We start from the raw sequence: 115,343 nt of genomic DNA on the forward strand, positions 1-115,343 counted from the left end.
CGGCCGTACCTGAACGGCGACGAGTGCTTCCTGGCGAACTATGCCGACGTGCTGACCGACGCGCCCTTGGATCGGGTGATCGCCGCGTTCCGCGCCTCCGGTGCCGCGGCATCGATGCTGGTCGTCCCTCCTCAGTCGTCGTTCCATTGCGTCGACGTCGCAGGCAACGGCGAGATCAAGGAGATCACCGCCGTGAGCGACATGCCGATCTGGGAGAACGGTGGGTACTTCGTCCTCACCCAGGAGATATTCGATCTACTTCCCCAGGGCGGCGATCTGGTCGCGGACGCGTGCGGAGCGCTCGCGGGCCAAGGCCGTTTGTTCGGCTACCGGCACGACGGGTTCTGGAAGCCCGCCGACACGTTCAAGGAGCGCGCCGATCTGGACGCCGATTACGCAAAGGGCATCCACCCCTGGATGGTCTGGACGCAGCCTCAACCGGTACCCGGCCCATGATCGACCTGCACGCTCTCAACATCGCCGAGATTGCAGTGCTCGGCGCACACTGCGACGACATCGCAATCGGCGTCGGCGGCACACTCCTCACCCTCACGAACGCAATGCCCGACCTCCGCGTTCGCGCTTTCGTCATGTCCGGCACCGATTCGCGACGAGAGATCGAGGAGCGGCACGCGCTCGCCGCACTGTGCCCCCGCGCCGACCTCGAACTCACCGTTCTCGACATCCCCGACGGCCACGCGCCCGGATACTGGGATCCAATCAAGACCGCGCTCGAGGCGTTCGCGCGAGACGTCTCCCCCGACGTGGTGTTCGCGCCCCAGCGCGGTGACGCGCACCAGGATCACCGGCTGCTGGCCGAACTGGTACCGACCGTGTTCCGGGACCATCTCGTTCTCGGGTACGAGATCCTCAAATGGGAGGCGGACACGCCTCAACCCACGGCGTTCCACCCGCTCACGACCAGAGTGGCCGAGGAGAAGGCCCGGGTGCTGATGAAGCACTACCCGTCGCAGACCACCCATGACTGGTTCGACGAGCAGTCCTTCCTTGGTATGTCCCGGTTGCGCGGGATCCAGAGCCACCGCCCCCACGCCGAGGCGTTCGTGGTGGAGAAGTCGACCCTCCGATTCGGAAGGAAGTGACATGCGCATACTCGTCACCGGAACCGAAGGCTACCTGGGCTGCCTGCTCGCGCCGACCCTGCTCGCCGAAGGCCACGAGGTGACCGGACTGGACACCGGCTACTACAAGGCAGGGTGGCTCTACAACGGCATCGACCAGACCCCGCACACGATCGCCAAAGACATCAGGGACGTCAGCGTGGACGACCTTCGCGGCTATGAGGCTGTCGTCCACATGGCCGAGCTCAGCAACGATCCGATCGGCGATCTGATCGGGAACGTGACGTTCGAGATCAACCACCTCGGCTCGGTCCAGCTGGCAGAACGGGCGAAGGCCGCTGGGGTTTCTCGATTCGTCTACATGTCGTCGTGCAGCGTCTATGGCGTGGCGGACGGCACCGTCGACGAGACGAGCCCGCTCAATCCGCTCACATCGTATGCGCTGTGCAAGGCGCTGGTCGAGCGCGACCTCATGGGGATGGCGGACGACGGCTTCTCCCCCACCGTCCTGCGGAACGCCACCGCATTCGGCGCATCGCCACGGATGCGGTTCGACATCGTGCTGAACAACCTCGCCGGCCTGGCCTGGACAGAGCGCGAACTCGCGATGACGAGCGACGGTACGCCGTGGCGCCCACTGGTCCACGCGCTCGATATCGCCCGGGCGATTCGCTGCACCCTTCGGGCGGACCGGGAGACGGTACATTCGGTGGTCATCAATGTCGGTTCCGACGAGAACAACTACACCGTCCGCGAGATCGCGGAGGCGGTTGGTCGCGAATTTCCCGGCTGCGGAGTGAGTTTCGGTCCGCCCACCGCCGACGATCGCAGCTACCGCGTCTCGTTCGCAAAGATCTATCGGGTCCTCCGGGACTACCGATCCGAGTGGGACGTGGCGGCGGGCGCGGCCCAGCTGCACCGGGTGTTCGACAGCATCGACCTGGACCCATCGACCTTCTACGGACGGGGCCACACCAGGCTCAAGCAGATCGAGTATCTGATCAAGACAGGTCAGGTCGACGGACAACTCTTCTGGAGGGACCGCTGATGGAATACACACGCACAGAGGTGGAGGGTGTGACCATCGTCGACATCGAGCCGCACCGAGACTCGCGTGGGTTCTTCTCACGATCGTTCGACACCGGCGAGTTCGAGGCGAACGGCCTCGCCGCCACCGTCGTCCAGACCAACATCTCCTTCAATCACGCCACCGGGACACTGCGCGGTCTGCATCGCCAGTGCCCGCCCTACACCGAGGCCAAACTCGTCCGTTGCACCCGCGGTGCGGTGGTCGACGTCGCGGTGGACGTGCGCCCGCACTCGACGACTTACCTCGAGCACGTAGAGGTCGAGCTCACCGCCGACAACCATCGAGCGCTCTTCCTCCCGCCGTACGTGGCGCACGGATTCCAGACGCTCACCACCGACACCGAGGTCATCTATCAGGTGAGTGGTCCGTATGCGCCCGCGGGCGAACAGGGGTTCCGTTATGACGACCCCGCTTTCGGCGTCATGTGGCCACTCCCGGTGTCCGTCATCTCGGACAAGGACGCGAGCTGGCCGCTGATCATCCACACCGGAACGCCGGAACCATGATGTACATCGATACCCTCCTGCAGGAACGCGCCAAGGTGGACAACCCCATCAGGGTCGCGATGGCCGGGTGCGGCTTCATGGGCCGCGGCCTCGTCAACCAGATCGTCAACAGTGTTCCTGGGATGGTTGTCTCTGTGATCGCCGTACGCAATCCCGCTCAGGCGAAGCGCGCGCTCATCGAGGCGGGCGTGCCCTATGCGGTCGAGGTCACCGGGCTGGCTGAGCTGAACAGGGCCATTGCCAACGGCACGCCCGCGGTCACCCAAGACTTCTCGGACATCACTCGAGCGGAGTCCATAGACGTGGTCGTCGACGTTACCGGCGCCGTCGAGTTCGGATGCCACCTGGCCCTGGATTGCTTCGAGAACGGCAAGCACCTGGTGCTGATGAATGCGGAGGTCGACGCCACCGCAGGGGCGGAGCTGGGCCGTCGTGCGGACGCGGCAGGGGTGATCTTCACCGGATGCGATGGCGACCAGCCCGGCGTCGAGATGAACCTCTACCGGTTTGTTCGCAGCATCGGACTGACCCCGTTGGTGTGCGGGAACATCAAGGGATTGCAGGACCCCTACCGAAACCCCACCACGCAGCAAGGATTCGCGGAGCGGTGGGGCCAGGACCCGTGGATGGTGACCAGCTTCGCCGACGGCACGAAGATGAGCGTCGAGCAGTCGATCGTCGCCAACGCAACCGGGATGTCGGTGCATCGACGTGGGATGCTGGGCCGCGATCACGACGGTCACGTCGACGATTTGACGGAGATGTACGACGTCGATGAGCTGCGCGGGCTCGGCGGGGCGGTCGACTACGTCGTCTATACGAAGCCAAACCCGGGCATCTATGTTCTTGCTGCACAAGATGATACGAAGCAACAGCACTACCTGGAGCTGTACAAGCTCGGCAAGGGCCCGCTCTACAGCTTCTACACCCCGTACCACCTGTGTCATTTCGAGGTTCCACATTCGATCGCGCGAGCCGCGTTGCTCGGCGACGCCACCGTTCGGGCGCTCGGCACCCGTCATGTCGAGGCCGTCGCCACCGCCAAGCGACAGCTGAAGGCGGGGACCGTCCTGGACCGACTCGGCGGATACGACTACTACGGTGAGGCCGAGAAGGCACACATAGCCAGGACCGAGCGCCTGCTCCCGATCGGCGCGGCACAGGACTGCGAACTCGTCCACGACGTGCCGAAGGATGCAACGCTCACGTACGACGACGTCCGACTTCCCGAGGGCCGGCTCGTCGACCAACTGCTCGCTGCGCAGGCGAAGCTACCGGCGGGCATCCCGCCGATCAGTAGGTAGCGATGGACCGTCGGCCACTGCTGGACCCGCCGGTACGCATGATGGTCTGCGGGGACGTCGTGATGCGCTACACCGAGGACGAGGTGGTGGACCTCGTGCGCTCGCGCCTTCGCCGCGCAGCATCGTCTGCGCTGTCGATCGGTTCGGTGAACCTCGATCACTTGCACCATTTTCGGACCTGCGGCTGCGCACCTGCCGATGCCGCGGATCCGGAGTGGTTGCTGCTCGCAGACGGGATGCCGATCGCGCGACGCGGAAACGCGTTGAGCGGCGCGAGCTGGCCGAGAGTCACCGGCGCCGATCTTCTGCCGCGATTGCTCGGCGTGGCCGAGGCCGAGGGGCGACGAGTCGGGTTCTTCGGAGGCACCGCGGAGTCGCATCGACTGTTGGGGCCGGTCATCGCCAACCGCTTTCCAGGTCTGCCGGTGTCCGGACTGTGGTCACCAACACGCGCCGAGATCGACTGCAGATCTATGGAACTCGCGCAGGAAATCAGGGAGGTCGAGACCGACATGCTGGTCGTCAGTCTGGGCAAACCACGCCAGGAGCAGTGGATCAACCGGTACGGCAGGCATGCCGGGGCGAAGATCATGCTTCCGTTCGGCGGCGCTACGGACTTCCTGGTCAATGTCAAACATCGAGCGCCGCAATGGATGGAGTCGGCCGGACTGGAATGGTTCTATCGGCTCAGCCACGAACCAAGGCGGTTGGCGCGCCGCTACCTCATCGAAGGCCCGCCCGCCCTGGTACGCCTGCGCACCGCCCGGATCCTGGATGCGCACGCGAACCCCGGATGATCCGATGGCGGAGAAGATGCCTCAGGATGCGACCGCTCCCCCACACGTTGCGAACGACCGGATAGTCAGGGCGTTCGGCACCCAGTTGGTGTTCCGCATCTTGGGTATGTCGGCATCGGTAGTCACCGTCGCGCTCACGGCCCGGCATCTCGGCCCGGGTCCATACGGACAACTGACCATCGCGATCGTCTTCATCGGCATGTGGACCAGCCTGACCGAGCTCGGAATCGGCGCCGTCATCGTGCGCCGGGCGACCTCCGGCCGCGGGGAACTCCATCGCCTGGTCCGGGTCAATTCCGGCCTGTCAGTGCTGTACTGCGTCCCGCTTGCGGTGATCGCGGCTGGGTCCGGAATGCTCGTCTACGACGATCCCGCCGTGCGCAGCATGCTCGTCATCGTCGCGATCAGCCTGGTCCTGACCAGCCTGACAACCTGTTTCGAACCGGTGTTTCTGACCACGATTCGATTCACCGCGGTCGCGGTCTCGGACTTCGTCAGTCGGCTGGCATCACTCGGGGCGACTGCATATCTCGTCTCCATCGGCGCCGACGTCATCTGGTTCGCGGTGGTACAGCTGATTCCACCTGCCGTCACGCTCGTCATCCAAGGGGCTGCCGCGGCGCGAATTCACTCCTGGCGTCCGGTGTTCTCCCTCGCAGAGAGCCGGAGTCTGATCCGGGAGAGCCTGCCCCAGATGGGCGTGCTGATCATCGCAGCGCTGTATTGGCGAATCGACGGGGTGATCCTGAGCCTGCTGAGCACTCCGGAGGAGGTCGGCGCCTACGGGCTCGCGTACACGCTCGCGTTCACCACGCTGGTGCTGTCCACCTTCTTCCTGAAGTCGAGCCTGTCCACGATGACCGAGATCTACGCGCGCGATCGATCGGCATTCGCGACCTTCCTGCGACACGGCGTAGAAACGATGTTCTTCCTCGGCGTACCGATCGGGATCGTCGGCGCGATGCTGTCGGGCCCGCTCATCGCACTGCTCGCCGATGAGAAATTCGTGGCCCGCGGCGGACCCACGCTGGCCCTGCTGTTCATCGCGGCCGCAGTCCGCTTCGTCACCGGAACACTCGGGCAGGCCCTCTTCGCGGCACACGACCAGGTCTTCCTGTTCCGCCTGAGCATCGCCACCGTCGGCTTGAACATCGCACTGAACATCTCGCTCGCATCGCACTTCGGCGCGGTCGGGGCAGGCGCTGCACTGGTGTGTACCGAGGTCTTCGGACTCCTGATAGCCACCTGGCAATTGGGCCGAAACTGCGGCTACCGCACGCCCGGGACGTTCCTCTTGCGGCTGCTGGTGCCGTCTGCGGTCAGTGTGGCCGTGGTGCTCGCGCTGAGCGATCAACACGTTCTGGTCACCGGCGCGGCGGCCGCAGCCTCGTACCTGCTGACAAACCTGGCCGTCGGTCCGGTCACCGCGCGGACCATCAGGTCGATCCGAGGCGGCGACGTGATTTCGCATGTTCCGCAACGCATATGAGAATGGGCAAGGAGTGTGCTGAGATGGCACGAGAACTGGATCGAGCTTATCTGCGGCGCGGCCATGACCCAACAGGGCCGCCTGCGCACCCCACACGTACCGCTCCGGCCTTGAGCGTGCTCATCGTCACCTACAAGAGCAACGCCCTTGTTGAAAAGTGTCTGTCCGCAGTCGCCACGCACCTGCCGGGGCGCAGTGTCCACGTCTACGAGAACACCGGCGACGGCCATCCCGGCCGAGAGGATCTCGCGGCCAGGCACCCCGACGTCAACTGGGTCATGGGGTCGGTGAACATCGGCTATGCGGCCGCCGTCAATGCACTTGTCGACCACACGCCACCCGACACCGATCTGCTCTTCCTCAATCCCGACGCGACTCTGTTGGGACCGCTGACCAAGACTCTGGCACTGATCCGCCGGCCGGGGGTCGCCGCGGTGTCGCCGCTGATCAAGGAGGGCGACGAGGACCCAGCGGCACCGGGTCGCAATACGGACTGGGACGTCGCGCGGCGGAAGGTGAACCTCCTGCGAGCTCTGGTCGACACGGCCGGATACTCCGCACGGCTGAGGCGGACGCCGCTGTCCTACAGATACGCGCGGCAGCCCTTCGCGGTCGAGGGGTATGTCGGCGGCGCCTGCTTGGCGGTCAACCGCGACGCGTGGAACGCCATCGGGCCCTTCGACGAAGAATTCTTCCTCTATGGCGAGGAGACGGACTGGCAGTATCGGGCGCGGTCGGCGGGCTGGCGAATACTCCTCGCTGACGAGGTCGGTGCCGAGCACTCCGACCACACGCCACGCGCCGACGGTGACTCCGAAGGCCGACGCAACCAGGACCTGCTCCGCACGAACTCTGCGTTGATCCTGGAGCATCAGCGCGGCGTCCACCGAGCCGACGCCTACCTGGCGGGATCGGCACTGCTCGAGCGGGTCCAACGGTCCACACGCGAGCTGCGTCGAAGCAGACCTGCCCCGCATCCCGATCGACCAGCCGTGATCATCACCTCCAACCGACTCGTCTACGGCGGAGCCGAACGCCAGAAAGCGTTGCTGGCAACAGAATTGGACAAACGCGGTTATCAGGTCACCCTTGTGTGCCTGCAGAGGTACGGCCCCCTGCTGCGAGAGATTCCGCATTCGATACGGGTACTTCGACACCCGTGGTGGGCACCGAGCATCGAGATAAACTCCGGCCCTGCGGTCGTCATCAGCGGCGATACGAACACCGAGGCCGGATTCTCCGCGCTGTGGCGGCGCCTCGGCCCGGATCGGCGCTGGCTGGTCGCCGCACACACACCCCCCGATCCGGGCGGCCCCACGTACTCCCTGGCTCTCGGTGCCGCCATGCGGCAGGCGGACGGGTTCATCGCGCTCGCCGAGAAGCACTGGGAGGAACTCACCGCGTACCAGAATCTGGGAGACCGCTGGTTCAGCGTGCCGAACGGGGTCATCTCCTCGGTCGCTTTGCGAGACCCTGTCGCGAGATCCCCGCGGATCGACAGGCGCCCGCTCCAACTGGTGATGCTCTCGCGGATTGTCGCGCACAAGAATCCGCACCTGCTGATCGAGGCACTCGACGGGCTGCGCGAGCTGTCCTGGGAGCTGTCCATCTTCGGAGACGGACCGGATCGCGAGCGACTGGAGGCGCTGACCCCCCGCGAACTGCGCCACCGGGTGCACTGGCGCGGGTGGTCCGCCGGCCCGGAGCCCGCCCTCGCCGACTGCGACCTGCTCTGTGTCCCCAGCCGCTCTGAGGCCTTTCCGCTGGTGATCCTCGAGGCCATGGCCAGACAGATCCCGGTTGCGGCCTCCGGAGTGTGCGCTGTCCCCGAGATGCTCGCGCACGGCGAGGCAGGGGTCGTGGTCGACCCTGTCTCCGTGGCGAATTGGCGTTCGACACTCGCCCGGTGCATCAACGAGCCCGACGGCCTGCCCGGAATCGGAAGGCGCGGGTTCGAACGCATGCGCGCCAACTACACGATCGAGGTGATGGCGGATGCGTACGTCGCGGCCATCGAGAGCGTGCAGGCGAATCAGGGTGTGGTGCGCGCGGGTGCGAGGCGGTGACATGATGCGAGTTCTCTGGTTGTCGCCGTGGATGCGATCGCTCGCACGGGTCCACGTCGAAGCGCTTGCGGAGCGCGGTGCGGACGTGATGCTGGTGACGACGGATCAGCACCCGCAGTCCGATACCGCCCGTGAATACGAAGCGGTGCTGAACACGCGACTGAAGGATCCCGACAGCTGGAGGCAATTCCTGCACGGGTGGCGCGCGGCCACCCGGTTCTCGCCCGACGTGGTGGTCGCCGAACTGGTTCGAGACCCGCGATGGATGGCGTTCGGTGCGCTCGCGCCACGGGTTCAACTGATCCACGACGACCGGCCGCACGACGACGCCGAGCAGCGGCCGGCACCCGAACGAATCGTGTTCGACCGCTGGGCCGCGAGCTCCGTGGCCACGGTGGCCTTCAGCGAGTACGTCGCCGCCGCGATCAGGGACCGACCCGATGTGCGCCACAGCGCACTGACGGTGATCCCACTCACCAGCGACCTGCCCGCCGATCTGGTGCCGGAACCTTCCCCTGCACACGAGCGTCACGATTTCGTCTTGCTCGGAAGGCTCAACGCCTACAAGAACATCGAGGTCGTGTTCGAGTCCTGGCATGCCCACGTCGGCGGTCCGGACTGGCGCGGTGACGAATTGATACTCATCGGGGACGGCCAGCTATCCGATCCGCTTCCCTCACACACCCGTTGGATCCGTGGGCCGTATTCGTACCCGGACGTGCTCGAGCAGATTTCCCATGCCAAGGGGTCCATCGCACACTATCGGCGGGCGACGCAGAGCGGTGTGCAGGTCCTGTCGATGCAGCTGGGGGTGACGCCCATCGTCTCGCGCGAGGGCGCGCTACCGGAGTTTCAGCCGCCGCACGCTGCGCCGGTCGGTGTCGATGATGTGGTGGGGTTGACCGCGACGCTCGACCGCCTGGCCGATCCGGCGTTCGCCGCGTCGAGCGGCGCCGCGTCTGCGGACCACTACCGGGACCACTACCCGGCCGATCGCGCCGCGGGCCTGTTCATGGAGTTGTTCGACCGCGTCGGCGTCGCGAATCCCGCGCCAAACCGTCCCACACAGAACCCAGTTCGCAATACCAGCGGTTGAGGTCGAACGCGGAGGCCCGATCGCGCGCGGCCGCGGCGAGCCTGGTTCGCAGCGCGTCGTCGAGCACCACTGCGGACAGGGCGTCGACGAGCGCACCCCGATCGCCAGGGGTGACCAACAGCCCGTCCACCCGGTCGGTGATCGCTTCGCCGATGCTGCCGACCGGCGTCGCGATGGGCACCAGCCCGTGTGCCATCGCCTCCAGGAGCGCCATCGGCAGGCCCTCGTCGTAGCTCGGCAACACGAAGACATGCGACCGGCCGAGGAGGTCGTCCCGCTCGATCGGACCGATCCATCCGACCACGGCAACGATGTCCTGCACCCCGGCCTCACGTGCCGCGGTCCGGACCTCCTCGATCTCGCCATCACCCGCGACCGTGACCTGGAGGCGGCTCCGCACCTCCCGTGGAAGGATCGCCAGCGCAGCAATCAAGTCATAGCTGCCCTTTCGCGTGCCGAGCCGGCCGAGCGCGACCGCGCGAACCGGGTCGGCGTCACCCTGATGCACCCGGCTCCGCGGAATCCGCACGGCGTTGTAGAGCACCCCCACCTTGGCCGGCGGCAGCTTCATACAGTCCGCGTACTGCTGCGCCAACCCCTCGCCGAGCACCAGCCACCGAGTGGCGGGCAACGCCGCTCGCACCAACCGCTGAGCGAAAGCAGGAAGCCCCTCGAACCACCCCGCGAAGTCGAAGCTGTGTCCGTGGATCACGGCCGGCACACCGATCGCGCGGGCGGTCAGCAGCGGCAGTGACTTTCGGATCACGCTGCCGCCGTGAGAGAGATGGACGTGCAGCACATCGGCCCGCCCGCGCAGCAGACACCAGGACGCGACGATCATGCCGCGTACGCCCACGCGCAGGCGCTGCGCGAGACTCCCGTCGACGTAGGTCGCCACTGACGAGATCGCGAATCGCGAATCCGGGGTGTCCAGCATGAGCCGCGTGACGGTCGCCATGCCGCCGCGACTGAGCGGACCCGACGGTGCGGGTCCGACGATCAGGACCCGCACCCTCCGCTCGGCCCGGTCAGACACGGAGATCCCTCCCGGTACCCGGTGTGCCGGTCTGTCGCCCGGAGCGAGCCATCGTCGCGAATCCCATTGCCGCGCCGAGAATGCCGCCGAGGACCAGCGCGTTCGGGGGATCGAGCGGTAGCGGGTCGACGATGCAGACGAACAACAGCCCGACGGCAACGGCGGCGCAGATCAGCGCGGGAACCGACCTGCTCGTCAGTGCGCGGACAATCGGCGTGAGCGCGAATACCGCAAGCATCACCGTTCCGAAGACGCCCGCCTTCACCAGCCACCAGAGGTAGAAGTTGTGTGCGTACGTCGTGCCGAGCGTGGCCGAGAATTCGCCCGCCTTCCAGAACGGCAGTTGATAGGCGTACCCGAGCCCATGCCCGAGAAGGGGCGACTGCTCGATGGCCCGTTCGAGGTTCGCGTTCTCGTGCAGCCGCGCGATGGTGGAGCTGTCGACCGCCAGTGCATTCGTCGAGACACCGCCGAACACCCGGATGGTGAAGGCACTGACCTGATCCGACAACCATGTGCCCGCACCGGATCCCCCGAGCAGGTAGAGGAGCAATGGCACGAGTCCGAGAGTGACCACAGCGCCGTAAGCAATCAGCTTTCCCACCCGGACGAGCGTGTTACGACTCATGGCGGCAAGTGCCACGCACGCGACGGTCAGCGCCAGCGCGATCAAGGTGCTCCTGGAGAACGAGAGCAGTGTGGTCACCAGCGACGGGATCCCGAACGCCACAAAGTTCGATGCCCGCGCCACACCCATCAGGTAGGCCGCCGCGAGCACGCAGAGTACCGCCATGCTCAGGGCCTGGGTCGAGGTGAGCAACCGCACCGCTTCGGAAGCTCCGGTTTCGCGGACGAGGCTTTCGGTTCGGCCACTGAGCACCAGCCCGGTGAGGGAGCTGATGACCAGCATGATGGCCGAGAACCACAGTGTCACGCCCACGGCCAGGAGGGCTTGTCGCACGGCGCCCGCCCGGACGATCAACACGGCCAGCATGAACCCCGCCACCATCTCGACAAGAAACTGTGATTCGCGAGCGAGTCGCTCGATGTCGTTACCGGCCTCGTGTCCCCGCGCCGTGAAGATCGCGATGGTGACCAGGAAGATCCAGCCGGGAATCAGGTCGCCGAATCGCACCTCCGTCGAGAACATCAGGAACACGATCGCGAGAACGACCGCCGCTTCGTAGGGGTAGACCGTGAGAGGGCCGACATTCGTGCCCACCCGAAGTGCCGGTGGTAGCGAGGCGAAGCTCAAGAAGATGGCGACGTCGACCATTCGCAGCGGCCGGACCAACAGGAGGACCAGCGACAGCAATCCGCCGATCAGCATGATCCCCTGCGTGTTGTTCCTCGCGGCGATCGCTCCAGCCCCGAAACACACCAGCGCTGACGCTCCCGCGATGGCGGGGCGCACGACGGCTGGTTGGGTCAGCCACAACGAAAGTTCCTCGCCGGCATTGCGGGCCCGCATCGGCAGTCGCAGGTCTGCCACGCTCGACATGGGGTCAGCCCACCCGGGCATTCGTGAACACCGTGCCGATGATCGGCGCTCCCGCACCGTGCAGGGTGTTCACGGCTCGACTCACCTCGTCCGAACGGCTCGTGCCGCGTCGCCCGACCAACAGCGTGCCGTCGATCCGGGTGGCCAGCAGGAGCGCGTCGGCAGCAGACAGCACCGCGGGACCGTCGACAACGACGAAATCGAAGGTCGACCTCAGCTTGTCGATCACCGACGCGAGCGGCGCGGATCCCAACAGTTCGCCCGGCGCCGCGTGGTCCGAACCGGAGGTCATGACCGACAGGTTCTCGTAGTCTGTTTGCGCCACAGCCTGTTCTACGACCGAGGGGTCGCGAAGCACGTCGCTCAACCCCGGCTGGGCATTCACCCCGAAGAGACTGGCGAGTTCGTTCTTTCGCAGATCGCCCTCGACCAGCAGCACCTTGTCGTCGGTCTCCGCGAGGGCAAGGGCGAGATTGACCGCCACCGTTGTCGCGCCCTCGCCGCCGACCGGACCGGTCACTAGGATCATCGGATTGTCAGTGGTCGCGGTCAAATGCAGCAGTCGTGCCCGAAGACCCCGGTAGGCCTCGCTGGACCCGCCATCGCTCCCGAACACCACCGGCGTTTCGCGGCCGGCGGGTCTCGGCCTCCGTAGCTCGCCCACCATCGGCAGATCGGAGGCCTCGTCGAACTCCGCACCCGTTCGGAGCGTTCGGTCCGTTGCATCACGGACGAGTGCGAGCAGGGTGCCCAAGAGAAGACCGACGATGAGGCCGAGCGCCAGATTTCGCTGGGCGTTCGGGCTCGAGCGCCCCTGCGGCGGGGTCGGACGCTCAACCACGGTCGCCTGCATCGCCGCAGGTGGCTGCCCGCCGTCCGCCGGGGACTCCAGCCTGCCGACGAGCGCACTGAACTGATCGGACATCGCGTTCACGAGCGTGACAACCCTGTCCCGATCCGTGTCCGTCACGGTCAACTCGAAAACGAGAGACTCCGGCACGTACTCCACGGCGGTCGCGCTAACCAACTCATCCGGGCTCATGTCGATGCCCAATTGGTCGATGGCGCGGCCGGCCACCTCGCTGCCCCCCGCGATCTCGGCGTACGAGGACAGTCGCAGCGCGGCAGCTTGGGTGGCGTTGTACTTGTCTGTCACGGTGCTCGCATCGGCGACGGAGATGAAGATCTTCGACGAGGCCTGGTAGCGCGAGGGGGGAATCACCGTCGCGGCGACCGCTCCGAGCAAGCAGATCGCCACGGCGGTCGCAACGATCAGCCAGCGGGTCCCCAGGATCCGGACGAACGTGTGAAGGTCCACGAATTGTCCTCTCTGCACTCGGCCCGACCGATGCCTACCGCGCGGGTTACGGCACCGAGAACGTGGCGATTGGGTACTGTCCGGCCGCATCCCTCCCCGGCCGTGCGAGCGTCATCGGCGGCAGGTCGACGCGATGGGTGCCGCCGGGCTTGTGCTCGTTCCACGCCATCCCCGCGGTGACGGTGTACTGCCCGGCGGCCAGGCCGGACCGGTCGATCCGCACGGTCTCACGCGCAGTCGACGGACTCGGCTCATCGTCGATCGAATCCAGGGACTGCTCGACGACCATCGACACGGGAGCGAGCTCGGATCCCGTCCGCCGCACGATATTTCCGGCCGCATCGGCGACTTCGTACTCGATTCGCCAATCCTCGAACGCTGGTGCTGCCCCGAAATTGATCCACCTGGCTTCGATCCACTCGGACTCACGCTCGGAATCGAATCTCGGCGAACCCGCGGCCACCGAGTATCGATACCCGGCGAATTTGTTTGTCCGCGCCCAGAGTGCGAACAGCCCCGGTTCCATCGGCTGTACCGCATTCTGATCCGGAAACCCCACGCTCGAGGTCATCGATACATGATAGTCGACCGTGTCACGCAATCCTTTCTCATAGTAAGCGCCCCTCCCCGTCCCGGCCGGGAGCTGGCACCATTCGGTCACGACCGGGGCAGTCGAGAAACGCGCTCTCATCGTGGACACGAGCGGTTCGTCGGAGGTGACGTACACAGAATCCTCGTCGTCGGCCCACGCAGGCAACGGTGTCTGGACACCCAGACAATCAGCGCGTATCCCGACCGGCCGTCTCGTCGCCGGTCCCACGGACTCGTCGGCGAACAACTGTCGCATGATCTCCGGGTTGCCCGGCGCCGCGACGACCTGCGTATCCGGAAACGCCCCCAGGTTCGCCTCGACCAAACGTCGAATCGAGCGGGCGGTAATGCTCTGGTCCCGGAACTGACTGAGGTACCCCAGCCGCCGCTCACTGTCCTCGAGTGAGGGCCCGGGAGAGGCGAGTTCATCGCGGAGGTAGGCAATGTGGTTCTCGCTGAAGTCGCCGTACCCGGAAAACTCGAAAATGCTCAACCTTTCGTCCTTGTTGTAGCGTCGACCCAATTCCGCCAACAGTTGCTCAAAGTAAGCAAGATAATCCTCGTTGTTCCAATCCGGCACGACCTGCTTGATCCCGTCGTGCTCGAAATCCCTGGTCGTGCCCGGAATCAATGCCAACCAGTCCGGGACCGCAATGTTGGTGTTGTTCGGGTAAAACTTGTTGCAGCATGAGTTGTACGAGTAGATGCGCAGCGTCAGTCGTCCGCCCTGGCCTGCGTACCGAGCCAGCGCCTCATCAATCTTGCTGAAGTCGAACCTGGCCTCGTAGGGAGCCTCATTCGGAACGGTGCGAGGATCCAGGGGTTGGAGATCACGCCACGAGATCCGCGTGCTCGCATCGCCTGCGGAGGGCCACGCGGGGTATCGGTTCTGCGCCGGATTCTCCTGCGGGAAAAGGCCTGTCAACAGATTCTGATACTGCCCGCGTAGCGGATTCGCCACGTCAGGGTCCGCAAATGGAATCGTCGTGACGTCGACGGAGCGCGCTCCGGGATCCACCGGAGGCACAGCGGAGCATCCGCTCAGCATTGTCGCGAACGCAACCGCGCCCACGACAGATCCGCCCATCCGGAAGTACATTTCGCCTTCGCCACTCCAGTCACACCCATCCGCAGACAGGACGTCAACAATGACCGCGCGTACTCCTGTGTGAGCTTACCTGCGCGATCGGCCCGGGCGCTTCCACCCGGGCGGACTACCCCGGAGCTCTACACTTGGGTCGAGGCAACTCAGCAGAATTCACGAAAGGCGTCGTCCGATGCCGATCACGCACGCCATCAAGCGCAGCCTGGCTCCGATTGCGAAGCAGGTTGCACCACGACGGTTCTGGCGAAGGCGCTACCGGATCTTGTCCGATTCGGCCCTGCACGACGACGAACTCCTGCTCGTGCGACAGCTCTGCGACCCCACGAAGGTATCGGTCGATGTCGGCGCCGACATCGGCGCATTCACGATCGCGATGCTCGACCGGTCGAGTTCGGTCATCGCATTCGAACCCCGCACTGCGCAGGCCCGGGAGCTCGCCACGATGTTCGACACGATCGGCGCCCCGGTCCGGGTCGAAGCCGTCGCTCTCTCCGAGCACACGGGCGCGTCGACGATGAGAGTTCTCGTGTCCGACCCGGGGAGAAGCACGATCGAGGCTGCCAACGCCCTGGATGACGCCGACGGCAGCCCGGTCGAGACGATCGATGTTCCCAGCAGTCGGCTCGATGACTTCGATCTGGACAATGTGGGATTCATCAAGATCGACGTCGAGGGCCATGAGCTCGCGGTGCTGCGCGGGGCACGTGCCACCATCGAGAGAAATCGGCCCACCTTCCTGATCGAGGCCGAGGAACGTCACCGTGCGAACGCGGTGGGCGAGGTCATGTCATTCCTGGATCGACTCGGATACGACGGGTACTTCTTCACCGGGGACGAACGCCGGTCGATTGCCGACTTCGATCCGGTCGAGCATCAGAACTCCCAGCACATCGCGAGCTGGAAGGACGGTTGGACCCGCACCGGGCAGTACGTGAACAACTTCGTCTTTCTCCCGCATTCGTGAACCAGGGCCGAGCCGATCACCGATCAGCCGTCAGCCGGTCCGCGATCATCGCCGCGATCGGCAACGCGGACGTCGCCGCCGGCGAGGGAGCGTTGAGCACGTGCACGGAGCGCGGGGTCTGCTCGATCAGAAAATCATGCACCAGAGTCCCGTCACGGAGCACCGCCTGCGCCCTGATCCCCGCGACTCGCGGCAACAGGTCCTCCAGTGTCAGATCGGGACAATACTTTCGGCATCTGGCCAGGTAGCCACGCACGAACAGCGAATCCCGCAGCTCGCCCGCGCCGGTGCGAAAGTTCGCACGAGCGACCCGGTAGAACCCGGGGAACTTCGCGTAGTCCCAGACGTCCCGGCGTGCGAAGCTGAACTTCCGGTACCCCTCGCGGGCCATCCCGAGGACTGCGTTCGGACCCACCGTCAGCCTGCCGTCGACGGTGGGACTCAGGTGGACACCGAGAAAGGGCAGGGCCGGATCCGGGATCGGATAGATCAGATGGTGGACGAGGTCCGAGCGGTGCGGCGGAAGCTCGTAATACTCGCCCCGAAAGGGCACGATCCGAAGGTCGATTCGAACCCCCGCCAGGCGGGCCATGCGATCCGCCTGCAGACCCGCGCAGACGACCAGCCGTCGCGCCGACCACGATCCGGCCGGGCCGCCCACCACGACCCGATCGGCCGTCTCGCCGATGTGAGCCACCTCCACGCCGAGACGGATCTCGCCGCCCGACGATCGGACGTGATCTGCCAAGACCTCGGTGACCCTGCGGTAGTCGACGATTCCGGTTGTCGGCACGAAGAGCGCGCCGGTGCCCGTCACCGCCGGCTCACGGCGGAGTAGTTCGGCCCGATCGAGCACGTCGACGTCGAGCCCGTTGATCTTCGCGCGCTCGTACAGCGCCTGCATTCTCACCTGCTCGACGGAGTCCGTCGCGACCAGCAGTTTGCCACGGACATCGAACGGGATGCCGTGCTCAGCGGCGAAATTCTTGGTCAGCTCGGCCCCGCGCCTGCTCAGCTCGGCCTTGAGGCTGCCCGGCTGATAGTAGATGCCCGAGTGGATGACGCCGCTGTTGTGGCCGGTCTGATGCATGCCGAGCCCGTCGGCCTTCTCCAGCAGGAGCAGGCTCGCTCCCGGTCGCCGCAGGAGGATCTCACGGGCGGTGGCGACTCCCACGATGCCCCCGCCGATGACGCAGTAGTCGAACATCGACACCCGCTTTCTGCGGCGGACGACCTACCGCGCTACCCAGTATCGCGCCCAGACGTCCGCGGTGAGGCGGCCCCGTTCGATCCCGCTCACGTGCGCGGCGGCCTCGGTGGCCCTGATCCGCGCCACGAAAGACAGGGTCGCCTTTCGCAGGGCGTCCTCGGCGTTGCCTGCCCCGCCCAGCCGCACCGTCCGGAGCTCGGCGGGGATCAGGTTCGCCGGCAACCCCGCCTTGGTCGCCCGCCCGATCACCTGTTCGGCCAGCGCGAGCGCCGGCTGCGCCATCGCGATGCCGTCGATGCAGGACGCCCGCGACTTCTCCGCCGCCTTCGCGATCTCCCACGCCGCCTCCTGGTCGGCCACGTCGATCGGACCCACGTGACCGTTGGTCAGATGGGGGCTGCGGGAGGCCAACTTGGCGACGAGAGTGTCGGCGACGTCATCCACGGTGAACGGGTCGGTGGCCGATTCCTGGGCGATCCGTGAGTGAAACAGCACCTGCAGCAGCAGGTCTCCCAGTTCCTCGCGCAGGCCGTGGGGGTCGCCCTCCTCGATCGCGTCGAGCAGTTCGTAGGTCTCCTCGAGCAGGTACCGGCGCAGCGAGTCGTGGGTCTGGGTCACCTCCCAGCCGCCGAATCCCCACAGCCGGTCCATCACCTCGACGGCCGCCAGCAACCGCTGTCCGGGCACCGGCGACGCCGCGACCACCTCCTCACCCGAGGACACGCGGTGCCGCGCCTGTACCCCGGCGGGATCTACTGCCACCAGCACGGCGGCACCCGGAGCGTGCGGCAGACCCAGCTCCTCACGTACCCCGACCGGCACGTCGGAGGCGTATTCGACCTGCCCACGCAGCAGCCGCACCGCCGCCGCCGGGATCCGGGTGGGACGCAGCGGGTCGAGCAACACCACCGTCATCGCCTCACGCCCCCGCCTGCACCCTGACGTCCACTGCGCCCGCTGCCCGTCCGTCGAGGGCGAGCAGGAAGTCCGCGATGTACTGCAGAAGCTCCACGTCCCGGACCCGGTCCGCACCGATCCCGCCGGAACCGGTGCGCGGCAACGGAAGCTGTACCATCCCGGTGGTCGCGCGGTACTGCGCACTCGGGTACAGACGCTTGAGTCGCAGCTGCTTCGAGTCCGGCAGCTGCATCGGCGCGATCTTGAGCTGAGTGCCCGCCACCGAGACCTCCTCGAGGCCGAACTCGCGGCACAGCAGGCGCAGCTTGGCGACCGAGACCAGCCGGCCGACCTCCTCCGGCACCGGGCCGTACCGGTCGACGAGCTCCTCGATCACCGCGGCGATGGCCTCGGGGTCGGTGGCGGCGGCCAGCTTCCGGTACGCCTCGAGGCGGAGCCGGTCGCTGGTCACGTAGTCGGGGGGGATGTGCGCGTCCACAGGAAGGTCGATGCGTACTTCTTTCGGAGCTTCGTCGGTCGTGACCGTCCTGCCGTCGGCAACCGCACGGAACGCCTCGACGGCCTCGCCGACCAACCGCACGTACAGGTCGAAGCCGACGCCGGCGACGTGCCCAGACTGTTCCGCCCCCAACACATTTCCCGCACCGCGGATCTCGAGGTCCTTCATGGCGACGGCCATACCGGCGCCGAGGTCGGAGTTCTGCGAGATGGTGGCCAGGCGGTCGTACGCGGTCTCGGTGAGCGGCTTCTCCGGCGGGTACAGGAAGTACGCGTAGCCACGCTCGCGACTGCGGCCGACGCGCCCGCGAAGCTGGTGCAGCTGGGACAGACCGAGCGAATCGGCCCGCTCCACGAGCAGGGTGTTGGCATTGGAGATGTCCAGCCCGGTCTCGATGATCGTGGTGCACACCAGCACGTCGAACTCGCGCTCCCAGAAGCCCTGCACGGTCTTCTCGAGATTCTCCTCGTTCATCTGGCCGTGCGCGACGACCACCCGCGCCTCGGGCACCAGGTCGCGAAGTCGCTTGGCGGCCTTGTCGATCGAGCTCACCCGATTGTGCACATAGAACACCTGTCCGTCGCGCAGCAGCTCGCGCCGGATCGCGGCCGCCACCTGCTTGTCGGCGTACGCACCGACATAGGTGAGCACCGGGTGCCGCTCCTCGGGTGGGGTGAGGATGGTCGACATCTCGCGGATGCCCGCCATGCTCATCTCGAGGGTTCGCGGAATCGGGGTGGCGGACATCGTGAGCACGTCGACGTGGGTGCGCAGCGCCTTGATGTGTTCCTTGTGCTCGACACCGAAGCGCTGCTCCTCGTCGACGATGACCAGCCCGAGGTCCTTCCACCGGACCGCGGTCTGCAGCAGCCGGTGGGTGCCGACGACGATGTCGACCTCGCCGTCGGCCATGCCGGCGATGATCTCCCGCGAATCCCCCGGGTCGGTGAACCGGGACAGACCCCGCACCTTGACCGGGAAGGCGGCCATCCGCTCGGTGAAGGTCTGCAGATGCTGTTGCGCGAGAAGAGTGGTCGGCACCAGGACCGCCACCTGCTTGCCGTCCTGTACCGCCTTGAAGGCGGCCCGGACCGCGACCTCGGTCTTGCCGTACCCGACGTCGCCGATCACCACGCGGTCCATCGGGACCGGTTTCTCCATGTCGGCCTTGACCTCGTCGATGACCGTCAGCTGGTCGTGGGTCTCGGTGAACGCGAACGCGTCCTCCATCTCCTTCTGCCACGGGGTGTCAGGGCCGAAGGCGTGCCCCGGCGCGGCCTGGCGGGCGGCGTACAGCTGCACCAACTCGCCCGCGATCTCGCGAACCGCCTTGCGGGCCTTACGCTTTGTGTTCGTCCAGTCTGAGCCGCCGAGCTTGGACAACGCGGGCAGCTCGCCGCCGACATAGCGGGAGAGCTGGTCGAGGGACTCCATCGGCACGAACAGCCGATCTCCTGGATGACCCCGTTTGCTGGCCGCGTACTCGATCACCAGGTACTCGCGGCGCGCGCCACCGACGGTTCGCTCGACCATCTCGACGAACCGGCCGATGCCGTGCTGGTCGTGCACCACCATGTCGCCCGCCGTCAGCGCGAGCGGGTCGACCTGGTTGCGTCGCTTGGCGGGCAGTCGCCTGCCGTCCCCGACCGCCGCGACACGGTTGCCGGTGAGGTCGGACTCGGTGACGACCACGAAACCCTGTTCGCCCGCGTTCGGGAACATCAGGCCTTCGTGCAGGCTGCCGCAGAGCACCGCGACCACGCCGGGCTCCGGCGCCGCGCCCGGCGCCAGCTCGGTCGCCGGTACCTCCGCCTCGGCGAGCCGTTCCAGCACTCGGCGCGCGGTACCGGAGCCCGCCACCACGATCACGGCCCGGCCGCCCGCGCTCACGTGCGCCCGCAGCGTCACGAACAACTCGGCCAGCAGCTCGTCGGATCCGCGGATCTCCGGCACCGACCGCAGTTCGAGGACCAGTTCCTCGCCGCTGCCCGAGGCCAGCGGGCTGACCGTCCACCAGGGCCTGCCGGACGCCTCGACACTCTCACGGACGTGCCGCAGCGATCGGTAGGCGGAGGCCGCGAGATCGAGGCCCTTGCCGCCGATGCTCGAGGTGTCGATCGCCGACGCGTCCAGCGGCGCGGCGCCGCCCAACGACGCCGCGGTCCACGACGCCTCGAGGAACTCCTGGCCGGTGCGTACCAGGTCCGTCGCGCGGGTGCGGATCTTCTCCGGATCGCACAGCAGCACGTGCGTTTTCGCGGGCAGCGCGTCAGTCAGCAGCACCAGCTCGCCGTTCTGCAGCACGGGCAGCAGCGCCTCCATGCCCTCGACGGGGATGCCCGCGGACAGCTTGTCCAGCATCTCCACCAGCGCCGCGTCGGCCTCATTGTCGGCGGCCAGCGCCGCCGCCCGATCACGCACCGCCGCGGTGAGCAGCAGCTCGCGGCACGGCGGCGCAATCAGGGTGGCGATCTCGAGCTCGGGCAGCGACCGCTGGTCGGCCACCGAGAAGGCACGCAGCTCGGTGACCTCGTCGCCCCAGAACTCGATGCGAACCGGGTGGTCGGCGGTCGGCGAGAAGATGTCGAGGATGCCGCCACGAACCGCGAACTCGCCGCGCTTGCCGACCATGTCGACCCGGGCATAGGCGAGTTCGACGAGCCGGTGCGTCAACGCGTCGAAGTCGTGCTCGGAGCCGACCCGCAGCGTGATCGGTTCGATCTCGCCGAGCCCGGGGGCCATCGGCTGCACCAGGGAGCGGACCGTGGTGACGATGACCTGTAGCGGCGGTCCGTAGTCGGCGTCGTCCGGGCGGGCCAGCCTGCGCAGCACCTCGAGCCGGCGGCCGACCGTGTCCGCGCCGGGCGAGAGCCGCTCGTGCGGCAGCGTCTCCCAGGACGGGAACTGGGCGACCGCGTCGCCGAGCACCTCGCGCAGCTCACCTGTCAGGTCGTCGGCCTCCCGTCCGGTGGCGGTGACCAGCAGCAGCTGCGTGTGCTCGGCGATCGCGGCGGCGATGAACGGCCGGGCCGGCGCAGGCGCGACGACTGCGAGGTCGGTGCGGCCCAGAGCCGCACGCACCCCGTCGAACGCGACGTCCGCAACGGCCGTGGCGAACACCCCCGCCAACGGGTAGGGCGACGAATCCGTGGCTGCCGGGCTCGGGTTGTGCGGAGTACGGGAAGACAACGTCGATGCTCCTGAGCTTGCCGAACGGGTTTCGGACGCCGCGCGGACGACCACAGTGAATTCTAGGCCCGGGTACCGACAGCCCGCGCTGCCCGGTCAGCGACGGAAACGTCGGGCCGCGAACTGCCGGAAGTAGGAAACCTTCTCCTCCCCCACCAACGCCGGGAGCATGTAGTACCACGCGCGTTCAATCCGGGCCGGGAGCTGATCGAGCGTCCCGGTCGCGTGCGCCACCACGCGTGCGCCGAACAGCGTCTCGAAGATGAAGATCCCGATCGCCTCCGCATCGGCGTCGGGCACGATGTCACCCTCCGCGATGGCACGAGAGGCCAGTGCCACCTGATACTTCTGCCAGGTTGAGACGACGTTGTCGCCCGTCCCGCGGTGATCGCCGATCTCGTGGTGCATGCGGAACATCGCGGCCACGATGGGATCCGCGGCGGCCACGTCCGTTATCAGGTAGGGCAGGCCGATCATGACCTCGAGCGCGGGATCTCGCAGGTCGGACAGCGGCGCGCAGGCGGCCTCGAGCCGTCGGTTGCCCTCGTCGATCACGCCGCGAGCCAGATCTTCCTTGGACGCGAAGTGGAAGTACAGCGAGCCCTTCGTGACACCCGACGCGGCGATGATCTCGCTCAGATTCGCCGGCGCGTATCCCAACCGCGCGAACACCTCCGCCGCCGCGAGCAGGACCGTGTTCCGGGTCGCCTCGGCCCGTTCCTGCCTGACCATCCACCCCGCCTCTGGTGACCGACTACCTGTCGAATGTGGTCGAAACGTAACACCTCGCTGGTGAACTTCCCCAGATTTCAACTGCGAGTCGCAGTTGGGGCGAACTCGGCAGTACGGCGCCTGGATCGTCTGCACCATCGACGCCAGGAACCCACCGGACCACCGGCTACTCCCCGAGTTTCGGATCGGCCTCCAGGTTGGTCAGGCCGTTCCAGCACAGGTTCACCACGTGCGCGGCCACCACCTCCTTGGGCGGCGTGCGCTCGTCGAGCCACCACTGCGCGGTCATCGACACCATCCCGACCAACGCCTGTGCGTAGAGCGGGGCGAGCTCCGGGTCGAAGCCGCGCTTGGAGAAGTCCGAGGCCAGGATGTGGCCGACCTGACTGACCGCATCGTTGAGCAGGGACGAATAGGTGCCGTCGGCTGCCGTCACCGAGGAGTCGCGCACCAGGATGCGGAAGCCGTCGGTGCGCTCCTCGACGTAGGTGAGCAGTGCCAGCGCCACCCGCTCGACCCGGACGCGGGACCGATTCTGCGAGAGCGAGGCGGTGATCATGTTGAGCAGGGTCGACATCTCGCGGTCCACGACCACGGCGTAGAGACCCTCCTTGCCGCCGAAGTGCTCGTAGACCACGGGCTTGGAGACGCTCGCGCGGGCGGAGATCTCCTCGATGGAGGTGGCCTCGTACCCGCGCTCGGCGAACAGGGTGCGGGCGATCTCGATCAGCTGCTCTCGACGCTGGGTGCCGGTCATCCGCGTCCGCGGAGGTCGTTCGCCGGGGGCCTGCGGGGGTCGGGACATGCCGCCAGCCTATCCGGCACGCGAATCGATTCAGTCGAGGCGGTTCGACCAAATCCGCGCCAGCATGCGAGGATCGTGGGCGCACAGGCGGGGCTGGGTCGAGCCTCCAGTTTCTGACGCGTTTCCGCAGGTGCGGCAATCCGCCGTAGTGTAATGGCAGCACCTCTGATTTTGGTTCAGATAGTTCAGGTTCGAGTCCTGGCGGCGGAGCGCGATCTACTGGGTGACCCAGTAGCTGTACAAACCGGTTCGAGTTCGAGGGAGCGTCATGCCAGCCGAGACCGCCGTGGTCGTCCTCGCAGCGGGTGCGGGGACCCGGATGCGGTCCAAGACCCCCAAGGTGCTGCACACGCTGTCGGGTCGGACGATGCTCGCGCATTCCTTGCACGCGGCAGCCGAACTCGACCCGACGCACCTGGTCGCCGTGGTCGGGCACGAGCGCGAGGCCGTCGGCAGCGCGATCGCAGAGGTCGCGACCGAACTCGGTCGCAAGATCTTCGCGCCGGTCCAGGAGCAGCAGAACGGAACCGGGCATGCTGTCGAGTGCGGCCTTCAGGCGCTACCCGACGACTTCGAGGGGATCGTGCTCGTCACCGCGGCTGATGTACCACTACTCGACAGCCACACCCTGCACGGCCTGATCGACGAGCACCGAACGGCGCCCACCCCCGCCGCAGTGACGGTCCTGACCTTCGTCCCCGCCGATCCCAACGGGTACGGGCGCATCGTCCGCAACGCGGCAGGCGAAGTGGTCGAGATCGTCGAACACGTGGATGCCACTCCCGAGCAGATCGCGATCACCGAGGTCAACTCGGGCGTCTACGCGTTCGACGCCCAGGTCCTTCGCGACGCGCTCGGCAAGCTCGGAACGGATAACGCGCAGCAGGAGCTCTATCTCACCGACGTCCTGAAGATCGCCCGCGAAGACGGTCATCATGTGTACGCCGCGCAGCTCGCCGATGAGGCCAAGGTGACCGGTGTCAACGACCGCGTCCAGCTCTCGAAAGTGGCCGCGGAGATGAACAGTCGGATCCTGGAACGACACATGCGCGCCGGGGTCACCGTCATCGACCCGTCGAGCACGTGGATCGACGTCGACGTGGAGCTCGGGCCCGACGTGACCATCGAGCCCGGCGTGCAGCTGCGCGGCCGCACCACCGTGGGCGAGGACGCCGTCATCGGCCCGGACTCGACCCTCAGCGACGTCACCGTCGGCGAGGGCGCCACCGTGATCCGCACCCATGCCGACCGCTCGACGATCGGCGCGGGCGCCACCGTCGGGCCGTACACCTACCTGCGCCCCGGCACCGTGCTCGGCGAGGCCGGCAAGCTGGGCGCCTTCGTCGAGGTGAAGAACTCCGACATCGGGGCGCACTCGAAGGTGCCGCACCTGACCTATGTCGGCGATGCCACCGTCGGTGAGCACAGCAACATCGGGGCGTCGAGCGTGTTCGTCAACTACGACGGCGTCAGCAAGAGCCGTACGGTGGTGGGGTCGCACGTCCGCACCGGGTCCGACACGATGTTCGTCGCCCCGGTGCAGGTGGGCGACGGTGCGTACACCGGTGCGGGTACGGTGCTGCGGTTCGACGTTCCGCCCGGCGCGCTCGCCGTGTCCGGGGGTAAGCAGCGCAACATCGAAGGTTGGGTCGAGCGGAACCGACCCGGCACCGCGGCCGCCGAAGCGGCGGCGCGGGCACAGCAGCAACAAGCCGAAAACACGAACAAGGATGGCGAAGATCAGTGACTAGCGCGAATTGGATCGACAACCAGAAGAACCTGATGCTCTTCTCTGGTCGCGCCCATCCCGAGTTGGCCGAGCAGGTCGCGAAAGAGCTGGACATCCAGGTCACCCCGCAGACCGCCCGCGACTTCGCCAACGGCGAGATCTTCGTCCGGTTCGAGGAGTCGGTGCGTGGATCCGATGCATTCGTGCTGCAGAGCCACCCGGCCCCGCTGAACCAGTGGGTCATGGAGCAGCTGATCATGATCGACGCGCTCAAGCGCGGGTCCGCCAAGCGCATCACCGCGGTGCTGCCGTTCTACCCGTACGCCCGCCAGGACAAGAAGCACCGCGGCCGCGAGCCCATCTCGGCCCGCCTGATCGCGGACCTGCTCAAGACCGCGGGCGCCGACCGGATCATCACGGTCGACCTGCACACCGATCAGATCCAGGGCTTCTTCGACGGCCCCGTCGACCACATGCACGCGCAGGGCCAGCTCGCCGAGTACGTGCGGGAGAACTACGGCACCGACAACATCTGCGTCGTCTCCCCTGACGCCGGCCGCGTCAAGGTCGCCGAGAAGTGGGCGGACGCCCTCGACGGCGCGCCGCTGGCGTTCGTGCACAAGACCCGCGACCCGCTGGTCCCGAACCAGGTCAAGTCCAACCGCGTCGTCGGTGACGTCAACGGCCGCACCTGCGTGCTGATCGACGACATGATCGACACCGGCGGCACCATCGCCGGCGCCGTCAAGGTGCTCAAGGACGCCGGTGCCGGCGACGTCATCATCGCCACCACGCACGGGATCTTCTCGCACCCGGCCGCCGAGCGGCTCGCGGCCTGCGGCGCCAAGGAGGTCATCGCGACCAACACGCTGCCGATCCCCGAGGAGAAGCGTTTCCCGACGCTGACCGTGCTCTCGATCGCGCCGCTGCTCGCGCGCACCATCAAGGAGGTCTTCGAGAACGGCTCGGTGACCTCCCTCTTCAACGGCAGCGCCTAGGCGCTTCGCGCCTGTGCGCGGTTGACGAGTCCCTGGACCCGTCAACCGCGCACAGGCGCTAGCCTTTTCACATGACCGCGTTCTCCGGGTTCCCCGTCGCCGCCCTGGACTTCTACGAGGACCTCGAGGCGGACAACAGCAAGAGCTGGTGGACGGCGCACAAGGCCGTCTACGACGAGAGCGTGCACGCGCCGATGGCCGCGTTGCTCGCCGAGCTGGAGTCCGATTTCGGGCAGGCCAAGCTGTTCCGCCCGTACCGCGATGTCCGGTTCTCCAAGGACAAGTCGCCGTACAAGACGCATCAGGGCGGCTTCTGTGCGGTGGGGCCGGCCCTCGGCTATTACGTGCAGCTCGACGCCCGCGGGCTCTTCGTGGCGGGCGGCTTCTATCAGGCCGACCCTGATCGGGTCGCACGCTTCCGTGCCGCGGTCGACACCGACCTCCGCGGCGGCCAGCTCGAGACGATCACCCGGGACCTCGAGGCCGCGAAGTTCGAGATCGGCGGCGACCGGCTCAAGACGACGCCGCGCGGCTACACCGTCGAGCATCCGCGGATCGAGCTGCTTCGTCACAAGTCGCTGACGGCCAGTCGCCTGTACCCCTCCCCGAAGTGGCTCGACACCAGGCGCACCGCGACCGAGGTCCGCAAGGCGTGGGAATCGTTGCGGCCCCTGGTCGAATGGGCCACCGATGTGATCGGGGCCCCGGCCTAGAAACCACCAGGTCGGCCCGCCCGATCTGCGATGATCAACTATGGCGATGATTCGGCGCGTTCTCGTGCTCGTGAGCCTGGTCGGCCTCGTGGCCGCGTGCACCTCGACGGACACCGCGTCGCCACCCCCGTCACCCGCCGATCCGGCGCAGACCGATGCCGTCAAGACGATCGTCCGCGAGGCCATGGCCGAGGGCCACCTGAAGTCGGTGATCGTGCGCGCCACCGTCGACGGCAGGGAGATCCTCACCGAGGCCGTCGGGGAGTCGATGACGGGAGTGCCCGCCACCACCGACATGCACTTCCGCAACGGCGCGGTGGCGATCTCCTACGTCTCCACCCTGCTGCTCCAGCTCGTCGACGAGGGGAAGGTGAGCCTCGACGACAAGGTGTCGACCTGGCTGCCCTACATCCCCCACAGTGACCTCGTGACGCTCGGTCAGCTGGCCCAGATGACCTCGGGCTATCCCGACTACGTCCTGGGCGCCACCGAGTTCGACGCGGCCATCTACGCCGACCCCTTCCGCAGGTGGACCCCAGAGGAACTCATCGCCCCCTCGACCGCCAAGCCGCTGCTCTACGAGCCAGGGACCAACTGGAACTACGCGCACACCAACTACGTCATCCTCGGGCTGGCGCTGGAGAAGATCACCGGCAAGCGGATGACGGACCTCATGCAGGAGAGGGTGCTCGGCCCGCTCGGGCTGACCAACACCACCGACCCCGGCACCGCCGCCATCACCGAACCCGCCCTGCACGCCTTCAGTTCCGAGCGTCGCGAGGCCCTCCAGATCCCGGCAGGCGCCCCGTTCTACGAGGAATCCACCTACTGGAACCCGTCCTGGACCATCACCCGCGGGGCCGTCCAGACCACCGACATCTCCGACATGCACGACACCGCGGTCGCGATCGGCACCGGCAAGCTCCTGTCCGCGGAGTCGTACAAGAAGATGGTGTCGACCGACCTGCGCGGCAAGACGACGACCCTGCCCGGGTGCCCCACCTGCACCACGATGTCGGAGGGCTACACCTACGGGCTCGGGATCATCATCACCGGCGACTGGCTGATGCAGAACCCGTTGTTCTCCGGCTACGCGGCCGCGGAGGCCTACCTGCCGTCGAAGAAGGTCGCGATCGCCGTCGCCGTCACCTACGACCAGGAGGCCTTCGACGACGCCGGCCTGTACAAGAACGAGGCCGAATCGATCTTCCGGAAGATAGGCGCCCAGCTCGCCCCCGGCGACGCGCCTCCGCCCCCGCCGCAGCGTTGACCCGCGACCCGTCGACCGGCTCCGTTCGACGTCCCGACGGGTGCCGGAACCTCTTGCGCGGCAAGCGTTTGACCGGGTCGCGGCGCGCCGCGCCGGGACATGAACATGAGATTGATCACGCCGGAATGCAGAACCGCAGGTTGGTTGCCAGCCGGTGTCGAGGGCCACTTCGCTCTGCCCTATTGTCATGCGTCGTGATTGACGCGCAGACACTCGATGGCCAGTCCGGAACAACGACGATGCGGACGGCCAGGCGATGGGTCCCAGGAGCCTGCGTCTGGTGCGGAGACGCGGAGTCGGTTGACATGTACCGCAACGAGCCGCGCTGCGGAACCTGCCGCGAGAACGAGGAGATCATCGAGGGCGCCCGGCGCTTCCTCGGGATGTACGGTCTGCGCCCGCTCGGCGGCACGCTGCAGTCCGACGACGAGGAAGAGCGGGAGTGGCGCGTCACCGCCCGCGACGCCCGCGCCGTGCTGAACCAGATCAAGCTCGAGACCCCGCCGGACCCGGCCCTGGTCCGCAAGGCCCTGCGGCCGCGCGCCGCCGCGGTCGTCGCGGAGACCGCGCCCGCACCCCGCCGCACGGCCGCCCCGAAGGCCGCATCCTCGGCCTCGACCCCGGCCGCGTCGGCACCGACCACCACCGTCGACATGGCGACCCTCGAGGCGCGCGTCACCGGCCTGCTGGACCAGCTCGCGTCGGTCGACGAGCAGATCACCGTCGCGGAGGCCGGTCAGGGCCTTGCGGCCCGCGCCCGGCTCACCGATCTCGGCAACCAGAAGGCCTCGATCCTGCGCATGCTGGCCGCGCTGGAGAAGACCCGCCGCGGCATCGACGGCTGAGCCGACGGTCCCGATGCGGCGGACCGTCCCGGTGCGGCACGATGAGGCGGTGAGCCTGTTGATCCGCGACGCCGACCACCACGATCTGCCCGGCATCCTCGAGATCCACAACGAGGCGGTGCTCAACACCACCGCCATCTGGGACGAGGAGACGGTGGACGTCGAGGACCGCCGCGAGTGGCTCGAGGCCCGCCGCAGGGCCGGCTATCCGGTGCTCGTCGCGGAATCCGACGGCCGGGTGGCGGGTTACGCGTCCTACGGCGTGTGGCGGGCCAAGACCGGCTACCGGTACACGGTGGAGAACTCGGTGTACGTGCATGTCGACCACCACCGCAAGGGGATCGCGTCCCAGCTGATGGCGGCGCTGATAGAGCGGGCCAAGGCGGGCAGCGTGCACGTGATGGTGGCCAGCATCGAGTCCGGCAACACCACCTCGATCGCATTGCACGAGCGGTTCGGCTTCCGGACCGTCGCCGTGATGCCCGAGGTCGGGATGAAGTTCGGGCGCTGGTTGGACATGACATTCATGCAGCTGACGCTGTAGCCAAATCAATCATCGAGATCGCATGTAGCACTTCCGACTCGTGTCACGATGTATCTGGTGATGTGACGCACCGCTCGGGGGGTAGTACCGACGCGTGCCTCGGTAGTCGGAATGGGGAGACGACATGACAGTTCGTGGTTTCATCGCACGCCATCGGATAGCCTCGGCCGCCATCGTGCCGGCCGTCCTGGGGGTGACGGCGATACTCGGGCTGACGTGGGCCCTGTCCCCGGCGCCGCGCACCGCGGACACCGAGCTCACATCGTCGGTGACCGAGTGCCACGACATGGTGACCATCTCGATCGCCGGCCGCAATGACACGCCCGTGGCGGGCACCACGAAGATGCTGGTCGGACCCAACGGCGAGGCGCTGCCTGCCGCTTTGTCGAGCGACTACAGCAGCCACTGGGTCGATCCGGTGATCAACGCACCGAACGGTGTCGTCGATCCGAAGGCGTATGCCGCCGTCTACATCGCCTACCCCGCGAACATGAGCAGCTACGAGGGCGCCGTCGCCAAGGGCGTGGCCAACACCGAATCGGTGATGCGCGAGATCCGGGTGGCGTGCCCGGACACGAAGTTCGCCGTCGTCGGGTACAGCGAGGGCGCGGACGTCGCCCGGCGGGTCGCGATGGACGTCGGCCATCAGGACGCGGACACCAACGGCGAATACGGGATCGTGAATCCGGGCAACGTCGTCGGCGTGGTCATCCTGGCCGACGCGGGCCGCGCGAATGGTCAGGGCCCGTTCCCAGGGGCGAAGAATCCGTTTGCCAATCCGGACGGATTCGACCGGCAGTACCAGAACGGCACCAACCCGACCGCAGGAGCGGGCGCCCTCCCGGACACCGGCGGCGACGATTTCGGCGCGTTGGGCGGCAAGGTCGCGTCGTTCTGCTCTGAGAAGGACTTCACCTGCGCGGTGCCGGAGAACATCTCGCTGTTGCAGCTCGCGATCAACGTGGGCAGGCAACTGAACGTCGACACCCTCGAGCGCGAGGGCCTCACGCCTGCGACGGGACAGGATGTCGCCGTCGCACTCAGCCAGATCGCGTTCAACGCGTTCGCGGAGGTTCGGTCCCAGCCGGACTGGATGAAGGGCGACCAGACCTTCCTCGACGTGCTGCTGACGGTGTCCTCCCCGTCGTACAAGCCCGGTGAGGCCGCGAAGGCCCCGGCGAAGGCCCAGTCGATCTCCGCCGACGAGATGTCGCCGCTGGCCTACCTCCCGCAGAAGGTGTTCAAGGAGATCATCGGGCTCATCACGACGAACCAGAACACAATTCCGGTCGTCCTGAGCGATCCCTACCAGCTGACGCTCGCCAAGGACGTCGGTCACCACTTCGACTACTGGCGCGACAACGATGCCGCCAACGGGAAGCCGCTGACCTCCGCCGAGTACGCCGCTGCGTGGCTGACGCATCTTGCTCAGCAGGCACAGAACGGACAGGCGATCGACCCGGCGGCGAAGCCGGACGCCGGAAGCCTGGCCGCGGCCCTCTCGTCGGCCACGGCCACTGCCACGTCCGCGCCGACGGCGCCGAGCACGGCGTCCGTGGCGGGCACCGTGACGGCAACCGAGTCCGCCGCGCCGACCACGACCACGACCACGGCGGCGCCCACCGAAACATCGACGGCTCCGTCCTCCGGATCGGCATCGACACCCACTACGACGCCGAGCGCGGCCCCCACCGCGGAGGCCGCCGCCCCGGTTGACTCCCAGGACTCGGCGCCTGCCGTCGCGAAGCCCCCGACCACCGCTGTGGCGGCCACCACGACCGTCCCGACCACCACCACTCCGGCTCCGAGCCCGGCCGGGTAGCCGTGTCGCAGAGCCGGGCCCGCACGAACACCGTGCGGGCCCGGCTCTGGTCTATTTCTTGTCCGCCAGGATCAGCGCGAATCGTTCGTCCGGATCGGTCCACACCCGATCGCTGCCGAACCCCGCGGCGTCGAGTTCCTTGCCGATGCCCTCCACGCGGAACTTCGCCGAGATCTCGGTGCGCATCTGCTCCCCCGCGTCGAAGCGCACGTCCAGGCCGATACCCGGCAGACACACGCTCATCGCCTCGGCGGCCTCCAGCCGCATCTCGATCCACTCGTTCGTCTCGTCCCAGAGCGCCACGTGCCGGAACCGATCCACATCGAAGTCGGCGCCGAGTTGCTCGTTGAGCACCGACAGGACGTTCCTGTTGAACTGTGCGGTCACCCCCGCCGCGTCGTCGTAGGCCGGAACCAGCACCGCCGGGTCGGTGACCAGCCCGACGCCCAGCAGCAGCTGCTCCCCCTCGTCGAGCACCTCGGCGATCGACGCCAGGAACCCGGCCCGCTCGTCGGGGACCAGGTTGCCGAGGGTGCCGCCGAGAAACGCGATCATCCTCGTGCCGCCCCGCGGCAGGTTGTGCAGGGTGTCGGTGAAGTCGCTGACGATTCCGTGCACGGCCAGCGACGGGAACTCGTCGGCGAGCTGCCCGACTGCGGACGCCAGCGCGGCCTCCGACACATCCTGCGGCACATAGCGCTCCAGCGTTCCGTGCTCGGTCAGCGCGCCCAGGAGCAACCGGGTCTTCTCCGAGGAACCAGAGCCCAGCTCGACGAGGATCTGCGCGGAGGTGGCCTCCGCGATGTCTGCGGCGCTCGCCCGCAGCAGCTCCCGCTCGGTTCGGGTCGGGAAGTACTCGGGCAGCCTGGTGATCTCCTCGAACAGCTCGCTGCCCCTGGCGTCATAGAACCACTTGGGCGGCAGCCACTTCGGTGTCGACGTGAGCCCGATCAGGGCGTCCTCGCGCAGGGAGCCGAGCAGCTGCTCCGGCGCCAAGTGGATCTCCAGGGTCGGTTCGCTCATAGGTGGTCTCCCAACTCGGTGATGTTCAGGTGTCCCGGTCGCGCCTCGACGAGGTGCCCATCCAGTACGGGCTGCCAGCCCGGGTCGTCGTCGATCGGCTCCGACGAGATCATCGCGCTGAGCTCGTCCACCTTCACCGACAGCGAGTGGTAGACGGTGGTCGCCCACAGCGTCGTCCCGTTGCCCAACAACAGGTTCAGCCGCGATTCGGGGGCGGCCTCGAGGACGTCGGCGATCACCGACGCCAGCGCGGCGGCCGGCTTGCCCGCATCCAGGCGGCGCCGCACCAGGGTCCACAGCAGGGCCGAGTCCGTCAGCGCCGGCATCCGCAGCAGCTCCACGGCAGGCAACCACTCGGCGAGCCCGGCCATCGAATCCGGCCAGCCCACGATCCGGCCGTTGTGGCTCAGTGCCCACCCGTCGCCGGTGAACGGGGCGCACGCTGCGCGCTCGAGCGCCATGCCGACCGTCGCCGAGCGGACCGCCGCGACCACGGCACCCGACCGGACCTGACCGAGCACCCCGTCGACCGCGGGGTCCGCCCACATCGGCACCGGATTCCGGTACGCCTGCACCCCGTCCGGCGATCCCGGATCACCCTGCCACCACGCCGCACCGAATCCGTCCGCGTTGATCGTGCCGCCCCTGCGCATGTCCCGCGGCGCCCAGGACTGGTCACGCAGACTGTGCGATCCGGCGGTGATCAGTTCACCCACCGCGCGCGGTGGGCCCAGATAACCCAGATGCCTGCACATCTACGCGCTCTCCTGCACGTCGCGCGCACAGCGGAATCCAGCAAAGATCTGCCGCCGCACGGGATGGTCCCAGTTGCGGAAGGTACCGCGGCAGGCCACCGGGTCGGTGCCGAACGAGCCGCCGCGAAGCACCTTGTAGTCGCCGCCGTGGAAGACCTCCGAGTACTCCCGGTAGGGGAACGCCGCGAAACCCGGATAGGGCAGGAAGTCCGACGAGGTCCATTCCCAGACGTCGCCGATCAGCTGGTCCACGCCGTGCGGGGACCGGCCGCGCGGGTACGCGCCGACACCGGCGGGCTCGAGGTGCCGCTGCCCGAGGTTCGCGTGCCCGGAGCCGGGTTCCTCATCGCCCCAGGGGTATCGGCGAGATCGCCGGGTCGCTGGGTCCCACCGGGCGGCCTTCTCCCACTCGCTCTCGGTGGGCAGCCGCTTGCCCGCCCACCGGGCGTACGCCTGCGCCTCGAAATAGCAGACGTGCACCACCGGCTGGTTCGGGTTCAGCGGCGCGAGCGTCCCGAACCAACTCCGCCGCCAGTCCCCCGCCGCGTCGCGCTCCCAGAACTGCGGCGCCGTCAGGCCTGCCGACCGGCGGTGCGCCCAGCCGCGTTCGCTCCACAACTCGGCGCGCTCGTACCCACCGTCCGCGATGAACTCCCGGTACTGCCCGTTGGTGACCGGGGCGACGTCGAGCGCGAAGGTCGCGACGTTCACCGCGTGCGCGGGCCGCTCGTTGTCCAGCGCCCAGGGATCCGTTGAGGTGCCCATGGTGAACTCCCCGCCGGGGATCACCACCTCGTCCGGTGTCACCGCGCGCACGGGGTCCGGCGCCGGGACGGCGCGCAAGACCGCTGGGCCGCTGCGCAACTGGTGGGTGGCCAGCATCGTCTCGTCGTGCTGCTGCTCGTGCTGGGCGATCATCGCGAACGCGAAACCGTCCCGCTCGACCGGTCTGCCAGCCAGCGGCGAACGGTCGAGGATGTCCCACACCTTGTCCCGGACCTCGGCGACGTAGCCGCGCGCCTCCGCCGGGTTCAGCAACGGCAATGCGGGCCGGTCCGCGCGAGCATGCTTGAAGGCGTCGTAGATCTCGTCGATGTCGCGGCGAACCGGTTCGCGGCCGCCCACGTCGCGAACCAGCCACAGCTCCTCCTGGTTGCCGATGTGCGCGAGGTCCCACACCAGCGGGCTCATCAGCGGCGAGTGCTGCGCGATCAGTTCCGACTCGTCGACGCAGTCGGTGAGGGCCGCGCTGCGGGCGCGGGCGCGGGCCAGCACCGTCGCGAGTTGGGCGCGCAGCGCCTCGGGTGTCGGGGTTTCGGGTGCCGTCGGGCGGGTCGAGGGGCCGGCGGTCATCGGTGGTACTCCTCTGCTGGGGTCATTCCGCGGCAACATCGCTCGGCGGCGGACGCGAGCTCCTCCTCGAACCGGGGCGACCGCGCCGCGGCCAGGAACAGCAATTCGCTTGCGGCGCGGCGCAGTTCGCCGTCACGGAGCCCGAACTCGGCGCCGTCGCGCCACCGTCCCGCGGTCGACGCCGCGATCGCGGTGGCCTCCGCGACGGTGTCCCGGTCGCCGAGCAGCGCGGCCAGCGCCGCGATGGGCACCCGCCACAGGTCGCCCGGCTGTGCGTCCAGGTACCGCACCTCCAGGTGGCCCGCGGCCCGGATGGGAGGGAACAGCGTGGTCAGGTGGTAGTCGAGGTCGGCGAGGTCCGGGCGCCTGTCGATCTCGGCGTCGAGCGCCCCAGCGATCCAGTCCGCGAAAGTGGCACCCGGCGGCGCCGACCAGTCGCCGTCGGAATCCGCGCCCCGTCCACCGGTCACGCAGAGCAGCGGCACGTCGAGCGCCCAGCGGCCGTAGTCGGCGATCGGATCGGCGGTGTGCAGCGGCCGGGTCCGGTCCGGATCGAGCTCGAGCCAGGTCCGCATCCGCTGCGAGGCCCACCCGCCGTCCGGTGTCCCGCGCAGCCGGGGCGAGCAGGCGAAGGCCGCGAGCAACGCGGGCCCGGCGTCGTGCAGCAACCGCCAGCGGGCGGCCACCTCGGGCGGGTCCGCCCCCGCGTCGACGCTCACCTGGGTGGCCGCGGTGTTGCACATCATCAGCCTGCCGAACGGACCGATCCCGTCGAACCGCTCCTCCATGGCCCGGTACCGGGGCAGTCGCAGCAACCGCTCGGCCTGGCGGGACCGGTCGGCGGCATGGGAACGGACGGTGATTCCCGCCGCCCTCAGCAGGCGACGAAGGACGGCCTCATCGGCGGCGAGCGCGACACACAGGTCCTCGGCCGAGGACAGGGGCGCACTGGAGAGTTCTATCTGGCCGCCGGGTTCGATGGTGACGGCGCTTCCGCTCGGCAGACTCAGAGCGGGTGAAGAGGGGGCAATCGATGTCGGTGCGTGCGGCCCCAGCGCAGCGGCGATGTCGCCGAGGTCCGGCCTGCTCCGCGCGGGGTCATCACGAGCGGTCAGCCATTCCAGTTCGGCACCGATGAGCCGGGGTGGGCCGAGCTTGAAACAGACACCACCGACGTACGCCTCCGCGGCGGCTCGGGTGGTGAGCCGGCGCGAATCCACTGCCATCGCCATCAGCTGCTCCGATCGTCGGCGGCGCGTGTTCGGCAAGTACGAATTCGACAATAGAGACCGTCACCGACACTAAACCGCGATCGCCGATCGCGCACCCGTCGCGCCGACTGCGGCGACGGTACTGTCCGACAGACAACGCCAGCTCAGTCAGTCCGGAGGGCCGTGAAGATGCTCGATCAGCAACGCCTACGCCGCGATACGCCCGGCTGCCTCGACAAGGTCTTCCTCGACAGTGCCGGCTCGTCGCTGTCCCCCGAGCCGGTGCTCGAGGCGGTCATCGCCCACCTGCGACGGGAAGCCGAGATCGGCGGCTACCTCGCCGCCGGGGAGCGCGCCGCCGACCTGGCCGACGTGAAGACCGCGCTCGGCGAGCTGCTCGGCGCCCAGGCAGGAGACTTCGCGCTGGTGGAGAGCGCGACCAGGGCGTGGACCGACTTCTTCTACGCGGTGCCGCTCGCCCCGGGCGATCGAGTCCTGATCACCGAGGTCGAGTACGCCAGCAACGCCATCGCGGCCCTGCAGCGCGCCCGTGCGACCGGCGCGGTCGTCGAGGTGGTCCCGTCCACGCCGACCGGGGAGATCGACCTCGACGCCCTCTCCCGGATGCTCGACGAGCGGGTGCGCCTGGTGTCGCTGGTGCACGCGCCGACCAACGGCGGGCTGATCAATCCCGTCCGTGAGGTGGTGGACCTGGCGCGCGGCGTCGGCGCGCTGGTTCTTCTCGACGCCTGTCAGTCGGTCGGCCAGATCCCGGTGGACGTCGCCACGCTCGGCGTCGATGCGCTCTCGGCGACGGGCCGCAAGTGGCTGCGGGCCCCACGGGGCACCGGATTCCTCTACGTGCGCCCCGAGCTGGCAGGCACCCTCGAACCCGCCGCGCTTGACCTGCACGGCGCGCAGTGGACGGCGACCGACGGCTACCGGATGGCCGGCGACGCGTCGCGGTTCGAGTTCTGGGAGTGCAGCGTCGCGGGCCGGCTCGGCCTGGGCGCGGCGGTCCGCTATCTGCTCGAACTGGGGATCGACGAGGTGAGCGCCGCGGTGTCGGAGCGTGCCGAGGCCGCGCGCGCCGGGCTGGCCACGGTCCCCGGCGCGACGGTGCGCGATCTCGGCCACACCCGCAGCGGCATCGTCTCCTTCACCGTCGACGGGGTGGCCCCGGCGGCCGTGCGGGAAGCGTTGGCCGCCAAGGACATCACGGTGACCGTCAGCGGCCGCGGCTCGACGCTGGTGGACATGAGCAACCGGGACCTGGAGGCGGTGGTGCGGGCGTCGCCGCACTGCTTCAACTCGTTCGAGGACCTCGAGCGGCTCGTCGAGGCGGTCGCGGCGCTCTAGCCGGTCTGGTCCTGCCTGCGCAGCTCGGCGTGCAGGTGGTGGGTGAGCGGCGTCGCGTCGTGCGCCATCCACAGGTCGTAGGTGAGCAGATCTCCCGCGACCACCCAGCGTCGGCGGATCTCGTGCACGGGCTTCGCGTTCGGGGACCGACTGAGCGTCAGCGCCGTCATCTCGAGCACGCCGTCGCGGACCTCACCCTGATGGATCTCGACGAATCCCGTTGGCTGGCTGACCAGCAGCTCGACGCTGTCCCCGCCGGTGAGCCGCAGGTAACCGTTCTCGGTGTGCATCGGCGGCCCGCCGCCCGGCTTGCGGGTCCGGGACAGGTAGGTCAGGAAGGGCTTCCCGATCGGCGTCAGGTTGACCTGCTCGTCGTATGCGAAATCCTCGATCGTCGGGTAGTGCCCCTCGCCGGAGCCCGCCCAGTGGCCGGCGAACGGGGCGAGCACGCCCAGCGGCGCCAGCGCGGCGGTTACGTCAGTCATCGATGCTCCCTGGAGTTGTGGTGTCCTTCGATCTCCGTCCAAACCTAACGGCCACCCCCGACCCCCGCTCGATTGCGCACCGGACGCGTGTCGAGGCCGATTCGCGGGGGGTCAGGCATCTCCGGTATGCTGGCCTGCGTTGTCTCGGCGAGGGTGAACCACTTCGTTGGCTCACCGTGATCGACGCGGCTACGGCTACCTTTCGAGCAGTTTGCGCTCCGGGCCGTGCGCGTTCGTCCGCCCCCGTCGAGATCACCGCAATGCCACCGAATCAAATCTGATGTGAGCCGTAGGAGCTGTTTCCCCATGTCGACCGATGCCAATCGCCTCGAAGCCGCCGTCCGCACCGAGTTCGGCAAGGGTGCCGCACGCCGCGCCCGCCGCGACGGCCAGGTCCCCGCGGTCCTCTACGGCCACCAGGAAGAGCCGCGCCACCTCGCGCTGAACGCCCGCGAGTTCGCCAAGGTCCTGCGCGCGCACGGCACCAACGCCGTCCTCACCCTCGACATCGAGGGCACGGAGCAGATCGCGCTCACCAAGTCGGTCGTCGTCCACCCGATCCGCAACTACATCGAGCACGCCGACCTGCTGGTCATCAAGAAGGGCGAGAAGGTCACCGTCGAGGTGCCCGTCGTCGTCATCGGTGAGGCCGCAGCCGGCAGCCTGGTCGCCCAGGACGCCGCCACCGTCTCCGTCGAGGCCGACGCCATGAACCTGCCCGAGTCCATCGAGGTCTCGGTCGAGGGCCTCGAGGTCGGCAGCCAGATCCTGGCATCCGCCCTGACCCTGCCCGCGGGCGCCACCCTCCAGGGTGACCCCGAGGTGTTGGTCGTCAACATCGTCGCCGCCCCGTCCGCCGAGGCCATGGAGGCCGAGGGTGCGGGCGTCGAGGGTGCCGAGGCCCCCGCCGAGGAGACCGCCGCCGAGGCCGAGTCCGCCGAGGGCTGAGTCGCTCCACCGCACACATCAGTGCAGCGCTAACGTCAACGGCGCGCCATCCCGCGAGGGACGGCGCGCCGTTGCCGTTCGCGGCCCCACCCCTACGACCGAGAGCCGACCGCGTTGACCCAGCCATCCGAATCAACTGCCCTCGTCGTCGGGCTGGGAAATCCAGGACCGCAGTACGAACGCACCAGGCACAACGTCGGGTTCATGGTGGTCGACGCCCTGGCCGCCCGCGAGCGGGCCCGGTTCACCGCACACAAGAAAAGCGGCTCGGACGCGGTCACGCTGCGCATCGCGGGCCGTCAGGTGATCGTGGCGAAGCCGCGCTCGTACATGAACCTGTCCGGCAAGCCGGTGGCCGCGCTCGCCCGGTTCTTCTCGGTCGAACCCGCGAATCTCGTGGTCGTGCACGACGAGCTGGACCTGGACTTCGGCACGCTCCGGCTCAAGCTCGGTGGCGGCGAGGGCGGGCACAACGGCCTCCGCTCGATCTCCGGCGCGATCGGCACCAAGGACTACCTGCGCGCCCGCGTCGGCATCGGTCGGCCGCCCGGCCGGATGGATCCCGCGGACTACGTGCTCAAGCCGTTCTCATCGGTCGAGCGCAAAGAACTGGACCTGGTCTGCGAGGAGGCAGCGGACGCCGTCGAGTTGCTGCTCCGCGTCGGGCTCGAGGCCGCGCAGAACCAACTGCACTGATCGAACCGGGCTGGCTACTATCTGGGCTATGCGGCGGACGTCGCGATCGTGTGGAGATCGAGAATGACGCAGGGGGCGTAGTGGTTCGGTGGGGTGGCGCAGCAGGTGCCGGGCTCGTGCTGGTGACCGGGATACTGGTGGGCGGCTGCGCGAATTCGGATACCCCAGGGGTGGCCACCGCCGCCGAGGCGGTCCAGGTCGATCCCGCCGAGTATTCGATCGGCGACGGGAAACATGTGTTCCACCTCGTCTCCGGGGTCGCGGGCTGCTGGTTCAACCCCAACCAGGCTGACAACCAGGCGCCGCACATGCTGTGTGACCTCCCCCTGCCGAAGTCGGATCCGCCGATCGTCGACCCCCAGACCGGCGTGCGGGCGCCCGCCGACGCGATCGTCATCGAGCCCGACGGGGTCAGCAAGGTCGTCAACGTCGCCGGGGCCTTCATCACGGGCCAATTGCTGCCGCCCGGCTCGACGCTCACGGTCGGAGAGCTGTCGTGTACCGCCCTCGACGGCAAGTCCATGTCCTGCCGAGGGCCGGCCGGATCGTTCACTTTCGACGGCTCGACCGCCGAGGTCAGCATCCGCGAATAGCCGGCCCGCCGACGCTCCGCCGGATCACGCCCCGCTCACCAGCGACGCCGACCGACCGCGCCGCAGCTTGCCGGAGGACGTCTTCGGGATGCTGCCAGGACCGAGCACGGCCACCGTCCTCGGTCGGACGCCGACCTCCGAGACCACCGCGTGCACCACCTCGTGCTCGATCCGCTTGACCTCCTCGGGGTCCTCGTGGTCGTTGGTCTCCACCGCGACCGCGAACGACTCCCGCTTCTGCCCGGCATCGAGCCGCACCGCGACGGCATTGCCGGGCCGCACCCCCCTGACGGTGCACGCGGCCCGCTCGATGTCGGTCGGGTAGACGTTGCGCCCGCCCATGATGATCACGTCCTTGACGCGCCCGCACACCACCATCAGGCCCTCTTCGGTGAAATACCCGACGTCGCCGGTGTTGAACCACCCGTCCGAGTCCTGCGCGGGCCTGTGCCCGTCCACAGTGAGGTAGCCGGGGGTGACGGACCCACCCCGCAGCTCGATGATGCCGACCGCTCGGCGTGGGAGCACCCGTCCGTCCTCACCGACGATGCGCCCCTCCAGGCCGGACACCAGCGGGCCGAGGGTCGGGAGCCGGCGGGCATTGGCACGGTCGGTCGGCACCGCCAGGCCGCCCGCCTCGAACAGGTCCGGATCCACCAGGTCCAGCACCAATCCCTGACCCGGCTGGGGCAGGGAGACCGCGAGGGTCACCTCCGCCATCCCGTACGTCGGCGCCAGCGCCGACGGGTCAAGCCCGAATCGTGCCCCCGCCTCCGCGAGCGCGAGCATCGTTTCGGCGTCCACCGGCTCCGCACCGTTGAGCAGGCAGCGCACCGTCGACAGGTCCACGATGCCGTCCTCGGCCTGCGCGAGCCGCCTGGCGAGCAGGGAGTACGCGAAGTTCGGCGCGGCGGTGACCGTGCCCCGGTACTTGCCCATCAGCTCCGCCCACAACAGCGGCGAGGTGAGGAAGTCCATCGGCGTGATGCTGACGATCTCGGCACCGATCTGCATCGGCAGGGTGAGGAAACCGACCATGCCCATGTCGTGGAACAGCGGCAGCCAGCTCACCATCACGTCGTCGTCGACCGAGAACTTGATCCGGGACAGCATCGCCCAGGAGTTCGTGTAGAAGTTCCCGTGCGTGATCTGCACGGCCTTGGGTGACCCCGTCGACCCTGACGTGAGCTGCTGCAGGGCGATGTCGGACTCGGCGGTCCGCACCGGATCGATGTCCGGTCCCGCGCGCAGGTCCCCGATCGTGACGACCCTGATGCCGCGCTCCTCGAGCAGCGGCGCCGCCGCGTCGAAGGGTGCGCCGAGGACGACAGCCTTGGCCGAGATCATGCCGATGACCGTCTCGGTGTCCTCCGCCCAGACGGTCAGGTCGGTGCGCGGAGTCGGCTGGTGCAGCATGGTCACGGAGGCACCGCGCATCCAGATGGCCTGCACGGACGGGGCAATGTCCACCGGCTGACCGGCGAGGATCCCGATCGCGTCGCCGTGTCCGATGCCCGCGGCCGCGAGCGCGCCTGCCATCGCGCGGGCGACCGCATGGATCTCGCTCCAGACCTGGCGGTGCGGACTGTCCGGTTCCCCGGTCACGAGCCCATGGACACTGTCCGCAGCGTTGGCATACATCTCTTCGGTGAACCGGCTCATGACGCCCTCCTCCGCACGATGGAGGGACGAGGCGGTCGGGCGCGGAGGACGCCGCACCGAGGGCCCCAGAGCCCTCACTGGTACTTCCGGAAACGCAATTCGGCCGTTACTCCCGGGGGCCACGGCCTGGTTCGGGGTGCACTCGAGCATAGGCGTCACCCGCACGGGTAGCCTGGCATATTGGCGTTTCGCCATCTTGTCCGTCTCATATCAGTTAGGAATCCCGGTGACCACCGAGCCCGCGCCGGCGTCTGCCTCCACCTCCCCCGACGCCCCCGCGGAGGTCGCCTCGGCCGGGACCCCCGCGACGCCGAAGGGCCTGGCCGCCGAGGCCACCCGGCGACGGACCTTCGCGGTCATCTCGCACCCGGACGCCGGTAAGTCCACACTGACCGAGGCCCTCGCGCTGCACGCGAAGATGATCTCGGAGGCGGGCGCCGTGCACGGCAAGGCCGGTCGCCGGTCCACCGTCTCGGACTGGATGGAGATGGAGAAGGCCCGCGGCATCTCGGTCAGCTCGACCGCGCTGCAGTTCAACTACAAGTCCGGCGAGTCCGAGCCGAACGATCCGATCAGCGTCATCAACCTCGTCGACACCCCAGGTCACTCCGACTTCTCGGAGGACACCTATCGGGTGCTCACCGCGGTCGACGCCGCGGTCATGCTCATCGACGCCGCCAAGGGCCTCGAGCCGCAGACCCTCAAGCTGTTCCAGGTGTGTCGCCACCGCGGCATCCCGGTCATCACCGTGATCAACAAGTGGGACCGCCCGGGCCAGACCCCGCTGGAGCTGCTCGACGAGATCCACGAGCGGATCGGCCTGACCCCGACTCCCCTGTACTGGCCGGTGGGCATCGCGGGCGACTTCCGCGGCCTGCTGCGGCGCGGCGAGGACGGCGCCCCGCAGGAGTACATCCGGTTCACCCGCACCGCGGGCGGCGCCACGATCGCACCCGAGGAGATCCTCGACGCGGACGCGGCCGCGGCCCGTGACGGCTCCGACTGGGAGACCGCGGTCGAGGAGAGCGAGCTGCTCTCCGCCAGCGGGCAGGACCACGACCAGGAGATGTTCCTGGCCGGACAGACCTCCCCTGTCATCTTCGCCTCCGCGATGCTGAACTTCGGCGTCCGGCAGATCCTCGACACCCTGGTGGCGCTCGCGCCAGCCCCCGGCCCGCGCGACGACATCAAGGGCGCCTCGCGCGAGGTCACCGATCCGTTCAGCGCGGTGGTGTTCAAGGTGCAGGCGGGCATGGACACGAGCCACCGAGATCGCTTGGCGTTCATGCGGATCGTCTCCGGTGTCTTCGAGCGCGGGATGGTCGTCACGCATGCCCAGACCGGCAAGCCCTTCACCACCAAGTACGCGCAGACCGTGTTCGGCCGCGAGCGCTCCACCGTCGAATCGGCGTACCCGGGCGACGTGGTCGGCCTGGTGAACGCGACCGCCCTTGCCCCCGGCCACACCCTGTTCACGGACAAGAAGGTGGAGTTCCCGCCGATCCCCTCGTTCGCGCCCGAGCACTTCTCGGTGCTGCGCGCGGAGAGCGCGAGCAAGTACAAGCAGTTCCGCCGCGCCGTGGAGCAGCTCGACTCCGAGGGCGTGGTCCAGGTGCTGCGCAACGACATTCGCGGCGACGCGGCTCCGGTGATGGCGGCCGTCGGCCCGATGCAGTTCGAGGTGGTGGCCGCGCGGATGAAGGCGGAGTTCTCGGTGGAGGCCCGGATGGAGGGCCTGCCGTACGCGCTGGCTCGCCGCACGGACGCCGAGTCGGCCACCGAGCTGGGCCGCCAGCGCGGGGTCGAGGTCTTCACCAGGTCCGACGGTGTGATGCTCGCCCTGATCAGCGACAAGTGGCGGCTGCAGTACCTGCAGAAGGAGCTTCCGGAGCTGACCCTCGAGCCGCTCGTCGCGACCGCCGACTAGCTCCGTGAACCCGCTGCTCGCCCTGTTCGATGCGGAACTGCACATCGGCGGGGCCACGATCCTGTGGCGCGAGATCGTCGGCAACACCTTCGGCATCGCGTCCGCGATCGGCGGGATGAAGCGCGTGGTGTGGGCGTGGCCGGTCGGCATCGCCGGAAATGCGTTGCTGTTCACCGTGTTCATGGGCGCGCTGTTCCACACCCCACAGGAGCTGAACCTGTACGGCCAGGCAGGCCGCCAGCTGATGTTCATCAGCGTGAGCGTGTACGGCTGGACGCAGTGGGTGCGTTCGCGGCACGAGTCCGGCCAGGCGGTGCTGCCCCGGTGGGCGCCGCCGCGGGACCGGCTCCTGCTGGTGCTCGCGATGGGCGCGGGCACCGTGGCGTTCGCGCAGATCTTCGCCCGGCTCGGGTCCTATGGCCCGTGGGCGGAGGCGTGGATCTTCATGGGCTCGATGCTCGCCACCTACGGGATGGCCCGCGGCTGGACCGAGTTCTGGTTGATCTGGATCGCCGTCGACGTCGTCGGCGTCCCGCTGCTGCTCGAGGCCGGCTACTACCCGTCGGCGATCCTGTACCTGGTCTACGCGGGCTTCGTGGTCTGGGGCTTCGCGGTGTGGCTGCGGATCCAGCGCCGGACGATGCCGGTGCGGGTCTAACGAACCCCTAATGATTCGCTAACGGGCGCCGAGTTTTTCGTCCCTACCTTGGGTCGTGTCGAGGCCACTTCCGGCTCCGACAAGACCGAAGGAGACCCCAATGCGTAAGTCCCTCAACACCGTCGTCGTCCGCAAGCGCGCCGGGATCGCGGCCGCCGGACTGGCGGTCGCCGCCGCGATCACGGTGCCCGGCGTGGCGTGGGCGAACGACGCCATCCCGCAGGGCCCGGCGGTCGCCGTCGGCGAGTCGGCCCCCGCGGTGCTCGGCGCGCCGCTGGACGAGGCGACCTGCGCGGCGGCGGCCATCGAACTCAGCCCGGAGACGCTGCAGAAGATGATCGAGGCCGGCACCGCGGTGCCGGCCACCCCGACCGTCCCGGCCACGGAGGCCGTCGAGGCCGCACCGGCCGAGATCCAGGTGCCGATCCCGGCCGAAGCCGAGGGGATGGCGGCCCCCACCGTCATTCGCATCCCCGGTCCGGCAGATCTGCCCGCGGAGTTGGCGCAGGTGCTGACCATCCAGATGGACGAGAACGCCCCGGCAGGCGCCGTGACCGTGGCTCGCGCCTGCTAGGACACCCTCGCGGCCCTGGCACCATGGATGCGGTGACCGATACCGCCCGCATCCTCGTCGTCGACGACGACCCCAAGGTCCTGGCCTCGCTGGAACGGGGGCTCCGTCTGTCCGGTTTTCACACCGAGACCGCGACGGACGGCGCCTCCGCCCTGCGGGCCGTGTCCGACGAATGCCCCGCCGCGATCGTCCTCGATGTGAACATGCCGGGCCTCGACGGCGTTGGCGTGGTCACCGCGCTGCGGGCGATGGGCAACGAGGTGCCGATCTGCGTGCTCAGTGCGCGCAGCTCCGTCGGTGACCGAATCGCGGGTCTGGAGGCCGGCGCGGACGACTACCTGACCAAGCCGTTCGAGCTCGGCGAACTGGTGGCCCGGCTGCGGGCGCTGCTGCGGCGGGCGCCCCTGGCCGCGACGCCCGCCGGGACCGTCACGGTCGGGGCCCTGGAGGTGGACCTGCCGGGGCGGCGCGCCCACGTCGCGGGCCGCAGACTCGACCTGACCAAGCGCGAATTCGACCTGCTCGGCGCGCTGGCGGAGAACGCGGGCGTCGTGCTCAGCCGCCCCCAGCTGCTGCGCCTGGTGTGGGGCTACGACTTCGACGCCGACACCAACGTGGTCGACGTCTTCGTCACCTATCTACGCAAGAAACTGGAGGCGAACTCGATGCCACGAGTCCTGCACACGGTCCGCGGCGTCGGCTTCGTCCTGCGAGCGCAACCGTGAGGCGGTCGCTGTCGCTGCGAACGCGGGTCGCCATCGTGTCGGCGCTGTCCGCGGCCGTCGTCATCGTCGCCATCGGCGCGGCCATCGCGGTGTTCCTGCGGGTGAACGGCTCCGAGCAGATCGACCGGACGCTCGACTCGGTGACATTGGCGATGCCGGCCGACACAACCCCCGCCGACACAGTCGACATGGCACCGGCTCTCCCGTTACCCGCCGTCGTATCCGGTGGGTCCACGGAGGCCGCCGTGGCCGAGGACGCGACCAGAACGGAGTTGATGGCCGGTACCGCGGTCCGGGTTCGCGACGTCGCGGTCCCCGGAGAACCGGGCGCCTTCCTGGCGTTGACCGTCCCGGAGGACCCGTTGACCCAGGCCATCCGGCAGCAGCAGGTGGCGGTCGCGATCGCGGCCGTGGTGGCGATCGCGGCGGCGGGCGGGCTGGGCTGGCTGCTGGCCGGGCGGGCCGTCCGCCCGCTGCGGCTGCTGGCCGATGCCACCCACGACATCGGCGACGATCCCGGGGCTGCTCGCCCGAGCGTGCGCGGGGCCAGGGAGGCCGAGGACCTGTCGGAGGCGATCGGGCACATGCTCGACCGGATCGCCGCGGCCCAGAAGCGGACCGAGGAAGCTCTCGGTTCGGCACGCGACTTCGCCGCGGTGTCCGCGCACGAGCTGCGCACCCCGCTGACCTCGATGCGGACCGACCTCGAGGTGCTCTCGACGATGCGGCTCACCGGCGAGCAGCGCGAGGAGATCCTGCGTGACCTGCTCGGCACGCAGCGTCAGGTCGAGACGACCCTGACCGACCTCGAGCGGCTCGCGGTCGGCGAGCTCTCCGACGTCGCGGACCACGAGCAGCTGGACCTGGCCGAGCTGGTCGACCGCTGTGTGCAGGCAGCCGAGCGCATCCATCCCGACCTGGATATCTCCGTCTCCGCCCCCGAACCCGTTGTCGTGCGCGGCATTCCGACCGGGCTACGACTGGTGCTCGACAACGCCATCACCAACTCGGTCCGGCACGGCGGGGCCGGGCGGGTGCTCGTCACCGTCCGTGCCGACGCCGACGGCGCCGCCGTCATCACCGTCGACGACGACGGGAGTGGCGTGCCGGAGGCCGAGCGGGCGTCGGTGTTCGCGCGCTTCGTCCGCGGCACCGGCTCCGACTCCGCCGGGTCCGGGCTTGGCCTCGCGCTGGTCGCTCAGCAGGCCGAACTGCACGGCGGCACCGTGGAATTGGTGGACAGCCCGCTCGGCGGCGTCCGGCTTGTCCTGCGGCTCCCCCAGCGCCCCGCCGAGTGTGCAGCTACCGCCGCCGCCACTCGGGCGATGCCCCGGTAGCTGCACACTCGACCGGCAGCGGTCAGATCCCGGCGCGCCGCACGAGGGCGTCGGTGACCGTCGGGGCGAAGTTGTCGAGGAACCGCAGCAGCTCCGCGTAGGTCGGGAGCAGTTCGACCGGCCGGGTCCGGATCGCGGTGACCAGCCAGGACGCCGCGTCCTCGGGGGTCAGCGCCGGCATCGCGTCGTAGTCCTTGGTCGGCGCGATCATCGGGGTGCGGATCAGCGGGAAGTGCACGGTCGTCACGGACACCCCGCGGCCGTCGAGCTCGGCGCCGAGGTCGCGCCCGAACGCGCTGATCGCGGACTTCGACGCGTGGTAGGCCGCGAACTTGGGCATGACGCCGCCCGGCACGCCCCAGGTGGCCACGTTGACCACGTGCCCATGCCGTCGCTCGAGCATCTCCGGCAACAGCGCGAGGGTGAGCCGTACCGGGCCGAAGTAGTTCAGGGCCATCGTGCGTTCGAAGTCGTGGAACCGGTCGAGCGAATCCTCGACCGGGCGGCGGATCGACCGGCCCGCGTTGTTGACGAGCACGTCGACGGGACCGAGCTCGTCGCGGACGAGGGTCCGCAGCCGGTCCACATCATCCGGATCGGTGAGGTCGCATGGCACGGCGTGCGCGGTCCCGCCCCCGCCCACGATCTCGTCGCGCACGGCCTCCAGCGCCTCCGCGCCCCGCGCGACGAGGATCAGCTCGGCGCCCTCGGCGGCGAGTCGCCGCGCGGCCGCCTCCCCGACCCCGGACGAGGCCCCGGTCAGCAGGATCCGCTTGCCCTCGATCCGGTGCTCGCGGATCGGCAGGAACTTCGCGGCGATCGCCCGGGCGGACGGGATCGGGCTCAGCGCCGCGCGGGCGAGGATCTCGGTGATCACGATTGCTGGCTCCTCCGGTAGGGATGGCGGATTCGATGCTATCCGCGCGCCCCCCGAACCCGGCCGAGTGTGCACCTGCCGGGGCATCGCCCGGGAAGGGCCGCCGGCAGCTGCACACTCGGCGGGGCGGACGGGGCTAGGCGAACAGGGCGGCGATCGCGTCCCGGTCCACCTCGGCGAGGCTCGACGGCGACCAGGACGGGTTGCGGTCCTTGTCGACCAGCACCGCGCGCACGCCCTCGGCGAAGTCGGGCCCGGTGGTCACCGCGGCGGTCAGCGCCAGCTCACGATCGAGGCACCGCGACAGCTCGTCGTCCGCGCCGCGCCGGATCAGCTCCGCGGTGACGAAGGCGGCGGTCGGCGACACCGCGGTCAGCGCGGTCCGCGCCTGCGTCGTCCACTCGTCGTCCCCGGTCAGCCGGGCCAGCATGTCCGCGGGGGTGCCCTGCGCGAACACCTCGTCGATCTCCGCTTGCCGCGCGGCCAGCGGCGCCTCGGGGGCCTGCTCGCCGAACTTCTCGAGCGCCTCGGCGGCCGAGCCACCGCGGATCGCGTCGGCCAACTCCGCCAACCGCTCGCTCGGCACGAAATGCGTCGCCAGTCCGAACGCGACCGCGTCGCCCGCCGAGGCCCTGGCGCCGGTGAGCCCGAGGTACATGCCTGCCGCGCCGGTCAGCCGCGGCAGGAAGTGGCTCGCGCCCACGTCCGGGAAGAACCCGATCGCGGTCTCCGGCATGGCCAGCACCGCCCGCTCGGTCACCACCAGGACCGAGCCGTGCACCGAGATGCCGAGCCCGCCGCCCATCGCGGCGCCGTCGATCAGCGAGATGTAGGGCTTCGGGTACTCGCCGATCAGCAGGTTGAGCCGGTACTCGTCGGCGAAGAACCCGTGCACGAACTCGCGGTCGCCGCGCAGCACCGCCTCGCGCACGGCCTTGATGTCGCCGCCCGCGCAGAACGCCCGCTCGGAACCGCTGGTCACCAGGACCGTCTCGACCGCGGGGTCGTCGCGCCAGCGCAGCAGCGGCTCGTACAGATCGCGGATCATGCTCGGATCGAGGGCGTTGAGCGCCTTCGGTCGGTCCAGCACGATCTCGCCGACGCCGCCTGCGACGTTGGTCCGGATGAAGCTCATGCACACTCCCGTTCAGATGTTCTGGTCACGGCCACAGGACGTCGGTAATCCACCCAGTGGTCGACCAACTCGCGGACGGCTCGGGCCGCCCGTACCGCAACCGTTGGTGTCTGCGCCCCGGGTCGGCGAGCCAGAACTCGACGCTGTCCGGGACCAGGCACCAAGCCTGCCAGGCCGGCGCGACGAGGCCCGGGTCGGCCTCGATCCGGGAGACCGCCTCGGCGACCGCGCGGTCGTACTCGACCGGATCGGCCAGGACCTCGCTCTGTCGGCTGGCGGCGGCCACCGCGCGGGCGGTCACCGACCGTTCGAGATAGTCCCGCGCGCTCACCCGCGCCTCCCCCGGCTCGGCGTGGCCGCGGACCCGGACCTGCCTGCCCACCCCGGCCCAGTAGAAGGTCAGCGCCGCCGAGGGGTTCGCCGCCAGCTGACGCCCCTTCGGGGAGTCCACCGAGCCCGAGAACCACCAGCCCCGCTCGTCGACGTCTTTGAGGGTGAGCACCCGGGCGTCGACCCGGCCGCCGTCCTCCGTCGTGGACAGCACGGCCGCCTGGGGTTCCGGCACGCCTGCCGCGACCGCATCCTCCAGCCAGCGCAGGAACAGCGGCGACGGGGTGTGAGTCGGGTCCAGGACGTCGGCGGGCGCCGCCGCGGCCGTCATGGCGGGCAGGGCGCGCAGCCACGCGCGGGTGTCGGCGAACGAGGACCGGGGCGCGATGTCGGGCACGATCGAACCCTAGGCCCCGGCCACGGGTTCGCGCACCGCGAGGACGCGCGCAGACCGAGAGCGCCTCGGGCCGAGCACGATTCGACTCTGCCCGATCTCCGTCAGGCGGAGGCCTGGGTGGCGGCCGGGGTCACCGAGAGCGCCCAGCGGCTCGAGGTGACCTGGAAGCTCGGGATGTCGGCGAGGGAGATGACCACCTCGTAGGTGCGCTCGTAGCCCGTGTGCGAGATGCGCCATCGTCCGTCGGCGCCCTTGGCATACCGATCGTGATAGTAGGCCGCACCGCGCAGCATCATCCCGTCCTCCGGAATGATCACCGTGTCCGAGAGCACCCAGACCCCGGACGCGCTGTCACCGTCCACGTCGATCTCGGGCTGCCCGGTCAGGTGCTCGGTCAGCACGTGCGGGGCCAGCGTGATCTCCATGAAGGAGACGAGCGCATCACGATCCTCGAACCGGAGATGCTCGCCGTAGGTCGCCGTCGCGTCGGGCAACAGGGTGTCGCGGAACGTGGCCCAGTCCTTGGTGTCCAGCGCGCGGGTGTACCGGTATTTGAGTCTGCAGATCTCGGCGACGGCCTCCAGATCCATGATGCACGCCTTCCATGACGGGACTCATGCACAGATACTGACCTGCTCGCAGACTAGTCTTCTTCGCCTGCGAAGGAGACCGGAATGGGTGAGCGCCGGTTCACTCCAGCTCGGCGGCGAGCTCCATCCAGCGCTCCTCGGCGCCGTCCTTGTCCATCACGACCTGCCGGAGCTCCGCGTCCAGCGACTGCAGCTTCGCCGGATCGGTCGCGGCCTCCGCCAACGCCGCGTGCAGCTTCGTCTCGCGCTCGTCGAGCTTGACGATCTGGCGCTCGAGCTTGCTCAGCTCCTTGCGGGCCGCCCGGTCCGCGGCGCCGTCCCTCAGCGGTGCGGGCGCGGACGAACCCGACAGCGCCTGACTGGTGGTACCGGCGGCCTCGACCGCGGCCCGACGCCTGCGCAGGTAGTCGACGATGCCGCCGGGCAGGTTGGTGAGCTTGCCGTCACCGAACAGCGCCCAGGTGGAGTCACAGATCCGCTCGATCAGGTAGCGATCGTGACTGATCACCACCATCGTGCCCGCCCAGCCGTCGAGGATGTCCTCGAGCTGCTGGAGGGTGTCGATGTCCAGGTCGTTGGTCGGCTCGTCGAGCAGCAGCACGTTCGGCTCCGACATCAGGACCCGGGTCAGCTGGAGCCGTCGCCGCTCGCCACCGGACAGATCGCCCACTCGGGTGCGCTGACGGGCCGGCGTGAAGCCCAGTCGCTCGGCCAGCTGACCGGCGGATATTTCCTTGTCGCCCAACACGATCCGCTCGGCGACATCCTTGACCGCCTCGAGCACGCGCAGATCGGTCGGCAGGTCGTCGAGTTCCTGGCGGAGCCAACCGATCTTGACGGTCTGACCCTGCTTCCGTCGGCCCGTCGCGGGCTCGAGTTCGCCCGCGAGGGTGCGCAGCAGCGTGGTCTTGCCGGAGCCGTTGACGCCGACCAGGCCGATGCGCTCGCCGGGTGCCAAGCGCCAGGTCAGATCGTTCACGAGTTCCCGGCCGTCCGGCGCGGCGATCGTGGCGTCCTCGAGTTCGATGACCACCTTGCCGAGTCGGCTGTTCGCGAACGACGCCAGCGCGACCTTGTCCCTGGGCGGGGGCACGTCGGCGATCAGCGCCTCGGCCGCCTCGATCCGGTACTTGGGCTTGGAGGTGCGGGCGGGCGCACCGCGCCGCAGCCAGGCGAGTTCCTTGCGGGCCAGGTTCCTGCGGCGCTCCTCGGAGGCGTCGGCCTGCCGGGAGCGCTCGGCGCGGGCGAAGATCCAGTCGTTGTAGCCGCCCTCGTAGGCCTCGACCTTTCCGCCGACGACCTCCCACGTGCGGTTGGCGACGGTGTCGAGGAACCACCGGTCGTGCGTGACGACCACCAGCGCGCTGCGCCGGTCGACGAGGTGCTCGGCCAGCCACTGCACGCCCTCGACGTCGAGGTGGTTGGTCGGCTCGTCGAGCACCAGCAGGTCCAGGTCCTGCACCAGCGCGGCGGCCAGAGCCACCCGGCGCCGTTCGCCACCGGACAGCCCCTCGACCATGCGATCGAGGCCGACGGCGTCGATCCCGATTCCGGTCAGGATCGACCGGATCCGGGCGTTGCCCGCCCATTCGTGTTCGTCGACCCCGAGCGGGGCGAGGACCACGTCGGCGACGCTCGAGCCCGCGGGCAGCACGCCGCGCTGGGTGACCACCGCCATCCGCAGTCCGCCGACCCGGCTCACCCGGCCGGAGTCCGGCGGTTCGATGCCGGCGAGCACCTCGAGCATGGTGGTCTTGCCGCCGCCGTTGAGGCCGACGACACCGATCCGCTCGCCCTCCTGGACGCCGAGCGACACCGAGTCGAGCAGCGGTTTGATCCCGAATGACTTCGAGACCTGCTCCAGATTGATCAGATTCGCCATCAGTGCTCCGTCTTGTCGTCGATCACGCGGGCACCGGGCACCGGGCCGTGGGCTGTTCGCACGGTCCGGCAGACGCCCGCGCCCGCCAGTTCCGCGCTGACCGCCACGGCCGCGTCGGCGTCCGCGCAGAGAAAGGCACAGGTGGGCCCCGAGCCCGAGACGATGCCGGCCAGGGCACCCGCGGCGGTGCCCGCCCGCAGGGTGCGGCGCAGCTCCGGCTTGAGGGACAGCGCCGCGGGCTGCAGGTCGTTGCCGAGCAGGGGGGCGAGCTGATGGGGATCCCCGACGGCCAGCGCGTGCATCAGCTCGTCGGGGTCACCGAGCCGGGGCGGGTCGCCCTCGGCGCGCAACCGGTCCAGCTCGCGGAACACGTCCGGGGTCCGCAGCCCACCCTTGGCGAGCGCGAGGACCCAGTGAAAGGTGTTGCGGGACAGCACCGGCAGCAATTTCTCCCCGCGACCGGTACCGATCGCGGTGCCGCCGCGCAGCGAGAACGGCACGTCGCTGCCGAGCCGGGCCGCGTATTCGTCCAGATCGGCGCGCTCGAGGCCGAGCTCCCAGAGCTCGTCGAGGGCGACCAGGGTCGCCGCGGCGTCGGCGCTGCCGCCTGCCATGCCACCCGCGACCGGGATGCCCTTGGCGATCGCGATCGCGACCGCGGGGTCCCTGCCCGCCCGCTCGGCGAGCAGCTCGGCCGCCTGCCAGACCAGGTTGCGGTGGTCCGTCGGCACCACCCGCGCGCTCTCGCCCTGCACCACGACCGAGAGCTCGTCCGCGTCGCGGACCTCGACGTCGTCGTGCAGCGAGAGCGCCTGGAAGACCGAGGTGAGCTCGTGATAGCCGTCTTCGCGCAGGTCACCGACGCCGAGGTGCAGATTGACCTTCGACGGTGCCCGGACGATCACCGGGCGAGGAACAGCGGACAGCACAAGGCACCAGCGTAGTGGAACAAATGCGGTCCGATGACCGCGCCGAGGGGACGACCATGGAGGTGGACGCCACCAACCCACCAAGGAGCCGTCATGACCGACCCCCGCGACCCCGACCAGCAGCGGACCGTGGTGCCGCGGCCCGCCGCCCTGCCCTACCTGTCCGTGCCCGACGCCCGCCGCGCGATCGAGTGGTACGCCGAGGCCTTCGGCGCCCGGGTCGACGGCGAGCCGGTGATGATGCCCGACGGCCGGATCGGTCACTGTGAGCTGGCGATCGGCGACGGCACGCTGTACCTGGCCGACGAGTTCCCCGAGATCGGTTTCACCGCGCCCGCCCCCGGCCGTTCCGGAGTGAGCCTGATGCTGCCGGTCGCCGACACCGACGCCACCCTGGAGCGGGCGCGCGCGACGGGCGCGGCCGTCGAACGCGAACCGGCGAACGAGAACAGCCATCGCGGCGCCACCCTGCTGGACCCGTTCGGCCACCGTTGGATGCTCGCGGGGCCGATCGGCTGATCGAGTCCGCTGTCAGATCATCACGGCGGCCAGGCCGACGCAGATGCTGGTGAATGCGGCGATCAGAACCCCCGCGAGGGCGGACCCGGTGACCAGGAGCGCTGGCGCGGCGGAGGGGACGGATGCGGCCAGCGCGATGGCCACGGCAGAGCGGACCCGGTGTGGCGCGGGCTCATCTCGAAACAGGGACTGGTCATGTGCGGTGAGCTGCATTGAATCGTCCTCTCCCTCTCCGGTGTCACAATCCGACGGCCCGCTCGAGCGCGGCGAGCTCGTCGTCGAGATATCCGAGTAGTGGCTGCAGCGGCGGCACGCTGCGGCGGCAGCCGGTCAGTCCGAACGCGATCTCGTCGTCGGTGCTGGTGCAGGTGATGTTGAGGGCCTGCCCGTCGACCGGGATCGACAGCGGGTAGAGCGCGCTCAGCCGGGCACCGTTCCAGTAGAGCGGCGTCCCGGGACCCGGCACGTTGGAGACCATCACATTCGCGGGGCGGACCGGCCCACCGAGGCCGAACATGCCCAGCGCCAGCGGGGCGACGCCGAGCGCGCTGGTGGCCAGGACCTGCGCCGTGCTCATGGTGCGCATCGAGTCCTTCCCCTCGCGCATGGCGGTGCGCACCGTGTCGAGGCGGGCCGCCGGATCGTCGAGGTGCGTGGCGAGATTGCACATCAGCAGCCCGATCTCGTTGCCCGCCTTGACCTCATGCGGTTCACGTCGCAGCGAGACCGGCACCATCGCGATCAGCGGGTCGGCCGGGAGCGCGTCGAGTTCGTCCATGTAGGCGCGCAGCGCGCCCGCGCACATCGCCAGCACCACGTCGTTGATCGTGGCGTCACCGCATTTCGCGACCAACCGCAGCCGCTCGATCGGCCAGGACTGTGCCGCGAACCGCCGGGCACCCCCGATCGGCACGTTGAAGATGCTGCTGGGCGCGGCGAAGGAGAGTGACCCGCCGCGGTCGTGCCTGGCCCGGTCGACCGTGCCCGCGAGCGCGGGCAGGAGGCCGACCGCCTCGCCGACTGCGCCACGCGCGACGCGCAGCACCGCGGACGCCAGGTCGAGAGGACCACCACGGGCGGGCTCGACGGAACCGTCGTCGGAGACGTCCGGGACGAGCGCGAGCGCGGGACGCTCCCGCACGAGCGGCTCCCACGGGGCGGGCATCTCGCGCGCCTCCGGATCCTCGCTGAGCGCGCTGCGCAGTAGTTTCATCGCGGACACGCCGTCGGCCAGTGCGTGGTGGATCTTCGTGTAGACCGCGAACCGGCCGTCCTCGAGGCCCTCGATCAGGTGCATCTCCCAGAGCGGGCGGCTGCGGTCGAGCAGGCCGCCGTGCAGGCGGGAGACCAGTTCGAGCAATTCCGTGATCCCGCCGGGCGCCGGGAGCGCCTCGTGGCTGACGTGGTGGCCGAGGTCGATGTCGGTGTCGGTCTCCCAGCCCCACTGTCCGAGCGAGGTCACAGATCGCCGCGCCCGCTTGCGCAGCAGCGGCGAGACCTCACCCCTGGCAAAGGCTGCGTCGAGCATCGCCCGCACGTCCCGCGCCCCTGCACCCTCCGGCGGCGTGAAGAGCGCCAGACCCCCGACGTGCATCGGATGGTCTCGGGACTCCCCCAGCAGGAACATCGAGTCGGTCGGTGACATCGGCAGCAGCATTGCGCGCCTTTCCTGAAATCCCGTGCCCGGAACCGTGAGCGGCTCCGGTCCCCCGGGGACCTGTCTTTCCGCGCTCCGGCCGTGTCGCATTCCCGCAGAGATTCTGTGAGAAAGATCACGAGCCAGTTGCGCGTGAGACCTGTTCTACATCATTCGGAAAACCGAATCCACTTGAGCAAATGTCCAGGTCCGGGGCCTGCCAGAGCCCCGGCAAGATCAACTTGATTTGGCACGCGGAGGCACAATCCATTCACCTGCAGATATCAAGATCAAGTGTTCTCGCCAGGAAATTGATACTCCGCGTAACAGCATCTTTCTCAATATGAAAACTTCGCCTGCCGGTAACCCTACTCGTGAGTAAATCAATTCCTACTCACGAGTACGCGTTATACCTACTCGCCAGTATCAAACTTATTACCGGTTGGTAGTACCGATTCACTCTCCGAACCCCGTCGGGATGCGATCGAATTAGACTGCACTGCAACGACATTAGTCGATCCTTTGCCCCCGGCCGACGCGACATGACAATGTCGACGAAATACTGCATGCTTGCGTACCGGCAGGGTCGACTTGGGACGCCAGGCCGGGCGAGGATTACGCGTGACCGGATCAATTCGCTCGCGCCTCGACTTCGTTTCCATACGAGGTTTCGGGTCCCAACCGCACTCGGTCGGGCATGTCCCAGGCCAACCGGTCCGGACTGCACACCGGCTCCGGCCCCTTCGGGGGTTCGGGACGGCGGACGGTCGCGTAGGCGCGGCGCAGTCGACACACACATTTCGAGAACGGTGGGCGAGGATGTTCAAACGTGTAGCGGTGGTCAATCGGGGTGAGGCGGCGGTACGCCTGATCCGGGCGGTGCGCGAGCTCAATGCCGAGCACCCGTACGGCATCACGACGATCGCGCTGCACACGGACGCCGAGCGGCGGGCGATGTTCGTCCGGCAGGCGGATGAGGGTGTCACCCTGCGGCCGTCCACCACGGCCGCCACCCCCTACCTCGACCACGCCGAGCTCGAGCGCGCCCTGATCGAGGCAAGGGCCGACGCCGTCTGGGTCGGCTGGGGCTTCGTCGCCGAGGACCCGGCATTCGCGGACCTCTGCGCCCGCCTGAACATCACCTTCATCGGCCCCTCGGGCGACGCCATGCGCCTGCTCGGCGACAAGGTCGAGGCCAAGCTGCTCGCCGAGAAGGTCGGCGTCCCGGTCGCGCCATGGTCCGGCGGTCCCGTCGAGACCCGCGCGGACGCCCGCAGGCACGCACAGGCCATCGGGTACCCGCTGATCATCAAGGCCCGCTCCGGCGGCGGTGGCCGTGGCATCCGCAAGGTCTTCGCCGAGGACGAACTCGAGCTCGCCCTCGAGCGCACTCAGGGCGAGGCGGAGCGTTCCTTCGGCGACCCGGTCGTGTTCATCGAGCGCCTGGTCACCGAGGCCCGGCACGTCGAGGTGCAGGTCATCGCCGACGCGCACGGCAACGTCTGGGCCCCCGGCGTGCGGGACTGCTCCATCCAGCGCAAGAACCAGAAGGTGATCGAGGAGTCGGCCTCTCCGCTGCTGAGCAAGGAGCAGGCCGACCACCTGCGCGGCGTCTCCGCCGACCTGGTGCGCGCGGCCGGCTACTGCGGCGCCGCCACTGTCGAGTACCTGTACCAGCCCTCCCAGCAGGTCTTCACCTTCCTCGAGGTCAACACCCGCCTGCAGGTCGAGCACCCGATCACCGAGGCCACCACCGGCATCGACCTGGTCAAGCTGCAGATCCAGGTCGCGGGCGGCGACCCGCTGGTCGGCGACTGCCCGCCCGAATTCGGCCACGCCGTCGAGGCCCGGCTCAACGCGGAGGACGCCGACAACGGGTTCGCTCCGGCCCCCGGCACCGTGCGCCTGCTCAAGTTCCCGCTCGGATCCGGGCTGCGCGTGGACACCGGCATCGCCCAGGGCGATGTCATCCCGCCCGACTACGACTCCATGGTCGCCAAGGTCATCGCCTGGGGCCGGGATCGGTCCGAGGCCCTCGCCCGGCTGCGTACCGCGCTGCGCGAGACCACCGTCGTCCTCGACGGCGGCACCACCACCAAGTCGTTCCTGCTGGACCTGCTGGACCACGAAGAGGTGATCACCGCCAGCGCTGACACCGGATGGCTCGACCGCACCGGCGCAGGCAGCGCGAACGGCCCGACGCCCGCCGCCGCCGTGGCGTTGCTGGCGACCGCGGTCGGCGTGTACGACGCGGAAGAGGCCCACGAGCGGGGCGCGTTCCTCGCCGCCGCCCGCGGCGGCAGGCCGCGCGCCAAGCACGGTGTCGGCCGGCCCGTCGAACTCAGCTACCAGGGCCAGGCCTACCAGTTCGTGGTCGGTCAGATCGGTCCGCACCGCTACCGGATCGACGGCGACAGCGGCGAGGTCGAGGTCGACGTCGACCGGCTCAGTGAGTTCGAGAGCCGGATCGTGGTCGGCGGCCGCCGGTTCCACATCGTCTCCGTCACCGGACCCGCCCATCACCTCGTCGAGGTCGACGGCATCAGCCACCAGATCAGCCAGGACGAGGCGGGCGTCGTGCGCGCCCCCTCCCCCGCCGTGGTGGTCGCCCTCCCGGTCGCCGTCGGCGACGAGGTGGAAGCAGGCGACACCCTCGTGGTGCTCGAGGCGATGAAGATGGAGACCGCGATCCGGGCGCCCTACGCGGGCACCGTCCGCGAGGTGCTCGCCGTGGTCAACGCCCAGGTGGATGCGGGCGCGCCGCTGCTGCGCGTCGACCAGGTCGCCGAGGAGACGGTGACCACCCAGGCCCCGCGGGTCGAGTTCGTCGCCCCCGAGACCCGCGACCGCGACGACCTCACCGAGGCACTGGCCCGGCTCGACGCCCTGAGCGCGATGATCACCGGCTTCGACGTCGACGCCGCCCGCTCGCGCGCGCTGCTGGCCGAGTACCTCGCCCTGCGCGAGTCGCTCCCCGAGTCCGACACCACCCTCGTCGCCGCCGAGCTGAACCTGCTGACCACGTTCGCCGACCTCTGCGAGCTCTCCCGCAACCGGCCGACCGTCGACGAGGAGGACACCGTCGAGCGGGTGCACAGCCCGCGCGAGCATTTCCACTCCTTCCTGCAGTCCCTCGACGTGGACGTGCACGGGATGCCGGACTCCTTCCGCGCCAAGCTCTCCCGATCGCTGCGTCACTACGACGTCAACGACCTCGAGCGCACCAAGGAACTGGAGGAGGCCGTCTACCGGATCTTCGTCGCGCAGCAGCGGATGGAGACCCAGGTTCCGATCGTCGCCGGCCTGCTCGCGCAGTGGCTGCACGACGGCCGCGTCTGCACGGACAACTACCCCGCCCTTGCGGAGGTCCTCGACCGCCTCGTCCTCGCCACCCAGCTGCGCTACCCGGTCGTCGGCGACGTCGCCCGCAACCTGCAGTTCCGGATCTTCGACGAGCCTGCGATCCGCAAGGCCCGCGAGCAGGTCTACGACGGCGTGCGTGGCAGCCTGCAGTACCTCGCGGAGCGTCCGGGAGCGGTCGACCGTGCGGAGCGGATCGACGCGCTGGTGGACACCCCCGAGCCGCTGGTCGGCCTCCTCGCCGACCCGCTGTCGCTGCCCGGCGACCTGCTGGAGGTGGTCACCCGGCAGTACTACAAGATCCGCGGCCTGCACGACGTCAAGGCCCTCGACGGTCACGGCTTGCCCTGCGTCACCGGCACTTTCGAGCTCGCGGGTGAGCAGCTGAACCTGGTCTCGGTCGCAGCCGAGCGGGCCCGCCTCGACGAGGCGCTTGCCGTCGTCGACGCGGCGGTCGGTCCCGCCCCGGTCAACCAGGTCATCGACCTCTACCTCGCCTGGCCGGACGCCCCCACGAATGGCGACACCCTCGCCGAGTCGCTGCGGACGGCGTTGCAGGAGCACGGCGGAGCGGTGTCATGGCGCCGTGTCACCGTCACGGTGGCGACCCCCGGCGACATCACGGTGCAGCGCGTCGTGACGTTCCGGCCCGCGGCCGAGCCGGATTCGGGGCTGGTCGAGGACAAGATCATCCGCGACATGCACCCGCTGACCGCTCAGCGCCTGAACATGTGGCGGCTCAAGAACTTCGACGGCACCCGCCTGCCCGCCCCTGCCGACACCTTCCTGTATCGCCTCGTCGCCAAGGAGAACCAGACCGACGAGCGGCTGATCGCGATGGCGCAGGTGCGGGACCTGACGCTGCAGATGGACGCGGACGGCGAGATCGCCGCCGCGCCCGCCATCGAGCGGGCCGTCGTGGCCTGCCTCGACGGCATCCGCCGGGTCCAGGCCGAGCGCGGCAGCAAGCGCATCGAGAACAACCGCGTTGTGCTCTACGTGTGGCCGAAGTTCGAGGTGTCGGCCGACCGGATCGCCCGGATCGCCCAGCACGTCGCACCGCTGACCGTGGGCGCCGGACTCGAGCAGCTCACCATCATCGGCCGCCTGCAGGAGACCCCCAAAGAGGCGCCGCGACAGGTGGCGGTTCGGTTCTCGTACCGCTCGGGCGCGGGCCTGCAGGTCGCGGTCACCGAGCCGCCGACCGAGCCGCTCAAGCCGTTGGACGCGTACACCCAGAAGGTGCAGCGTTCCAAGGCCCGCGGCACGGTCTACCCCTACGAGCTGATCCCGGCCCTGTCGGCGGGTGGCACGTTCGTCGAGTACGACCTCGACGAGTCCGGCGCGTTGGTCCCGGTCGAGCGCGCCTACGGGCGGAACACCGCAGGCATCATCGTCGGCCTGGTGACCACGCCCACCAAGCGGCACCCCGAAGGCATGACCCGCGTCGCACTGTTCGGTGATCCGACGAAGGCGCTGGGCACCGTGGCCGAGGCCGAGTGCTCCCGCGTGGTCGCGGCCATCGACATGGCGGAGCGGCTCGGCGTGCCCGTCGAGTGGTTCGCCCTCTCCTCCGGCGCCACCATCTCGATGGAATCCGGCACCGAGAACATGGACTGGGTCTCGCGCGGGCTGCGCAGGATCATCACGTTCACCCAGAACGGCGGCGAGATCAACGTCCTCGTCGCCGGGATCAACGTCGGCGCCCAGCCCTACTGGAACGCCGAGGCCACGATGTTGATGCACACGAAGGGCATCCTGGTGATGACCCCGGACAGCGCGATGGTGCTGACCGGCAAGCAGTCACTCGACTACTCGGGCGGCGTCTCCGCGGAGGACAACTTCGGCATCGGCGGCTACGACCGGGTGATGGGCCCGAACGGCCAGGCGCAGTACTGGGCGCCGAACCTGACGGCGGCCATCGGCGTCCTGTTCACGCACTACGAGCACTCGTACCTCGCTGCGGGCGAACGCTTCCCGCGCAAGGCCGACTCCACGGACCCGATCGACCGCGACGTCCGCACCTTCCCGCACGTGCATCCGTCGAGCGAGTTCACCACGGTCGGCGAGATCTTCTCGCGGGAGACGAACCCGGACCGCAAGAAGCCCTTCGACATCCGGACCGTGATGCGCTCCGTGGTCGATCAGGACCACGCGGTGCTGGAACGGTGGGCCGACATGGCCGACGCCGACACCTCCGTGGTGTTCGACGCCCACCTCGGTGGCAACGCGGTGACGGTGATCGGCATCGAGTCGCGCGCCATCGCCCGTAAGGGCTGGTTCCCGACCGACGGCCCCGACCAGTGGACCTCCGGCACGCTGTTCCCGCGCTCGTCGAAGAAGACGGCCCGCGCGATCAACGCGGCCAGCGGCAACCGCCCGGTAGTGGTGCTGGCGAACCTGTCCGGCTTCGACGGCTCCCCGGAGTCGCTGCGGAACCTGCAGCTCGAGTACGGCGCCGAGATCGGCCGTGCCATCGTGAACTTCGACGGGCCGATCGTGTTCGTGGTGGTCTCGCGCTACCACGGCGGCGCGTTCGTGGTGTTCTCCGGTGCGCTGAACGAGAACATGGAGGTGCTCGCGGTCGAGGGCTCCTTCGCCTCCGTGCTCGGCGGGGCGCCCGCCGCGGCCGTGGTGTTCACCCGCGACGTCAACGCCCGCACCGCGGCGGATCCCGCGGTCCGGGACCTCGAGGCTCGCCTGGCCGAGACCGAGGACAACGCCGAACGCACCCGCCTGCGTGTCGAGCTCGCCGCCGAGCGCTCCGCGGTCCGGTCGGCCAAGCTGGGCGAGGTGGCCGCCGAGTTCGAGGCGATCCACAACATCGAGCGGGCCCGCGAGGTCGGCTCGGTGCACGCGATCGTGCCGGCGGCCGAGCTGCGTCCGCGCCTGGTCGACGCGGTGGAGCGGGGCATGGGCAAGGCTCTGAACACCGTGTAAGGACCGACTGACAGCACAGTGGGCGCCGCCGGAAGTCGTTCCGGCGGCGCCCACTGCTGTGACTGCACTCGCGAGGCGTCAGCCCCAACCGCCCATTCCGGGACGAGCCAAGCAGTAGTTCTGGCCCAGCAGGAGGTTCCGCGCGGCAGCGCAGACAGAGCCGAGCGCCGAGCTTCCCACATTCAGAGGGCTCATGATCTCGTTGGTAACCGTGAAGAGCACGTCCGACGACCCGATCGCGTCGGCAGTCCCCAATATCGCCTCCGACCCCGAGTAGACGGGGTTCGCCGACGGGTCCGAGGAATCTGCCGCCGCGGTTCCAGCACCGCACGCCAGACCCACTACCAGGGCAGCAGCAACGACGACTGTCGAGATGATTCGGCGCCCGGAATGATGTGTCATCAAGATCCTCCTGTGTGAAAGGGGCAGGACCCCGGATGAGGCCCCGCCGTGGTGGCTGCACGCGGGACCGACCTAGCCCACCCGCCCCCGGTCGAGAAATACAGCTACTCGATGAGACGGATCGAACCGGACGAGACTCCGACGGGATCGGCAGACGCGGTCGTGATTGGGGGTCACCGTACCCTGCGCTCCGCACCCGCGGTCGCGAATTCATTCCACTGCGACACAACATGATTCGTAATACGCAACGAGTCACGCAGACCACACGGCCACGCCAGGCACACCGCTAGTGATCCACTCGACCGAGGGGGAGGTTGTCGGGGGCACCCTCGGTGAGTCGACCCGAGAACGTCCCCCTCGAGCTGGCGTCAGCCTGCTAATGCGGACCACAACTGTCCGCATTGGCTGGCAGGGTGTAGCCATGCGGGAAACCTCGGCGAGACTGCTCCGACTGCTGTCGCTGCTGCAGATGCGGCGGGAGTGGTCGGGCGCGGACCTGGCGGAACGGCTCGACGTGACGCCGCGAACGGTGCGCCGCGACGTGGACAAGCTGCGCGACCTGGGCTATCCGGTCAACGCGAGCGTGGGCGTCGGGGGCGGGTATCAGCTCGGCGCAGGCGCGGAGATGCCGCCGTTGCTGCTGGACGACGAAGAGGCGCTGGCCGTCGCCTTCGGGCTGCAGTCCGGCGCCACCGGATCGGTCGAGGGCCTCGGCGATTCCTCGCTGCGCGCGCTCACCAAGCTGCGACAGGTGATGCCCTCGCGGCTGCGGCACCGCCTCGACGCGCTGCGGATCGACGTGGTGCCGCAGGGTGCGCCCCGGTCCGCGGTCGACGCGAAGGTGCTCTCCGCGATCGCCTCGCTCTGCCACGTGCACGAGCGGCTGCGCTTCGACTACCGCACCAACGACGGCACCGAGAGCAGGCGAGAGGTCGAACCGCACCGACTGGTCCGGGCCGGGGCGCGGTGGTACCTGGTCGCCTGGGACCTGACCCGCGAGGACTGGCGGTCGTTCCGGGTGGACCGGATGACCCCGAAGACACCCAGCGGACCCCGGTTCACCCCGCGCGAGCTGCCGACCGGCGACGCCGCCGCGTTCGTCTCCAGCGGCATCAGTCGAGCCCTCAGCCAGGTCACGGCGCGGGTACTGCTGGACGCCCCGATCGAGCAGATCGCCCCGATGGTCGACGAGTACTGGGGTGCGCTCGAGTCGGCCGACGGCGACCGCTGCGTGATCGAGCTGCGCGGCGAGTCGGCCGCAGGCATCGCCGGATGGCTCACCGCCTTCGGCGTCGACTTCACGGTGCTCGACCCACCGGAGCTCCGCGAGGAGTGTCTTCAGCGAGCCGAACACCACGCGATGCTCAGCGAGCGCTACCGCCGGAGCTGAGCGCGACGGTTCACTGCTCGCCGCCCGGCGGGCGGAACCCCCTTGCTTCGCAAGCCCTCCGAATGGTCAAATAACCGTACGATCGTTCGTACATATTAAGGGAGGTATCGATGGACCTGCGCGAGCACTATCGGGAGGTACTCGGACTGACGGGAGCCCTCGTCGCCGACCTGGGCGAGCATCAACTCGATCTCCCGACACCCTGCGACGAGTGGGACGTCCGGGCGATGATCTGCCACCTGACCGCCAACACCCTGGCGATGCGCTCGCACCTGTCCGGCACCGCCGACAGCACGCATGCGGAACTCACCGGTGACGCACCACGGACACCGAACCCCCGCGCCGACTTCGAAACGGCCGCACGCGAACTCGACTCGGTCCTGACCGACGATGCCGTCCTGAGCCGGAGCGTCGCCGTCGCGGGCTCCGGGACGGTGCCCGGCTCGATCGCCATCGGTGTCCACTTCGTCGACGTCCTCACCCACGGATGGGACCTGAGCCGGGCGGCCGGCATCGACTACCGTCCCGCGGATCGTCGGGTGGCCACCGCGGTGCGGTTCGCCGCCGGCTACCCCGACTCACCCGCCATGCGCGGGCCGGGCGCGCTGTTCGCCCCGGTCCGGCCCCTCGACCCGGACGCCCCCGTCCTCGACAAACTGGTCGCACTCCTCGGTCGCGATCCGCGTTGGGCCCCCGCAGCACGGGCCCGAGATCGCCGGTGATGCTGCGGGGCGCCGACGCGCCGCGTGGAAACTCGCCCACAGCGGAGCGCCGGCGTCCCATGACCCACCGATGCTCAGCGCTCGCCGTCGCGGGAGCGCGGATCCAGCCGGACCCGCATGGCGGCCAGCAGGCAGCCCGCCGCGCAGCGCAGCACGGCCCTGACCCTCGGGTCGTCCAGCCGGACCGCTCCCCCCGCCATCAGACCGTCACCGACTCGGCATCCGGCGCGGACGCCCGCGAACCGCGCAGTGTCAGACCGGCCAGAACGGCGCCGACCAAGGCCACGCCCGCCGCGACCAGGAACGCCGCCGAGAACCCGTCCGTCAGGGCGCCGCGATCCCCGAGTTCGTTCGCCCCGAGCGCGGCACCGACCGCCGTCGCGGCGGCCAGACCCAGCGCGGAGCCGAGCTGATAGCTGGTGTTGACGATGCCCGACGCCAGTCCGCCCTCCTCCGGCCGGGCGCTGGAGATCGCAGTGCCCAGCGAGGGGATGAAGGCCAGTGCCATGCCGAGCGCCGAGACCAGCGACGCGGGCAGCACGTCGACCCAGAAGTTGCCGTCCGGGCGAACCAGCGACAGCCAGGCCAGGCCCACCGACAGCAGGATCAGGCCCGAAACCACCATCGGCTTCGGCCCGAACCTCGCGATCAGCCGGGGCGCGAGCACGATCATGCCGATCATGATCAGCGCCGTCATCGGGATGAGGGCGGCGCCGCTGGGGAACGCCGAGTAGCCGAGCACCTGCTGCAGATACAGGTTCAGGAAGAACCACATCGGGATCCACGCGGCCCCGAGCAGGAACTGCGCCAGGTTGGCGGCGCCCAGGTTGGGGGTCCGAAAGATCGCGAGCCGGACCAGTGGTTCGCGCCGCCGGGACTGGATCACCACGAACCCCGCGATCAGCGCCGCCGCGGCGAGCAGGGTCCCCCGCGTCTGCGCGGCGGCCCAGCCGACCTCGGGGGCGCGGACGACACCGAAGACCGCCGCCCCGATGCCGAGGGTGACGGTGAGCGCACCGAGCAGGTCGACGCCGCCGGTCGCGCCACCGCGGCCGCCGGGCAGCAGAGCGGGCGCCGCGACGAGCGCGATCACCGCGATCGGGATGTTGATGAAGAACACCCGCGGCCACGAGGCGTACTCGGTGAGCAGTCCGCCAAGGAACACGCCCGCGGTTCCACCGGCCGGTGCCGCGGCGCCGTAGACGGCCAGCGCCCTGGTCAGCTCCCGCGGGGTGGACCCGAACAGCATCATCAGCAGGGTGAGCGCGGCGGGCGCGATCAGCGCGGCGCCCACGCCCTGCACCGCCCGCCCGATGAGTTCGGTGGGCACGTTGCCCGCCAGACCCGCGGCCGCCGACCCCGCCAGCAGGACGAGCCAGCCGAGGCCGAACATCCGGCGCGCGCCGTACAGGTCGGACAGCCGCCCGCCGAGGAGCAGCATCCCCCCGAACATCACCACGTACGCGTTGAACACCCAGGTGAGATTCCCCTGGGTGAAGCCGAGATCCTCGCGCATCTCCGGCAGGGCGACGCCGATGATCGACGTGTCCATGATCACCACAAACTGCGCGAGCGCAATCAACCCCAGCGCCAACCATTTTCGGGTCTGGGCGGGGTCCTGTGTCCGATTCATCTCGTTCACTCCTTCTGATAATCCGGGCGACTGTGTCGGCGAATGCCGTGTGTTGGTTTATACCCCCTGGGGGTATAAACCCGCAACACTCGAATGAGACTTGCGGACACCTACCCCCTGGGGGTACCTTCATCCATGCTAGAGCCCATACCCCCCAGCGGTATGAAGCCACACAGAGGGAGAACGACATGACCATCGCGAACTACACCGTCACCGGCATGACCTGCGGCCACTGCGCGGGCTCGGTCCGCGCCGAGGTCGGCAAGCTCGGCGGGGTCACCGACATCGCGGTCGACGTCCCCACCGGCCGGCTCACCATCACCAGCGCCGCGCCGCTCGACGAATCGGCCGTGCTCGGCGCTGTCGACGAGGCCGGCTACTCGGCCACTCCCGCATAGGGACGGCCATGAACACCCCGATCAAACTCGCCGCCTACGCCGGAGGGCTCGCCGTGATCTTCGCGGCGGCCCTCGGGCTGGGCGCGGCAACAGGAAGCCCGATCGACATGTCGAACACCCACGACACCACCACCCACGGCGGACACGCTGACGCGGGCACCGCCGTCGCCACCGCCCCCGCGGGCCTTCAGGTCTCCGAGCAGGGCTACACCCTGTCCGAGGTCACCGCACCCACCGAAGCCAACAACCCCGGCGCACTGAACTTCCGGATCCTCGGCCCGTCCGGCGCCGCGGTCACCGAGTACGACGAGCTACACGAGAAGCAGCTGCACCTGATCGTGGTCCGCAGCGACACCAGCGAATTCCGCCACGTCCACCCGGTCCGGGCAACGGACGGCACCTGGTCCCTCGACTGGAGTTGGCCGAGGGGTGGCACCTACCGCGTGTTCGCTGACTTCCAGCCGACCGGCGGTCCGCAGCTGACGCTCGGCCGCAATGTCGACGTCGCCGGCGACTTCGCCCCGGCCCCGCTGCCCCGGGAAACTCGGGTCGCCGAGGTGGACGGCTACCAGGTCACCCTGTCCGGCGACCTCAGCACCGCGGGCGGAAAGCTGACCCTGACCGTGGCCCGCGACGGCAAACCGGTGACCGACCTGCAGCCGTACCTCGGCGCGTTCGGGCACCTGGTCGCGCTGCGCACCGGCGACCTCGCCTACCTGCACGTGCACCCGCAAGGCGAACCCGGCGACGGCGTCACCGCGCCCGGACCGGGCGTCAGATTCCACGCGCAGGCGCCGTCCGACGGCACCTACCGCCTGTTCCTCGACTTCCAGCACGAGAACGTAGTCCGCACAGCGGAATTCACGGTCTCCACCCACGAAGGCCACTGACATGACCACCGAGTACCTCGCTCCCGAGACCACCGACACCGCCAGCATCGAGCTCGCCATCGGCGGGATGACCTGCGCCTCCTGCGCGGCCAGGATCGAGAAGCGGCTCAACAAGATGGAGGGCGTGACCGCCACCGTCAACTACGCCACCGAGAAGGCCAAGGTCGTCTTCGACCCCGCGGTCACCTCGGCCGACCTCATCGCCGAGGTCGAGAAGGCGGGCTACTCGGCCACCGTTCCCCAGCCGCCCTCGACCGACCGCGAGGGCGACGCCGACGCCGAGCCCGAGGACGAGCAGTCGAGGGCACTCACCGCCCTGCGCACCCGGCTGATCGTCTCGGCGATCCTGTCCGTCCCCGTCATCGCCATGGCGATGATCCCGGCGCTGCAGTTCACCAACTGGCAGTGGCTGTCACTCACGCTGGCCGCACCGGTCATCGTGTGGGCGGGGCTGCCGTTCCACAAGGCCACCTGGGCGAACCTCAAGCACGCCGCCGCCACGATGGACACCCTGATCACCATCGGCACCGGCTCGGCGTTCCTCTGGTCGCTGTACGCGCTGTTCTTCGGTACCGCGGGAGAACCCGGGATGACGCACCCGTTCTCGCTCACCATCGGGCGCACCGACGGCGCCGCCAACATCTACCTCGAGGTCGCCGCGGGCGTCATCACATTCGTGCTCGCGGGCCGGTACTTCGAGCAGCGTTCCAAGCGGCGGGCCGGGGCCGCCATGCGCGCGCTGTTCGAGCTCGGGGCCAAGGAGGTCTCGGTGCTCCGCAGCGGCGTCGAGACCCGCATTCCGGCAACGGAACTCGCGGTCGATGACCTGTTCGTGGTGCGACCGGGAGAGAAGATCGCCACCGACGGCCAGGTCGTCGAGGGCCGATCAGCGGTGGACATGTCGATGCTGACCGGTGAATCCGTCCCGATCGAGGTGGCCGAGGGCGATGCGGTGGTCGGTGCGACCGTCAACGCAGGCGGCAGGCTCGTCGTCCGGGCGACCAGGGTCGGCGCCGACACCCAGCTGGCCCAGATGGCCGCCCTGGTGGAGGACGCGCAGAACGGGAAGGCCCAGGTGCAGCGCCTGGCCGACACCATCGCCGGGGTCTTCGTGCCGATCGCCATCGCGATTGCCGTTGCCGCGCTGGGCTACTGGATCGGAACGGGCAACCCGCTGTCGGTCGCGTTCACGGCCGCGGTCGCGGTGCTCATCATCGCCTGCCCTTGCGCGCTCGGGCTCGCCACCCCGACGGCCCTGCTCGTCGGCACCGGGCGCGGCGCCCAGATGGGCATCCTGATCAAGGGACCCGAGGTGCTCGAGTCCACCCGCAAGGTGGACACCATCGTGCTGGACAAGACCGGCACGGTAACCACCGGCAAGATGACGCTGCAGGACGTGATCGTGGCCGAGGGCACCGACCGCGCCGAGGCGCTGCGCCTGGCAGGCGCCCTGGAGCACGCCTCCGAGCACCCGATCGCCAAGGCGATCGCGACCGCCGCCGCGGCCGACACGACCGGTCCCCTGCCGTCGGTGGAGGGGTTCGAGAACGTCGAGGGCCGTGGGGTCCAGGGCATCGTCGACGGGCACGCCGTGGTCGCGGGCCGGACGTCCCTGCTCGAGGACTGGTCGCTGCACCTGCCGGTGGCGTTGAGCGAGGCGAAGGCGGCCGCCGAGAACGCGGGCAAGACCGCCATCGCGGTCGGCTGGGACGGCGCGGCGCGGGCCGTGCTGGTGGTCGCCGACGCGGTGAAGGACACCAGCGCCGAAGCGATCGCGCAGTTCAAGCGACTCGGCCTCGAACCGGTGCTGCTGACCGGCGACAACGCGGCGGCCGCCAGGAGCGTGGCCGATCAGGTCGGCATCGACACGGTGCTGGCGGAGGTCATGCCCGCGGACAAGGTCGACGCGGTCAAGGAGCTGCAGGCCCGCGGGAAGGTGGTCGCGATGGTGGGCGACGGCGTCAACGATGCCGCCGCCCTGGCCCAGGCGGACCTGGGTCTGGCGATGGGCACCGGCACCGACGCGGCGATCGAGGCCAGCGACATCACCCTGGTCCGCGGCGACCTGCGCTCGGCCGCCGACGCGATCCGGTTGTCCCGCAGGACACTCGGCACCATCCGCGGCAACCTGTTCTGGGCGTTCGCCTACAACGCGGCGGCGATCCCGCTCGCCGCGGCCGGCCTGCTCAACCCGATGCTCGCCGGTGCCGCGATGGCGTTCTCCAGCGTCTTCGTGGTGAGCAACAGCCTGCGGCTGCGCCGGTTCAAGTAGCAGCGGCTACGCCGCTTGTGCGCGTGTTGCACCTCAGTTGGGGTGCAACACGCGCACAGGCGCGTCAGCGCCTACATGCCCGGCTTGGGTCCGGGCTCAGAACTCCCGAGAATGTCCATCGCCACGAAACGACCGACCGCGTTGAGAATCTCGCCGAAGGGGCTCGGAATCTCAAGGTCAGAGGATCCGGTGACGTCGGCGAGGGATCCGCCGGGGAGGGAATTGGCCGGGACGGCGGAGGCAGCGCCCGCTCCGGCGGCGAGGCCACCGGCCAGCACTGCCGAGGCGACAACGGTGGCCGCGAGTCGACGCATCATGGGACGAGGCATGGACAGACTCCAATCAGTAGCAAAGATTAGGTCACGCATCGGCGGCGTAGAACCGCACTGGCGCCGAGCACGCTTCGCGTCAACGTACAGTCAACAAGACAGTCCGGCGTAGAAATCCGCATACTGTTGCTGCCCTTGGTGATTCGTTAAACGCAACATGCTCCCAATGGAGCTAAGACGTAAGTGCCGTGTCAGCCGATCGAGTCGGACGGCCCGACCCCCGCCAGCCGCACATAGGCAGCCGCGTCGAGCGTCTCGCCGCGCGCGGACGGGTCGATCCCCGCCGCCACCAGTCGGCGCTCGGCCTCGACGGGCGAACCCGCCCAGGTCGCGAGCGCGGCACGCAGTGTCTTGCGCCGCTGCGCGAAGGCCGCATTGACCACGGCCCACACCCGCTGCCGATGCTCCTCGTCGATCGGCCACGGCGGCTCGGCGTAGCGGTCCACCCGCACCAGCCCGGACTCCACCTTCGGAACCGGCCAGAAGACCTGACGGCCGACGGCACCCGCGCGCCGGACGTCACCGAAGAACCGGGCCTTGACGCTGGGCACCCCGTAGATCTTGTTGCCGGGCACCGCGGCGAGCCGGTCCGCGACCTCCGCCTGCACCATCACCAGGGCGGTGCGCAGGCTGGGAAACTCGGAGAACAGGTGCAGCAACACCGGCACGGCGACGTTGTAGGGCAGGTTCGCGACCAGCGCGGTCGGCGCGGCGGGCAGGTCTGCGGGCATCACCTTCATGGCGTCGGCGCCCACGACCGTCAGCCGGTCCGCCAGCTCGGGAGCCCGTTTCGACGCGGTGTCCGGGAGCCTGGCGGCGAGCACAGGGTCGATCTCGACGGCGATGACCGAGTCGACCGCGTCGAGCAGGGCCAGCGTCAGCGAGCCGAGCCCGGGGCCGACCTCGAGCACGATGTCCTCGCGGCCGACACCGGCCGTGGTCACGATCCGGCGCACCGTGTTGGCGTCGTGCACGAAGTTCTGGCCGAGCTGCTTGGTGGGTCGCACGCCAAGCTCGGCGGCGAGCGCACGCACCTCGACGGGGCCGAGCAGAGCGGCCTTGCCACGCGGGTTCCCCTCGGCGGGGTTCACCTCGGGGCTGGTCACAGGGGGTTCACCTCGGGGTTTGTCACGAGATGAACCTATCGCCTCTGCCGAGCTGCCGCGAAATCCGACACTCAGCGCATGCCGAGGCGGGACGTGCAGGCCGGCCACGCGCCCCAGCCCTGGGTCGCCTGCGTCCTGCTCGCGATGGCGATCTGCTCCTCGCGGGTGGCCAGGTCGGCGCGCGGCGCGTACCGCAGTCCGCCCTGCCGCTCCCAGGTGTTCTGGTCGAACTGCACGCCGCCATAGAAGCCGTTACCGGTGTTGATCGCCCAGTTTCCGGTCGCCTCGCACTGCGCGAGCGCGTCCCAGGTGGCGCCGTTGCTCACCGGCGGAACCTCGGTGCCCGGCTTGGCGCCGACCCGGACCACCTTCGGCTGAGCGGGGGTGGTGACGACGGCATCGAGCTGCTGGCGGCCGGTCTCGGCGCCGTTGACCTTGGTGACCGCAAAGGTGACGTCGTGCACGCCGGGGGCGCCGGGGTTCTCCACGATGGTCTTACTCATGTTCATCGTCGGGTCCTCGATGCGCTGCTCCGGCGGCAGGAGCGGCAGCGTCTCGGTCACGTTCTCGGTGCGCGTGCGGGTGACCGCGATCTGCATGCCGTCCGTGATCTTGGCGTCGGCCGCGGGCGCCACGGTGTCGGTCGGCTCGAGCGGCACGCCCTTGGCGGCCAGCAGTTCGCCCACCGTCGGCGCGGCCAACCGGACCTCGGCCGCGGCGGCGGCGCCGTCGACCAGGCTGACCAGCTTGGGGCTCACCACGTCGAGGGCGGCGCCGTCGAGCGGGAGTCGCTGCGAGCGGGAGGCGGAGACGTGCACGTCCGCCTCGAGCCGCTGCTGCTGCAGTGCCTCGTCCACCGTCAGCGCGGTGGTCCAGATGGTGCGCGGCTCGCCGTCGACGGTGAGCGCGAGCTCGCGGGCGCGACGCAGCACCACCGTCGAGCCGTCGGCGACGGCGGAATCGGCGGCGGGCGCCACCACATCCTTGTCACCGACCGAGTAGCCGGCGTCGGCGAGGACGTCGACCACCTCGGTGCTCATCGTGCTCAACGCGATCGTCTCCCCGTCGACGTCCACGGTGACCGTCTTGTGGCGGAACACCGCGAGCAGTCCACCCGCGATCAGGGTGAGGAGCAGGGCCCCGACGACCACGCGCAGGAGCGGGGAGTTGGCGTTGTTGATCCGAGCAAAAGGTGACACGAGGAGTCCTGAGGGCCGACGGTCATCGGGGGTATTCCCGACGCGGTTCGATCACAGTACGGTAACGAGCAGGCGGACTCCTGGCAACCGCGAGTCCCTGACCAGCGCAAATAAAGGTCTCAGAACGGTACACAGCGCCGAGTCGTTTGCTCATGGAATCGTGACCAGGAATGCTCACGCGGATGCGTACACAATCGCGCCGAAGACTCGACCGACTACCCGTCGTGATCGGCCTCCTCGCCCTGCTCGCCCTCGTCCTCGGAGTCGGGACCGCCAACGCGCAATCCGACCCCGACAAGACCTACGTCATCGCCACCGACGTGACCTTCGCTCCGTTCGAGTTCCAGAACGAGCAGGGCGACTTCGTCGGCATCGACATGGACCTGCTCAAGGCCATCTCCGAGGACCAGGGATTCCGGTACCAGGTCAAGCCGCTCGGCTTCAACGCCGCCGTCCAGGCGCTGCAGTCGCGTCAGGTCGACGGGGTCATCGCCGGAATGTCGATCACCGACGAGCGCAAGCTGGTCTTCGACTTCTCCGATCCGTACTTCGACTCCGGCGTCCAGATGGCGGTCGCGAAGTCGAACGACGACATCGAGTCCTACGAGGACCTCAGGGGCAAGCGGGTCGCGATCAAGACCGGCACCGAGGGCGCGATGTTCGCCGAGTCCATCAAGGACAAGTACGGCTTCACCACCGTCACCTTTGACGACTCCGCCAGCATGTACGACGACGTCAAGACCGGTAACTCGGTCGCGGTCTTCGACGACTACCCGGTGCTGCTGTACGGCATCGCGCAGGGCAACGGCCTCAAGGCGGTCGGCGAGAAGGAGGCGGGCAACTCCTACGGGTTCGCGGTCTCCAAGGGCCAGAACGCCGAGCTGATCCAGAAGTTCAACGCCGGGCTCGCGAACCTGCGCGCCAGCGGGCAGTACGACAAGATCCTCGACACCTACCTCGGTGAGGGTGCGCAGGAGGCCCAGGGCGGGAACAACTTCTTCTCGCTCCTCAAGGACACCTACCCGCAGCTGCTCAAGGGCCTGTGGATGACCATCGTGCTGACCGTGGTCTCGCTCGCGATCGCGCTGGTGCTCGGCCTGATATTCGGGTTCCTGCGGGTCTCGCACCGCAAGGTCCTGCGCGCCATCGGCGTCACCTATGTGGACATCTTCCGCGGCACCCCGCTGCTGGTGCAGGCGTTCTTCATCTACTTCGGCATCCCGGCCGCGCTCGGCTTCCAGATGCCGGCGTTCACCGCGGGCGTGATCACATTGAGCCTGAACGCGGGCGCCTACATCACCGAGATCATCCGCGGCGGCATCCAGTCCGTCGACAAGGGCCAGATGGAGGCCTCCCGCAGCCTCGGCATGAACTACATGGCCTCGATGCGCAAGGTGGTGCTGCCGCAGGCGGTGCGCACCATGATGCCGTCGTTCGTCAACCAGGCGGTCATCACGCTCAAGGACACCTCGATCCTGTCGGTGATCGGCATCGCCGAGCTCACCCAGACCGGCAAGATCATCATCGCGAGGAACTTCGAGTCCTTCAACATGTGGCTGATCGTCGGCATCTTCTACTTCGTCATCATCATGGCGCTGACCAAACTGTCCGACCGGCTCGAAAAGAGGATCAACGCATGACCGAGTCGTCAGCGGCGCCGGTTGCGTCGCCCACCACCAAGATTCAGGTCTCCGGCCTCAAGAAGGCGTACGGGGACAACGAGGTGCTCAAGGGCATCGACGTGGACATCGCGAACGGCGAAGTGGTCTGCGTGATCGGTCCCTCCGGGTCCGGCAAGAGCACCTTCCTGCGCTGCCTGAACAAGCTCGAGGACATCACCGACGGCACCGTGATCGTCGATGGCTACGACCTGACCGACAAGAAGGTCGACATCGACAAGGTGCGCCAGCACATCGGCATGGTGTTCCAGCACTTCAACCTCTTCCCGCACATGACCGCGCTGGAGAACGTGATGCTGGCGCCGGTGCAGACCAAGCGCGCCACCAAGGAGGAGGCGAGGGCGACCGGGCAGAGACTGCTCGAGCAGGTGGGTCTCGGCGAGAAGGCGAACGCCAAGCCCGCCAACCTGTCCGGTGGGCAGAAGCAGCGCGTGGCGATCGCAAGGGCGCTGGCCATGAACCCGGACATCATGCTGTTCGACGAGGCCACCAGCGCGCTCGACCCGGAGATGGTCGGCGAGGTGCTGCAGGTGCTGCGCGACCTCGCCGATCAGGGCATGACGATGGTCGTGGTGACCCACGAGATGGGCTTCGCCCGCGAGGTGGCCGACCGGGTGATCTTCATGGCCGACGGGTTCGTCGTCGAGGAGGGCACCCCCGCGGAGCTGTTCGGGAACCCGCAGCAACCGCGCACCCAGGACTTCCTCAAGAAGGTCCTGTAGGCCGAGCACGCGCCGCTCGCCGAGTGTGCAGCTATCGTCCATTGCTCTCGGGCGATGCCCCGACAACTGCACACTCGGCGTCAGCCCCGGACCGCCAGCTCCATCACCACCCCGGTCTGCTTGCGGCAGTCCATGCCGGACACGAAGGTCCCGCTGCCGCCGAACCACCCGGGGCTCTTCGATACCGAGGTCCGCACCGCGGTCCCCTGGATTGGGCACCACGCGCCGATTTCGTTCTCGCGGTACAGCTCGTCGAGCAGGTACACGCCCAGAACCGAGCCGGTGGTGCTGTCGAATCCATCCGGGACGTCCGCGCCGTGCACCGTCCCCCACAGCCGCCCGCGTAGCCCGGCGGGATGGTCGGACAGGTCGTCAGGAGCGTCTCGCCAGTAGGCGCTGACGCCCCCGGCGCTGAGCTTGCGGCTGATCCGATCCCAGCGGACGGGTCGGCGGATGACCTCCGGCTCGGTGTCGTCTGCGGTGTAGGCGAGCACCCACGTCGCCTCGCGGCCCACCTCGGGCGGTGGGGCGCAGCACTCGATCTCCCACGCCGCGATGTACACGTCGATGATGTCGACGCCGCGGTCGACGGGAGTCGCATTCGTGAACCCGTGCATTCGTCGCCTACCCGTGCGGCCCAATTTACTCGCCGAGTGAGCAGTTGCCGTCGCTCGCTCTCGGTCGATGCGACCATCCCCCAAGCACCTCGTGCAGGGAGGTACCCCCACTGCACTCTCGGCGGGGGCTAGATCCGGTACACGCGGCGGGCGGTCGCGGTCGAGGCCCGCGCCAGCTCGATCGGGTCCTGGCCGCGCGTGTTGGCCAGCGCCCGGACCGTGTACGGCAGGCAGTACGGCTCGTTCGGTGCGCCCCGGAACGGGTGCGGAGTGAGGAACGGCGCGTCGGTCTCGACGATCAGCTGATCGTCGGGCACCAGCTTCGCGGCCTCGTGCAGCTCGCGCGCGTTCCGGAAGCTGACGGTGCCGGAGAAGCTGAGCACGTAGCCCGCCTCCACGCAAGCCAGCGCCATGTTCGCGTCGGAGGAGAAGCAGTGGAAGATGACCGTCTCCGGCGCGCCCTCGTCGATCAGCACCGCCAGCAGATCGTGGTCCGCCTCCCTGTTGTGGATCATCAGCGGCTTGCGCAGCCGCTTGGCGAGGTCGATGTGCCAGCGGAATCCCTCGACCTGCTCCTCGACGGTGGCGCAGCCCTCGAGCTTGCCCGGCCAGTAGTAGTCGAGCCCGGTCTCCCCCACCGCGACGGTTCGCGGATCGCCCGCGAGGCGCTCGATCTCGGCCTTGGTCGTGTCGTCGAGCACGTTCGCCCTGGTCGGATGGATGGCGGTCGCCGCGTACACCCGCGGGTCCCAGTTCGCGGCGTCCACCGCGAACCGTGCGGCGGCCAGATCGTCGGCCACCGTGACGACGCGACCGACGCCGACCCGCTCCGCGCGGTCGACGATCTCGGCCACCGACGCGGCGTCGGTGGCGCCGCACGCGTCGAGGTGGGTGTGTGAGTCGATCAGGGGCTCGAGCGGCTCTGGCAGGTCCGGGGCCGGACGGTCTCTTGGCACGCAGATAGAGTAGGCGCACCATGACTGTGTCACCCGCACCCAGCCGCCCCGAAGCCACCCGACCGCCGTTCTACATGACCACGGCGATCGCGTACCCGAACGGCGCCCCGCACGTCGGCCACGCGTACGAGTACATCGCCTCGGACGCCATCGCGCGTTTCAAGCGTCTCGACGGGTTCGACGTGTTCTTCATGACCGGCACGGACGAGCACGGCCAGAAGATGCAGCAGACCGCGGCCAAAGAGGACATCAGCGTCCAAGAGCTCGCGACAAGGAACTCCGACGTCTTCCAGGCGATGGACAAGACCCTTGGCATCTCCTACGACAGGTTCATCCGGACCACCGATGAGGATCATCAGGTCGCGTGCCAGGCGATCTGGGAGCGCATGGTCGAGGCCGGCGACATCTACCTCGACACCTACGCGGGCTGGTACTCGGTGCGCGACGAGGCGTTCCACACCGAGGCCGAGACCACCCTGCTCGACGACGGCTCACGCATCTCGACGCTGACGGGCACCCCCGTGGTGTGGACGGAGGAGTCCAACTACCTCTTCCGGCTCTCCGCGTACCAGGACAAGCTCCTCGCGCTGTACGAGTCGCAGCCCGAGTTCATCGCGCCCGACACCCGGCGCAACGAGATCGTCAGCTTCGTCAAGGGCGGCCTCAAGGACCTGTCGATCTCGCGCACCACCTTCGACTGGGGCGTTCCGGTGCCGGGCAACCCCGAGCACGTCATGTACGTGTGGGTCGACGCCCTCACCAACTACCTCACCGGCCTCGGCTACCCCGACGTCGAGTCGGAGGCGTTCACCAAGTTCTGGCCTGCGGATCTGCACATCATCGGCAAGGACATCAGCCGCTTCCACGCGGTGTACTGGCCGGCGTTCCTGATGTCCGCGGGCCTGGAGTTGCCGAAGCGCGTCTTCGTGCACGGCTTCCTCTACAACAAGGGCGAGAAGATGTCGAAGTCGGTCGGCAATGTCGTCGACCCGCTCCAGATGGTCGAGCAGTACGGCCTCGATGCATTGCGCTTCTTCCTGCTGCGGGAGATCTCGTTCGGCCAGGACGGCAGCTACAGCCACGAGTCCATCGTCACCCGGATGAACGCCGACCTGGCGAACGAGCTGGGCAACCTCGCGCAGCGCTCGCTGACGATGGTCGCCAAGAACTGCGACGCCCAGGTCCCCACCCCCGGCGATCTCACCGAGGACGACAGCGCGCTGCTGGCCAAGGCCGACGCCCTCCTCGAGGCGGTGCGCGCCGACTTCGACAAGCAGGCGCTGCACCAGGCGCTCGAGGCGATCTGGCACGTGCTCGGCGAGACCAACCGATACTTCTCGCAGCAGGAGCCGTGGGTGCTCCGCAAGACCGACCCGGCCCGGATGGCGACGGTGCTCTACGTGACCCTCGAGGTGGTGCGCATCGTCGGGATCCTGGTCCAGCCGGTGATGCCGGACTCCGGGGCGAAGATCCTGGACCTGCTCGGGCAGGACGAGGACGGCCGCGACTTCGCGAGCCTCGGCGTGCGGATCGTGGCGGGCAACCCGCTGCCTGCACCGTCGCCGGTGTTCCCCCGGTACGTGGAGCCCGAAACCGCCTGATATGACGAACGAGGGCGTGCCCGACGACGGCCGGCCGTCGGCCGAGGCAGCGGCGCTCCTCGACGCGCTCTCGGGCGCCTACGAGCGAGGTTGGCAACCCGCGGACCTGCTGCACCTGACCCGCAGGGCAGCCGAGTCGCCGCCCGGACTCGCCGCGGCCGTGCTGCTGTACGAGGCGCGGCTGAGCGGTGCGGCGGATCGGGCGCCAACGGAGTGGTCCGATCAGCTGCACACAGTCGGCGAGGTGTACCCGGACCAGGCTCGCCTGGCCGACCGGACGCCGGTCACCGGTCCACGTGGCGGGCACCTCGCCGGCGCCCTGACGGCCGGACGGTCTGGCTTCCTGGGATACCAGCTGTCCGAGCTGGCCGCGGAGTGGAACCGGCTGTCGGACTGGATGTTCCTCCTGCCCCCGCCGTCGCAGTGGCCGCCCGAAGGCGCGGCGGAACCCGAGGCGGTAGCCGCGGAACCCGCGACCACCGCGGATCCCAAGGTGCTTGGCCGGATCCGGGGGCTGCTCGCCAAGGCGGAGCGCACCGAGTTCGCGGAAGAGGCGGAGGCCTTCACCGCGAAGGCACAGGAACTCATGACGCGGTACGCGATCACCGCCGCCCTGCTGCGTTCACGCGCCCACGCGGGCGGAACCGTTGTGCACAGCCGCCGGTTCCATTTCGAGAACCCGTACCTGAAGGAGAAGGTGCACCTGCTGACCGCGATCGGCGACGCGAACCGGGTTCGTACCGTCCTGTTCGGCGACCTCGACATCGCCACCGCGGTCGGGACACCGGTCGATCTACAGCAGGTCGACCTGCTGTTCACCTCGCTGCTCGTCCAGTCGGCCCGCGCCTTGCAGTCCGGCGCCGCGGAGGGCCGCAGCGGTGCGCGCACCACGGGGTTCCGGAAGGCCTTCCTCGCCGGGTTCGCCAGCCGGATCGGACAGCGACTGCACGATGCCGACGCCACGGCGACCGAGGCGGCGGCCGCCGAGGAGTCCATCCCGTTGGGCGATCTGCTGCCGGTCCTCGCCACCACCTCCGCGGCGGTCGACGCGGAGTTCACCCGGCTGTTCCCCGGCACCACCAAGGCGAGGGCCCGGTCGGTGGACGCCAGGGGCTGGCATGCCGGGCGGGCCGCGGCGGACAACGCATCGCTGGCCAAGGGTGAGCGCGCCATCAGACGCAAGTAGCGCCGAACCCGCCCCCCACCTGCACCGGGAATACGTGTCGGACCCCCGGTGCAGACTGTCGCCATGAGCGATAATCGAACACACATTCGACAGATGTCCGCAGTCGACGCGCTCGCCCAGGCGTACGAGCGTGGCTGGCAGCCCGCCGATGTCATGCACGTCACCAGACGCGCAATCGACGCCACGGTGACCCCCACCGCGGCGGCGCTGGTCCTGGAAGAATCGCGACGAAGCCGCGCATGGTCGAGGGCTCCCCGGCAATGGCTGGACCAGCTACAGGCGATCGCGGACACGCATCCCGAAGCGCAGGAGATCGCGGCGGTGGACCAGGCGCACACCCGATCGCTCGGGTTCTTGTGGCAGCACCTGGGCCCCTGGACGGCACTGTGCCCACCGCCCTCCGCCTGGCCACGGCAGCGCAACGAAACGACGACTCAGCCCTCTAGCCCGGCAGATCTGAAGGTGTTGAACAAGATTCGCGGACTGCTCGCGAAGGCCGAGAGCACCGAGTTCACAGAAGAGGCAGAGACCCTCACTGCCAAGGCCCAGGAGCTGATGACCCGATATGCGATCAACTCCGCGCTGCTCGAGTCCGGTGAGCCCGGCGTCGGCGTCGGCGTCACCGTGCTCAGCAGGCGGGTCCACCTCGACAACCCTTACGTCAAGCAGAAGGCCCTGCTGCTCACCATGATCGGCCATGCCAATCATGTTCGTACCCTCTACAACTCGCGAATGGCCACCGCCACGATGGTCGGCGCTGCCGTCGATCTCGAACAGGTCGAGATGCTGTTCACCTCGTTGCTCATCCAGGCAACGAGGGCAATGAGCAAAGCGGGCGAGGACGGTTCGCGGTCCACATCGTTCCGCAAGGCCTTCCTGTTCGGTTTCGCCATCCGGATCGGTCAACGACTGACCGAGGCGGACAAGGCCGCGACAGCGCGGGTGGTTGTCGACGCCGAGGTCCGGTTCGGGGACCTGCTACCCCTCCTCGCCGGCCGTGCGGCGGCGGTGAAGGCCGAGGTGGACCGCCTGTTCGGTCCCACGAAGACATGGCAGCATTCCGCGGTCGATCCGCGGGGCGTGCTGGCCGGACGGTCGGCGGCCGACGCGGCGACGCTGTCGGCGGGCGGGCAGGCGATCGCGGGGTGAAGCGGATCAGAGGCGCGTGAGCCCATGCGCCCCTTCCGCGACCATGTCGTCGACCACCGCAATCAGCATGTCCTGCATCGCGCGCGCGGCGTGGGTCGGTTGCACATCGGCCCGGCGGGCCAGGGAAATGGTGCGGCTGAGCTCGGGCGCTTTCAGCCGCGCCGGACGCAGGCCGGGCCGGTGGGCCGCCACCAGCGACGGCACCACGGCCACACCGAGACCGCGCTCGACGAACCGCAGCACCCCCTCCATCTCCGCGCCCTCCACCGCGACCCGCGGCGTCAATCCGGCCCGCTGAAACGCGGCGTCGGTGGCCGCGCGCAGGTCGTACCCACGGTGGAACATCACCAGGGGGGAGCTCGCGAGTTCGTCGAGCGTCAGCGCACCTCGCGCGGTGAGCGGATCGGCGGCGGCCGAGGACACCACGACGAGGTCCTCCCGCAGCAGCGGCGTGACCTCGAGGGCCGCCTCGCCGCGGTCCTCGTTCGAGACGATCAACGCCATGTCGACCAGTCCGCCGGTCAACGCGTCGACCAGCCCGCGCGATCCACTCTCGTTCACGTTCAACGTGATCCCCGGGTACGCCGCGAGATAGCGCTCGAGAAGATCTGCGACGAGGCTGACGCACAGGCTCGGCGGCGCACCCAAGCGCACCCGGCCGCGCCGCAACCCGGTCAGCTCGGCGATTTCGCGGTACGCGAGCTCCTCGTCCGCGAGCATCCTGGTCGCCAACGGCAACAACGCCTCGCCCGCCGCGGTCAGCGCGATGTTTCCCCGCGCGCGGTGAAACAGGCTGGCGCCCAGGCTCTTCTCCAGCGCGAGGATCTGTCTGCTCAGCGACGGTTGGGCCAAGTGCACCTCGCGGGCCGCCTTGGTGAAATGCCCGGTGCGCGCGACGGCGAGGAAACAGGCGAGCTGCGTCAGGGTCATATCTATACGTCTAGTGCATCGAGACGACCCAAACAATGCATTGGAGTAATCATCACCCGCTCCTTACCGTCACAGGCATGACAGATTCGGTTTCTGTGATCGGCGGCGGCCTGGCCGGACTCACCGCTGCGATCGCCTGCGCGGAGGCGGGCGCCCGGGTCACCCTGCACGAGGCACACGGCACGCTCGGCGGCCGAGCCCGCGCCACGGCCGGCCCGTACATCGCCCACGAGGGCGCGCACGTGTTCTACGCGGACGGCCCGCACTGGCAGTGGCTCAAGCGACGCGGATTCGTCGATGGCCTGTGCCTGCCCCCGATCCGCAGCATCGGGCTGCTCGGGTTCCGGTCGCGCGGCAGATTTCGCAGGCGGCAGCCGAGGGGAATGCTGCGCGCCCAGCTCACGCCCTGGGCCACCGCACCCATCGACACGGACTTCCATTCATGGGCCGCACAGCGTTTCGGGCACGACGCCGCGACCGCGATGGCGAACTCCGTCGGCGTCGCCACCTACGACGCGGACACCGGGAGGCTCTCGGCCGCGTTCGTGTGGGATCTGTTTCAACGGATCTACGGGCCGAGGGTGCCCGGCGTGCGCTACGTGGCAGGCGGCTGGCAGGCGGTCACCGACCGGATGGCGGTCCGCGCACGCGACCTCGGGGTCCGGATCGAGCTGGGCTCCCGAGTGGACACGATCCCCGCCACACCGACGATCGTCGCGACCGAACTGTCCTCCGCGCGAACCCTCCTCGGGGACTCGGCGCTGAGCTGGCAGAGCGGGCACTGCGTGATGCTCGACCTCGCCGTCCACGAGGGACGGCGCGACCTGTTCACCGCCGCCGACCTCGATGAGGGCGGCTTCCACGACTGCTACTCGATGCAGGACCGCTCCGTCGCGCCGCCGGGCGAGTCCCTGTTCCAGATCGACATGCCGGTGCGCGCGGGCGAGTCGATCGACCGGGCGCGCACCCGTCTACACAGGTTCACCGACCTCACGGTTCCTGGCTGGCGGGACCGGGTCACCTGGCAGCGGACCGCCACGGCGAAGGGCAGGACCGGCGCCATCGACCTGCCCGGCCAGACCTGGCGCGACCGCCCCGCGATCGACCGGGGCTCGGGGGTGTACCTCGTCGGGGACATGGTCGCTGCCCCCGGGATGCGCGGGGAGATCGCGATCAACAGCGCGCTACGCGCGGCCACCTCCGTGGCGGCCGAACTGAAACTGTCGAAGGGGGTGCGCCGATGAGCGCAAGTGTCGTGGTCGTGGGAGCGGGATACGCCGGGGTGATGGCGGCGAACCGGCTGAAATCACGGAGCGAGGACACGCAGGTGATCGTCGTCAATCCCCGGCCGGTGTTCGTCGAACGCATCCGGCTTCATCAGCTCGTCACCGGAAGCTCCGACGCCACAATCTCATTCGAGCAGATACTCCACCCCGGGGTGGAGCTGCGCGTGGGGACCGTCGAGCGGATCGACGCGCGGGACGGCTCGATCGTATTGAGCGATGGCGAGCTCCTGGCCTACGACCACCTGATCTACGCGGTCGGCAGCACCGACCGACGCGACCACATCCCGGGGGCTTCCGAACACGCCTTCTCCCTGTCCGAGTTCGAACAGGCCCACCTGCTCCGGCTCCGATTGCGGGCTCTTCCGCGACCGCTCGCCGTCACCGTGATCGGGGGCGGACTGACCGGTATCGAGGCGGCGGCCGAGTTCGCCGAAAACGATCCCGAGATCGCCGTGTCCCTGGTGTCCGACTCCCCTGTGGCGCACGCCCTGCCGCCACGGACGCGACGCAAGATCCTCGATACGCTGACCACGCTCGGCGTCGAGGCGATCGACGGGGACCGGGTGGCCGAAATCGCCGAGGGCAAGGTCACTCTCGCGGACGGGCGGATCCTGCGGAGCGACTGCACGGTGCTCGCGACCGCCTTCGCGGTGCCCGACCTGGCGCGCAGGAGTGGACTCGAGGTCGATGTCGACGGCCGACTGCTGGTCGACGCGACGTTGACCAGCCGGAGCGCCCCGTCGGTCGTAGGAGCCGGTGACGCGGTCGCCGGACCCGCGGACGAACTCGGCCACCTCCGGATGAGCTGCCAGGCGGCCCTCCCGATGGGCGCGCACGCCGCCGACACCGTCCTCGCCCGTCTCGGCGGCGCCGAACCGACGCAGCTCTCGCTCGGATTCGTTGGCCAGTGCATCAGTCTCGGCCGGCGGCGCGGAGCCTTCCAACCGACCCACGCGGACGACTCCCCCGCCTGGCCTGCGATCACCGGCCGCGTGGGAGCACTCGTGAAGGAGCAGGTCTGCCTCACGACGGTGCGCTGGATGACGAAGCAGGCGACTCGCGGGGCGTACCGCTGGCGTCGCGGCCCGCACTGACGGCCCGGTGACGGCTCGATTCGGGTGCGCGGGTGGGGAGCCAGACCTCAGCGTCACCGTGCACAGCAGGCGAGTCCATCTCGACAACCCGTACGCCAAGCAGAAGGACTTGCTGCTCACCTCGATCGGCCATTCCAATCATGTTCGGACCCTGTATAATTCGCGAATTTCCACCGCCACAATGGTCGGCGCCCCTGTCGATCTCGAACAGGTCGAGATGCTGTTCACCTCGCTGCTCATCCAGGCGACCAGGCCGATGAGCAAGGACGGACAGGTGATCGCGGGGTGAGCCGCAGGAATGACCGCAAGGTTCCCGCTTCACGACGGCCCCACGCACCCGTCGCGGAAGCGGTTTTCTCCACTACCCCAACCTGATTGGGATGCGCGACTGCCCTCCAGCAAGCCCAGCCGCCTCGACCGGCGGCGACACCCGCTGACACCACCACCGTCCATACTTGACCAATCATTCCAATAAAGGGTACCGTCCCAGCCATGGCGAGGACAAAAGCGTTCGACCCAGATGTCGCACTCCAGTCGGCACTGGAGTTGTTCTGGCGTCACGGCTACGAGGCCACGTCCATGACCGACCTCGTCGAGCACCTCGGCGTCGGCCGAGCAAGCCTCTACGCCACCTTCGGGAACAAGCACGACCTCTACCTGAAGGCGATGGACCGGTATGGAGAAACCCGCGACCCGCGACTGTTCAGCGAACTCTCACAGCCTGGCCCAGCCCTGCCCGCCGTCCGCGCGGTGGTGCGTCGCTTCGCCGACGAGGCCTCCTCCAACCAGCGCCTGAACGGCTGTTTCATCACCAACACGGCAGCCGAACTGGGCCCACACGACACCGACGCTGCCCGTCGGGTCGAGGTGAGCTGGGAGCATATCGAGACCCTGCTCTACTCCGCCCTCGTCCGGGCCCAGGCCCAGGGTGAACTGCCCGCCAATCGCGATCCGCGCGGACTGGCCCGCATGCTGCTCGTGCTGATGCAAGGCATGCGGGTGGTCGGTAAGGCCTCGAGCGATCCCGTGCGGGTACACACCGCGGCCGAGCAGGCACTGACCCTGCTGGACTGACCGATCATCCGAGCAGAAGCCTGCCCCTTCGCATGTCCACATAATGGAACGATCAGTTCAAAAATACCGGGAATCATGACAGCTACGAAGCCGCAAATTGGCACCGGCCCAGGCGCGGGCAAAGGCCACCGCGCCCGCCTTCCCCCTCCTAGGCACCGTCCTGGCCGACCTGATCTTGCTCAGCGCCGGATACTTGCTGACCTTCGCCGGTCTGCGGGGCTGCTGCCTGCTCACCCTCGGCAGCGACGCCTCGTCGCTTGCCGCCACCGCAGCGGCGTTCACCCTGGCCGCCCTCCCACACCTCCGCGCCCACTGCCCGACCACCCAGTAGTCAACCAGCTGTCAACCCAGAGGAGCTCCAACCATGACCGCACGTTTCGCCGGTAAGACCGTCCTCGTGACCGGAGCCGGTTCCGGCCTCGGTCGCGCCATCGCCCTCGCCTTCGCAGGGGAGGGCGCGGCCGTGGTCGCCGCGGGCCGCACCGCCGCACCCCTCGCGGACACCGTCGCGTTGATCTGTGAGCAGGGCGGCACCGCCGCCGCAATCACTGCCGACGTCACCCGATCCGATTCGATGGACGCCCTGGTGCGGGGCAGCGTCGACCGCTTCGGCGGCCTCGACGTCGCCGTCAACAACGCGGGTATCTTCCGCGGCGGACAGCCTGTCGCCGACCTGCCCGAGGAAGACTTTCGGAATCTTCTCGACGTCAACGTCACCGGTGTCCTGCTCGCCATGCAGGCCGAGATCAGGCACATGCGCACGAGCGGAGGCGGCGCGATCGTCAACATCGCCTCCAATCTCGGTGCACACCACCGAATCCCGGGTGTCGCCGGGTACATCGTGTCCAAGGCCGCCGTCTCCGCCCTCACCCGGGCCGCCGCACTCGACCACATCGGGGACGGCATCCGGATCAACGCGGTCAGCCCGGGCGCCTCCGATACGACGATGTCGCTACGACCGGGCGAGACGGAGGCTGAGCGCGAAGTTCGCATCCGGCAGCAGTCTCCACTCGGACGGATGACCGCCACCGGCGAGGTCGCGGCCGCAGCCCTGTACCTCGCGTCGACCGAGGCCGGCGCCGTGGTCGGCGCCGATCTGGTGATCGACGGCGGCGTCTCAGCCTGAGGAGACCCTCGACCGCCGGCTGAGGTTCGCCCCTCCCGCACCATTTCGACCGCGACGAAGGTCTGTCGACCCGCACGATTCGGGTGTGCGGGTGGGGCCGTGTCACGCTTGTCGGGTGCGGATCGAGCGGATTGGTGACGGCGGCGACCCGACCGACGTGTTGCGCGCTCTCGCGAGCCTGGCCGTCGACCGCGGCGCACCCGCTCCCGCGGCGCTGATCGGTGACTGGTTCGGATCCCGGGCGGTACTGGCCCCGACCGTGCACACCCTCCCCGCCGGCCAGGCGAGCACCTTCGACCTCTCGGACCGGGAAACCGTCGGCGACACGGGACCGCGCGCGGACGGCGGCCCGGTGATCGGCGGCGGCTGGATCGGCTATCTCGCCTACCCGGACACCCCGGCAAGCGGGGCCACCGCCGCGCTCCCCGCCGCGGCCGGCGGCTGGACGGACTCGGTGTTGCGGCAGGACGCCGACGGCTGCTGGTGGTACGAAAGCCTGACCGACGACCCCTGCCCGGCGGCGTGGTCGGACGCGGTCACCGCGGCCGCCGCCCCGGCGCAGCCCTGGTGGATCGAGTGGACCGCCCCCGACCGGGAGGCGCACCGTAACGGTGTGCTGCAGTGCCTCGAGGCCATCCGGCAGGGTGAGGTGTACCAGGCCTGCGTGTGCACCCAGTTCCGCGGCCGCGCGGACGGCGATCCGCTGCATTTCTTCGCCGACGCCGTGGCCGCGACCCGTCCCGCCCGCGCCGCCTTCGTGCAGGGCGAGTGGGGTGCGGTGGCATCGCTCTCCCCCGAACTGTTCCTCTCCCGCCACGGGGACTCGCTCCGCTCGAGCCCGATCAAGGGCACGCTGCCGATCGCCGACGATCCGGACCGCCTGCGTGCCTCCATCAAGGACGTCGCGGAGAACGTGATGATCGTCGACCTGGTGCGCAACGACCTCGGCCGGGTCGCGGTGCCCGGATCGGTCACGGTCACCGATCTGCTCGGTGTCTACCCCGCCCCTGGGGTCTGGCATCTGGTCTCCACCGTCGCCGCGACCGCCGCGCCCGGCACCACCACCGCGGCCCTATTGGAGGCCTCCTTCCCACCCGCCTCGGTCACCGGCTGCCCGAAACACCGCGCCCGCCAACTCCTCTCCCAATGGGAGCCGAACCATCGCGGGGTGTACTGCGGCGCAGTCGGGTTCGCGTCCCCGCTCGCAGGCACCGAACTGAACGTGGCGATCCGCACCGTCGAATTCGACCCGGGCGGGAACACGGTGCTCGGCGTCGGCGGCGGCATCACCATCGACTCCGACCCGGATGCCGAATGGCAGGAATGCCTCGACAAGGCCTCGAGCATCATGTCGCTCGGATAGTCGTCCTCACGCCTGCGCGCAGGCCTGCTCGCCCGAACCGGACAGCTCGAAGTCCGCCGCGCGGTCCGCCGACAGCGGCGCCGTCGACGAGCAGATTCGGCGGATGATCGACGGCGCGTCTAGCTCCCAGATCCGCAGCACGCCCTCACCGTCCCCGGAGAGGGCGGCGTGACTGCCGGGCAGGAAGGCCACCTGCCATCGACCGGTACCGGCGGTGGTGAGCGGCCCGCCGACATTGCGCATCGACCCCGCGTCGGCGACGTCCCACAGCCGCACCGTGCCGTCGTCGCTGCCGCTGATCACGTGGCGGCCGTCGGGGTCGAACGACACCGAGTACACGGTGCCGGTGTGTCCGCGCAGCGGCGAACCCCTCATGGCGAGAGAACCGTCGGCTGCCCGGTCCCACAGCACGATCGACTGCTCGTCGCCCCCGGTCGCCAGCATCGTCCCGTCCGGGCTGAACGAGATCGAGTTGATCCCGTCCGCCTGACCGCCGTCCGGAACCGCGACCTCGCGCGGGCTCGCCGCGTCCCGCACGTCCCAGGCGTGCATCCCGCCGTCCGCGTCTGCCGCCACCAGGTTGCGCCCGTCCGGGCTGAAGGCCACCGTGCGAACGAGATTGGTCGGACCGGCGAGCGGTTCACCCCACGGCACCGGCCTTTCCGGATCCGCCAGGTTCCACAGCCGGACGCTGACGTCATCCGCACCGATGGCGAGGGTCGACCCGTCCGGACTGAAGGCCAACTCCCAGGTGAATCTCGTCTGCGTCAGGATCGGTCCACCGAGAGCACGCGGGTGGGCCGGGTCGTGCACGTCCCAGAGCTGCACCTGACCGCCGGAGGTCGGTGCGGTCGCCATCGTCCCGCCGTCGGGAGCCAGCGCCACCACATGGGCTCCGCCGAGCGGGCGCGGCAGGGCGAGCGCACTCGCCAGGGACAACCGTCGGTCACCGTCGACCCGCCACAACCGGATCACCGAGTCGTATCCACCGGTCACCACCAACGATCCGTCGCGGCTCGGCGCGGGCTGGGTGAGCCCCGACCCCGAGACGTGAATCGCGGTCGTCGGCAGGGTCCACACCCGCACCGTCGAGTCCTGTCCCCCGGTCACGATGGCGGAACCGTCGGGCACCAGGGCGAGCGCGGGGACTCCGCCGCCGTTGCCGGTCAACGCCGGACGCAGCTCGCGCAGGGTCCGCGAGGCGGGGTCGAGGGACCAGGTCTTCACCGTGCCGTCCCACGATGCGCTCGCAAGCGTCGCGCCGTCCGGCGCGAAGGCGATCGTCCACACCCCACCGGTGTGGGCCTGGATCGGGGCCCCGATCTCGCCGACCGCCCGCACGTCGGTGGTGTCGAACACCCGGAGGAACCCGTCATCGCTGCTGGCGGCGAGGGTCCGCCCGTCGGGCGCGAACGCCACCGAGTGCACCACGTCGCCGAAACCGGTCAGCACCGACGGCAGCGGGACCGGCGCGACGCCCGCGCCCACCCCGGCGATGTCCCACAGCCGGATGCTCCGGTCATCGCTCGCGGTCGCCAGCACCGCCGAGTCCCCGCGGAACGACACCGTCCGGACCGCGCCCTGATGGGCGAGCAGCACCGTTGACCCGAAGTGACCGGAGAACGGATCCGAGGTGTCGAACATCGTCACGGTGCCGTCGTCGTTCGGCACGGCCAGGATCCGGCCCTCCGGGCTGAACCGGAGGTTGTGGACCGCCCGGGTCCCCACCTTGGTCCCCTCGAGCAGCGGACGCGGCGCGGACCTGTCGGTGATGTCCCAGATGAACACGAGGCCATCGCCGCTGCCCGCGGCCAGGATCCTGCCGTCCGGGCTGAAGGACACCGACGCCATGTACTTCTCGGCCCCGCCGAGAGGGGCGCCGATCGGTCGTGGGTCGGTGCGGTCGGTGAGGTCCCACAGTCGAACTGTGCGGTCGTCGCTGGCCGAGGCGATCGTCGAGCCGTCGCGCGAGACCGCCACCCCGTAGACCGGGCCCTGATGGCCGGTCAGGACGCGGCCCACCGGGGTCGATTCGGTCGCGATCAGGCGTGAGTACGCGGCATCGTTGCCCGGCTTCATCTGCCAGGCCTCGATGGCCAGCCGCGCGGAGGTCGTCGGGTCGGAGTCCCGCAGCGAATCCGTCAGCGCGATCAGCTGGCGGAACTGAGCGGCCGAGCGTTCCGATTCGGCGCGCTGCTTCGCCGTCCATGCCATCGACACCGCGACCAACGCGATCACCGTGGACACCACCAGCGCCGCCATCACGGCCCGCTGGATCCAGGTGTCCCGGCGCACGTGCCCGGTCGAGGTGGCGAGGAACTCCGAGGCCGTCGGGGTCAGGGAGGCGGCCACCTTCGTCGCGCCCAGCCCCTCGACGGCGACCCTCGACGCATCGTGCTCGGCGACCATGTCGAGGCGGCCGCGCTGATAGAGCAGGCTGCTGTTGTGGTCCGCCTGTTCCCAGTTCGCGGCGTCCGCCTCGATCTGCTGGCGCAGCGCGGTATATCGGCGATCCTCCTGGATCCACTGTTTCAGCCGCGGCCAGGCATCGATCACCGCGTCGTGGATGAGCTCCACGCTCTCGGTGTCCGCGACGAGGACCCGGGCCGCGATGAACTGGTCCACCACCTGCCTGCCGGTGGCCGTGTCCTCGCCTGCGAAGGCCAGCAACTGCGGCAGCGAACGACGGATCTTCACGTCGGTGCCGGTGTCCGTGACGTACACCAGGTGCACCAGCATCGCTCGGGCCAGCACCTGGCCCCGCTCGTCCAACGCCGCCCAGGTGCGCTCGGCCGTCGCTGCGACCGACCCACGCACGCCGCCGGTGGCGCGGTAGCTCGCCACGGTGAGCACTCCTCCGCGTCTGCGCTCCCACATCGTGTCGAGCAGATGTGAGAGCAGCGGCAGGACGGTGCCCGCGCCTTCGTCCGAGGTGAGCACCCCGAGATCGTGCAGGATGAGGTCGACCAGCCCCGCCTCGAGTTTGAGACCGATCATCCGGGCGGGCTGGGTGATCACCTCCACCATGTCCTCCCGCGTCAGCGGCGCGAGGACCTTGCTGTGACGTTCGAACGCGCGGGCGAGCACCGGCTGGGACAGCGCCTGCTCGTAGAAGTCCGAGCGCATCGTCGCGACGACGACGGGCGCGGCATCGGGCGTCTCCTCGGCACCGACCGTCGTGGCCGCTAGATCGAGGAGGGTGAGGAAGCGGTCGCGCTCCTCGGGATCGTCACATTGGGTGAACAGCTCCTCGATCTGGTCCACGACGATCAACAGCGGGTTCGGCTCCAGCCGGGCGGCGACCGCGCGGACCGCGCGGCGCACGATCTCCGGCCGAGGATCCGAGGCCGCCTCCCGCAGCTCCGGGAGCGCCTCGCCCAGCGACTGCAACGGACGCGGTCCCGGCGTGAGCACGACCGGCCTGCCACCGGCGTCGGATCCCGGGCCCGCCAGTTCCGCGACGAGACCGGCCTGGACCAACGAGGACTTCCCCACTCCCGAGGCACCGGTCACGATCACCAGTCCGTGCCCCTGCGCGGAGGTGACCGTCTCGACCAGACCGGGCAGGCTGGCGCCGCGCCCGAAGAACAGCCGCGCGTCCTCGGCCCGGTACGGCTCGAGCCCCCGATACGGACGAACGCCGGTCACCGGGACGGCCACCAGCTGATCGGCCGGCTCGCCACGGCCGCGCGTGGCGTTCGCGTCGCGGGCACTCGTCCACCACGCCAGCCATTGCTTCATCGAGTACAGGCCGGCCACCGGCGGCTGGGTGCCGTGTAGCGCCTGGGCCGCTCGGATGAGGACCACCAGAACCGGGCGGACGGAGTCGAACGTCGCGGGGACCCGCTTGCCCGAACGCCAGTCGCTCAGTCGCTGGACCGAGATCTGCCGGTCCGTGCCGATGGTTCGGCCGACCGCAGACGCCTCGGAGACGACCTTCTTCAGAGCGGGCCCGCCCGCCGTCGCGAACAGCAGGCGTAACTGATCTGCGAAGTGCAGGCGCGCTTGTGCGTCCGGGTCGCTCCGCGGGCTCCGCTCCTGTGCGTCCGGGTCGCTCCGCGGGCTCCGCTCCTGTGCATCCGGGTCACTCCGCGGGCTCCACGCCTGTGCATCCGGGTCGCTCCCCGAGGCACCGTCCACCGCATCAGCCGAATCGCCACCGGACATCGTCGATCACCCCAGTTCCTGCCATGGAAATTCCGCTGCGGAAAAGTTCCTCACCCACTGCGAACTGGGACGATACCCGGATACCGGGCCGCGGGGTTTGGTTGGGTCCCAGCCACCGACAAGAGTTGATCTCGACGCACGGGGGGCCCTGCATCACCGCGCCACACCGGCGGGAACTGTTCAGCCCGAGGGGGGGTTGTTCCCGCCGGTGTGCACGTGGCCGACCACACACGACGGAGTGACCATGAGCAGAATCGCCGCCAAGATCGCGTCCACGGTTCCACCGACTCTCGCCGCAGCACTCATCCTCGCCGCCGCGGTCGGCCTCATCATGTTGATGGGCGCACCGCCGAACTGACGCTTCGGCGATGCCGGACCCACTCAGTCCTGACGGGCCGCCAGCACCGCCTCGTAGACTTCACGCTTGGACACCCCGGCGGTCGCGACCATCGCGCATGCGTCCTTGAGCCGCGCCCCGGACTCCACGAGCCGCTCCACCTCCCCGACCAGATCCTCGGGCTCCGCGGCGACCAGTCGCGCGGCCTCCAGCACGACGGTGATCTCCCCGCGTGCCCCCTCGATCGCCCACTCCGCCAGCTCGGCCAGGGTGCCGCGGCGCACCTCTTCGTAGGTCTTGGTCAGCTCCCGGCACACCGCAGCGCGGCGGTCCCCGCCGAGCACCTCGACCGCGTCGGCGAGGCACGCGGCCAGCCGGTGCGGCGCCTCGAAGAACACGCACGCCCGCTGCTCGGTGCGAAGCGACTCCAACCAGGTTCGGCGCTGACCCTGCTTGCGCGGCGGGAACCCGTCGAAGCAGAAGCGCTCGACCGGCAGTCCGGACAGCGCCAGCGCGGTCGTCACGGCCGACGGGCCCGGCAGGCAGGTCACCGGCAGGTCCTTCTCGACACACGCCGCCACCAACCGGTAGCCGGGGTCGCTGACCGACGGCATCCCCGCGTCGGTCACCAGCAACACCGTCTTGCCCTCGGAGACATCGGCGACCAACGCCGGCAGCCGGGTCGTCTCCACCTGGTCGTAGAAACTGACCACCTTGCCGGTGATCACCACCCCGAGCGCGGACGCCAGATGCTTGGTGCGGCGGGTGTCCTCCGCCGCGACGACGTCCGCGGTGGCGAGGGCCTCCTTGAGGCGTTCGGAGGCGTCACGGACCTCACCCATCGGTGTCGCGGCTAGGACAAGACGACCGTTCATGTCCCACAGCCTACGATCGAGCACGTGACCCAGTTGACCGACGAGCGCGCGACGCCCGCAGTCGACACCTTCATCGTCAGCCCGGCGCCGACGGCGCCTGCCCTCGATCCCGGCCCCACCGACCGGATGCGCGGCTGGGCGGTCACCATCTTCCTCACCACGCTGGCGGCGATCACCCGCTTCGTCATGCTCGGCTACCCCACCGACGCGGGCACCCCGGTGTTCGACGAGAAGCACTATGCGCCCCAGGGCTGGCAGGTGCTCACCGGCGGCTGGCTCGAGGACAACCCCGGCTATGGCCTCGTGGTGCACCCGCCGATCGGCAAGCAGTTGATCGCCGTCGGCGAGGCGATCTTCGGCTACAACGGCTGGGGCTGGCGGTTCGCGTCCGCGGTCGCGGGCACCATCCTGGTGCTGCTCGTGGTGCGGATCGTTCGCCGAATGGCCCGCTCCACCCTCGTCGGGGCGATCGCCGGGCTGCTGATCATCGCCGACGGCGTCACGTTCGTGTCCTCGCGGATCGGGATGCTGGACATCTTCATGGCCGTGTTCGTGGTCGCGGCGTTCGGCTGTCTCGTGGTCGACCGGGACCAGGTGCGCGAACGAATGGCCCTGGTGTGGGTCGAGGGCCGCATCCACGACTCCCCGTACGGGCCACGACTCGGCGTGCGCTGGTGGCGATTCGGCGCGGGCGTGCTGCTCGGGCTGGCGTGCGGCACCAAGTGGTCGGGCGTGTACTTCATCGTCTTCTTCGGTCTCCTGAGCGTCGCGTTCGACGTTGCCGCCCGGCGCGCCTACGGCGTCCGCAGACCGTGGATCGGCGCCGGGCTGCGTGACGTGGGGCCGGCGCTCTACGCGCTGGTCGTGATCCCGCTGCTGGTGTACCTGGCGAGCTACTGGTCGTGGTTCGCCTCGGAGACCGGCGTCGACCGGAACGCCGTCGGCACCAAGGTGGGCCTCGGCGGGAACTTCGCGTTCGTCCCGGACGCGCTGCGCTCGCTCTGGTACTACAGCGGAAACGTGCTCGAATTCCACTCCGGGCTCACCAATTCCGCGGGCAACCATCACCCGTGGGAGTCGAAGCCGTGGTCGTGGCCGATGGGGCTGCGCCCGATGCTGTACTACTTCGCCGACGGCGAGCAGATCTCCGGGTGCGGCGCATCGAGCTGCGTCAAGGCGGTCATGCTGATCGGCACCCCGGCTATCTGGTGGCTGGCGCTGCCGATGCTCGCGTGGGCGCTGTGGCGCACGGTGGTGTCGAAGGACTGGCGCTACGCGGCCGTGCTCACCGGCTACGGCGCCGGACTGCTGCCGTGGTTCGTCACCATGGACCGCCAGATGTACTTCTTCTACGCCGTCGCCCTTGCCCCGTTCCTCGTGATGGGACTGGCGCTGGCGCTCGGCGAGATCATCGGCAGGGCCCGTGCCTCCGCGGAACGACGCGGCACCGGCCTGCTCGCGGTCTGCCTCTACCTCGGCCTGGTGATCGCGAACTTCATCTGGCTCTGGCCGGTTCTCACCGCGATCCCGATCACGCCGGAGGCCTGGCAGCAGCAGCTGTGGCTGCCGAGCTGGCGCTGACCCGGACTTCGGGTCGCCCCCGCTGAATTCAATCAAGCATGCTTGATTGTTTTTCCGTTCGCGCCTACAGTCGCCTCCCAAGGGGCCGAATGTGACCCCAGTCACCAACCTCGTGGGCGCCCAGCCGTTCGGGTGGCGCGTCCCTTGACGTCCAGTGGAGGCCACGTATGCAAGCCGATCTGTCCGGTCTGACCGCGCTCGAGGTCAATCTGGCCACCCGCACCTCGCTGGGCGACGCCCTCACCCGGTCGGCCCGAATGTTCGGCTCCCGCACCGCGATCGCGGACCGCGGCCGCTCGGTCACCTACCGCGAACTCGACGCCGCAGCGGAGTCCTTCGGGCGCTCGCTCCTCGAGTCGGGGCTGTCCCACCAGCAACCGGTCGCGATGCTGATGGGCAATTCGTGGCAGTTCGTCGCGACCTACTTCGCCTGCGCCAAGGCGGGCCTGGTGGCGATGCCGGTGAACGTCGTGCTCGCGCCCGAGGACATCGCGTGGATCCTGAACGACTCCGGCACCACCACCGTCGTCGCCGATGCCGCCTTCGCCCCGCTCCTCGAGAAGATCCTGCCCGAGCTGACCGGGGTGAAGTCCGTTGTCCTCGTCGGCGCGGAACCGGCCACTGCGGTGGGCGGGCTCGCGACCCGATCCTGGGAGGATCTCGCGTCACGTGCGGCCGCCGGTCCGCTCGAGGTGCTCGTCGAGGACCGCGACGTGGTGCAGTGCCTGTACACCTCCGGCACCACGTCCCGCCCCAAGGGTGTTCTGGTCAGCCACACCGCGGTCTTCGTGGCGGGCCTGACCAACGCGTTGATGCAGGGCGCATCCTGGGGTGGCGAGCACGCGACCCTGGTCAACGTGCTGCCGATGTTCCACACCACGGGCCTGAACACGCTGGTCCTGCCGACCCTGATGATCGGCGGCACGGTGGTGCTGCCCGGACCGTTCGACCCGGGCGCCGTGCTCGACGCCATCGAGGCGCACCGGGCGACCCACGTGATGTTCCTGCCGATCATGTACCGCGCACTGGTGGGCACGCAGGCCGCCGCGGCGCGGGACCTCTCCTCGGTCAAGCTGTGCATCTACGCGATGGCCCCCATGCCCGACGCACTCCTGGATCAGGTCGACGAGGCGTTCCCGAACGCGGCGGTGATCCTCGGGTCCGGTCAGACCGAGGTGGTCCCCGCGACCGTGCTGCAGTGGCCGGAGCACCGCCACACCAAGGCGAACTCGTGGGGTCCGCCGGTCCCGACCGTCGAGGTGCAGATCATGGACAACGACGGCGCGCTGCTGCCCGCGGGCGAGACCGGCGAGATCGTCTACCGGGGACCGCATGTCAGCAGCGGCTACTGGAACAACGCCGACGCCAATCGGGCGGCCTTCGCGCACGGCTGGTTCCACAGCGGCGACGTCGGCCATCTCGACGAGGACGGGGTCGTCTGGTTCACCGATCGACTCAAGGACATCATCAAGAGCGGCGGCGAGAACGTCTCGTCCGTGGATGTCGAGCGTGTCGTCTCGGCGGCGCCGGGGGTCCAGGAGTGCTCCGTCGTCGGTCTGCCGGACGAGCGCTGGGGCGAGGCGGTCTGCGCGGTGGTCGTCGCCACTGACGCCACCGTCGCACCCGGCGAGCTCGAAGCCCAGGTGATCGCCCACGCCAAGCAACACCTCGCCGGTTTCCAGGTGCCCAAGCGAGTGATCGTCGTCGACGAATTGCCCAAGACTGCGACCGGCAAGGCCCGCAAGCATGAACTCAGGGCCGGCTTGAGCCGCTGAGCAGTCCGATGAGACGGAAACCCGTGCTGCTCACGGGTTTCCGTCCCATCAGGCCGAGGAACCGTTACCGACAGACCTACTCGGACCGCGTCGGGGGCGCGGCGTCCGCCGCCGCTCCCGCTTCGCCTCCAGGATCATCGGGTCGTGACACAGGTCCCGGTAGAGCGAGACACACAAGCCGATCATCACCAGGACGAACGGCGCCGCCGCGATGATCGTCATCGTCTGCAGACCGTGCAGCGCGTCCTCGCCGCCCGTCCACAGCAGCAACGCCGCGACCCCGCCGGTGGCCAGACCCCAGAAGATCACGACCCAGCGGCTGGGGTCGAGGGTGCCGCGCTGCGAGAGCGTTCCCATCACCATCGACGCGGCGTCCGCGCCGGAGACGAAGAAGATCGAGACCAGGAGCATCACCAGGACGGTCGAGATGCCGGCCAGCGGCAGATTGTCCAGCATGCCGAAGAGCTGGGATTCGGAGCTACCGCGCCCCGCCAGGTCGATGCCGCTGCGCTGCTCGCCGATGGCCGCGCCGCCGAACACCGAGAACCAGAACAGGCTGACCAGACTCGGGACCAAGATCACGCCGATCACGAACTCGCGGATGGTGCGGCCGCGGCTGATGCGGGCCAGGAACATGCCGACGAACGGGGTCCACGAGATCCACCAGGCCCAGTAGAAGATCGTCCACGAGGACAGCCACTCGGCGGTCTCCGGATTGCTCGATGCCGCTGTGCGGGCGGACATCTCCGCGATCTCGGCGGCGTAGGCGCCAAGGGCGGTGGGTATCAGATTGAGGATCAGCACCGTCGGCCCGAGCACGAATACGAACAGCGCGAGCACCAGCGCCAGCACCATGTTGATGTTCGACAACCACTGAATGCCCTTGGCTACTCCCGAGACCGCGGACGCGACGAACACCAGCGTCAACACGGCGACGATGGCGACAAGCAGCAGCGTGCCCGCCTCGTCCAACCAGCCCGCGACCTCGAAGCCCGAGCCGATCTGCAGCGCGCCCAACCCGAGGGACGCGGCGGTTCCGAACATGGTCGCGAAGATGGCCAGGATATCGATGACCTTGCCGATCGGCCCCTCCGCGCGACGCCCGAGCAGCGCGACGAACGCGGAGCTGAAGAGCTGCTTGCGACCGCGCCGGTAGGTGCCGTAGGCGAGCGCCAACCCCACCACCGCGTAGGTGGACCACGGATGCAGGCTCCAGTGGAACATCGTGGTCGCCATCGCGGTGCCGACGCCCCCGTCGGTCCCCGGCGGCGGGTTCACGAAATGTGCGAGCGGCTCGGCGACACCGAAGTACATGAGCCCGATGCCCATTCCCGCACTGAACATCATGGCGATCCAGCTGACGGTGTTGAACTCCGGCTTCTCGCCGTCCTTCCCGAGCGGGATCCGGCCGTACTTGCTCAGTGCCAGCCACAGGGCGAACAACACGAATCCGGTGGCGGCGAGAATGAACAGCCAGCCCAGGTTGGTGACCAGCCAATCGAGCACGGTACCGGTGACGGAATCGAGGCTGTCCGGACCGACCAGGCCCCAGACCACGATCGCAGCGACGATCGCGGCGGTGACCCCGAATACCACATGGTCGGTCCGGACACCGCTCGTGCGTGTCAAGACATGACCGATGATCTCGTCGTCGGTGCGGTCGGAATCCTGCTCGGATAGATCGGAATTCGACGCCATGTGCTCCTACGTTGCTTGCCCGCTCCGGCAAAAGCAAGCGCGACAGGCGTGGAACGACGACCTACCCGAGCGGCTCCGTCCCGCTACGCCCTCGACCGTGCCGACGATTTGCGGCCGAGAATCCCGTCGACGCTGAACCGTCCGGCGCCGGTCGCGGCGAGCAGCAGCGATCCCACGCCGAGCGCCAGTACCAGCTCGTATCCGCCTTCGCCGACGAAGATGCCCTTGTCGTAGTGCACGATGGCGAACGCCCCGACCATGTTGAGGAACAACAGGATCCCGGCGATCGGCGTGGCGACCCCCGCGATGAGGGCGAAGCCACCCACCAGTTCGATGGTCGCGGCCACGATCGCGGAGAGGTCCGGCATGGGCGCGCCCATGCCCTCGAACGCGATCTGCGTCTTGTCGATCCCCATGGTGAAGAACTTCTGCCAGCCGTGGGCGACGAAGATGACGCCGATGCCGACCCGGGCGATGAGGATGGCGAGGTCACGGAATGCGGCGGATTTCATGATGGAGTCCTTTTCGGTGTGCGGCGCGACGGACGGGAACGGCACCAACTCTGACACACCATGGTTGAAGCGTCAACCATTACGCCGGTCGCGGGACCCGTTCAGGCCCCCCGCAGCGCCGCCTTGAACAAACGCTCGGCGGTCTCGTCGCCGAGGCCGAGTCCGCGGACGGTGGCGACGTAGTCGGTGGCGGCGCGCTGCGCGGCGGCCATCGAGGCGTCTCCGACCGCGGCCACGAAGGACCCCAGCCGCCCCCTCGTCTCGATCGCCCCGAGCTGTTCGAGCTCTCGATACGCCCGGGCCACGGTGTTCGCGGCCAGCCCCAGCTCCTCGGCGAGGGCCCGCACGGTCGGCAGCTTGGTGCCCGCGATCAGCTCGCCGCGCCGGACGCGATCGAGGATCTGCAGCCGCAGCTGCTCATACGGCGCCGTGGACGAGTGTGGGTCGATGTCGATGCGCATGATCAACGCTAACCCCGCGACGCCGCGGTCAGTCCGCGAACGCCTCCGCCACACCGTCGAACCACGCCGACTCCTCGACAAGGCTGCGACTGCGCCAGCCCTCGGGTGTGCGAACGAGCTCGTGGTTGTACCAGCCGCCGCAGAAGAACTGCCTGTCCTTCTTGACGATCATCGGATTGAAGAACATGGCCCGGACCCGGGCCCGGTCACCGTCGAGTTCCACGTCGATGTTCGAGACGAAGTGCTGCGTCTGCGCGAACAGGTCGAGCATCGTCGCGAGCTGCGCGACGACGAACTCCAGGTCACCGACCGGCCCTCCCGCGGTGGAGTAGTCGATGTGCGCGTCCGGGGTGAACACGGTGCGATAGAGATCCCAGTCCTTGCTGTCCACGGCGTGCGCATAGCGGGTGAACAGATCCTGTATCTCGATGCGGTCGGAGATCGTCTGCAGGTCCATGCCGACATACAAACGCACCGGCGGCCCGTCGCGCCGCCGAATGCGCCAACGACTGCCGTTCAGGTCCGCCCGGCGCCCGTGCGCCTTGCCGCGAGCGCCGCGGTGACGCGGACCAGATCCCGCGGCGACGACACGTCCAGCCCGGTCAACGTCGAGAGCTTGCGAAGCCGGTAGAGCACCGTGTTCGGATGGACGTGTAGGGCCACGGCCGCGGCCGCCCGGTCGTAGCCGGCGTCAACGAAGGCTTCGAGGGTGCGCAGGATCGGCTCGTGGGCATCCAACGGGGACAACAGATTCGCCAGCACCGCGTGCGCTGCGCTCGGCCTGGTCAGCTGATACTCGACCGGGACATCCCGCAGCCGGAAGAGCCCGCCGCGGTGCCCGTGACACCGCGCCACCTCGAGTACCTCGCGAGCCTCCTGCAACGCGCCGGGTACCCGGGACGGCACCGCGGCGGAGACCGCGATGACGACCGCGGCGCCGATCGCCCGTTCGAGATCGAGCAGATTGCGCCGCAGCTGCGCGAACTGGGTGCTGTCCTCCCAGTTGTCCTCGGCGGGATCGGAATCGACGATGGGGATCAGCGCCGTCCCGCCGCTGCTGGTCACCGCGCACAGCGCCTTGTCCCTGCCGACGTTGTCGAGTTCGCGCTGCAGCCGCCGCACCTTGCGGCGCTCGGCCACCGCGGTGTCCACCTCCGCCGCGGATTCGTCGGGGTGCGGATCGACGTGGATCGCGACGATCCAGTAGAGCCGGGCGAGCGTCAGACCGACCCGATCCGCGGTCCCGGCCGGGTCGGTTCCCGCGGACAACGCCATCAGCAGGGCGCGCCTGGCGGCGTCGTCCTCCCCCGCGGTCGCATGGTCCGACCCGTATCCGGCCACCACCGCGGACGTCGCGGCCAGCAGGTAGGTGTGCAGCTGCCGCCCGGCCCGCGCCAGGGCCGGACCGTCCCCGTCGGTGGCCAGCTCCGCGATCGCCGCCCACCAGTGCTGGATCCCGAGGTGGTACGCGTGCAGCACCTCGGCGAGCGGTACCAGTTCCTCCGCACGGCGGCCGGCGGAATCACGCAGCTCCGCAACCTCCCCCGGGGTCGGCTCACCCGCGGTCCTCAGCATCGCGATGAACAGTTCCAGGTTCCGGCGCACGATGGCGGTGACGTCGATGCGGATGGCTTCCTCGGGTAGCGACCGGTAGAAGAGCACATCGGTCCGCACCGCGTGCACCGTCTCCGCGACCAGCGCGTGCGTCCGCTGGGCCAGCTGGTCCGCCAGCGACCGACCGCCGATCGTGATGGGCCCGTCCGGGTCATTTTTGATTCCAGACACAAAAACCTCCGAATAGTTGATCGCAATCTACAACCGCGACCAGCAGTTTTCCGATCAATATGTAATCCACGCCACTCTCAGATGCACAAAGGGCGCATCACACGGGGGCGGGCTATGAGAGAAGGAGTCTCGGTGACCAACATGATCCGTCGCGCCACCCGGTCGGGAGCCACGGCCGCCGCCGCACTGTGTCTGCTGGCGGCCGCGGCCGCGGGCAGCGCCGGCGCTGCGCCGCTGCAACCCGGCGCAATCGACTACGTCGCGCTCGGCGACTCCGCCGCCGCCGGGCCGCTGCTCCCCGACCAGGACATGAGCGCACCCGGATGCCTGCGGTCGCGGGACAACTACCCCGCGGTGGTCGCCGCGGCCCTCGGCGCCACCCTCACCGACGTCACCTGCTCGTCCGCCAGGACGGCGCACATCACCGACACGCGGCAGGGCACGTTCGCCGGTGCCGTGCCCCCGCAGCTCGATGCGCTCGGTCCCGACACCGACCTCGTCACGGTCACCATCGGAGCGAACGACTTCAACCTCTTCAGCACTGCCCTCAGCTGCACCAACCCGCTGCCGCAACCGACCGGCACCTCCTGCCGCGACAAGTTCACCGCGGGTGGGCGCAACCAGCAGCGGGACCTGATCCGCGACTGGGCCCCGACCTGGGGCGCGATGCTCGACAAGATCCGCGAACGCGCACCCCACGCCGAGATCGCGGTGGTCGGGTACGGAACCTACCTCCGACCGGGCGGATGCCCTGCGCAGCAGCCGATCTGGCCGCAGGACGCCGACTACCTGCAGAGTGTGATGGCGGACGCGAACGAGGCGATGGCGGCCGAGGCGGCCCGCCGCGACATCCGATTCATCGACATCAGGCAGGCCACCTCCGGCCACGACATCTGCGCGGGACCCACCCAGGCCCACTATGCGGGTCTGGTCCCGTCGGAGCCCGCGGTACCGCTGCATCCGACGGTGCTCGGCATGCAGGCGATCGGCGCACACGTCGCCGGCGAGCTGCGCTGAGCGCCGCGCCCCATCCCATCCCACCGCACCGCCTGCGGCAGTGCACTTTCCGTCCCCACCCTCACCGAACCAGCGAGGCCCCATGTCCGTGCACGAACCAACGGTTGCGCCATCGGCGCTGCCTGCCGCCACGACCAAGGTCGTCAGCGGGGCGCTGATCGCCCTGTTCCTGGCGAATCTGGTCAACTTCTTCGACCGTGCGATCCCGTCGGTGGTCGCCGAACCCATCAAGGCCGAGTTCTCGCTCAGCGACTTGCAACTCGGCCTCATCATGTCGGCGTTCACGTTGGTGTACGCGGTGGCGGGGCTGCCGCTCGGCCGACTCGCAGACCGCGGCAACCGGCCGAAGATCATCGGCGCCGGGCTGCTGCTGTGGAGCGGACTGACCGCGGCGACCGGCGCCGCGGGCAACTACATGCTCTTCATCTTGGCCCGGCTCGGTGTCGGCGTCGGCGAGGCCAGCTTCACCCCGGCCGCGAATTCGATGATCGGCGACATGTATCCGGCGGAGCGACGCTCACGGGCGCTCGGCGTCTTCATGCTCGGACTCCCGGTCGGACTCATGCTGGCGTACTTCACCGTCGGCAAGATCACGGAGGCCTTCGGTTCCTGGCGGGCGCCGTTCTTCGTGGCGGCCGTGCCCGGTGTGCTGCTCGCCCTTGTCATGTTCCGGATGCGCGACCCCGAACGCGGCGGCTCGGAGCACACCGCCGCGGGCGCCGTGCTCACGGACGACGCCGCGATCACCCGGCCGATCCGCCGACTGCTGTCGATCCCGACCCTGCGATGGCTGATCCTCGCGGGCTTGACCTTCAACTTCGCCGCGTACGCGGTGAACTCGTTCGTGGTTCCGCTGCTGATGCGCCAGTACGAACTGAAGCTGACACCCGCCGCCGCGGTCACCGGGATCATCGTCGGCTTGACCGGGCTGATCGGCCTGCTGGCGGGCGCGCGACTGGCGGACCGCGCGGCGACCACCTCACCGAACGCGCGGCTCACCATCGGAGTCGTCAGCTGCGCGGTGGCCGCGCCGCTGACCGCCCTCGCGCTGATGCAGAACGGCGGGAGCGTCGTGGCCTTCACCGCGCTCTTCGCCGCCGGCTGGCTGCTCGCCTATGGCTTCTACATCAGCGTCTACCCCGCGATCCACGACGTGGTGGTCCCGCGACTGCGCGCCACCGCGACCGCGCTGTTCTTCGCGGCCATGTACCTGCTCGGTGGATTCTCGGGCCCGGTCGTGGTCGGCGCCATCTCCGACTGGTTCGCTCAGCGGGCCCTCGACGCGGCCGGCACCGGCACGCTTGCACAGTATTCGGGCCAGGGGCTGAACTCGGCCATGTACCTGATCCCGCTGATGTTGGTCCTCACGGCCGTGTTCATCTACCTGGCCACCCGAACCATCGCCGCCGACTCCACCCGGATGCGCCGGTCACTGGAAAGCCGGTGAACGGTTCGGGGACAATGACGTCATGGCCGACGCGACTATCTATCACAACCAGCGCTGCAGCACCTCGCGCACCGTTCTGAAGCTGATCGAGGAGGCCGGCATCGAGCCGACCATCGTCAAGTACCTGGAGACGCCGCCCTCGCGCGACGGACTGCGGAAGCTCCTCGACGACGCCGGGCTCAAGCCGAGCGAGGCGATCCGCAAGAAGGAAGCGGTCTACAAGGAACTCGGCCTGGCCGAGGCGAGCGAGGACGAACTGCTCGAGGCCATGGTGGAGAACCCGATCCTCATCGAGCGGCCCATCGTGGTGACGGCCAAGGGCACCGTGCTCGCCCGGCCGGCCGAGCGGGTCGCCACGATCCTGTAGCCACACCGATCCGAACACGGCCCCGCCGGCTCACGCCGACGGGGCCGTGCTGCGTTCACTTCTGGATTCCTACGATCCCACCGAACCGAAATCGACCGATCCCAGATCCATAGAGCCGAGATCGAGCGAGCCCGACGCGTCCTCCTCCTCTCCACCGGCTCCGGCTCCGTGACGACCGGGGTCTCGGGCACCGCGACCTCCTCCGGCGTCCAGACGCCGCAGTTGTAGGTGACGAAGGTGCTGTCGGTGGCCTGCAGCGTGACCGCCGACGGGCCGTTGGTCTGCATGTACTCGATGACCGTCGGCTGCCCGTTCGTGAGCGAGAGCCGCGTCCAGGTGCACGGTGCGCCGAGCGTTGTCGGCCCCGTCGACTCGTAGGTGCCCGGCGCGAGCCCGGCGGTACCCACCTGGAACCCACCGTCGTGGGTGATCACCGGGGTGCCGGCAAAGGCGACGCCCGCGCCCGCGAGAACGCCTCCCGCAACCGCCACGGATGCGATCGACATCGAAACCAGCTTGCGCATAACTTCCTTCCACACTTCGTCCAAGTTGGACAATTGTCCAAGCGAGAAGGTAGCCACAATCGGGGTGATCACACGACGAATCCCGCATTGGTGACGCGGTCACAGAAGGGGTGCGGCGGCGACGGTTTCGCCTGCCGCATCGGACCTTTGGCGGTTCAGAGCAGATCGCGCGACACCGGGCAGGACATGCACCGCGGGCCGCCCCGGCCCGAGCCGAGCTCGGACCCGGATATGCGCAGCACCTCGATCCCCGATGCCTCCAGCCGCGAGTTCGTCACGACGTTCCGCTCGTAGGCGACGACCACCCCCGGCTCCAGTGCGAGAGTGTTGTTGCCGTCGTCCCACTGCTCGCGTTCGGCAGTGACGTTGTCGAGCCCGGTGTCGATCACCCGGAGCTTGCCGATGCCCATCGCGTCGGCCGCGGCCTTCAGGAACGGTTCGGCGCCTCGAATGCTCACCCCCACGTCCTCACGGTGAATGGTGAACGCGGACAGACTGTCCTGAATGGCGGGATACATCACCACGGCGTCGACGTCGACCATCGTGCACACCGTGTCGAGGTGCATCGACGCTCGCGACTGGGCGATCGGGACCACCAGCACCGAGTGTGCGAGGCCGTCCTCGAAAACGCTGCGCGCCAACGCCTCCGCCCCGGCCGGGGTGGTCCGCTCTCCCACCCCCACGGCCACCACACCCGGCGCGAGCAGCAACACGTCGCCGCCCTCGACCGGCGCGGTATGCGACTCATAGGCCCGCCGCACCCCGAGAAAGCGGGGGTGGTGCGCGTAGATCAGGTCGGTCAGCGAGGCCTCGCGCACCCGGGCAGGCAGGGCCAGCGCGGTGATCGCGACCCTGTCCCCGATCCAGAAGGAGGAGTCCCTGGTGAACAGCAGGTTCGGCAGCGGCTCGATCACGAAGTCGCCGCCGTGGTGCATCCGCCGCACCAGCGATGCGCCGCCGGGCCCGAGCGGGAGCTCGTCGAACGTCATACCCGCGGTCAGGATGGTGGCCAGGGCCGCGGGCTCGACGGACCGCAGGTGCGCGGCGAGTTCCTGGGCGAGCGGGTGGCCGAGCCGGCGGGGGTCGACTGCCGCCGAGATGCCCTGCATGCGGGCCGCTCCGCTCACGGTCAGGGTCTCGGTGAGCACCTCTGACAACAGCAGCACCTCGACCCCACGCGAGCGCAGCAGCGCGGCGAACGCGTCGTGCTCCTCCTGCGCCCGGTCCACCCAGGGCAACCCGTCGAACAGCAGTTGGTCGTTGTTGCGCGGGGTCAGCCGCTTGAGCTCGTCACCGGGGCGGTGCAGGAGCACGGTGCGCAGGGTGCCCACCTCGGAGTTGGCCCCCAACACGGACGGCCCCTCGTTTCCCACTGCGCTGCGCTCCATGGCTAGACGGTAGTGCGCGCCAGGCCGCGCCGCGAGGGCTTCGAATCAGGGGCCTGACCCGATTCCCTCAACTAAGGTCGAGGTCGACGAGGGGAGGCGCCGGTGGAGATGCCGGACTGGAAGGCCAAGGAACTCACCCCGGGGCAGCTGTCCGAGCGCAGCGGGGTGGCGGTGTCCGCGTTGCATTTCTATGAGCGTGAGGGGCTCATAGAGAGCCGCCGGACAAGTGGGAACCAGCGCCGCTATGCACGCGACATCCTGCGCCGGGTGGCCTTCATCCGGATCTCCCAGCAGGTAGGCATCCCGCTCGCGGAGATCCGGGAGGCGCTCGACACGCTGCCCGAGGGACGGACCCCGACCCGGGCCGACTGGGAACGGCTCTCGACGAGCTGGCACGCCGACCTGGACCGGCGCATCGAGCAGCTGACCCGACTCCGGGACAACCTCACCGGCTGCATCGGCTGCGGATGCCTGTCCATGAACAGCTGCGCGCTCGCCAACCCGCACGACCGGCTCGCCACCGCGGGCCCCGGTGCCCGGGTACTGGACGTTCGACTCCGCCGCTGATCACCCGGGCTCGGCGCACGGCCTCAGCGCAGCAGGCCGCGCTCGCGCGCCGCGGCAACGGCGGCCGTCCTGCTGTCCACGCCGAGCTTCGAGAACACATGCACCAGATGCGACTTCACGGTCGCCTCGGTGACGAACAGTTGCTTGGCGATGGCCCGGTTCGAAAGCCCGTCCGCCACCAGCCGGACGATCTCCGTCTCGCGGGCGCTCAGGTCGACCCGGGGCTCACGGATCCGCCGGTACAGCCGTTGCGCCACATCCGGATTGAGTACCGTCTCGCCCCTGGACGCGGCCCACACCGCGTCCAGCAGCACCTGCGGATCGCTGTCCTTGAGCAGGTACCCGGCCGCACCGGCCTCGACCGCGCGCAGGATGTCGGCGTCGGTGTCATAGGTGGTGAGCACCACCACCCGCGGCGGATCGGGTCGGGCCATGATCGCCTCGGTGGACTGCGCGCCGTCCATTCCCGCGCCGAGTCGCAGGTCCATCAGCACCACGTCCGGTCGTGTCGTCTCGACCAATTCGAGCGCCTGCTCGCCCGAGGCCGCCTCCGCCACCACGTCCAGGCCCTCGTGCGAGGACAGCAGGGCCCGCAACCCAGCCCGGACCACCGGATGATCGTCGACCAGCAACAGCCGCAGCCGCGGGCCGGTCACGACTGTGCCCCCGAGACGGGAAGCGTTGCCGCCAGGGCAGTTCCGTCGCCCGGCGCCGACTCGACGACCAGCGAGCCGCCCAGCGTCTCGAGCCGGTCGCGCATCGCGCGCAGTCCGAACGAGGCCGGATCGACAACGGAAGCGGGATCGAACCCCACCCCGTCGTCCACGACATCGAGACGCACCTCGTCCTGGTCGTAGCTCAGCGTCACCCGGACGTTCTCGGCCTGCGAATGCAGCCGGACGTTGGCCAGCGCGCTCTGCGCCACGCGCAACAACGCCACATCGAAGTCCATCGGCAGCGGCAGCGGATCCCCCTCGACATGCAGCAGGCCGACGATCCCGGTGTGCGTGCCCAGCTGCGTCAACTGGCGGCCTAACGCGGACTCCAGCGAGGCGTCCTCGAGCGCCGACGGCGTCAGCGCCCCGACCACCCGGCGTGCCTCGGCGAGGTTGTCCTGGGCGGTCTCCGCGATCTGCGCGAGGACCGCCTTGGGGTCATCGCCGCGCTGACCCGCACGAGCCAACAGCACGATGGACGAGAAGCCCTGCGCCAGGGTGTCGTGGATGTCCCTCGCCAGCCGTGCGCGCTCCGCCACCGCGCCCGCCTCGCGTTGCAACGCGTTCAATTCGTCCTGCGCGCTGAGCAATTCGTCGTGGGATCGGGTCAGCTCGTCCAACAGGCGCTGACGCTGCTGGGTGTCGCGCAGCAACTGCTGGTAGATCAGCGCCATCCCCGCAGCGGCGGTCGCACCGAAGATCGGACCGAGGAAGGACGCGACGGTGTTGCTGGTGCCGTGCAAGAGCGTGGCGGCGATGACCACCGCGGTGATCGCGACCGTCGCCGCCAGCGCCACCCTGGTCGAGAGCAGATGGAAGCACAGGAAGAACAGCGGGAACGCGACCCACACGAAGCCGGCACCGAGCACGGACAGCCCGAGCCAGCCGAGCACCAGGACGCCCAGCCACAGCGGTCCGTACCAGTCGCGGCCCGTCGTCTCGGCGGCGCGACGGGCGAACCACACTCCGAGCAGATACCAGGCCAGCACCGCCGCGGCGAGCACGAATGCGGGCAGCGGATCCGGCTCATCGACGGCCGCCCTGGCGGTCCCGACGGCCAGCAGGACGAGGAACAGCCCGTGCGCGCCGAACTGCATGATGCGCAGCACCGGCGTCGTGCCGCGGGCGTGGCGGTATTCGGGCAACAGCATTTCATCCACGCTAACACCACCCGGGGCTCTGACCGGCCGCGATCCGGGAAGTCCAACTTTCGATTGATCCGGGTACCCATCCGTTGCGCGATGCCGGACCCGACCCTCATTCGCGAGGCTGGAAGCCATGTTCCTCAGTATTCGTGACCTCCGATTCGCCAAGGGCCGCTTCGCTCTGATGAGCGCGGTCCTCTTCCTCATCTCGCTGATGGTCGTGATGCTCTCCGGCCTCACGGCCGGGCTCGGGAACCAGTCGATCGCGGCGATCCAGAACGTGGGCGCCGACCGGTTCGCGTTCGGCGAGCCCGCCGAGGGTCAGAAGGTCGCATTCACCGACTCCCAGGTCACCGAGGCCCAGCGGGCACAGCTCGCCTCCACCCCCGGCGTGGACGAGGCCTCGATCCTCGGCATCGCACCCCTCCGGATCACCGCCGACGGTCGCGATGTCAGCGCCAGCGGCTTCGGCGTCGCGGGCGACTCCTTCGCCGCGCCCGTCCCGCTGCACACCGGCGAGATCGCGGTCGACAGGAAGCTCGCGGACGACAACGGCTGGGCCGTCGGCACCACCGTCGACATCGCAGGACACCCGTTCACCATCGGCACGCTCGTCGACGACTCGTACTACAGCCACCAGTCGGTGGTGTGGCTCGACCTCGCCGACTGGCGCCTGCTGCCGACCGCGGGTGACAGCGAGGGCACGACCATCGCACTGCGCACCTCCTCCGACTTCGACGCGGCGGCCGCCGAATCCCTCACCGGTACCGCCATCACCGACGAGAAGGGCGCCCTCAACGCCATCGGCGCATACTCCTCCGAGCGCGGCTCGCTGCTGCTGATGCAGGGCATGCTCCTGGCGATCAGCGCGTTGGTCGTCGGTGCCTTCTTCACCATCTGGACGATCCAGCGCGGCCAGGACCTGGCGGTCCTCAAGGCCGTCGGCGCCTCCACCCGGTACCTGCTCGTCGATGCACTCGGTCAGGGGCTGATCGTTCTCACCCTCGGCGCGGGCCTCGGCACCCTCGCCGCGATCGGGCTCGGCTCGGTGGCCGCGAGTGCGGTCCCGTTCACCCTCACGGTGACCGGCACACTCGTCCCGTTCTTCGCGCTGATCGCGCTGGGCATGCTCGGCGCCGCGGCGGCCCTGACCCGCATCGTCAAGGTCGACCCGCTGACCGCGCTCGGCGCGGCCAGGTAACCGCCGACCGCACCGCAGGCACACGTAAACCCCACGCCTCCAGGAGTATCCATGAGCATCACACTGAAGAACACGGTCCTCACCTACCCCGACGGCGACACCCGGCTGCGCGCCCTCGACGACGTGTCCCTCACGGTCGAGCGCGGCCAACTCGCCGCGATCACCGGGCCGTCCGGCTCGGGCAAATCCAGCCTGCTCGCCGTCGCGGGCCTGCTGATCACCCCCGACTCGGGCACCGTCACCATCGACGGCACCGACGTCACCGGCCTGGACCGGACGGCCCGCACGACCGTGCGCCGCCAGCAGCTCGGATTCGTCTTCCAGCAGGCCAACCTGATGGCCTCGCTGACCGCAACGGAGCAGCTGCTGATGATCACCCATCTCGGCGGCGGCAGCGTTCGCGGCCAGCGCGCCAGGGCCAGGGACCTGCTGTCCACGTTGGGGCTCGAGAAGCAGCTGGACCGGCGACCGCACCAGCTCTCCGGCGGACAACGGCAGCGGGTCGCGATCGCGCGCAGCCTGATGAACGATCCGTCGGTGTTGCTCGTCGACGAGCCGACCTCGGCGCTGGACGAGGACCGCAGCCGCGAGATCGTCGCGCTGCTGGCCACCCTCAGCCACGAACGCAACGTGGCGACCGTGATGGTCACCCACGATCTCAGCCAGCTCGACCTGGTCGACGGCGTCTACGAGATGCACAGCGGGATGCTGACGACGGCGACAGTGCCTGCATAGCTGCCCTCGGGGCACCTACACGCGAGTGTGCCCTCGCCGAAAGCGGGGGCACACCAGCTGCGTCGAAGCGCTCGACCTGGACCGTCGGATCTCAGGGACCGACGTCCGGTGCGCCGGGGCCACCGGGACCACCGGGGAGGGGTTCCTTCGGGCCAGCAGGCGGCGCGGCCTGACCCGGATCGAGAACATCGGAATCGCCGACGTGGCCGGGTCCCTCGAAGGGCCCCTTCGGGTCGGCCGGGGGCTCGGCCTGACCGGGATCGAGAACATCGGAATCGCCGACCTTGCCCGGACCCTCGAACGGGCCCTTGGGCGGGCGCGGCGGATCGACCACCGGCGGCACGACAACCGGCTCGACAACCGGCTGCTGCACGGGATGCGCGACCGGAGCCGGGGCAGGCAGAGCGGCCTGCGGAGCGACGACGGGGCCCGGATCAGCGCTGTACGAACCCGGATTCCCGGCACCGCCGTCCTGGGGACCGGGATCGACTGGGCCGGGCTGCTCCCCATCGCGATTCACCGCGTTCTCCCGCTCCACCTGCAGCGGCGCACTCTGTCCCTGGCCCGGTACGGGCGTGCCGACTGTGCTGTCACCGCACGCCGACAAGGTGGCGATACCGGCGAGCGAGAACCCGGCCACGGCGAGTGCGGCGATGACATTGCGGGAAGTGACGTTGCGGGTAATGGGTGCCTCCTGGGGTTTCGGCGAGCCGCTTGGCTGCTACACCCAGCCTCCGGCACCACCGTTGCCCCAGATAGGCACCCAAGGGTCATCGCCACCCACCCTCGAGGGCACTCGATTCAGACCGGCGGCAGGAGCTTGCTGAACTGGTCGTTGGCCTTCTGCATCACGAACTCGTACGGCGGGGCGAACTTGCGCGCCCACCAGTAGCCGAACCGGATGTCGTTCGAGGTGTAGACCAGATAGCGGTTCTTCTTGATGCCGCGGACGATGCACTCCGCGACCCTCTCCGGCGAGACCGCACGCTTCTCGAAGCGGTGCACCAGCTTTCGAATCCGCGGATCATCCCGGTCCACCCCGGCGATCTGTACGGTTCCGACCAGCGGGGTCTTCACTCCCCCCGGCACCACGAGGCTGACGCCGATGCCGTGCCGCTTGAGATCGAAGCGCAGGACCTCGGAAACGCCGCGCAGGCCGAACTTGCTTGCGCTGTAGGCGGCGTGCCACGGCAACGCGAGCAGGCCTGCAGCGGAGGAGACGTTGACCAGGTGCCCGCCGCGGCCGGCGCGCACCATCGGCGGCACGAAGTTCTCGATGATGTGGATGGGCCCCATCAGGTTGACGTCGACCATCGACTTCCAGTGCCGGTGTTCGAGGTTCTCCACGGTGCCCCAGGCGGAGATTCCCGCGACGTTCATCACCACGTCCATGGCGCCGTGCGCATCGTCGATCTCCGTCGCCCACACGGTGACGGCGTCGTAGTCGGACACGTCCAGCGCCTTCGAGGCGGTCACCGCGCTTCCTGCCATGGCCACCGTCTCGGCCAGGCCGACTGCGTTGATGTCGGTGAGGAACAGCTCGGCCCCCTCCGCCGCGGAGGCAAGGGCCGTCGCCCGGCCGATCCCGCTACCAGCCCCGGTGATCAGGCATTTCTTCCCCCGCAGGTCCTTCACGATGGCCTTCCCTCACGTCGTCCCGGTCGCTCACGCGGAGTCTAACGACAACGGCGCCCCGCCCAGGGAGATCCGGGGCGGGGCGCCGTCAGCTGTCAGCGATCAGGAGCCGAAGGCCGGGAGCGAGCCGCCACCGTCACCGGGAACCGGCTCGTCCTGGACGGTGACCGTCGTGGACGCCTCCGAACCGAGGTATCCCGGCGCACCCGAGTACACCGCGCGGACGTCACGCACGCCGCTGGTGGTGAACAGGTAGCTCACGCTGGCCTGCCCGTCCTTCACTCCAGCGGGGTTGCCGAGCGGCTCCGCGCCGCTGAAGAACTGGACGGTGCCGCCGTTCGCCCTCGGGGCGACGTTGGCCCGCAGGAACACGTACACACCCTTCTGCGCGACCGCCGGGACATTCAGAGTGGTCGTGGTCGCGACGTCAGCCGCACCCGGATCCGTGATGTTCAGGGTCTGGGCGACGGAGGTGGAGCCGGCGAACCCGGGGGCACCGGAGAACACCGCGGTGATCGTCTTGTTGCCGGGCACCGTGAAGTTCTGGGTCACGCTGGCCTTGCCGTCGGCACCGACCGGCGCGGTCCCCAGCACGGTGAGGCCGTTCTTGAAGGTGAGCGTGCCTGCACCGGGGAACGGGGAAACCTGCGCCTCGATGATCACGTCGACATTGATCGGGGACGAGGCGGGCATGATGAGCGTCGTCTGCGTCGTCTGATCGCCCGGGTCGACGGTGACCGACTGCACGGCCGACACCGACTCGGTCGCGAACGGCGTCGCGAGGAACTTCGCGGTCAGATCGTGCGGACCGGCCTGGTTGGCGGCAGGCTTCCACTTGAACGAGGCAGCCCCCGCGGCATCAAGCGCGCCTGAGCCGATCTCGTTCGTGCCCGAGAAGAACTTCACGAGGTCGCCCGCGCGGCCGCCGAGCACCTTGGACTTCAGCGTCGACTCGACGCCCGCCTTCAGCGGACCGACCGGCTCGAGCACGGTGGTGCTGACGTTCTTGGTCACCACGTACGCCGGACCGAGGGTGAGGTTCTCCCCCGAGGACGCGACGGCGCCGTACTTGATGCCGGTGTTCAGAGCCACCTCCCTGGCGCAGTTGGCCCCGATCACGTACTGGAACTCGAAGGTCGGCGAGGTGGACGCATCCCAGCTGCCCGCGACCCGGAGCAGGCCCGCACCGTTGCTCGCCAGCGGCACGGGGAGGCCGGCGACCTTCGCCGAGTCCTTCTTGTAGGTAAGGCAGGTGTTGCGGTGATCCTCGAACCAGTTGACGGTGTCGGTCCCGGCGATCGTGGTGGACACCGTGACCACCTCACCCTCGGCCGGTGCGACGTTGCTGATCGTGCGGGTGAAGTTCTTACCCCCGTCCGCCCATGTGATCGTCGCGGGCGCGGCACTCGCGCCACCCGCTCCCAGCGTCACCGCGAACCCCGCGGTGACCGCGAAAGCGCCTCCCATCGCAATGGTGCGGCGCACAGACCTCCCCGACATGCATTTCCTCCCAAAGACGAGGGCGCCCACACGTGTTGGGGTTGCCCTGTTGTGTCGTCACGTTGTGTCGTCACGGAATCCGACTCACCCGCAGCGGAGCCGTCGGCGTGCACAGAATCGAGCAGAAGTAGACCACGCCGGTCCCGCGCCCGACGTCGTTTTGGCATAAGAAAGTGGACGGTTGTGCAAGTCATCGCGACCCGGTCGCGCACGGCGCCGAGCGGCCGCGAACGGGCGCTCGAACGGAACGCATCTGCGCAGCTACGGCGCGCGCGTCCCGCCCGTCACAGGCGTCACAGCCTGGTGGACATCTCGTCCTGGTAGTCCCGGATCGTCTTCTCGATGGTGTCGGCATCCTCCGGATCCCCATGGCGGCGAGCCTCGTCCGCGCGATCCCGCAACGTCCTGATCGCCTTGCGCAATTCGTTGTCGGTCATCCTGTGATCCATATCACCAAGTGTGCCCGGCTCGGCGACTCGAGGCCAGTGCTGAATCCGGCACGATGCGCGATCGCGAGCCTTGACGCTCACGCCGCACGCGACGAGTGTTGATCACATGTATTCGGGGCCTCGCGCCCCGATGGAAGGGTCGCGAGGACATTCGCGAAATCGCATACGTACGAACCGCGCCACGGCTCGTGCGGGCACCCCTTGACCAGCGTGGAGACCACCGGCTCCCGCGCAGTCCGCACCCGCCTCGACCGCGGCCTCCGCCGTTTCGCCCGCGCTCCCGCAACCGATGTGGTGAGTCCGGCCTTCTTCGCACGCAAGGACGAGGCAGCCATGAAGAGCGATCTGCACGCAGCACCCGAAGTCACCCATTCGCCGGTCCCGATTCCCGAGGTGGTCGCGGCGCTGCGCGCGACCTACGCCTCGGGCCGCACCAGGCCCGCGGCGTGGCGGATCGAGCAACTGCGCGGCATCGAGCGATTGCTGGACGAGCGTGAGGGCGAGATCGCACAGGCCCTCGCCGAGGATCTCGGGCGCGACGCCTTCGAGACGTGGATGTCCGACATCCTCACCGCCAAGAGCGAGGCCGCCTACGCACGCAAACGGGTGCGCCGGTGGATGCGCCCCCGGCCGCGGCCGCTGCCGCTGAACCAGATGCCCGCGCTGGGATGGGTGCAGTACGAGCCGCTGGGGGTGGTGCTCGTCATCGGGTCCTGGAACGTTCCGCTGACGGTAACCCTCGGACCGTTGGTCGGTGCCGTGTCGGCGGGGAACTGCGCTGTCGTCAAGCCGTCGGAGCTGACCCCGGCGACGTCTCGCCTGCTGGCCCGGCTGCTCCCGAAGTACCTCGACGCCGAGGCCATCGCCGTGGTCGAGGGCGACGGGCGTACCACCCAGACCCTGCTCGCCCAGGGCTTCGATCATGTGTTCTTCACCGGCGGCACCGAGATCGGCCGGAAGATCCTGGCCGGGGCCGCGCCGCACCTGACCCCGGTGACCCTCGAGCTCGGCGGCAGGAACCCGGCGATCGTCATGCGGGACGCGAACCTCGCCGTCACCGCCCGCCGGATCGCCTGGACGAAGGTGTTCATCTCGGGCCAGTCCTGCATCGCGGCCGACTACGTGCTGGTCGAGCGCGCCGTCCGGGACGAGCTGGTCGATCGAATAGTCCGCAGTCTCACCGAGTTCCGGTCTGCGGCAACTACGCGGGGCGTTCGCATCGTCAACGAGCGCCAGTTCGACAGGTTGGCCGGGTACCTCGCGAGCACCGGGGCCACAGTCGCGTTCGGCGGCGGTACCGATCGGGCCACTCTGACGGTCGAGCCCACCGTGCTGGTGGACCCGAGCCCCGAGGATCCGGTCATGCGCGAGGAGGTCTTCGGCCCGATCCTGCCGGTGCTTGCCGTCGACTCGTTGGACGAGGCGACCGCATTCGTCAACGCGCGGCCGAAACCCCTGGCCGCTTATGTCTTCACGAGGTCGGCGCGGACTCGCCGTCGGGTGCTGTCCGAAGTCAGCTCGGGCGGGGCGGTGGTCAATCACCTCACCCTCCAGGAGGTGGTGCCCCAGCTCCCGTTCGGCGGCGTCGGCGCCAGCGGGATGGGGCGATACCACGGTAGGTGGGGGTTCGAGACCCTCAGCCACCGAAAGGCTGTGCTGCTCAAGCCGTTCAAACCCGATCCCCGGTTCTTCTACCCGCCCTACACCGACCGGACGATCAAGCTGATGCACAGGATGCTCGGGGTTTGAAGGTCGACGCCGACGGGGCTCCATACGGGTGTGGCCCCCGACGACGAATCGTCGGGGGCCACTTCCGGTGTTCAGCTCGCTCCGCCGGGGACAGCCCGGCGGAACCCGATCAGGATCCGAAGATCGATCCAAGGCTGCCTGCGCCGCCGGGGGTGCCACCGCCGGTGCCCGTCACCACGACGGATTCCTGGTCGGCGGACGCGTTCACGGTGCCCGAACCGGAATACTCGGCGGTGATGACGCGCTGACCCTCGTTCGCGGGAGTCCACGAGAGGCCGGCCTGGCCGCCCGCGTTCACCAGCGCGGTGCCGATGACGATGTCGCCGTCCTTGAACGTGACCGTGCCACCCGCGTCGCCGGGAGTGACCTGCGCCGAGATCGTCTGCGCCGCGCCGACCTTGGCAGCGCCACCCAGGGTGAGCACCGTGGTCGAGTTGGTGTTACCCGCAGGCGCCTCCGCGACGGTCACCGTCGCGTTGGCGGTCGACCCCGTGACGCCGGAGCGCCCGGAGAACGTCGCGGCGATCGAGTGGCTGCCCGCGGTGGACGGCACCCACGTGTAGGTGGCCACGCCATTGGTATCGACCGGCACGTCAGCCAGCGTCGCCGCGCCGTCCTTGAACGCCACGGTGCCGCCTGCGCCCGTGGGCGACACGGTCGCCTTCAGCACGGTGGACCGACCGACCTCAGCGCCCGAGATCGGGGCGAGCACGGTCGAGGACACCGCATCTGCCTGCGAGACCTGCACGGTCTGCACCGGCGACTGCGAGCCCTCGGCCCGCGGGGTCGCCAGGAACTTCGCGGACAGGCCGTGCGCGCCCCGGGTGGCGGGCGTCCAGTTGAACGTTGCCTCGCCTGCACCGTTGAGCGCGGCCTGACCGATCTTCACCGCACCGTCGAAGAACTCGACGGGATTGCCCTCGGCACCACCGGTCACGGTCGCCTTCAGCGGAACCGACTGGCCGACCTGCACGTTGGGCGGCGTGGCCAGAGCGGTCGTGGAGGTGTTGATCCGCACCGAGACCGTGGGTCCCTTGTCCTGGTAGGTGCCGGAACCGAGCGAGCCGCCGTAATGCACCGTCGTCATCAGCGGGACGGTGCGGTCACAGTTCGCGCCGACCTTGTAGGAGAACTCGAACGTCCGCAGGTTGGGGCTGATGTGCGGGTACAGCGGCCACTCGACGCTGCTGCCCTTCACCTTCGCGAAGTCCGCGCCCTGGCTGTCCAGGCCGCGCGGCGAGCCGTCCACCTTCGCCGAACCGTCCACGTAGGTCAGGCAGGTCGGGTGGACGTCCTTGACCTCGTAGATGTACTCGACGACGCCGCCGGTCCTGTCGAACTGGGTGGTCGAGGTGATGATGTCGCCCTCGGCGGGGGTGGTGTCGCTGATCGTGCGGGTGATCCGCTCGCTGCCGTCGTCCCACGTCACGCTCGCAGGCGCCGCGCCCGCGACACCCACGCCCACCGT

General features: G+C 69.1%; 101 protein-coding genes and 1 tRNA gene (2 of these 102 running past the window's edge). 56 read left to right on the forward strand and 46 right to left on the reverse strand.

Annotated features, from left to right (window positions below):
- The 9 genes in view from C8K38_RS14185 to C8K38_RS14225 are tightly spaced (at most 23 nt apart) and all read left to right on the forward strand, a layout consistent with a single transcriptional unit that may run on beyond the window.
- A protein-coding gene (locus C8K38_RS14185; RefSeq protein WP_097212411.1) for a glucose-1-phosphate cytidylyltransferase crosses the window boundary here: on the forward strand, positions 1-456 show its 3' portion. Its footprint begins 339 nt before the window's first position; only the last 456 of its 795 coding nucleotides appear in the window; its start codon lies beyond the left edge, outside the window; it ends in the stop codon at positions 454-456.
- Positions 453-1,103, forward strand: coding sequence for a PIG-L deacetylase family protein (locus C8K38_RS14190; protein WP_097212319.1), 651 nt, complete (start codon positions 453-455; stop codon positions 1,101-1,103). The genes C8K38_RS14185 and C8K38_RS14190 overlap by 4 nt, the downstream gene beginning before the upstream one ends.
- A 1-nt stretch (position 1,104) precedes the next feature.
- On the forward strand, positions 1,105-2,130 hold the full coding sequence (locus tag C8K38_RS14195) for an NAD-dependent epimerase/dehydratase family protein (protein ID WP_097212318.1): 1,026 nt from the start codon (positions 1,105-1,107) through the stop codon (positions 2,128-2,130).
- Positions 2,130-2,678: a dTDP-4-dehydrorhamnose 3,5-epimerase family protein gene (locus tag C8K38_RS14200; protein ID WP_097212317.1), complete on the forward strand. Its 549-nt coding sequence runs from the start codon at positions 2,130-2,132 to the stop codon at positions 2,676-2,678. Before C8K38_RS14195 ends, C8K38_RS14200 begins: the two co-directional genes overlap by 1 nt.
- On the forward strand, positions 2,675-3,982 hold the full coding sequence (locus C8K38_RS14205; RefSeq protein ID WP_097212316.1) for an NAD(P)H-dependent oxidoreductase: 1,308 nt from the start codon (positions 2,675-2,677) through the stop codon (positions 3,980-3,982). Before C8K38_RS14200 ends, C8K38_RS14205 begins: the two co-directional genes overlap by 4 nt.
- 2 nt (positions 3,983-3,984) lie before the next feature.
- The gene (locus C8K38_RS14210; RefSeq protein WP_097212315.1) at positions 3,985-4,779 is read left to right on the forward strand and encodes a WecB/TagA/CpsF family glycosyltransferase; all 795 of its coding nucleotides are present in this window, start codon (positions 3,985-3,987) and stop codon (positions 4,777-4,779) included.
- 16 nt (positions 4,780-4,795) lie between these two features.
- Positions 4,796-6,268, forward strand: coding sequence for a flippase (locus C8K38_RS14215; RefSeq protein WP_097212410.1), 1,473 nt, complete (start codon positions 4,796-4,798; stop codon positions 6,266-6,268).
- A 23-nt stretch (positions 6,269-6,291) separates the two neighbouring features.
- A complete protein-coding gene (locus C8K38_RS14220; protein ID WP_097212409.1) occupies positions 6,292-8,334 on the forward strand; it encodes a glycosyltransferase in 2,043 nt (680 codons plus the stop codon).
- Between the two features lies 1 nt (position 8,335).
- Positions 8,336-9,430 carry a hypothetical protein gene (locus tag C8K38_RS14225; protein WP_257017514.1) on the forward strand — a complete coding sequence of 365 codons (1,095 nt, stop codon included), beginning with the start codon at positions 8,336-8,338 and terminating at the stop codon, positions 9,428-9,430.
- On the opposite strand, the gene C8K38_RS14230 is transcribed toward C8K38_RS14225, so the two are convergent.
- Genes C8K38_RS14230 through C8K38_RS14245 form a run of 4 tightly spaced genes read right to left on the reverse strand, consistent with a single transcriptional unit; the run spans position 9,345 to position 14,975 of the window.
- The gene (locus C8K38_RS14230) at positions 9,345-10,466 is read right to left on the reverse strand and encodes a glycosyltransferase family 4 protein (RefSeq protein WP_257017513.1); all 1,122 of its coding nucleotides are present in this window, start codon (positions 10,464-10,466) and stop codon (positions 9,345-9,347) included. The two genes, C8K38_RS14225 and C8K38_RS14230, sit on opposite strands and share 86 nt — an antisense overlap.
- A complete protein-coding gene (locus tag C8K38_RS14235) occupies positions 10,459-11,967 on the reverse strand; it encodes an O-antigen ligase family protein (RefSeq protein WP_179800586.1) in 1,509 nt (502 codons plus the stop codon). Before C8K38_RS14235 ends, C8K38_RS14230 begins: the two co-directional genes overlap by 8 nt.
- Before the next feature lie 4 nt (positions 11,968-11,971).
- Positions 11,972-13,285, reverse strand: a complete 1,314-nt coding sequence (locus C8K38_RS14240) for a polysaccharide biosynthesis tyrosine autokinase (RefSeq protein ID WP_179800585.1) — start codon at positions 13,283-13,285, stop codon at positions 11,972-11,974.
- A gap of 46 nt (positions 13,286-13,331) precedes the next feature.
- A complete protein-coding gene (locus C8K38_RS14245; protein WP_181320860.1) occupies positions 13,332-14,975 on the reverse strand; it encodes a hypothetical protein in 1,644 nt (547 codons plus the stop codon).
- Between the two features lie 178 nt (positions 14,976-15,153).
- Between C8K38_RS14245 and C8K38_RS14250 the strand changes: the two genes are divergently transcribed.
- Positions 15,154-15,945, forward strand: coding sequence for an FkbM family methyltransferase (locus C8K38_RS14250; protein WP_097212311.1), 792 nt, complete (start codon positions 15,154-15,156; stop codon positions 15,943-15,945).
- 16 nt (positions 15,946-15,961) lie between these two features.
- Here the strand turns inward: C8K38_RS14250 and lhgO are convergent, their stop codons facing one another.
- The 5 genes from lhgO to C8K38_RS14275 form a co-directional block, all read right to left on the reverse strand.
- Positions 15,962-17,152, reverse strand: coding sequence for an L-2-hydroxyglutarate oxidase (gene lhgO / locus C8K38_RS14255; RefSeq protein ID WP_097212407.1), 1,191 nt, complete (start codon positions 17,150-17,152; stop codon positions 15,962-15,964).
- A 27-nt stretch (positions 17,153-17,179) separates the two neighbouring features.
- Positions 17,180-18,070, reverse strand: coding sequence for a MazG family protein (locus tag C8K38_RS14260; protein ID WP_097212310.1), 891 nt, complete (start codon positions 18,068-18,070; stop codon positions 17,180-17,182).
- 4 nt (positions 18,071-18,074) lie between these two features.
- Complete coding sequence (gene mfd / locus C8K38_RS14265; RefSeq protein WP_097212309.1) at positions 18,075-21,761, reverse strand: transcription-repair coupling factor; 3,687 nt, start codon at positions 21,759-21,761, stop codon at positions 18,075-18,077.
- 96 nt (positions 21,762-21,857) lie between these two features.
- Complete coding sequence (locus C8K38_RS14270) at positions 21,858-22,493, reverse strand: TetR/AcrR family transcriptional regulator (RefSeq protein ID WP_097212308.1); 636 nt, start codon at positions 22,491-22,493, stop codon at positions 21,858-21,860.
- Between the two features lie 166 nt (positions 22,494-22,659).
- On the reverse strand, positions 22,660-23,298 hold the full coding sequence (locus tag C8K38_RS14275) for a TetR/AcrR family transcriptional regulator (RefSeq protein WP_097212307.1): 639 nt from the start codon (positions 23,296-23,298) through the stop codon (positions 22,660-22,662).
- Positions 23,299-23,437: 139 nt separating this feature from the next.
- On the opposite strand from C8K38_RS14275, the gene C8K38_RS14280 reads away from it, so the two are divergent.
- The 8 genes from C8K38_RS14280 to C8K38_RS14315 all read left to right on the forward strand — a co-directional run bounded on the left by C8K38_RS14280 (position 23,438) and on the right by C8K38_RS14315 (position 31,219).
- Positions 23,438-23,508, forward strand: a tRNA-Gln gene (locus C8K38_RS14280).
- A gap of 58 nt (positions 23,509-23,566) precedes the next feature.
- On the forward strand, positions 23,567-25,045 hold the full coding sequence (gene glmU / locus C8K38_RS14285; protein ID WP_097212306.1) for a bifunctional UDP-N-acetylglucosamine diphosphorylase/glucosamine-1-phosphate N-acetyltransferase GlmU: 1,479 nt from the start codon (positions 23,567-23,569) through the stop codon (positions 25,043-25,045).
- On the forward strand, positions 25,042-26,025 hold the full coding sequence (locus C8K38_RS14290) for a ribose-phosphate diphosphokinase (RefSeq protein WP_077042583.1): 984 nt from the start codon (positions 25,042-25,044) through the stop codon (positions 26,023-26,025). The genes glmU and C8K38_RS14290 overlap by 4 nt, the downstream gene beginning before the upstream one ends.
- A gap of 71 nt (positions 26,026-26,096) precedes the next feature.
- Positions 26,097-26,738 (forward strand): DUF2461 domain-containing protein, encoded by a 642-nt coding sequence (locus C8K38_RS14295; protein WP_097212305.1) that lies wholly within the window; start codon positions 26,097-26,099, stop codon positions 26,736-26,738.
- Between the two features lie 40 nt (positions 26,739-26,778).
- Positions 26,779-28,008 (forward strand): serine hydrolase domain-containing protein, encoded by a 1,230-nt coding sequence (locus tag C8K38_RS14300; protein ID WP_097212304.1) that lies wholly within the window; start codon positions 26,779-26,781, stop codon positions 28,006-28,008.
- A 194-nt stretch (positions 28,009-28,202) separates the two neighbouring features.
- Positions 28,203-28,853 (forward strand): hypothetical protein, encoded by a 651-nt coding sequence (locus tag C8K38_RS14305; RefSeq protein ID WP_077042586.1) that lies wholly within the window; start codon positions 28,203-28,205, stop codon positions 28,851-28,853.
- A gap of 55 nt (positions 28,854-28,908) precedes the next feature.
- Positions 28,909-29,397, forward strand: a complete 489-nt coding sequence (locus C8K38_RS14310; protein WP_097212406.1) for a GNAT family N-acetyltransferase — start codon at positions 28,909-28,911, stop codon at positions 29,395-29,397.
- Positions 29,398-29,521: 124 nt separating this feature from the next.
- The gene (locus tag C8K38_RS14315; protein WP_097212303.1) at positions 29,522-31,219 is read left to right on the forward strand and encodes a cutinase family protein; all 1,698 of its coding nucleotides are present in this window, start codon (positions 29,522-29,524) and stop codon (positions 31,217-31,219) included.
- Between the two features lie 51 nt (positions 31,220-31,270).
- Here C8K38_RS14315 and egtD read toward each other — a convergent pair whose 3' ends face one another.
- The 4 genes from egtD to egtA are packed head-to-tail and all read right to left on the reverse strand — an operon-like array spanning position 31,271 to position 35,582.
- Complete coding sequence (egtD, locus tag C8K38_RS14320) at positions 31,271-32,242, reverse strand: L-histidine N(alpha)-methyltransferase (RefSeq protein WP_097212302.1); 972 nt, start codon at positions 32,240-32,242, stop codon at positions 31,271-31,273.
- Entirely contained in the window at positions 32,239-32,997 is a 759-nt protein-coding gene (gene egtC / locus C8K38_RS14325) for an ergothioneine biosynthesis protein EgtC (RefSeq protein WP_097212301.1), read from the reverse strand. The genes egtD and egtC overlap by 4 nt, the downstream gene beginning before the upstream one ends.
- Positions 32,998-34,350, reverse strand: a complete 1,353-nt coding sequence (egtB, locus tag C8K38_RS14330; RefSeq protein WP_097212300.1) for an ergothioneine biosynthesis protein EgtB — start codon at positions 34,348-34,350, stop codon at positions 32,998-33,000.
- On the reverse strand, positions 34,347-35,582 hold the full coding sequence (egtA, locus tag C8K38_RS14335; protein WP_097212299.1) for an ergothioneine biosynthesis glutamate--cysteine ligase EgtA: 1,236 nt from the start codon (positions 35,580-35,582) through the stop codon (positions 34,347-34,349). The genes egtB and egtA overlap by 4 nt, the downstream gene beginning before the upstream one ends.
- A gap of 168 nt (positions 35,583-35,750) precedes the next feature.
- On the opposite strand from egtA, the gene C8K38_RS14340 reads away from it, so the two are divergent.
- Complete coding sequence (locus tag C8K38_RS14340; protein WP_097212405.1) at positions 35,751-36,920, forward strand: aminotransferase class V-fold PLP-dependent enzyme; 1,170 nt, start codon at positions 35,751-35,753, stop codon at positions 36,918-36,920.
- Here C8K38_RS14340 and C8K38_RS14345 read toward each other — a convergent pair.
- Positions 36,917-37,405 (reverse strand): FABP family protein, encoded by a 489-nt coding sequence (locus tag C8K38_RS14345; protein WP_097212298.1) that lies wholly within the window; start codon positions 37,403-37,405, stop codon positions 36,917-36,919. The genes C8K38_RS14340 and C8K38_RS14345 overlap by 4 nt on opposite strands.
- A gap of 306 nt (positions 37,406-37,711) precedes the next feature.
- Between C8K38_RS14345 and C8K38_RS14350 the strand changes: the two genes are divergently transcribed.
- The 3 genes from C8K38_RS14350 to C8K38_RS14360 all read left to right on the forward strand — a co-directional run bounded on the left by C8K38_RS14350 (position 37,712) and on the right by C8K38_RS14360 (position 39,642).
- Positions 37,712-38,353 carry a 50S ribosomal protein L25/general stress protein Ctc gene (locus tag C8K38_RS14350; RefSeq protein ID WP_097212297.1) on the forward strand — a complete coding sequence of 214 codons (642 nt, stop codon included), beginning with the start codon at positions 37,712-37,714 and terminating at the stop codon, positions 38,351-38,353.
- A 114-nt stretch (positions 38,354-38,467) separates the two neighbouring features.
- Positions 38,468-39,049 carry an aminoacyl-tRNA hydrolase gene (pth, locus tag C8K38_RS14355; protein ID WP_097212296.1) on the forward strand — a complete coding sequence of 194 codons (582 nt, stop codon included), beginning with the start codon at positions 38,468-38,470 and terminating at the stop codon, positions 39,047-39,049.
- Positions 39,050-39,129: 80 nt separating this feature from the next.
- Complete coding sequence (locus tag C8K38_RS14360; RefSeq protein ID WP_097212295.1) at positions 39,130-39,642, forward strand: hypothetical protein; 513 nt, start codon at positions 39,130-39,132, stop codon at positions 39,640-39,642.
- A gap of 24 nt (positions 39,643-39,666) precedes the next feature.
- Here the strand turns inward: C8K38_RS14360 and C8K38_RS14365 are convergent, their stop codons facing one another.
- On the reverse strand, positions 39,667-41,304 hold the full coding sequence (locus tag C8K38_RS14365; RefSeq protein ID WP_097212294.1) for a fatty acyl-AMP ligase: 1,638 nt from the start codon (positions 41,302-41,304) through the stop codon (positions 39,667-39,669).
- A gap of 226 nt (positions 41,305-41,530) precedes the next feature.
- On the opposite strand from C8K38_RS14365, the gene C8K38_RS14370 reads away from it, so the two are divergent.
- The 5 genes from C8K38_RS14370 (at position 41,531) to C8K38_RS14390 (ending at position 46,525) form a co-directional block, all read left to right on the forward strand.
- Positions 41,531-43,231, forward strand: a complete 1,701-nt coding sequence (locus tag C8K38_RS14370) for a peptide chain release factor 3 (protein ID WP_097212293.1) — start codon at positions 41,531-41,533, stop codon at positions 43,229-43,231.
- A gap of 4 nt (positions 43,232-43,235) precedes the next feature.
- A complete protein-coding gene (gene pnuC / locus C8K38_RS14375; RefSeq protein WP_097212292.1) occupies positions 43,236-43,889 on the forward strand; it encodes a nicotinamide riboside transporter PnuC in 654 nt (217 codons plus the stop codon).
- 100 nt (positions 43,890-43,989) lie between these two features.
- Entirely contained in the window at positions 43,990-44,463 is a 474-nt protein-coding gene (locus C8K38_RS14380; protein ID WP_097212291.1) for a hypothetical protein, read from the forward strand.
- 23 nt (positions 44,464-44,486) lie between these two features.
- The gene (locus C8K38_RS14385; RefSeq protein WP_097212290.1) at positions 44,487-45,188 is read left to right on the forward strand and encodes a response regulator transcription factor; all 702 of its coding nucleotides are present in this window, start codon (positions 44,487-44,489) and stop codon (positions 45,186-45,188) included.
- Positions 45,185-46,525, forward strand: a complete 1,341-nt coding sequence (locus tag C8K38_RS14390; protein ID WP_097212289.1) for a HAMP domain-containing sensor histidine kinase — start codon at positions 45,185-45,187, stop codon at positions 46,523-46,525. The genes C8K38_RS14385 and C8K38_RS14390 overlap by 4 nt, the downstream gene beginning before the upstream one ends.
- A 22-nt stretch (positions 46,526-46,547) precedes the next feature.
- Here C8K38_RS14390 and C8K38_RS14395 read toward each other — a convergent pair whose 3' ends face one another.
- From C8K38_RS14395 to C8K38_RS14420, 6 genes are all read right to left on the reverse strand, one after another.
- A complete protein-coding gene (locus C8K38_RS14395) occupies positions 46,548-47,402 on the reverse strand; it encodes an SDR family oxidoreductase (protein WP_257017512.1) in 855 nt (284 codons plus the stop codon).
- A gap of 136 nt (positions 47,403-47,538) precedes the next feature.
- Positions 47,539-48,543, reverse strand: coding sequence for an enoyl-CoA hydratase/isomerase family protein (locus C8K38_RS14400; RefSeq protein WP_097212287.1), 1,005 nt, complete (start codon positions 48,541-48,543; stop codon positions 47,539-47,541).
- Positions 48,544-48,562: 19 nt separating this feature from the next.
- Positions 48,563-49,264, reverse strand: a complete 702-nt coding sequence (locus C8K38_RS14405; protein ID WP_257017511.1) for a pyridoxine/pyridoxamine 5'-phosphate oxidase — start codon at positions 49,262-49,264, stop codon at positions 48,563-48,565.
- 101 nt (positions 49,265-49,365) lie between these two features.
- Positions 49,366-49,854 (reverse strand): nuclear transport factor 2 family protein, encoded by a 489-nt coding sequence (locus tag C8K38_RS14410; RefSeq protein ID WP_097212286.1) that lies wholly within the window; start codon positions 49,852-49,854, stop codon positions 49,366-49,368.
- A 100-nt stretch (positions 49,855-49,954) separates the two neighbouring features.
- The gene (locus C8K38_RS14415; RefSeq protein WP_097212285.1) at positions 49,955-51,736 is read right to left on the reverse strand and encodes an ABC-F family ATP-binding cassette domain-containing protein; all 1,782 of its coding nucleotides are present in this window, start codon (positions 51,734-51,736) and stop codon (positions 49,955-49,957) included.
- On the reverse strand, positions 51,736-52,665 hold the full coding sequence (locus C8K38_RS14420) for a 4-(cytidine 5'-diphospho)-2-C-methyl-D-erythritol kinase (protein WP_097212284.1): 930 nt from the start codon (positions 52,663-52,665) through the stop codon (positions 51,736-51,738). The genes C8K38_RS14415 and C8K38_RS14420 overlap by 1 nt, the downstream gene beginning before the upstream one ends.
- A gap of 93 nt (positions 52,666-52,758) precedes the next feature.
- Between C8K38_RS14420 and C8K38_RS14425 the strand changes: the two genes are divergently transcribed.
- Entirely contained in the window at positions 52,759-53,184 is a 426-nt protein-coding gene (locus C8K38_RS14425) for a VOC family protein (RefSeq protein WP_373560261.1), read from the forward strand.
- 12 nt (positions 53,185-53,196) lie between these two features.
- Here the strand turns inward: C8K38_RS14425 and C8K38_RS26905 are convergent, their stop codons facing one another.
- Together C8K38_RS26905 and C8K38_RS14430 are read right to left on the reverse strand one after the other, a co-directional pair.
- Positions 53,197-53,397: a hypothetical protein gene (locus tag C8K38_RS26905; protein WP_143548467.1), complete on the reverse strand. Its 201-nt coding sequence runs from the start codon at positions 53,395-53,397 to the stop codon at positions 53,197-53,199.
- Between the two features lie 25 nt (positions 53,398-53,422).
- Positions 53,423-54,841 (reverse strand): WS/DGAT/MGAT family O-acyltransferase, encoded by a 1,419-nt coding sequence (locus tag C8K38_RS14430; RefSeq protein ID WP_097212282.1) that lies wholly within the window; start codon positions 54,839-54,841, stop codon positions 53,423-53,425.
- Positions 54,842-55,639: 798 nt separating this feature from the next.
- Here C8K38_RS14430 and C8K38_RS14435 point away from each other — a divergent pair.
- From C8K38_RS14435 to C8K38_RS14450, 3 genes are all read left to right on the forward strand, one after another.
- Positions 55,640-61,120, forward strand: coding sequence for an ATP-binding protein (locus C8K38_RS14435; RefSeq protein ID WP_097212281.1), 5,481 nt, complete (start codon positions 55,640-55,642; stop codon positions 61,118-61,120).
- Positions 61,121-61,943: 823 nt separating this feature from the next.
- Complete coding sequence (locus tag C8K38_RS14445) at positions 61,944-62,912, forward strand: helix-turn-helix transcriptional regulator (protein ID WP_097212279.1); 969 nt, start codon at positions 61,944-61,946, stop codon at positions 62,910-62,912.
- A 110-nt stretch (positions 62,913-63,022) separates the two neighbouring features.
- Positions 63,023-63,634 carry a TIGR03086 family metal-binding protein gene (locus C8K38_RS14450; RefSeq protein ID WP_097212278.1) on the forward strand — a complete coding sequence of 204 codons (612 nt, stop codon included), beginning with the start codon at positions 63,023-63,025 and terminating at the stop codon, positions 63,632-63,634.
- A 74-nt stretch (positions 63,635-63,708) separates the two neighbouring features.
- Here the strand turns inward: C8K38_RS14450 and C8K38_RS27685 are convergent, their stop codons facing one another.
- Positions 63,709-63,834 carry a hypothetical protein gene (locus tag C8K38_RS27685; RefSeq protein WP_257017510.1) on the reverse strand — a complete coding sequence of 42 codons (126 nt, stop codon included), beginning with the start codon at positions 63,832-63,834 and terminating at the stop codon, positions 63,709-63,711.
- On the reverse strand, positions 63,834-65,267 hold the full coding sequence (locus C8K38_RS14455) for an MFS transporter (RefSeq protein ID WP_097212403.1): 1,434 nt from the start codon (positions 65,265-65,267) through the stop codon (positions 63,834-63,836). Before C8K38_RS14455 ends, C8K38_RS27685 begins: the two co-directional genes overlap by 1 nt.
- A gap of 188 nt (positions 65,268-65,455) precedes the next feature.
- Here C8K38_RS14455 and C8K38_RS14460 point away from each other — a divergent pair, with 188 nt between their 5' ends.
- The 3 genes from C8K38_RS14460 to C8K38_RS14470 are packed head-to-tail and all read left to right on the forward strand — an operon-like array spanning position 65,456 to position 68,827.
- On the forward strand, positions 65,456-65,665 hold the full coding sequence (locus C8K38_RS14460) for a heavy-metal-associated domain-containing protein (protein WP_077042609.1): 210 nt from the start codon (positions 65,456-65,458) through the stop codon (positions 65,663-65,665).
- Positions 65,666-65,673: 8 nt separating this feature from the next.
- Positions 65,674-66,555, forward strand: coding sequence for a hypothetical protein (locus tag C8K38_RS14465; protein WP_097212277.1), 882 nt, complete (start codon positions 65,674-65,676; stop codon positions 66,553-66,555).
- A gap of 1 nt (position 66,556) precedes the next feature.
- Positions 66,557-68,827 carry a heavy metal translocating P-type ATPase gene (locus C8K38_RS14470; RefSeq protein WP_097212276.1) on the forward strand — a complete coding sequence of 757 codons (2,271 nt, stop codon included), beginning with the start codon at positions 66,557-66,559 and terminating at the stop codon, positions 68,825-68,827.
- Positions 68,828-68,898: 71 nt separating this feature from the next.
- Here the strand turns inward: C8K38_RS14470 and C8K38_RS14475 are convergent, their stop codons facing one another.
- The 3 genes from C8K38_RS14475 to C8K38_RS27985 form a co-directional block, all read right to left on the reverse strand.
- The gene (locus C8K38_RS14475; RefSeq protein WP_143548466.1) at positions 68,899-69,156 is read right to left on the reverse strand and encodes a hypothetical protein; all 258 of its coding nucleotides are present in this window, start codon (positions 69,154-69,156) and stop codon (positions 68,899-68,901) included.
- 191 nt (positions 69,157-69,347) lie between these two features.
- Positions 69,348-70,262, reverse strand: coding sequence for a 16S rRNA (adenine(1518)-N(6)/adenine(1519)-N(6))-dimethyltransferase RsmA (rsmA, locus tag C8K38_RS14480; protein WP_179800583.1), 915 nt, complete (start codon positions 70,260-70,262; stop codon positions 69,348-69,350).
- A 71-nt stretch (positions 70,263-70,333) separates the two neighbouring features.
- Entirely contained in the window at positions 70,334-71,461 is a 1,128-nt protein-coding gene (locus C8K38_RS27985) for a resuscitation-promoting factor (RefSeq protein WP_097212274.1), read from the reverse strand.
- Positions 71,462-71,643: 182 nt separating this feature from the next.
- Here C8K38_RS27985 and C8K38_RS14490 point away from each other — a divergent pair, with 182 nt between their 5' ends.
- On the forward strand, positions 71,644-73,101 hold the full coding sequence (locus tag C8K38_RS14490; protein WP_179800582.1) for an amino acid ABC transporter substrate-binding protein/permease: 1,458 nt from the start codon (positions 71,644-71,646) through the stop codon (positions 73,099-73,101).
- On the forward strand, positions 73,098-73,862 hold the full coding sequence (locus C8K38_RS14495) for an amino acid ABC transporter ATP-binding protein (protein WP_097212272.1): 765 nt from the start codon (positions 73,098-73,100) through the stop codon (positions 73,860-73,862). The genes C8K38_RS14490 and C8K38_RS14495 overlap by 4 nt, the downstream gene beginning before the upstream one ends.
- An 80-nt stretch (positions 73,863-73,942) precedes the next feature.
- Here C8K38_RS14495 and C8K38_RS14500 read toward each other — a convergent pair whose 3' ends face one another.
- Positions 73,943-74,479 (reverse strand): DUF6578 domain-containing protein, encoded by a 537-nt coding sequence (locus C8K38_RS14500; RefSeq protein WP_097212271.1) that lies wholly within the window; start codon positions 74,477-74,479, stop codon positions 73,943-73,945.
- Between the two features lie 128 nt (positions 74,480-74,607).
- Positions 74,608-75,435, reverse strand: a complete 828-nt coding sequence (locus C8K38_RS14505) for a TatD family hydrolase (protein WP_097212270.1) — start codon at positions 75,433-75,435, stop codon at positions 74,608-74,610.
- A 20-nt stretch (positions 75,436-75,455) separates the two neighbouring features.
- Here C8K38_RS14505 and metG point away from each other — a divergent pair, with 20 nt between their 5' ends.
- The 3 genes from metG to C8K38_RS14520 all read left to right on the forward strand — a co-directional run bounded on the left by metG (position 75,456) and on the right by C8K38_RS14520 (position 79,371).
- Positions 75,456-77,036 (forward strand): methionine--tRNA ligase, encoded by a 1,581-nt coding sequence (gene metG, locus C8K38_RS14510; RefSeq protein ID WP_097212269.1) that lies wholly within the window; start codon positions 75,456-75,458, stop codon positions 77,034-77,036.
- Between the two features lies 1 nt (position 77,037).
- Positions 77,038-78,222, forward strand: a complete 1,185-nt coding sequence (locus tag C8K38_RS14515) for a DUF2786 domain-containing protein (RefSeq protein ID WP_097212268.1) — start codon at positions 77,038-77,040, stop codon at positions 78,220-78,222.
- Positions 78,223-78,315: 93 nt separating this feature from the next.
- The gene (locus tag C8K38_RS14520; protein ID WP_245221034.1) at positions 78,316-79,371 is read left to right on the forward strand and encodes a DUF2786 domain-containing protein; all 1,056 of its coding nucleotides are present in this window, start codon (positions 78,316-78,318) and stop codon (positions 79,369-79,371) included.
- A 6-nt stretch (positions 79,372-79,377) separates the two neighbouring features.
- On the opposite strand, the gene C8K38_RS14525 is transcribed toward C8K38_RS14520, so the two are convergent.
- A complete protein-coding gene (locus C8K38_RS14525) occupies positions 79,378-80,301 on the reverse strand; it encodes a LysR family transcriptional regulator (RefSeq protein ID WP_097212266.1) in 924 nt (307 codons plus the stop codon).
- A gap of 77 nt (positions 80,302-80,378) precedes the next feature.
- Between C8K38_RS14525 and C8K38_RS14530 the strand changes: the two genes are divergently transcribed.
- The 7 genes from C8K38_RS14530 to C8K38_RS14560 all read left to right on the forward strand — a co-directional run bounded on the left by C8K38_RS14530 (position 80,379) and on the right by C8K38_RS14560 (position 86,244).
- Positions 80,379-81,545 carry an FAD-dependent oxidoreductase gene (locus C8K38_RS14530; protein ID WP_097212265.1) on the forward strand — a complete coding sequence of 389 codons (1,167 nt, stop codon included), beginning with the start codon at positions 80,379-80,381 and terminating at the stop codon, positions 81,543-81,545.
- Positions 81,542-82,681, forward strand: a complete 1,140-nt coding sequence (locus C8K38_RS14535) for an NAD(P)/FAD-dependent oxidoreductase (RefSeq protein ID WP_097212264.1) — start codon at positions 81,542-81,544, stop codon at positions 82,679-82,681. The genes C8K38_RS14530 and C8K38_RS14535 overlap by 4 nt, the downstream gene beginning before the upstream one ends.
- A 7-nt stretch (positions 82,682-82,688) precedes the next feature.
- Positions 82,689-82,970 carry a hypothetical protein gene (locus C8K38_RS14540; protein ID WP_097212263.1) on the forward strand — a complete coding sequence of 94 codons (282 nt, stop codon included), beginning with the start codon at positions 82,689-82,691 and terminating at the stop codon, positions 82,968-82,970.
- Between the two features lie 203 nt (positions 82,971-83,173).
- The gene (locus C8K38_RS14545; protein ID WP_097212262.1) at positions 83,174-83,755 is read left to right on the forward strand and encodes a TetR/AcrR family transcriptional regulator; all 582 of its coding nucleotides are present in this window, start codon (positions 83,174-83,176) and stop codon (positions 83,753-83,755) included.
- Between the two features lie 97 nt (positions 83,756-83,852).
- Positions 83,853-84,086: a hypothetical protein gene (locus tag C8K38_RS14550; RefSeq protein WP_097212261.1), complete on the forward strand. Its 234-nt coding sequence runs from the start codon at positions 83,853-83,855 to the stop codon at positions 84,084-84,086.
- Between the two features lie 33 nt (positions 84,087-84,119).
- The gene (locus tag C8K38_RS14555) at positions 84,120-84,881 is read left to right on the forward strand and encodes an SDR family NAD(P)-dependent oxidoreductase (RefSeq protein WP_097212260.1); all 762 of its coding nucleotides are present in this window, start codon (positions 84,120-84,122) and stop codon (positions 84,879-84,881) included.
- Positions 84,882-84,996: 115 nt separating this feature from the next.
- The gene (locus C8K38_RS14560) at positions 84,997-86,244 is read left to right on the forward strand and encodes an aminodeoxychorismate synthase component I (protein ID WP_097212259.1); all 1,248 of its coding nucleotides are present in this window, start codon (positions 84,997-84,999) and stop codon (positions 86,242-86,244) included.
- Positions 86,245-86,250: 6 nt separating this feature from the next.
- Here the strand turns inward: C8K38_RS14560 and C8K38_RS14565 are convergent, their stop codons facing one another.
- Together C8K38_RS14565 and rsmI are read right to left on the reverse strand one after the other, a co-directional pair.
- Entirely contained in the window at positions 86,251-90,411 is a 4,161-nt protein-coding gene (locus C8K38_RS14565; RefSeq protein WP_097212258.1) for an nSTAND1 domain-containing NTPase, read from the reverse strand.
- Between the two features lie 381 nt (positions 90,412-90,792).
- On the reverse strand, positions 90,793-91,623 hold the full coding sequence (gene rsmI, locus C8K38_RS14570) for a 16S rRNA (cytidine(1402)-2'-O)-methyltransferase (protein ID WP_097212257.1): 831 nt from the start codon (positions 91,621-91,623) through the stop codon (positions 90,793-90,795).
- A gap of 72 nt (positions 91,624-91,695) precedes the next feature.
- Here rsmI and C8K38_RS14575 point away from each other — a divergent pair, with 72 nt between their 5' ends.
- Both C8K38_RS14575 and C8K38_RS14580 read left to right on the forward strand, forming a co-directional pair.
- Positions 91,696-93,204 carry a dolichyl-phosphate-mannose--protein mannosyltransferase gene (locus C8K38_RS14575; RefSeq protein ID WP_097212401.1) on the forward strand — a complete coding sequence of 503 codons (1,509 nt, stop codon included), beginning with the start codon at positions 91,696-91,698 and terminating at the stop codon, positions 93,202-93,204.
- A gap of 167 nt (positions 93,205-93,371) precedes the next feature.
- On the forward strand, positions 93,372-94,979 hold the full coding sequence (locus tag C8K38_RS14580; RefSeq protein WP_097212256.1) for a class I adenylate-forming enzyme family protein: 1,608 nt from the start codon (positions 93,372-93,374) through the stop codon (positions 94,977-94,979).
- 48 nt (positions 94,980-95,027) lie between these two features.
- On the opposite strand, the gene C8K38_RS14585 is transcribed toward C8K38_RS14580, so the two are convergent.
- From C8K38_RS14585 to C8K38_RS14605, 5 genes are all read right to left on the reverse strand, one after another.
- Positions 95,028-96,677 (reverse strand): BCCT family transporter, encoded by a 1,650-nt coding sequence (locus tag C8K38_RS14585; RefSeq protein WP_097212255.1) that lies wholly within the window; start codon positions 96,675-96,677, stop codon positions 95,028-95,030.
- Positions 96,678-96,760: 83 nt separating this feature from the next.
- Positions 96,761-97,189 carry a DoxX family protein gene (locus C8K38_RS14590; RefSeq protein WP_097212400.1) on the reverse strand — a complete coding sequence of 143 codons (429 nt, stop codon included), beginning with the start codon at positions 97,187-97,189 and terminating at the stop codon, positions 96,761-96,763.
- A gap of 101 nt (positions 97,190-97,290) precedes the next feature.
- A complete protein-coding gene (locus tag C8K38_RS14595; protein ID WP_097212254.1) occupies positions 97,291-97,650 on the reverse strand; it encodes a GntR family transcriptional regulator in 360 nt (119 codons plus the stop codon).
- A gap of 28 nt (positions 97,651-97,678) precedes the next feature.
- Positions 97,679-98,107: a nuclear transport factor 2 family protein gene (locus C8K38_RS14600; protein ID WP_097212253.1), complete on the reverse strand. Its 429-nt coding sequence runs from the start codon at positions 98,105-98,107 to the stop codon at positions 97,679-97,681.
- 59 nt (positions 98,108-98,166) lie between these two features.
- Positions 98,167-99,435: a PucR family transcriptional regulator gene (locus tag C8K38_RS14605; protein WP_097212252.1), complete on the reverse strand. Its 1,269-nt coding sequence runs from the start codon at positions 99,433-99,435 to the stop codon at positions 98,167-98,169.
- A 141-nt stretch (positions 99,436-99,576) separates the two neighbouring features.
- Here C8K38_RS14605 and C8K38_RS14610 point away from each other — a divergent pair, with 141 nt between their 5' ends.
- From C8K38_RS14610 to C8K38_RS27165, 4 genes are all read left to right on the forward strand, one after another.
- Positions 99,577-100,452, forward strand: a complete 876-nt coding sequence (locus C8K38_RS14610) for an SGNH/GDSL hydrolase family protein (protein ID WP_097212399.1) — start codon at positions 99,577-99,579, stop codon at positions 100,450-100,452.
- A gap of 82 nt (positions 100,453-100,534) precedes the next feature.
- Entirely contained in the window at positions 100,535-101,899 is a 1,365-nt protein-coding gene (locus C8K38_RS14615; protein ID WP_097212251.1) for a spinster family MFS transporter, read from the forward strand.
- Between the two features lie 22 nt (positions 101,900-101,921).
- Complete coding sequence (gene arsC / locus C8K38_RS14620; RefSeq protein WP_097212250.1) at positions 101,922-102,266, forward strand: arsenate reductase (glutaredoxin); 345 nt, start codon at positions 101,922-101,924, stop codon at positions 102,264-102,266.
- Positions 102,267-102,494: 228 nt separating this feature from the next.
- Positions 102,495-102,644: a hypothetical protein gene (locus tag C8K38_RS27165; protein WP_179800580.1), complete on the forward strand. Its 150-nt coding sequence runs from the start codon at positions 102,495-102,497 to the stop codon at positions 102,642-102,644.
- Positions 102,645-102,945: 301 nt separating this feature from the next.
- Here the strand turns inward: C8K38_RS27165 and C8K38_RS14625 are convergent, their stop codons facing one another.
- Positions 102,946-104,178: an arginine deiminase gene (locus C8K38_RS14625; RefSeq protein WP_097212249.1), complete on the reverse strand. Its 1,233-nt coding sequence runs from the start codon at positions 104,176-104,178 to the stop codon at positions 102,946-102,948.
- Between the two features lie 102 nt (positions 104,179-104,280).
- On the opposite strand from C8K38_RS14625, the gene soxR reads away from it, so the two are divergent.
- Positions 104,281-104,745: a redox-sensitive transcriptional activator SoxR gene (soxR, locus tag C8K38_RS14630; protein ID WP_097212248.1), complete on the forward strand. Its 465-nt coding sequence runs from the start codon at positions 104,281-104,283 to the stop codon at positions 104,743-104,745.
- 23 nt (positions 104,746-104,768) lie between these two features.
- Here soxR and C8K38_RS14635 read toward each other — a convergent pair whose 3' ends face one another.
- Positions 104,769-105,401 carry a response regulator gene (locus tag C8K38_RS14635; RefSeq protein ID WP_169310525.1) on the reverse strand — a complete coding sequence of 211 codons (633 nt, stop codon included), beginning with the start codon at positions 105,399-105,401 and terminating at the stop codon, positions 104,769-104,771.
- Positions 105,398-106,612 carry a sensor histidine kinase gene (locus C8K38_RS14640; RefSeq protein WP_257017509.1) on the reverse strand — a complete coding sequence of 405 codons (1,215 nt, stop codon included), beginning with the start codon at positions 106,610-106,612 and terminating at the stop codon, positions 105,398-105,400. The genes C8K38_RS14635 and C8K38_RS14640 overlap by 4 nt, the downstream gene beginning before the upstream one ends.
- Positions 106,613-106,739: 127 nt before the next feature.
- On the opposite strand from C8K38_RS14640, the gene C8K38_RS14645 reads away from it, so the two are divergent.
- On the forward strand, positions 106,740-107,807 hold the full coding sequence (locus tag C8K38_RS14645; RefSeq protein ID WP_097212246.1) for an ABC transporter permease: 1,068 nt from the start codon (positions 106,740-106,742) through the stop codon (positions 107,805-107,807).
- 51 nt (positions 107,808-107,858) lie between these two features.
- Positions 107,859-108,542 (forward strand): ABC transporter ATP-binding protein, encoded by a 684-nt coding sequence (locus tag C8K38_RS14650; protein WP_097212245.1) that lies wholly within the window; start codon positions 107,859-107,861, stop codon positions 108,540-108,542.
- A gap of 91 nt (positions 108,543-108,633) precedes the next feature.
- Here the strand turns inward: C8K38_RS14650 and C8K38_RS14655 are convergent, their stop codons facing one another.
- The 4 genes from C8K38_RS14655 to C8K38_RS27170 form a co-directional block, all read right to left on the reverse strand.
- The gene (locus C8K38_RS14655; protein WP_257017508.1) at positions 108,634-109,062 is read right to left on the reverse strand and encodes a hypothetical protein; all 429 of its coding nucleotides are present in this window, start codon (positions 109,060-109,062) and stop codon (positions 108,634-108,636) included.
- 281 nt (positions 109,063-109,343) lie between these two features.
- Positions 109,344-110,177 (reverse strand): SDR family oxidoreductase, encoded by an 834-nt coding sequence (locus C8K38_RS14660; protein ID WP_181320861.1) that lies wholly within the window; start codon positions 110,175-110,177, stop codon positions 109,344-109,346.
- A gap of 102 nt (positions 110,178-110,279) precedes the next feature.
- The gene (locus C8K38_RS14665) at positions 110,280-111,662 is read right to left on the reverse strand and encodes an Ig-like domain-containing protein (protein WP_143548465.1); all 1,383 of its coding nucleotides are present in this window, start codon (positions 111,660-111,662) and stop codon (positions 110,280-110,282) included.
- Between the two features lie 308 nt (positions 111,663-111,970).
- Positions 111,971-112,114, reverse strand: coding sequence for a hypothetical protein (locus tag C8K38_RS27170; protein WP_179800579.1), 144 nt, complete (start codon positions 112,112-112,114; stop codon positions 111,971-111,973).
- 345 nt (positions 112,115-112,459) lie between these two features.
- Between C8K38_RS27170 and C8K38_RS14670 the strand changes: the two genes are divergently transcribed.
- Positions 112,460-113,875, forward strand: a complete 1,416-nt coding sequence (locus C8K38_RS14670) for an aldehyde dehydrogenase family protein (protein ID WP_097212397.1) — start codon at positions 112,460-112,462, stop codon at positions 113,873-113,875.
- A gap of 109 nt (positions 113,876-113,984) precedes the next feature.
- Here C8K38_RS14670 and C8K38_RS14675 read toward each other — a convergent pair whose 3' ends face one another.
- Positions 113,985-115,343, reverse strand: partial view of an Ig-like domain-containing protein gene (locus C8K38_RS14675; protein ID WP_097212242.1) — the 3' portion only. Its footprint extends 72 nt past the window's final position; only the last 1,359 of its 1,431 coding nucleotides appear in the window; its start codon lies off the right edge, out of view; it ends in the stop codon at positions 113,985-113,987.

The organism is Rhodococcus sp. OK611 (assembly GCF_003050885.1).
In the GTDB taxonomy this organism is placed as follows: Bacteria; Actinomycetota; Actinomycetes; order Mycobacteriales; family Mycobacteriaceae; genus Rhodococcus_G; species Rhodococcus_G oryzae.

Coding starts and splice junctions, on each gene's coding strand:
- C8K38_RS14190 (WP_097212319.1), top strand. CDS start 453: ATGATCGACCTGCACGCTCTCAACATCGCCGAGATTGCAGTGCTCGGC.
- C8K38_RS14195 (WP_097212318.1), top strand. CDS start 1,105: ATGCGCATACTCGTCACCGGAACCGAAGGCTACCTGGGCTGCCTGCTC.
- C8K38_RS14200 (WP_097212317.1), top strand. CDS start 2,130: ATGGAATACACACGCACAGAGGTGGAGGGTGTGACCATCGTCGACATC.
- C8K38_RS14205 (WP_097212316.1), top strand. CDS start 2,675: ATGATGTACATCGATACCCTCCTGCAGGAACGCGCCAAGGTGGACAAC.
- C8K38_RS14210 (WP_097212315.1), top strand. CDS start 3,985: ATGGACCGTCGGCCACTGCTGGACCCGCCGGTACGCATGATGGTCTGC.
- C8K38_RS14215 (WP_097212410.1), top strand. CDS start 4,796: ATGCCTCAGGATGCGACCGCTCCCCCACACGTTGCGAACGACCGGATA.
- C8K38_RS14220 (WP_097212409.1), top strand. CDS start 6,292: ATGGCACGAGAACTGGATCGAGCTTATCTGCGGCGCGGCCATGACCCA.
- C8K38_RS14225 (WP_257017514.1), top strand. CDS start 8,336: ATGATGCGAGTTCTCTGGTTGTCGCCGTGGATGCGATCGCTCGCACGG.
- C8K38_RS14235 (WP_179800586.1), bottom strand. CDS start 11,967: ATGTCGAGCGTGGCAGACCTGCGACTGCCGATGCGGGCCCGCAATGCC.
- C8K38_RS14245 (WP_181320860.1), bottom strand. CDS start 14,975: ATGTACTTCCGGATGGGCGGATCTGTCGTGGGCGCGGTTGCGTTCGCG.
- C8K38_RS14250 (WP_097212311.1), top strand. CDS start 15,154: ATGCCGATCACGCACGCCATCAAGCGCAGCCTGGCTCCGATTGCGAAG.
- lhgO (WP_097212407.1), bottom strand. CDS start 17,152: ATGTTCGACTACTGCGTCATCGGCGGGGGCATCGTGGGAGTCGCCACC.
- C8K38_RS14260 (WP_097212310.1), bottom strand. CDS start 18,070: ATGACGGTGGTGTTGCTCGACCCGCTGCGTCCCACCCGGATCCCGGCG.
- C8K38_RS14270 (WP_097212308.1), bottom strand. CDS start 22,493: ATGGTCAGGCAGGAACGGGCCGAGGCGACCCGGAACACGGTCCTGCTC.
- C8K38_RS14275 (WP_097212307.1), bottom strand. CDS start 23,298: ATGTCCCGACCCCCGCAGGCCCCCGGCGAACGACCTCCGCGGACGCGG.
- glmU (WP_097212306.1), top strand. CDS start 23,567: ATGCCAGCCGAGACCGCCGTGGTCGTCCTCGCAGCGGGTGCGGGGACC.
- C8K38_RS14295 (WP_097212305.1), top strand. CDS start 26,097: ATGACCGCGTTCTCCGGGTTCCCCGTCGCCGCCCTGGACTTCTACGAG.
- C8K38_RS14300 (WP_097212304.1), top strand. CDS start 26,779: ATGGCGATGATTCGGCGCGTTCTCGTGCTCGTGAGCCTGGTCGGCCTC.
- C8K38_RS14315 (WP_097212303.1), top strand. CDS start 29,522: ATGACAGTTCGTGGTTTCATCGCACGCCATCGGATAGCCTCGGCCGCC.
- egtD (WP_097212302.1), bottom strand. CDS start 32,242: ATGAGCGAACCGACCCTGGAGATCCACTTGGCGCCGGAGCAGCTGCTC.
- egtC (WP_097212301.1), bottom strand. CDS start 32,997: ATGTGCAGGCATCTGGGTTATCTGGGCCCACCGCGCGCGGTGGGTGAA.
- egtB (WP_097212300.1), bottom strand. CDS start 34,350: ATGACCGCCGGCCCCTCGACCCGCCCGACGGCACCCGAAACCCCGACA.
- egtA (WP_097212299.1), bottom strand. CDS start 35,582: ATGGCGATGGCAGTGGATTCGCGCCGGCTCACCACCCGAGCCGCCGCG.
- C8K38_RS14340 (WP_097212405.1), top strand. CDS start 35,751: ATGCTCGATCAGCAACGCCTACGCCGCGATACGCCCGGCTGCCTCGAC.
- C8K38_RS14345 (WP_097212298.1), bottom strand. CDS start 37,405: ATGACTGACGTAACCGCCGCGCTGGCGCCGCTGGGCGTGCTCGCCCCG.
- C8K38_RS14350 (WP_097212297.1), top strand. CDS start 37,712: ATGTCGACCGATGCCAATCGCCTCGAAGCCGCCGTCCGCACCGAGTTC.
- C8K38_RS14365 (WP_097212294.1), bottom strand. CDS start 41,304: ATGAGCCGGTTCACCGAAGAGATGTATGCCAACGCTGCGGACAGTGTC.
- C8K38_RS14380 (WP_097212291.1), top strand. CDS start 43,990: ATGCGTAAGTCCCTCAACACCGTCGTCGTCCGCAAGCGCGCCGGGATC.
- C8K38_RS14385 (WP_097212290.1), top strand. CDS start 44,487: ATGGATGCGGTGACCGATACCGCCCGCATCCTCGTCGTCGACGACGAC.
- C8K38_RS14410 (WP_097212286.1), bottom strand. CDS start 49,854: ATGGATCTGGAGGCCGTCGCCGAGATCTGCAGACTCAAATACCGGTAC.
- C8K38_RS14415 (WP_097212285.1), bottom strand. CDS start 51,736: ATGGCGAATCTGATCAATCTGGAGCAGGTCTCGAAGTCATTCGGGATC.
- C8K38_RS14425 (WP_373560261.1), top strand. CDS start 52,759: ATGACCGACCCCCGCGACCCCGACCAGCAGCGGACCGTGGTGCCGCGG.
- C8K38_RS26905 (WP_143548467.1), bottom strand. CDS start 53,397: ATGCAGCTCACCGCACATGACCAGTCCCTGTTTCGAGATGAGCCCGCG.
- C8K38_RS14430 (WP_097212282.1), bottom strand. CDS start 54,841: ATGCTGCTGCCGATGTCACCGACCGACTCGATGTTCCTGCTGGGGGAG.
- C8K38_RS14435 (WP_097212281.1), top strand. CDS start 55,640: ATGTTCAAACGTGTAGCGGTGGTCAATCGGGGTGAGGCGGCGGTACGC.
- C8K38_RS14445 (WP_097212279.1), top strand. CDS start 61,944: ATGCGGGAAACCTCGGCGAGACTGCTCCGACTGCTGTCGCTGCTGCAG.
- C8K38_RS14450 (WP_097212278.1), top strand. CDS start 63,023: ATGGACCTGCGCGAGCACTATCGGGAGGTACTCGGACTGACGGGAGCC.
- C8K38_RS27685 (WP_257017510.1), bottom strand. CDS start 63,834: ATGGCGGGGGGAGCGGTCCGGCTGGACGACCCGAGGGTCAGGGCCGTG.
- C8K38_RS14455 (WP_097212403.1), bottom strand. CDS start 65,267: ATGAATCGGACACAGGACCCCGCCCAGACCCGAAAATGGTTGGCGCTG.
- C8K38_RS14460 (WP_077042609.1), top strand. CDS start 65,456: ATGACCATCGCGAACTACACCGTCACCGGCATGACCTGCGGCCACTGC.
- C8K38_RS14465 (WP_097212277.1), top strand. CDS start 65,674: ATGAACACCCCGATCAAACTCGCCGCCTACGCCGGAGGGCTCGCCGTG.
- C8K38_RS14470 (WP_097212276.1), top strand. CDS start 66,557: ATGACCACCGAGTACCTCGCTCCCGAGACCACCGACACCGCCAGCATC.
- C8K38_RS14475 (WP_143548466.1), bottom strand. CDS start 69,156: ATGCCTCGTCCCATGATGCGTCGACTCGCGGCCACCGTTGTCGCCTCG.
- C8K38_RS14490 (WP_179800582.1), top strand. CDS start 71,644: ATGCGTACACAATCGCGCCGAAGACTCGACCGACTACCCGTCGTGATC.
- C8K38_RS14495 (WP_097212272.1), top strand. CDS start 73,098: ATGACCGAGTCGTCAGCGGCGCCGGTTGCGTCGCCCACCACCAAGATT.
- C8K38_RS14500 (WP_097212271.1), bottom strand. CDS start 74,479: ATGCACGGGTTCACGAATGCGACTCCCGTCGACCGCGGCGTCGACATC.
- metG (WP_097212269.1), top strand. CDS start 75,456: ATGACTGTGTCACCCGCACCCAGCCGCCCCGAAGCCACCCGACCGCCG.
- C8K38_RS14515 (WP_097212268.1), top strand. CDS start 77,038: ATGACGAACGAGGGCGTGCCCGACGACGGCCGGCCGTCGGCCGAGGCA.
- C8K38_RS14520 (WP_245221034.1), top strand. CDS start 78,316: ATGTCCGCAGTCGACGCGCTCGCCCAGGCGTACGAGCGTGGCTGGCAG.
- C8K38_RS14525 (WP_097212266.1), bottom strand. CDS start 80,301: ATGACCCTGACGCAGCTCGCCTGTTTCCTCGCCGTCGCGCGCACCGGG.
- C8K38_RS14530 (WP_097212265.1), top strand. CDS start 80,379: ATGACAGATTCGGTTTCTGTGATCGGCGGCGGCCTGGCCGGACTCACC.
- C8K38_RS14535 (WP_097212264.1), top strand. CDS start 81,542: ATGAGCGCAAGTGTCGTGGTCGTGGGAGCGGGATACGCCGGGGTGATG.
- C8K38_RS14545 (WP_097212262.1), top strand. CDS start 83,174: ATGGCGAGGACAAAAGCGTTCGACCCAGATGTCGCACTCCAGTCGGCA.
- C8K38_RS14555 (WP_097212260.1), top strand. CDS start 84,120: ATGACCGCACGTTTCGCCGGTAAGACCGTCCTCGTGACCGGAGCCGGT.
- C8K38_RS14565 (WP_097212258.1), bottom strand. CDS start 90,411: ATGTCCGGTGGCGATTCGGCTGATGCGGTGGACGGTGCCTCGGGGAGC.
- rsmI (WP_097212257.1), bottom strand. CDS start 91,623: ATGAACGGTCGTCTTGTCCTAGCCGCGACACCGATGGGTGAGGTCCGT.
- C8K38_RS14580 (WP_097212256.1), top strand. CDS start 93,372: ATGCAAGCCGATCTGTCCGGTCTGACCGCGCTCGAGGTCAATCTGGCC.
- C8K38_RS14585 (WP_097212255.1), bottom strand. CDS start 96,677: ATGGCGTCGAATTCCGATCTATCCGAGCAGGATTCCGACCGCACCGAC.
- C8K38_RS14590 (WP_097212400.1), bottom strand. CDS start 97,189: ATGAAATCCGCCGCATTCCGTGACCTCGCCATCCTCATCGCCCGGGTC.
- C8K38_RS14595 (WP_097212254.1), bottom strand. CDS start 97,650: ATGCGCATCGACATCGACCCACACTCGTCCACGGCGCCGTATGAGCAG.
- C8K38_RS14600 (WP_097212253.1), bottom strand. CDS start 98,107: ATGGACCTGCAGACGATCTCCGACCGCATCGAGATACAGGATCTGTTC.
- C8K38_RS14610 (WP_097212399.1), top strand. CDS start 99,577: ATGATCCGTCGCGCCACCCGGTCGGGAGCCACGGCCGCCGCCGCACTG.
- C8K38_RS14615 (WP_097212251.1), top strand. CDS start 100,535: ATGTCCGTGCACGAACCAACGGTTGCGCCATCGGCGCTGCCTGCCGCC.
- arsC (WP_097212250.1), top strand. CDS start 101,922: ATGGCCGACGCGACTATCTATCACAACCAGCGCTGCAGCACCTCGCGC.
- C8K38_RS14625 (WP_097212249.1), bottom strand. CDS start 104,178: ATGGAGCGCAGCGCAGTGGGAAACGAGGGGCCGTCCGTGTTGGGGGCC.
- C8K38_RS14640 (WP_257017509.1), bottom strand. CDS start 106,612: ATGCTGTTGCCCGAATACCGCCACGCCCGCGGCACGACGCCGGTGCTG.
- C8K38_RS14645 (WP_097212246.1), top strand. CDS start 106,740: ATGTTCCTCAGTATTCGTGACCTCCGATTCGCCAAGGGCCGCTTCGCT.
- C8K38_RS14650 (WP_097212245.1), top strand. CDS start 107,859: ATGAGCATCACACTGAAGAACACGGTCCTCACCTACCCCGACGGCGAC.
- C8K38_RS27170 (WP_179800579.1), bottom strand. CDS start 112,114: ATGACCGACAACGAATTGCGCAAGGCGATCAGGACGTTGCGGGATCGC.
- C8K38_RS14670 (WP_097212397.1), top strand. CDS start 112,460: ATGAAGAGCGATCTGCACGCAGCACCCGAAGTCACCCATTCGCCGGTC.